The sequence below is a fragment of the Vibrio satsumensis genome (genome assembly GCF_050337435.1).
GTDB lineage: Bacteria > Pseudomonadota > Gammaproteobacteria > Enterobacterales > Vibrionaceae > Vibrio > Vibrio satsumensis.
This window is the reverse complement of record NZ_JAKJSX010000004.1, coordinates 115344-230686: the sequence shown is the minus strand read 5'-3', so window position 1 is coordinate 230686 and position 115343 is coordinate 115344. Positions and strand designations below refer to the sequence as shown.

80 protein-coding genes and 2 pseudogenes (2 of these 82 cut by a window edge) are annotated in these 115343 nt (G+C 44.0%); 43 read left to right on the top strand and 39 right to left on the bottom strand.

Features of this window, described 5'->3' with window-relative positions:
- The 10 genes and pseudogenes from L4C44_RS04030 to L4C44_RS03985 all read left to right on the top strand — a co-directional run.
- A protein-coding gene (locus tag L4C44_RS04030; protein ID WP_372385135.1) for an arylsulfatase crosses the window boundary here: on the top strand, positions 1 to 1268 show its 3' portion. 280 nt of this gene lie to the left of the window's left edge; the window shows 1268 of its 1548 coding nt (coding positions 281-1548); its start codon lies off the left edge, out of view; its stop codon occupies positions 1266 to 1268.
- 225 nt (positions 1269 to 1493) lie between these two features.
- Complete coding sequence (locus tag L4C44_RS04025) at positions 1494 to 3890, top strand: tetratricopeptide repeat protein (RefSeq protein ID WP_428804430.1); 2397 nt, start codon at positions 1494 to 1496, stop codon at positions 3888 to 3890.
- 128 nt (positions 3891 to 4018) lie between these two features.
- Complete coding sequence (locus tag L4C44_RS04020) at positions 4019 to 5002, top strand: AAA family ATPase (RefSeq protein WP_004730485.1); 984 nt, start codon at positions 4019 to 4021, stop codon at positions 5000 to 5002.
- 12 nt (positions 5003 to 5014) lie between these two features.
- A complete protein-coding gene (locus L4C44_RS04015; RefSeq protein ID WP_428804429.1) occupies positions 5015 to 5977 on the top strand; it encodes a DUF58 domain-containing protein in 963 nt (320 codons plus the stop codon).
- A complete protein-coding gene (locus L4C44_RS04010) occupies positions 5978 to 6520 on the top strand; it encodes a DUF4381 domain-containing protein (RefSeq protein WP_428804428.1) in 543 nt (180 codons plus the stop codon).
- Positions 6513 to 7592 (top strand): vWA domain-containing protein, encoded by a 1080-nt coding sequence (locus L4C44_RS04005; protein ID WP_428804427.1) that lies wholly within the window; start codon positions 6513 to 6515, stop codon positions 7590 to 7592. Before L4C44_RS04010 ends, L4C44_RS04005 begins: the two co-directional genes overlap by 8 nt.
- The gene (locus tag L4C44_RS04000; RefSeq protein ID WP_428804426.1) at positions 7585 to 9291 is read left to right on the top strand and encodes a vWA domain-containing protein; all 1707 of its coding nucleotides are present in this window, start codon (positions 7585 to 7587) and stop codon (positions 9289 to 9291) included. Before L4C44_RS04005 ends, L4C44_RS04000 begins: the two co-directional genes overlap by 8 nt.
- On the top strand, positions 9288 to 10667 hold the full coding sequence (locus tag L4C44_RS03995) for a BatD family protein (RefSeq protein ID WP_428804425.1): 1380 nt from the start codon (positions 9288 to 9290) through the stop codon (positions 10665 to 10667). Before L4C44_RS04000 ends, L4C44_RS03995 begins: the two co-directional genes overlap by 4 nt.
- 78 nt (positions 10668 to 10745) lie before the next feature.
- Complete coding sequence (locus L4C44_RS03990; protein ID WP_086713838.1) at positions 10746 to 11651, top strand: LysR family transcriptional regulator; 906 nt, start codon at positions 10746 to 10748, stop codon at positions 11649 to 11651.
- A gap of 14 nt (positions 11652 to 11665) precedes the next feature.
- Positions 11666 to 11819: pseudogene (locus L4C44_RS03985) on the top strand (lipid kinase YegS); the annotation flags it as partial.
- An 86-nt stretch (positions 11820 to 11905) separates the two neighbouring features.
- Here the strand turns inward: L4C44_RS03985 and L4C44_RS03980 are convergent.
- Both L4C44_RS03980 and L4C44_RS03975 read right to left on the bottom strand, forming a co-directional pair.
- Positions 11906 to 14392 (bottom strand): putative bifunctional diguanylate cyclase/phosphodiesterase, encoded by a 2487-nt coding sequence (locus tag L4C44_RS03980; RefSeq protein ID WP_428804424.1) that lies wholly within the window; start codon positions 14390 to 14392, stop codon positions 11906 to 11908.
- On the bottom strand, positions 14389 to 15507 hold the full coding sequence (locus tag L4C44_RS03975) for a substrate-binding domain-containing protein (protein WP_428804423.1): 1119 nt from the start codon (positions 15505 to 15507) through the stop codon (positions 14389 to 14391). The genes L4C44_RS03980 and L4C44_RS03975 overlap by 4 nt, the downstream gene beginning before the upstream one ends.
- A gap of 81 nt (positions 15508 to 15588) precedes the next feature.
- Between L4C44_RS03975 and L4C44_RS03970 the strand changes: the two genes are divergently transcribed.
- Positions 15589 to 16683 carry a substrate-binding domain-containing protein gene (locus tag L4C44_RS03970; protein ID WP_428804422.1) on the top strand — a complete coding sequence of 365 codons (1095 nt, stop codon included), beginning with the start codon at positions 15589 to 15591 and terminating at the stop codon, positions 16681 to 16683.
- Positions 16684 to 16822: 139 nt separating this feature from the next.
- Here the strand turns inward: L4C44_RS03970 and L4C44_RS03965 are convergent, their stop codons facing one another.
- Positions 16823 to 18505, bottom strand: a complete 1683-nt coding sequence (locus tag L4C44_RS03965; protein WP_285954574.1) for an alkaline phosphatase family protein — start codon at positions 18503 to 18505, stop codon at positions 16823 to 16825.
- Positions 18506 to 18705: 200 nt separating this feature from the next.
- Complete coding sequence (locus tag L4C44_RS03960; protein WP_428804421.1) at positions 18706 to 19494, bottom strand: formylglycine-generating enzyme family protein; 789 nt, start codon at positions 19492 to 19494, stop codon at positions 18706 to 18708.
- A 137-nt stretch (positions 19495 to 19631) separates the two neighbouring features.
- Here L4C44_RS03960 and L4C44_RS03955 point away from each other — a divergent pair, with 137 nt between their 5' ends.
- Positions 19632 to 20963 (top strand): anaerobic sulfatase maturase, encoded by a 1332-nt coding sequence (locus tag L4C44_RS03955; protein WP_428804420.1) that lies wholly within the window; start codon positions 19632 to 19634, stop codon positions 20961 to 20963.
- Positions 20964 to 21056: 93 nt separating this feature from the next.
- A complete protein-coding gene (locus L4C44_RS03950) occupies positions 21057 to 22115 on the top strand; it encodes a tetratricopeptide repeat protein (RefSeq protein ID WP_428804419.1) in 1059 nt (352 codons plus the stop codon).
- A gap of 146 nt (positions 22116 to 22261) precedes the next feature.
- On the opposite strand, the gene ggt is transcribed toward L4C44_RS03950, so the two are convergent.
- Entirely contained in the window at positions 22262 to 23992 is a 1731-nt protein-coding gene (gene ggt / locus L4C44_RS03945; protein ID WP_428804418.1) for a gamma-glutamyltransferase, read from the bottom strand.
- 621 nt (positions 23993 to 24613) lie between these two features.
- On the opposite strand from ggt, the gene L4C44_RS03940 reads away from it, so the two are divergent.
- From L4C44_RS03940 to L4C44_RS03930, 3 genes are all read left to right on the top strand, one after another.
- Positions 24614 to 26080 carry a methyl-accepting chemotaxis protein gene (locus L4C44_RS03940; protein ID WP_428804578.1) on the top strand — a complete coding sequence of 489 codons (1467 nt, stop codon included), beginning with the start codon at positions 24614 to 24616 and terminating at the stop codon, positions 26078 to 26080.
- 118 nt (positions 26081 to 26198) lie between these two features.
- The gene (locus L4C44_RS03935) at positions 26199 to 27341 is read left to right on the top strand and encodes a hypothetical protein (RefSeq protein WP_428804417.1); all 1143 of its coding nucleotides are present in this window, start codon (positions 26199 to 26201) and stop codon (positions 27339 to 27341) included.
- Positions 27342 to 27350: 9 nt separating this feature from the next.
- Positions 27351 to 27761, top strand: a complete 411-nt coding sequence (locus L4C44_RS03930) for a phosphate ABC transporter substrate-binding protein (RefSeq protein WP_086713848.1) — start codon at positions 27351 to 27353, stop codon at positions 27759 to 27761.
- Positions 27762 to 27850: 89 nt separating this feature from the next.
- On the opposite strand, the gene L4C44_RS03925 is transcribed toward L4C44_RS03930, so the two are convergent.
- From L4C44_RS03925 to L4C44_RS03880, 10 genes are all read right to left on the bottom strand, one after another.
- Positions 27851 to 28915 carry a sulfate ABC transporter permease gene (locus tag L4C44_RS03925; RefSeq protein WP_428804416.1) on the bottom strand — a complete coding sequence of 355 codons (1065 nt, stop codon included), beginning with the start codon at positions 28913 to 28915 and terminating at the stop codon, positions 27851 to 27853.
- Between the two features lies 1 nt (position 28916).
- Entirely contained in the window at positions 28917 to 29393 is a 477-nt protein-coding gene (locus L4C44_RS03920; protein WP_146491676.1) for a hypothetical protein, read from the bottom strand.
- A 9-nt stretch (positions 29394 to 29402) separates the two neighbouring features.
- The gene (locus tag L4C44_RS03915; protein WP_428804415.1) at positions 29403 to 32606 is read right to left on the bottom strand and encodes a response regulator; all 3204 of its coding nucleotides are present in this window, start codon (positions 32604 to 32606) and stop codon (positions 29403 to 29405) included.
- Positions 32607 to 32821: 215 nt separating this feature from the next.
- Entirely contained in the window at positions 32822 to 33196 is a 375-nt protein-coding gene (locus tag L4C44_RS03910; RefSeq protein ID WP_428804414.1) for a hypothetical protein, read from the bottom strand.
- A 108-nt stretch (positions 33197 to 33304) separates the two neighbouring features.
- Positions 33305 to 35443 carry an ATP-binding cassette domain-containing protein gene (locus L4C44_RS03905; RefSeq protein ID WP_428804413.1) on the bottom strand — a complete coding sequence of 713 codons (2139 nt, stop codon included), beginning with the start codon at positions 35441 to 35443 and terminating at the stop codon, positions 33305 to 33307.
- Positions 35440 to 37026, bottom strand: coding sequence for an ABC transporter transmembrane domain-containing protein (locus L4C44_RS03900; RefSeq protein ID WP_285954565.1), 1587 nt, complete (start codon positions 37024 to 37026; stop codon positions 35440 to 35442). The genes L4C44_RS03905 and L4C44_RS03900 overlap by 4 nt, the downstream gene beginning before the upstream one ends.
- Positions 37016 to 38440, bottom strand: coding sequence for a TolC family protein (locus L4C44_RS03895; RefSeq protein WP_428804412.1), 1425 nt, complete (start codon positions 38438 to 38440; stop codon positions 37016 to 37018). The genes L4C44_RS03900 and L4C44_RS03895 overlap by 11 nt, the downstream gene beginning before the upstream one ends.
- Positions 38415 to 40646 (bottom strand): ATP-binding response regulator, encoded by a 2232-nt coding sequence (locus tag L4C44_RS03890; RefSeq protein ID WP_428804411.1) that lies wholly within the window; start codon positions 40644 to 40646, stop codon positions 38415 to 38417. The genes L4C44_RS03895 and L4C44_RS03890 overlap by 26 nt, the downstream gene beginning before the upstream one ends.
- Positions 40647 to 40649: 3 nt before the next feature.
- Complete coding sequence (locus L4C44_RS03885; RefSeq protein WP_285954562.1) at positions 40650 to 41999, bottom strand: HlyD family type I secretion periplasmic adaptor subunit; 1350 nt, start codon at positions 41997 to 41999, stop codon at positions 40650 to 40652.
- A gap of 30 nt (positions 42000 to 42029) precedes the next feature.
- Positions 42030 to 42362, bottom strand: a complete 333-nt coding sequence (locus L4C44_RS03880) for a hypothetical protein (protein ID WP_428804410.1) — start codon at positions 42360 to 42362, stop codon at positions 42030 to 42032.
- A 188-nt stretch (positions 42363 to 42550) separates the two neighbouring features.
- Here L4C44_RS03880 and L4C44_RS03875 point away from each other — a divergent pair, with 188 nt between their 5' ends.
- Both L4C44_RS03875 and L4C44_RS03870 read left to right on the top strand, forming a co-directional pair.
- Positions 42551 to 58915 carry a tandem-95 repeat protein gene (locus L4C44_RS03875; RefSeq protein WP_428804409.1) on the top strand — a complete coding sequence of 5455 codons (16365 nt, stop codon included), beginning with the start codon at positions 42551 to 42553 and terminating at the stop codon, positions 58913 to 58915.
- A gap of 212 nt (positions 58916 to 59127) precedes the next feature.
- Positions 59128 to 59475 (top strand): hypothetical protein, encoded by a 348-nt coding sequence (locus L4C44_RS03870; protein WP_285954560.1) that lies wholly within the window; start codon positions 59128 to 59130, stop codon positions 59473 to 59475.
- A 209-nt stretch (positions 59476 to 59684) separates the two neighbouring features.
- Here the strand turns inward: L4C44_RS03870 and L4C44_RS03865 are convergent, their stop codons facing one another.
- From L4C44_RS03865 to L4C44_RS03845, 5 genes are all read right to left on the bottom strand, one after another.
- Positions 59685 to 60581, bottom strand: a complete 897-nt coding sequence (locus tag L4C44_RS03865; protein ID WP_372385118.1) for a sigma-70 family RNA polymerase sigma factor — start codon at positions 60579 to 60581, stop codon at positions 59685 to 59687.
- Between the two features lie 409 nt (positions 60582 to 60990).
- Positions 60991 to 61323 (bottom strand): Hpt domain-containing protein, encoded by a 333-nt coding sequence (locus L4C44_RS03860; RefSeq protein WP_428804408.1) that lies wholly within the window; start codon positions 61321 to 61323, stop codon positions 60991 to 60993.
- On the bottom strand, positions 61317 to 62906 hold the full coding sequence (locus tag L4C44_RS03855; protein ID WP_428804407.1) for a response regulator: 1590 nt from the start codon (positions 62904 to 62906) through the stop codon (positions 61317 to 61319). The genes L4C44_RS03860 and L4C44_RS03855 overlap by 7 nt, the downstream gene beginning before the upstream one ends.
- Positions 62907 to 63194: 288 nt before the next feature.
- Entirely contained in the window at positions 63195 to 64745 is a 1551-nt protein-coding gene (locus tag L4C44_RS03850) for a DHA2 family efflux MFS transporter permease subunit (RefSeq protein ID WP_146491662.1), read from the bottom strand.
- Positions 64746 to 64748: 3 nt separating this feature from the next.
- Positions 64749 to 65813: an HlyD family secretion protein gene (locus tag L4C44_RS03845; RefSeq protein WP_146491661.1), complete on the bottom strand. Its 1065-nt coding sequence runs from the start codon at positions 65811 to 65813 to the stop codon at positions 64749 to 64751.
- Positions 65814 to 65941: 128 nt separating this feature from the next.
- On the opposite strand from L4C44_RS03845, the gene L4C44_RS03840 reads away from it, so the two are divergent.
- The 3 genes from L4C44_RS03840 to L4C44_RS03830 all read left to right on the top strand — a co-directional run bounded on the left by L4C44_RS03840 (position 65942) and on the right by L4C44_RS03830 (position 68502).
- A complete protein-coding gene (locus L4C44_RS03840) occupies positions 65942 to 66844 on the top strand; it encodes a LysR family transcriptional regulator (RefSeq protein WP_146491660.1) in 903 nt (300 codons plus the stop codon).
- A gap of 286 nt (positions 66845 to 67130) precedes the next feature.
- A complete protein-coding gene (locus tag L4C44_RS03835; RefSeq protein ID WP_285954553.1) occupies positions 67131 to 67664 on the top strand; it encodes a YbhB/YbcL family Raf kinase inhibitor-like protein in 534 nt (177 codons plus the stop codon).
- Between the two features lie 40 nt (positions 67665 to 67704).
- Positions 67705 to 68502: a helix-turn-helix transcriptional regulator gene (locus L4C44_RS03830; protein ID WP_428804406.1), complete on the top strand. Its 798-nt coding sequence runs from the start codon at positions 67705 to 67707 to the stop codon at positions 68500 to 68502.
- 8 nt (positions 68503 to 68510) lie between these two features.
- Here the strand turns inward: L4C44_RS03830 and L4C44_RS03825 are convergent.
- Together L4C44_RS03825 and dsdC are read right to left on the bottom strand one after the other, a co-directional pair.
- Positions 68511 to 68702 (bottom strand): annotated as a pseudogene (locus tag L4C44_RS03825) (MFS transporter); the annotation flags it as partial.
- A gap of 112 nt (positions 68703 to 68814) precedes the next feature.
- Positions 68815 to 69756, bottom strand: a complete 942-nt coding sequence (gene dsdC, locus L4C44_RS03820) for a DNA-binding transcriptional regulator DsdC (RefSeq protein ID WP_428804405.1) — start codon at positions 69754 to 69756, stop codon at positions 68815 to 68817.
- 255 nt (positions 69757 to 70011) lie between these two features.
- Here dsdC and dsdA point away from each other — a divergent pair, with 255 nt between their 5' ends.
- The 9 genes from dsdA to L4C44_RS03775 all read left to right on the top strand — a co-directional run bounded on the left by dsdA (position 70012) and on the right by L4C44_RS03775 (position 80455).
- A complete protein-coding gene (gene dsdA / locus L4C44_RS03815; protein ID WP_428804404.1) occupies positions 70012 to 71343 on the top strand; it encodes a D-serine ammonia-lyase in 1332 nt (443 codons plus the stop codon).
- Between the two features lie 160 nt (positions 71344 to 71503).
- On the top strand, positions 71504 to 72277 hold the full coding sequence (locus tag L4C44_RS03810; protein ID WP_428804403.1) for a hypothetical protein: 774 nt from the start codon (positions 71504 to 71506) through the stop codon (positions 72275 to 72277).
- A gap of 296 nt (positions 72278 to 72573) precedes the next feature.
- The gene (gene trpS, locus L4C44_RS03805; protein WP_428804402.1) at positions 72574 to 73596 is read left to right on the top strand and encodes a tryptophan--tRNA ligase; all 1023 of its coding nucleotides are present in this window, start codon (positions 72574 to 72576) and stop codon (positions 73594 to 73596) included.
- A gap of 399 nt (positions 73597 to 73995) precedes the next feature.
- Positions 73996 to 76044: a M4 family metallopeptidase gene (locus L4C44_RS03800; RefSeq protein WP_428804401.1), complete on the top strand. Its 2049-nt coding sequence runs from the start codon at positions 73996 to 73998 to the stop codon at positions 76042 to 76044.
- A 199-nt stretch (positions 76045 to 76243) separates the two neighbouring features.
- The gene (locus tag L4C44_RS03795; RefSeq protein WP_371713442.1) at positions 76244 to 76621 is read left to right on the top strand and encodes a VOC family protein; all 378 of its coding nucleotides are present in this window, start codon (positions 76244 to 76246) and stop codon (positions 76619 to 76621) included.
- Between the two features lie 137 nt (positions 76622 to 76758).
- On the top strand, positions 76759 to 77238 hold the full coding sequence (locus L4C44_RS03790) for a putative periplasmic lipoprotein (protein WP_428804400.1): 480 nt from the start codon (positions 76759 to 76761) through the stop codon (positions 77236 to 77238).
- A gap of 358 nt (positions 77239 to 77596) precedes the next feature.
- Positions 77597 to 78457 (top strand): delta-class carbonic anhydrase, encoded by an 861-nt coding sequence (locus L4C44_RS03785; RefSeq protein ID WP_327784336.1) that lies wholly within the window; start codon positions 77597 to 77599, stop codon positions 78455 to 78457.
- A gap of 279 nt (positions 78458 to 78736) precedes the next feature.
- Positions 78737 to 79363 (top strand): LysE family translocator, encoded by a 627-nt coding sequence (locus tag L4C44_RS03780; protein WP_428804399.1) that lies wholly within the window; start codon positions 78737 to 78739, stop codon positions 79361 to 79363.
- A gap of 141 nt (positions 79364 to 79504) precedes the next feature.
- Positions 79505 to 80455, top strand: coding sequence for a LysR family transcriptional regulator (locus L4C44_RS03775; RefSeq protein ID WP_285954539.1), 951 nt, complete (start codon positions 79505 to 79507; stop codon positions 80453 to 80455).
- Between the two features lie 45 nt (positions 80456 to 80500).
- Here L4C44_RS03775 and L4C44_RS03770 read toward each other — a convergent pair whose 3' ends face one another.
- The 7 genes from L4C44_RS03770 to L4C44_RS03740 are packed head-to-tail and all read right to left on the bottom strand — an operon-like array spanning position 80501 to position 87055.
- Positions 80501 to 81877: a BatD family protein gene (locus L4C44_RS03770; RefSeq protein WP_428804398.1), complete on the bottom strand. Its 1377-nt coding sequence runs from the start codon at positions 81875 to 81877 to the stop codon at positions 80501 to 80503.
- Positions 81864 to 82583, bottom strand: a complete 720-nt coding sequence (locus L4C44_RS03765; protein WP_428804397.1) for a hypothetical protein — start codon at positions 82581 to 82583, stop codon at positions 81864 to 81866. The genes L4C44_RS03770 and L4C44_RS03765 overlap by 14 nt, the downstream gene beginning before the upstream one ends.
- Positions 82577 to 83557, bottom strand: a complete 981-nt coding sequence (locus tag L4C44_RS03760; protein ID WP_428804396.1) for a VWA domain-containing protein — start codon at positions 83555 to 83557, stop codon at positions 82577 to 82579. Before L4C44_RS03760 ends, L4C44_RS03765 begins: the two co-directional genes overlap by 7 nt.
- Positions 83550 to 84587: a vWA domain-containing protein gene (locus L4C44_RS03755; protein ID WP_428804395.1), complete on the bottom strand. Its 1038-nt coding sequence runs from the start codon at positions 84585 to 84587 to the stop codon at positions 83550 to 83552. The genes L4C44_RS03760 and L4C44_RS03755 overlap by 8 nt, the downstream gene beginning before the upstream one ends.
- Positions 84574 to 85119: a DUF4381 domain-containing protein gene (locus tag L4C44_RS03750; protein WP_428804394.1), complete on the bottom strand. Its 546-nt coding sequence runs from the start codon at positions 85117 to 85119 to the stop codon at positions 84574 to 84576. Before L4C44_RS03750 ends, L4C44_RS03755 begins: the two co-directional genes overlap by 14 nt.
- Positions 85120 to 85138: 19 nt before the next feature.
- Positions 85139 to 86071, bottom strand: a complete 933-nt coding sequence (locus L4C44_RS03745; RefSeq protein WP_428804393.1) for a DUF58 domain-containing protein — start codon at positions 86069 to 86071, stop codon at positions 85139 to 85141.
- Positions 86072 to 86086: 15 nt separating this feature from the next.
- Complete coding sequence (locus tag L4C44_RS03740; protein ID WP_428804392.1) at positions 86087 to 87055, bottom strand: AAA family ATPase; 969 nt, start codon at positions 87053 to 87055, stop codon at positions 86087 to 86089.
- Positions 87056 to 87458: 403 nt separating this feature from the next.
- Here L4C44_RS03740 and L4C44_RS03735 point away from each other — a divergent pair, with 403 nt between their 5' ends.
- From L4C44_RS03735 to L4C44_RS03725, 3 genes are all read left to right on the top strand, one after another.
- Positions 87459 to 88514 carry a DUF1254 domain-containing protein gene (locus L4C44_RS03735; protein ID WP_146491640.1) on the top strand — a complete coding sequence of 352 codons (1056 nt, stop codon included), beginning with the start codon at positions 87459 to 87461 and terminating at the stop codon, positions 88512 to 88514.
- Positions 88515 to 89012: 498 nt separating this feature from the next.
- Positions 89013 to 89609 carry a hypothetical protein gene (locus L4C44_RS03730; protein WP_146491639.1) on the top strand — a complete coding sequence of 199 codons (597 nt, stop codon included), beginning with the start codon at positions 89013 to 89015 and terminating at the stop codon, positions 89607 to 89609.
- A 578-nt stretch (positions 89610 to 90187) separates the two neighbouring features.
- The gene (locus L4C44_RS03725; protein ID WP_428804391.1) at positions 90188 to 90748 is read left to right on the top strand and encodes a prepilin-type N-terminal cleavage/methylation domain-containing protein; all 561 of its coding nucleotides are present in this window, start codon (positions 90188 to 90190) and stop codon (positions 90746 to 90748) included.
- 113 nt (positions 90749 to 90861) lie between these two features.
- Here the strand turns inward: L4C44_RS03725 and L4C44_RS03720 are convergent, their stop codons facing one another.
- Positions 90862 to 92244 (bottom strand): MATE family efflux transporter, encoded by a 1383-nt coding sequence (locus L4C44_RS03720; protein WP_428804390.1) that lies wholly within the window; start codon positions 92242 to 92244, stop codon positions 90862 to 90864.
- Between the two features lie 411 nt (positions 92245 to 92655).
- Here L4C44_RS03720 and L4C44_RS03715 point away from each other — a divergent pair, with 411 nt between their 5' ends.
- From L4C44_RS03715 to L4C44_RS03705, 3 genes are all read left to right on the top strand, one after another.
- On the top strand, positions 92656 to 93537 hold the full coding sequence (locus L4C44_RS03715; protein ID WP_428804389.1) for an aspartyl/asparaginyl beta-hydroxylase domain-containing protein: 882 nt from the start codon (positions 92656 to 92658) through the stop codon (positions 93535 to 93537).
- Positions 93538 to 93560: 23 nt separating this feature from the next.
- Entirely contained in the window at positions 93561 to 94442 is an 882-nt protein-coding gene (locus tag L4C44_RS03710) for a DMT family transporter (protein WP_428804388.1), read from the top strand.
- A gap of 1060 nt (positions 94443 to 95502) precedes the next feature.
- The gene (locus L4C44_RS03705) at positions 95503 to 96339 is read left to right on the top strand and encodes an alpha/beta hydrolase (protein ID WP_428804387.1); all 837 of its coding nucleotides are present in this window, start codon (positions 95503 to 95505) and stop codon (positions 96337 to 96339) included.
- A 138-nt stretch (positions 96340 to 96477) separates the two neighbouring features.
- On the opposite strand, the gene gcvP is transcribed toward L4C44_RS03705, so the two are convergent.
- The 3 genes from gcvP to L4C44_RS03690 form a co-directional block, all read right to left on the bottom strand.
- On the bottom strand, positions 96478 to 99357 hold the full coding sequence (gcvP, locus tag L4C44_RS03700; protein ID WP_428804386.1) for an aminomethyl-transferring glycine dehydrogenase: 2880 nt from the start codon (positions 99355 to 99357) through the stop codon (positions 96478 to 96480).
- An 89-nt stretch (positions 99358 to 99446) separates the two neighbouring features.
- Positions 99447 to 99827 (bottom strand): glycine cleavage system protein GcvH, encoded by a 381-nt coding sequence (gene gcvH, locus L4C44_RS03695; RefSeq protein WP_017072176.1) that lies wholly within the window; start codon positions 99825 to 99827, stop codon positions 99447 to 99449.
- A gap of 51 nt (positions 99828 to 99878) precedes the next feature.
- The gene (locus L4C44_RS03690; RefSeq protein WP_054546921.1) at positions 99879 to 101171 is read right to left on the bottom strand and encodes a serine hydroxymethyltransferase; all 1293 of its coding nucleotides are present in this window, start codon (positions 101169 to 101171) and stop codon (positions 99879 to 99881) included.
- Positions 101172 to 101611: 440 nt separating this feature from the next.
- On the opposite strand from L4C44_RS03690, the gene L4C44_RS03685 reads away from it, so the two are divergent.
- The 3 genes from L4C44_RS03685 to L4C44_RS03675 all read left to right on the top strand — a co-directional run bounded on the left by L4C44_RS03685 (position 101612) and on the right by L4C44_RS03675 (position 105139).
- On the top strand, positions 101612 to 102235 hold the full coding sequence (locus tag L4C44_RS03685) for a helix-turn-helix domain-containing protein (protein ID WP_428804385.1): 624 nt from the start codon (positions 101612 to 101614) through the stop codon (positions 102233 to 102235).
- Between the two features lie 446 nt (positions 102236 to 102681).
- Positions 102682 to 103815 carry a glycine cleavage system aminomethyltransferase GcvT gene (gcvT, locus tag L4C44_RS03680; RefSeq protein ID WP_141922143.1) on the top strand — a complete coding sequence of 378 codons (1134 nt, stop codon included), beginning with the start codon at positions 102682 to 102684 and terminating at the stop codon, positions 103813 to 103815.
- Between the two features lie 262 nt (positions 103816 to 104077).
- Positions 104078 to 105139 (top strand): S1 family peptidase, encoded by a 1062-nt coding sequence (locus L4C44_RS03675; protein ID WP_428804384.1) that lies wholly within the window; start codon positions 104078 to 104080, stop codon positions 105137 to 105139.
- Between the two features lie 123 nt (positions 105140 to 105262).
- Here L4C44_RS03675 and L4C44_RS03670 read toward each other — a convergent pair whose 3' ends face one another.
- A complete protein-coding gene (locus L4C44_RS03670; RefSeq protein ID WP_146491629.1) occupies positions 105263 to 105589 on the bottom strand; it encodes a hypothetical protein in 327 nt (108 codons plus the stop codon).
- Between the two features lie 201 nt (positions 105590 to 105790).
- Between L4C44_RS03670 and L4C44_RS03665 the strand changes: the two genes are divergently transcribed.
- Entirely contained in the window at positions 105791 to 106108 is a 318-nt protein-coding gene (locus tag L4C44_RS03665) for a helix-turn-helix transcriptional regulator (RefSeq protein ID WP_285954521.1), read from the top strand.
- Between the two features lie 92 nt (positions 106109 to 106200).
- Here the strand turns inward: L4C44_RS03665 and arfB are convergent, their stop codons facing one another.
- A complete protein-coding gene (gene arfB / locus L4C44_RS03660; protein WP_004730912.1) occupies positions 106201 to 106611 on the bottom strand; it encodes an alternative ribosome rescue aminoacyl-tRNA hydrolase ArfB in 411 nt (136 codons plus the stop codon).
- Between the two features lie 87 nt (positions 106612 to 106698).
- On the opposite strand from arfB, the gene L4C44_RS03655 reads away from it, so the two are divergent.
- Positions 106699 to 107304: a beta-phosphoglucomutase family hydrolase gene (locus L4C44_RS03655; RefSeq protein ID WP_428804577.1), complete on the top strand. Its 606-nt coding sequence runs from the start codon at positions 106699 to 106701 to the stop codon at positions 107302 to 107304.
- 35 nt (positions 107305 to 107339) lie between these two features.
- Here the strand turns inward: L4C44_RS03655 and L4C44_RS03650 are convergent, their stop codons facing one another.
- The 4 genes from L4C44_RS03650 to L4C44_RS03635 all read right to left on the bottom strand — a co-directional run bounded on the left by L4C44_RS03650 (position 107340) and on the right by L4C44_RS03635 (position 113432).
- Complete coding sequence (locus tag L4C44_RS03650) at positions 107340 to 109244, bottom strand: diguanylate cyclase (protein ID WP_428804383.1); 1905 nt, start codon at positions 109242 to 109244, stop codon at positions 107340 to 107342.
- Positions 109245 to 109480: 236 nt separating this feature from the next.
- Positions 109481 to 111229, bottom strand: a complete 1749-nt coding sequence (locus tag L4C44_RS03645; RefSeq protein WP_146491627.1) for a formate--tetrahydrofolate ligase — start codon at positions 111227 to 111229, stop codon at positions 109481 to 109483.
- Between the two features lie 293 nt (positions 111230 to 111522).
- A complete protein-coding gene (locus L4C44_RS03640; protein ID WP_146491626.1) occupies positions 111523 to 112827 on the bottom strand; it encodes an inosine/guanosine kinase in 1305 nt (434 codons plus the stop codon).
- Positions 112828 to 112955: 128 nt separating this feature from the next.
- Entirely contained in the window at positions 112956 to 113432 is a 477-nt protein-coding gene (locus L4C44_RS03635; protein ID WP_146491625.1) for a CreA family protein, read from the bottom strand.
- Between the two features lie 248 nt (positions 113433 to 113680).
- Between L4C44_RS03635 and L4C44_RS03630 the strand changes: the two genes are divergently transcribed.
- Positions 113681 to 114175 carry a hypothetical protein gene (locus L4C44_RS03630; RefSeq protein ID WP_428804382.1) on the top strand — a complete coding sequence of 165 codons (495 nt, stop codon included), beginning with the start codon at positions 113681 to 113683 and terminating at the stop codon, positions 114173 to 114175.
- A 60-nt stretch (positions 114176 to 114235) separates the two neighbouring features.
- Positions 114236 to 115343, top strand: the 5' portion of a protein-coding gene (locus L4C44_RS03625) for an HD domain-containing phosphohydrolase (RefSeq protein ID WP_146491623.1). It continues 701 nt past the right edge of the window; the window shows 1108 of its 1809 coding nt (coding positions 1-1108); the start codon lies at positions 114236 to 114238; the stop codon falls past the right edge of the window.

Sequence of the window (115343 nt, the reverse complement as noted above, 5' to 3'; positions counted from 1 at the left end):
TGAGAACAGGCTTAAGTAAAGTAGGCTTGCCAGGTGCAGATATTGGTCTTCAAGCAGAAGATGCAACCATTGCTGAACTGCTTAAACCTATGGGTTACATGACTGGTCAATTTGGTAAAAACCACCTTGGCGATAAAGATGAATTTCTTCCAACAGCACACGGGTTTGACGAATTTTTTGGCAACCTTTATCACCTAAATGCTGAAGAAGAGCCTGAAAATGAAGATTACCCAACCGACCCAGAGTTTCGTAAGAAATTCGGCCCGCGTGGTGTTATCAAATCATTTGCTGACGGCAAGATTGAAGATACGGGCCCATTAACACGTAAGCGTATGGAAACCGTTGATGAAGAAACACTCGATGCCGCACTCGATTTCATGGATCGCGCTGTGAAAGCTGATAAGCCATTCTTCGTTTGGTGGAACGCAACACGTATGCACTTCAGAACGCACGTGAAAGCGGACAGTAAAGGTGTGACTGGTGTCGGTAACTACGCTGATGGTATGGTTGAGCACGATCGACACGTTGGGCAACTATTGAAGCAAGTGGATGAGTTGGGAATCAAAGACAACACGATTGTTTTTTACTCAACGGATAATGGCCCACACATGAACTCTTGGCCTGATGCGGGGACAACCCCGTTCCGTGGTGAGAAAAACACCAACTGGGAAGGCGCATACCGTGTACCAGCAATGGTCCGTTGGCCTGGTAAGATTGAACCAGGAACAGTATCCAATGAAATCATGCACCACATGGACTGGATGCCAACCTTCGTTGCCGCTGCTGGTGATGACCAAATCAAAGAGAAACTACTTAAAGGCCATACTGCTGGTGATAAAACGTTTAAGGTTCACTTAGATGGTTATAACTTCCTTCCTTACCTAACGGGTGAAGAAGAAAAAGGCCGTCGTTCAGAGATATTTTACTTTACCGATGATGGCGATTTAGCGGCGCTTCGTTACAACCAATGGAAAGCGGTGTTCATGGAGCAACGTGCAACGGGTACCATGCAGATTTGGTCAGAACCGTTCGTGACGTTACGTCTTCCTAAGCTGTTTAACCTGCGTATGGACCCATACGAAAATGCAGATATCACATCGAACACATACTACGACTGGTTGTTAGACCATGCTTATATGTTTGTTCCTGCTCAAGCGTATGTTGGCAAATTCTTAGAAACATTTGCTGAATACCCACCACGCCAAAAAGCAGCAAGCTTTAGCTTGGATCAGGTTATGGAAAAACTCCAAGAGAACCATAACAAGTAAGCTTTGGTTTATTGAAACTGACAGCTTGATGAAACTGATAGCTTGATGAAACTGAAAACACGAAAGAGCTCTTAGGAGCTCTTTTTTTATGCGCATATCGATGAGTAAATACCAGTCGTGAATATGAGTCACAACAATCAAGCTCACTGCCACTAAATAATTGTAAATTCGTTGTTTTTGCGTCTACCTTATTAAGCATAAGGATGTATAAAAACAAGGAATGTTATGTCTGCATGGTTGTGCTTGCTAGTGAACGGATTGAAACACCAGCGAGTTGCAGTATTATCCGCAATGTTGTCTTTACCTATGTTGTCGCTGCTCAGTTTCAATGCGCATGCCAATGAACAGGCTTTACCCGTTGGATCAGAAGCTTCGCATGCCAACTCTAAAGCAACGTATGTTGGATCTGAAGCTTGTATCGACTGTCACAGCGCAGAAGTGGAAGCATGGCAAGGTTCTCATCATGATATGGCGATGAAGCACGCCGACGACGACTCTGTGTTGGGCAATTTCGACAATCAAACTGTGACTCATAAAGGAAAGCCTAACCGTTTTTTTCGAAAGGGTGATGAGTTTTGGGTCAACATCGAAGGGCCAGACGGCCAATTCAAAGATTACAAAATCAGCTATACCTTTGCCTTTGAACCTCTTCAACAATACATGGTTGAGTTTGAAGACGGGCGTGTTCAGTTGATTCCTTTTGCTTGGGATTCTCGTGGTGAGGGAGAAGGCGGCCAACGCTGGTTTCACCTTTACCCTGATACCACCAACACCGATGAGTTTTACTGGACCAACAGTGGCCAGAACTGGAACTTCATGTGTGCAGACTGCCATTCAACAAACCTAAAAAAGAATTACGACAGCGCAAGTAATACTTACAACACCACTTGGTCCGAGATTAATGTCGGTTGTGAAGCCTGTCATGGGCCTGCAAGCGAGCACGTTGAGCAGGCCCAGTTAGCTAAAGATCAGTTAACACAAAACAAGTCAGCCAAAGCCAATGGTGTAAAGGATGTTCAAGTCTCGGCGCATTATGGCTTTGATCGCGACTTGTCGAAGTCGGTGAAAGAATGGGTCTACCAAGAGGGCAACTCAACCCTGCAACCAAAAGACATCGTCCATACCAATCAAGTTCAAACCTGTGCTCAATGCCACAGCCGACGTACTCAGTTGAATGAAACAGGCGACCACGTGAATGGGTCATTCTTTGATAAGTATCGCCTGAGCTTGATTACCCCTGAGCTTTACCATAACGATGGTCAAATCTACGATGAAGATTACGTTTACGGATCTTTCTTACAATCAGTGATGGCTGAAAAAGGGGTCACATGTACTAACTGTCACGATCCACATACTGCAGAACTGAAAATTGCCGAAGAAGCGGTGTGTAGCCAATGTCACATTGCATCAGAGTACACGCCTGAAAAGCACACCTTCCACGAGTCGAATACCGAAGCTTCACAATGTACGACTTGTCACATGCCTGAGACGACTTACATGGAGGTCGACCCAAGACGCGACCACAGTTGGCACATCCCACGTCCTGATATTAGCCAACACATTAAAACACCAAACGTGTGTACCAGCTGTCACGAAGATCAAACCGACCAGTGGGCAGATAAGCAAATCGGTGAGTGGTTCCCAGATTCTAAGTATCGTAATCAGCAGCATTTTGCCGTTGCCTTTTATGCTGACTCAATAGGGCACAGAGGTGCAGAGGATGCGTTGGCATACTCGGCTCAGGACGCCAGCTTAAGCAATATCATTCGTGCATCGAGCTTAGAACGTTTGGGCGGCAATACGGGTAAGAATACGCTTATCTCGCTAGCAAGAGCGGTGAAACATGACGATGAAATGATCCGTTTGGGCGTGGTGCAAGGCTCGTCTGGTTTTCCATTCACTGACCGTTGGCAGATTTTAGAACCGTTACTGAAAGACCCTGTATTGTCGATTCGTTCAGAAACCGCAGGCGCGCTAGTACGTTACTGGGGAGAAATGAATCCGTTGCAGAAAGACCAAATCAAGCCTGCATTAGAAGAGTACATTGAGATACAACAATTCAATGCTGACAGAGGGTTTGGCCGCACGAACTTAGGTAACGTTTACCGAGATTTAGGTCAGCACGACAAAGCGATTAAGTTTTATCAAGGCGCTATTGAAATTGAGCCTTACTTCGAAAACAGCTACGCCAACTTGGCTGATTTGTATCGTGCACAGGGCGACGAGCCAAAAGCATTAGCAACATTGAAACAAGGCATTCAAGCGCAACCTAAATCGAGTGTGCTGCCATACAGTGCAGGGTTATCAATGCTGCGAGTCAAAGATTACAAGAAAGCAACCAACTACCTAAAACAAGCGGCAGAAACCGCACAAACCGACCCGCAATATTGGTATGTGTACGGTTTGGCTTTAGAGAAGTCGGATGTACTTGCGGCAAGTAAGTCATTGCACAAGGCGTACCAATTCAGCCGAAATCCACAACACCTGTATGCACAGTGTGAAATCTTAGCGCGTAATTACCAACAACCCGGTGTACCGAAAGCGTTCGAACAATGTATTTCATCATTGAGCAAAGTGGCGCCACCGGAGGCGATTAACCAATTGAAAGCGATTAGCAAGTAGAAAGCTGGGCTGAAATAAAGCACCAGAATTGACGTGGCTATGCGCTTATAATTTATGGTGCTTATAACTAATAGTTATGGGGCTTGTGAGTAGGATGTACGCAGCCAGATTGAATTAAGGGAAGACCTATGAACCATGCGCAACAAGCAATAAACCAACTGATTGAACAGACAGAGAAAAGTGTTATCGGTCAGAGCCACGTCGTTCGGGCTCTGGTGATAGGGTTATTGACTAATGGGCATGTGCTTTTAGAGGGACTTCCCGGTACAGCGAAAACTCGTTCAGTGAAATCGCTGGCGAACCTACTGAACACCAGTTTTGGTCGAATTCAGTTTACGCCTGACCTGCTGCCATCAGATGTAACCGGTACAGAAGTGTATCAAGAGCTTGATGGAAAGCCTCAGTTGCACTTTCAACCGGGTCCTATTTTCAACAGTATTGTTTTAGCCGATGAAGTGAACCGTGCTCCTGCAAAGGTACAAGCGGCTCTGCTTGAAGCTATGGCGGAAGGGACGATTACGGTGGGTGGTCAAACTCATATTCTGCCAGATCTATTCATGGTGCTCGCTACGCAAAACCCAGTAGAGCAAGAAGGTACGTATCCACTGCCTGAAGCACAAATGGACCGTTTTATTATGAAAGTCACGGTCGACTATCCAGAAGATGAAGCTGAACGCGATATCATTCGACTTGTGCGCAGTGAGGAACTCGGTAGCGAGACGAGTTCGGAATTAGTCACTCCACAGCATATTGAACCTGAATTGGTACTTGAAGCGCGCCGCCAACTTCCAGACATTGCCGTTTCCGATTTAGTTGAGAACTACATCGTGGCTTTGGTAATGGCTACACGAAAACCTGAGCGTTATCCAGAATCAGACTTATCGAAATGGATTGAAATTGGTTCAAGTCCTCGTGCTTCTATTTCATTGGATAAATGTGCTCGCGCTTATGCGTGGCTGCAAGGGCGTGACCACGTCACGTTAGATGATGTGCGTGCCATGTTGCCAACCGTATTAGGCCACCGATTCTCGTTGTCTTACGATGCATTGGCCGATGGTGTTGACCATCAAAGAGTGGTTGAAGAACTGCTTGATAATGTTGAGATCGGATAACTAGGGGGCGTCATGGCGAAGCCAACACAAGCTCCTAAACCGCAAGGCCTTGATCCTCGACTTTACTGTGACTATTCAAGGTTAGTGCGAATTCAGGCTCAAGCTGAGTCATTTTCACTGTTACCTCATTTAAAAGCGGGCAGCGTACTTTCGGGTAGACATAACTCTTTGTTCCGTGGTCGTGGTTTGAATTTTGAGGAGTTACGACACTACCAACTTGGTGATGATATTCGTAACCTTGATTGGAAAGTCACCATGCGAACGGGGAAGCCGCATGTTCGCAGTTACACTGAAGAAAAAGACCGTAATGTGATGATCTGTGTCGATCAGCGCAGCTCAATGTTCTTTGCCTCTCAAGACACCATGAAGTCAGTCGTCGCAGCCGAAGTTGCGGCATTGTGTAGTTGGCGTGTGCTCAAAGATGGCGACCGAGTAGGCTTCGTTTTAGCCTCACACCAAAAACTCTTTCATACCAAAGCGCAGCGTTCTCAATCTGATTTATTGGCTCAGCTAAAACATCTTACTAAAGCCAATCAAAGCTTAGGCGTCAAGGTAAGCGATGGAGATAATGTTGGTTTTAGCCAGTGGATTGAACTGATTAAGCGAATGAGGCTCAAGCAATCAACCTTGATATTTATTAGTGACTGGCGAGACTGCCAAGAACAACATCTCGATCGACTAAAGCAGTTACAGCAACACAATGACATCTTGGCCATTATGGTCACCGATCCATTAGAACAGTCATTACCTCAAGATCTTGCAAGCGCAAACTGGGTGGTGGGTGATGGTCGCTTTCAACTTAATCTGGATAGCCAATCTAAGGTAAACCTCGCAAGTGAAAGTCTTGCTCAGAAAGCGGCACTTCAGAAACAGTCCCTTGCTACATTGATGGCGATGAAAAAACTCCCTTATATTGAATTAGACACGTCGGGCAATCACATATCACAGCTGCAGAAGCTAGTGGGAGGTCGCTAAATGGCTGTTGAACATACGCCCCCAAGTACTTATATCCTCCGCGAACTGCACGATGTAGCGATTCCTGACAGTGTGAGCTGGGCTCCTCAAACGATCGGCTGGAAGATCCTCGGCGTTATTCTGTTATTGGTCGCTATCTATCTGGCTTATCGTTTGGCGCAGAGATGGTGGAATAACCGTTATCGAAAAGAAGCTCTTCAAGAGCTTATGGTATTGGATGCACGAGACAAAAATTCAACCGAGCGAACTTTTAAAGTACTGAAAGTGGTGCTTCGTTACCTAGACAGCAGTAATGCCAAGTTGTTTGGCCAAGCTTATGTGAACCGTCTGAACGCTTATCTGCCTGTTAGCGCTAACACCAGTGAAAACAGCAATGCGTTCTTTGCTGATGAAGTCTCGGAATTATGGATGCAGAGCCTAATTGACCCTAATGTGCGTTTGAGCTTTGAACAGCGTTTAGAGGTGATTCAAACCGCGATGATGTGGTTAAAACTTCACAAGTCGAATGTACAAGTTACGGTAGAGGGGCAAGATAATGTTTGATGTTTTATCTGCCAGCTTTGAATTTGCGCATCCGCTGTGGTTTATCGCGTTGCCTTTGCCGTTATTGGTCTATTTTGCCGTGCCAGCTTATCGAACTAAGCAAATGGCGATTAAAGTGCCATTTTTTCGAGAATTGGTTGAAGCAATTGGGGAAGCACCGTCAGAAGGTGCAAGCCAGTTAACACCAAGCTGGTGGCAACGAACCACGCTCATTATTACTTGGATATTGGTCGTATGCGCGTTAGCGAAACCAACCATTCTTGGTGAGCCACAGGTTCGCGAACAATTAGGTCGGGATGTGATGGTGGTGGTCGATTTGTCGGGCTCGATGGCAGAGCAAGACTTTACCTCTAAGCGGGGCGATAAAATTTCTCGCTTAGATGCGACCAAAGAAGTGTTAGCTGACTTTGCAAAAACCAGAAAAGGTGACCGACTCGGTTTGATCTTGTTTGGTGATGCTGCGTTTGTGCAGACGCCATTTACTGCAGACCAAGATGTATGGCTTGAACTACTTAATCAAACTGATGTTGCGATGGCAGGCCAAAGTACCCACTTAGGTGATGCAATTGGCTTGGCGATTAAGGTGTTTGAACAAAGCGAAAAGCAAAGTGCTGCCGTTCAAGATTCGAGTGTTGATGTCAACGAAAAAGAGAAGGTCGTGATCGTACTAACCGACGGTAATGATACTGGAAGCTTTGTTGAACCGATTGATGCAGCCAAAGTTGCGAAGGCGAAAGGCGTTCGTATTCACGTGATCGCCATGGGTGACCCACAAACCGTTGGTGAAGTGGCTTTGGATATGGAAACCATCAAACGAGTGGCTCAAGAGTCTGGTGGCGAAGCCTTTGAGGCGCTTAACCGCGACGAACTGACCAAAGCCTACGCTCAGATTGGTGAGCTAGAACCACAATTATATGAAAGTACCACTTATCGTCCTAAACAGGGGCTGCACCATTACTTAATGGCGATTGTTGTTGTGATGTATCTGACTGCCTTTAGTCTGGCGACTTTACGTAGAAGGTCGCTTTTGGCTTCTAAAACTAAAAAATTGAAAGGAGAGGATGATGCCTGATTCTCTCACTCTACAACAGTTCTTTACCCAGTTTCATTTTATCCGACCTTTGTGGTTGTTGGCCTTTATTCCGATGTTCTTCCTGTTATGGGTTCGTTGGAGAGAAGAGACCAAACCAACGTGGAAAGACATTCTACCTTCACATTTACGTGATGCATTGACGATTGGCGAAACAGGGTGGCGTAAGCAATTACCGTTGAAGCTATTGGTGGTGATTGTGACTATCGCCATCATTATCTGCTCAGGCCCAACATGGCAACGTGAAGCTTCGCCTTTTGGTGAAGACAAAGCGTCGATGTTGGTTGTGCTCGATAATAGTGAATCCATGCTCGCTAAAGATTTACCTCCGAGTCGTTTGGAGCGATCTAAGCAGAAAATTAGAGACTTACTAGCAGCTCGCAAAGGCGGCACTACGGGCTTAGTGGTTTACGCAGGGAGCGCACACGTGGCAATGCCCGTTACGCAAGACAGCAAAGTATTCGAACCGTTTCTAGCGGCTATCACACCCGACATTATGCCAGTATCAGGTAAGTCAGCAGAAGCAGCGTTGCCACTAATTAATCAGCAATTGTCTGGTGAGTTAGGCTCTTCTGTACTGTTGGTATCAGATGGTGTAAACCCAAGCACCATTAGGGCGTATGAGAGTTTCTTTAACGACAATCCGTATCAGTTGCTCATTCTGGCCGCAGGAAACAGCAATGTGCTGAGCGATAATCCAGTCGACCTCGATTCATTGCGTAATTTGGCGAATAAGACAGGTGGTCGAGTGATTGAGGTGACCGTTGACGATTCGGATATTCAACAGTTGAATCAAGCTGTTGAAAGAAACATGCAACTTAACGGTGAATCTTCTATGCCATGGAAAGACATGGGCTATGGCCTGCTTATTCCAATGGCGATCATTATGTTGTTGTGGTTCAGAAAAGGGTGGTTGGTGCAGTGGTGTGTCGTTGGCATGATGATTTCAGGCAGCATCTATTCACCAAATACTTTTGCGAAAACAGTCAACTTAACGGCTGAGAAACCAATCGTGGTGGAGTCGCTTACAGCTTGGGATAAAACAGCTCAATGGTGGTGGGACTTATGGCTAACGCCCGATCAACAAGGTCAACGTTTGTTGAATCAAAAGGAGTACCTTCAAGCTGCCAAACATTTTACTGACCCAATGCGAAAGGGCGCGGCTTACTACTATGCTCGTGATTTTAAGCTAGCTCACAGTGCATTTTTGCAAACCAAAACTGACCTTGGTTTGTACAATGCAGCGAACGCGTTAGCCAGGCAGCGTGAATATCTTGCTGCTAGAGACCTTTTGAAGTCATTAAGTGAAAAAGGGGACTTGTCTCCAGAACTGAGAACGGATGTGGAAAATAACCTCGCAGTGCTTAGCGGGATTGTCGAAGAGGTAAACCGAACCAGCGAAAGCCAATCTGGAACCACAGATGGTCCTGAAGAATCTTTAGAACTCGAAGATGATCAGCCGCGAACGGGTGATGGCGCTGAAGAAGAAACGGTAGCGGAATTGATGCTCAAGGAAACGCTTAACGCCAATGAAATATTGGGCAGCCAAGAGCTTGCCGACAAGTGGTTAAAACGCGTTGAAGCGGATCCTAAGTTCTTCTTAAAGTCGAAATTTCAAATTCAGTTAAGAGATCCTGCACCGTCTATCGAACAGACGCAAAAACAGGAGCAAGCACAATGAGTCGATATGATTTAACTCTTGAATTGGTTCAAGTAAAGGTAGGGTGGGCAAAGTCGTTGAACTTAACCAAGACCTTGCTTGTGTCGATGGTTTTGCTGTTTAGCACTGCTTTTTCTGCATTTGCTTCTGCTACTGACATCTTCGATCTACAAAAAAGTGGTGACGTTGAGCTTATCGCTTGGGTAGGTGAGAAACCCAAGTCAGGCGACAAGATAACGCCGACCAAAGTCAGCGTAAATGAGCAGGTCATTCTGAACATTGAGGTGGCGACACCGCGCTGGTTAACTGGCGGCACTCGAATTGGCAGTATCGAAATCCCTAACGTGATCGCTAAGCAGCGTAACCAACTCGCGACGAACTATACAGAAAGAGTCGGCGGTACTACATGGTCACGTCAACGATGGGAAGTGACGCTCTATCCGATGACTTCTGGCGAGTTTGTCATTCCAACCGTGCCGGTTCGCGTCCAAGTTTCTGCACCTGATGGTTCTAACGTTGGCGGCACGCTTTACACGCAGCCGATTAAGTTTGAAGCCTCACTACCTTCAGGTTTATTAAGTGATGAATCGCCTTGGTTTTCTGCAACAGATGTGGATGTTGAACAGCAATGGCAACGTTCGAATGAAAACTTGAAAGTTGGCGATGCGGTTACTCGAACGGTAACTATCAAGGCCAAAGACAGCTTGTCTGTATTACTGCCGAATGTGTTAAACAATGAATCGACTCAGCAGTACCAAGCTTATCCTCAACCTAATCGTTTGAATGATACTCAAGAACGTGGTGATTATCGCTCAAGCCGAGTTGAAGATACGGTATATGTGATTCAACAAGGTGGTGAATTTACCTTGCCGGATTTTTCATTCCAGTGGTGGGACAGCAAGAATCAACGTCTTGAAAGTGTAGTGATAAAAGGTGAGGTGTTTGAAGCAAAACACACGCTCCAATCCTTTATCAAGGCTTACATGTCAGTGTTTATTACAGTTGGTTTGGCTCTGTTAGTCTGCATTGCGTTAGTTGTTGCTGTTAAACGTTATTACACAAACCGTCCAACACCGAGTTGGCTGGTATTACGTCGTTTACTTAAGCATGGTAATTGGGCTGAATTGAGAACCTTTATTTATCGTCAATTACGAAACGAAACCTCTCAACTAGAACTGGATAAAGTACAACTTGGTAAATTGAATGGACAAAAGCGTTGGCTAGAGGATAGCGAAGCCCTTCAACAAGGGCGCGAAGACAAAAACGTATTTACTCGTTTATGGAAAGGCTTACGTTACTTACCCGCTGACACATCAAACTCGAGTAATTCTCGTTCAATTTTCGACCGCTTGAAAATCCCGAAAGCCTTGCCAGACTTAAAAGATAGAACTAAGTAGCAAACTTTAGTCATTCGCATCGAACATACTCGGCAGGTTCTCTACTATAGGGAACCTGCTTCTTTAATATGGAACTGTATGAAAAGTACCGAGCTAAATCTAATTCCTATATTTGTCGCTATTTATGAAGAGCAGAACTTATCAAGAGCTGCTAATCGCATGGATATAAGCCAACCGGCTGTGAGTAAAGCGCTTGCAAGGTTGAGAGATATCTATGATGAGCCACTGTTTCACCGAACCACTTCTGGCGTAGAGCCGACCACATTTGCTATTGATATCTATCCTGCAATGGCCGCTGCGCTTAAAAACTTTACTTCTACCTTATCCGCATCAAGAGACTTCGACCCTAAAACTTCAGGCCGCGTGTTTTCAATTGCCTGCGTCTCGGCGGCGAGCTACGAAATGATGCCAAGAGTTATGCAGTTAATCAGCCAAGTTGCTCCTGGTATCGCACTAGAGGTTCATCCTTTATTTACGGAAGACTACGAGTCTGATTTAAGGCTCCAAAGACACGATGTTATTGTCGATATGACGCCAAAAGGAAGAACCATGCTTAAGCATGAGGTGATTTCTCGAGAAGAGTTGGTGGTGGTGTGCCGCAAAGACCACCCTATGATTGGCGATACGATTGATATGGAACAGTTTTTAGCACTTGAGCATGTGGTTGTATCTCGTTGGCATGCACGTAAAAGCTTATTGAGCTCTGAACACTACAGTGACCTAGAAAAACGTAGAATAGTCTATCGTGCTGCGGGTGTTGTCGAGATGCTACCTGTTATTGAAGGGTCTGATTATATCGGGGTGTTACCTATTTCATCAGTGCGTTGTTTTTCTGAAAAGTACGCGGTTAAAACACTGCCTTTACCATTTGAGTTGGAAGACCTCGATATGTGTATGATTTGGCACCCAAGTCGCACTAATGAACCAAGCCATAAGTGGTTACGAGCCAAGATTAAAGCGGCAGCAAAAGAAATATCAAGTTAGTCTAAAGAGAGAGAATGGGTAGTATTCGCGCGATTTTAAATGGAAAAAGCCAAGACTCCAGAGTTAAGGCAAGTCATCTTTGCCGCTAGAGACAATGATATTGTTCTACAAGTTAGAGTGTTCTGGGAATCGTCGGACATGTTCCGCTTAGTGAGCGAGGCAAACTGCCCTTGGTTGGTAAAAAACCAGTGAAGGCACTTGAGTAACCAATCACTGGCTTACTTGACAAGCTGTTTGATTGAAGCTCATTAGTATTAAAAACTGACGTTATGCCTTTTTTGACTCTGCTCGGAGTTAAGCAAGAAGTAAGACAACCAGTCATCAATCGGCAGAGGGCGCGCGAAGAAATAGCCTTGAGCATATTTACAACCAATCTGACGCAGTGTCTTAACGTGGCTCGGGGTTTCAAGACCTTCAGCAATTACTGAAAAGTCGAGTATTTGCGCGAGCTTAAGAACCGCGCAAGTAATTTCGTAATCGACCTTTGAAGAGTTGATGTCTTCGATAAAGCTTCGATCTAACTTTACGCAATCTGCCGAAAGGTTCTTCAATACCGACAGTGAAGAGTACCCCGTACCAAAATCATCGATAGCAATCTTGTACCCCTTAGAATGGAGCACCTCAATGGTTCTCGAGCAGGTTTCAAAATCGCGCATCATGTCTCTTTCGGTAATCTCAAGCAATAATTGGTGAGGTTGGCAATCCGTTTCATCCAGTATCACCTGTAACTGGTCAGCGAGGTCTGTCATATAGAACATTCTCGCTGAGAAATTGATTGAGAAAATCACGTCTTGTAGGTCTATTCCCGAATGTTGCCATTCCGTGATCAAGTTCGCCACTTTCTTAAATACCCATTTATCGATGTCGATGATCAGGTCACTTTTCTCAGCAACTTCAAGAAAATCAACTGGAGGAAGTAATCCTAATTTGGGATGTCTCCAACGAATAAGAGCTTCGGCACCGATGATCTCCTGTGAGTCTAAGTCGACTTTTGGTTGGAAGAAGACTTCAAGCTCGTCGTTGGCGATCGCTTGATGAAGCCCGATGTTGGTTTCGATTAAGTCGTTCACTTCATGGGTCATTCTATCTGCGTATACTCTGTATTGGTCTCTACCATTCCGTTTGGCGTGATACATGGCAGTATCCGCGTTTCGAATTAAGGTTTCACGGTCCAAACCATGAGTAGGGTACTCACACACACCAATACTCGCTGAGACGAAGATAGAATTATTATCGATGTAATACGGCTTTCTTAGCGCTTGATTTAAGCGATCGGCGATGGGTTCACCTTCCTCTAGGCCAACGTTGGAAAACACAAGTAAGAACTCGTCGCCACCCATTCGTGCAACAAAGCCTTTATCGCCGACTAAGTTACTCAGGATGTCAGAGACGTTGACTAATAAGTTGTCTCCGGGCGCATGGCCTAAGGAGTCGTTAATGGTCTTAAATTCATCAATATCGAGATAGAACAATAAGAAAGAGGCGTTGCTTTCACTGGATTTTCTAATTTCTTCATCCAACAGCTTGGTTGCCAACAGTCGGTTGGCTAAATTAGTCAATGGGTCATGGTGCGCGAGGAAGTCGAAGTTCTTTTTCTCTTCAGTGAGATCGAGATAGGCCTCAGATAGCCTTAAGGCCATGTCGTTATAGGCTTTTTCTAAGTGAGACCATTCGTCACGTCTGCCCAAATTGATTGGGTTTTTTAGGCTACCGGATTCTAAACGGTCGAACCCATGTCTAAGCGCATTGAGTGGTTTTCTAATGTGGTGTCTAACAACGTGGCTAACCAGCAACATCGATAATACAAAGGCTGAAAAGCTGATAACAATTGCGTTAAGTCTTGATAAGCCAATCTCTTTTTCAAGTTGGTCTGTTAATTCTAAGGCTTGGCTTTGTACACGTGATTCCGTTTGTTCTACCATCTCCAACAAGTCACTTTGAGCAACTAACAGCGATGCCATCACCAACCAACGCTGTTCCAGGTTTGCTCGAATGCGTTTTAAAGCCGCGTTGTATCGTTTCACCGTGCGGTGGATTCGTTTCTTCTCTGCGATAACCGCCGCCGTTCCAATATCAACGTTTTCTAAGTGGAGTAAAAATATGTCGAGCTCTTTCTCGACTTCGATAAGCAGAACTTTCTCCGTTTCTGGTGTGATACGGCTGTGAATGTCACCGACCATTTTACCCGAGGTGAGGAATGACTCTCGTAGCATGTTGATGAGGTCTAATTCATTGTTATAACGTATGAAATTAGGTTGGTCTAAGTGCTTTAGTTTGCTGTCGGCTATCGCAAATTCGAGTTGATCAAGTTGCTCGGCTAACGCAGCGTCGATTTGATTGGTCTGCTTGAGGATTCTATTTAGTGCTAGCGAACTGCCTAAGAAACGGTGGAAGTTATCGATAAAGGCGTCGATCTTTTGTGAGAATCCTTCGTTGGTCGAGAGGTCTCTCAGCCGTTGCAGTTGGAAGTCAACATTGAATGCTTCTTCAGACAGTGTGGTTTCACTGAACAAAAAGGTCTGTTCCAATAGCTTAACGCGGGAGGTTAAAGTGAATACGCGTCGGCTGATCTCTGAGTTAACAATCAAATCTGATACGTGTGTTGAGGTTTCCGTTTTGAGCGTCGATTCGACGTAATAGAGCGAGCGGATCACCATGATGACGGCAAGGCTCACAATCAATAGCGAAACCAGGTTCGAAATAATGAGCCGTTGGGTTATGTTTATCTGAGGTAGTTTCATTGTGGCTTCCAAATTTTCAGATATGCTTCACGGTAGCCATTTTTAGGGTCGTAGATTCCTTTGTCTGACTGGCTGATGAGTTCTTCAACATTATCGGGCGTGACGAGATGTACAGGGGCAGAGTAGCCACTTGGAGGCATCTGGTTGAATGCTCGGTTGAGCTCGTCGACAATTTGCCAACCTTGTAGATATAAGGGTTCAGGTACAGTAGCCAGTTGGAATTGACCGCTATTAATCCTTTTGTATGCGGCTTTGCTGCCGTCACCTGCCGAAATGTTTTGTGGTATTAGCCGATGCTCTTCGAGATTAGATTCAAAAGAAGGGATAGCGTAATCAATGTAAAGGTCGTTGATGGTTAAGATATGAGTTATTTTCTCGTCATACTTCTTATCAAGTTTCTTCAATGTCGCAGGCATCTGCTCGGCAATTTTATCGAGTGGTAAGTAGTTCAGCTCAAGTACATCACATGTACCGCAACGTTTGATGGTGTTGACCATCGCGTTGGCTTTTATCATCGCTATTTCATAGTTCGGGTCGGTAAACACAATGGTTTTTGCTCGCCCGTTTGAGTTTACGATCGCGAGTAGCGCTGCAACTTCCGCCACATCGAGAGGATCAGTGGTGATGTTGGTGTATAAGCCTATTTCAGGGTTGCCGCCGACAAGCTCGGTTGCGTGCCAACCAATGACAACAATTCCGAGATCTTCCGCTTGTTTCAAAATGGTTTTGTGTCGAACAGCATCAATACCGCCGAGAACAATGGCATCGGGTTCAAAGCTGATCGCTTTTCTGATAGCTGCGCCTTGGCGTACTTCAGAGCCCAAACCATCAATGAACCTTAGATGCCAATTGATGTTTGAAATGGCCTCGGAGATGCCTTTACCCACCCCGTAAACACCACCATTACGTAAATCAGAGGCGACAAAAATAACGTTTTTTTCATGACGTACAGCAGTGCCTTGTATAGGGCCATCCCAAGTTCTTTGGTTGGAAACCGCACGCATCACTTTTTCTTCAGCATATTTGAAGAAATCATCGTCATGATTACCCGCAAAACTCGGAGAGTAGCAAGTAGCAGCAAGCAACAAACTCGCAAAATTTAATCTCTTATTCATATGGCTTATAAAACGCTTTAACTTATAATCACCCTATATTTATAATATTGTTAATAAACATTCAAACATTTGGTAACAGTTATGCCGGGTCAAATTTATAAAAATGTTTTGCCAACCCTACTGACAGCGTGTTTTTGCCTACCTTTGTACGTCAATGCAGATGGGGTAAGATCGGAGGCTGATGTAAAGAAACTTGAAAAATTTCAAGAGACTGTAAGTGGCGAGCCAATGTCATTAGCTCCGATGTCGGTAGAAAAACCGGTAAGAATTGCGCTGATTTATCCAAGTGCAGATATTTCTGACTTTTGGACAAGAAATTTCACCGCATTGAAGGAAAGGCTCATTGCTTTGGAGCTGCCTTTTGAGATCAATGAGTTTACGTCCCGACAAATTGAGCACTCGTTACAGACCCAATACACCGAGCAAGTCCTGAATTCTGAGATGCCTTATGACTTCGTCATTTTTGGTCCTTCTGAGCTTGGTATCCAAGCCGGTAACATTCAAAAATTGTCTGCTTCAAAAGATTTTAAAACCTTTATTTGGGCGTTCCACACACCAAATGAGCAATGGAAACATCAACCAGATAGTTGGTTCGATTTCTCGAGTGCGATGGGGGCTGAGGCTCTATGTGATCACGTAGTAAAAGAACTGGGAAGGGAGGTCGAATTTTCAGCAAATCGAGGTATCCCAGGAATAACAGATACTCAACGGTCACAAGGTTTCATTGATTGCGTAGAAGAAAAAGGCGATTGGTTAACGGTGTATGAGCACTTTGGGCAGTACCAGAAGTTAGGTGGAGCCGATGGCGTTCGTTTAGTGCTCGGCAACTTCCCTGAAGTGACGATGGTTCACAATGCCAATACTGCGATGACCATGGGAGCGGTAGATGCATTAAACAAGGCTGACATGTTATCTGAAATCTATGTGACGGGTTGGGGCGGTACCGCGAAAGAGATAGAAAAGATTCGTTCCGATGAATTGGATGCCACACCTATGCGAATGAGTGATGACCTTGGTGTCGCTACGGCTGAAGCTATTAAGTTTCATTTGGAAGAGCGAGAGGCAGAAGTCCCGTTGGTTTACCTAGGCCGTATCACTGTTGTACATAACAAGATGAATGACGCCCAACTAAATCAGCTAACCAAAGAAGCCTTTCGTTACTCGGGAAAAAATTAAGCTCGACTCAATCGGACCACCATTAATCAAAAGAGCCGCTTGCCTGTTTCGACTGAGTCAGTCAGCAATGGATAAACGGCTCTTTTATTGGGTGGGTGCTGAATTTGAAATTTAGATGACGAAACCTTGGAGATTTAGTCTACTCAGTGATCTCTTGTAACACCTCTCCAATCGAGCCACTTGGTTGGGTGATCCCTAGCTTATTCGAAAGTGTTGGTGCAATGTCGTATGGCGTGATTGCTCGCGAGATCTTCTGAGCTTCAACATCGTAGCCTGCAAAAATAACCGGTACATGGGTGTCGTATTTCCACGGAGAACCATGAGTCGAGGCAATTTGAAGGCCTTCCATGTCGTTAATGTAGCTACGCGGTGCAAATACCACATACACGTCGCCAGAACGAGCTGGATGGTAGTTGTTTTTGATTAGCTGCATTACGTGCGTGTCCGGTACTCGGTTGGCTGCGATATCACTACTTGATACTGCAAATGCAACGCCTTTCACTTTTGCTATTTCATCCGCAATTACTTCTTGTACCTTAGCGAGGTCAAGCTTCTTCTCGGCGATTAAATCGTGATTCAGATAGATATAAGGCTGTGCATACAAACGAATCACATCTTTAGTTAAGCCGAATTCATCCTTCAATCGTTTCTCAACACCACTCGAGAGCAGTTTATCCTTATTAAAGTATTGAGCTTGATTGAAGCCAAGCGCATTTGCCGCAGGTGAAGATTCAGGAACACCGTGGTCGGCAGACAGCACAATTAATGTGTTCTCTAGCCCCACCTGGTTATCAACGGTTTTGAAAAGCTTAGCGAGAGTCTTATCAAGTCGGATTAGGTTGTCTTCTGTTTCTAGGCTTTCTGGGCCGTATAGGTGCACCACGTAGTCGTTTGACGAGAAACTCACAGATAAATAATCGGTTACGTCACCTTGTCCTAGCTTCTCTTGCATCAACAAGGTGCTTGCGAAGTTTTCTGTGATTTCATCACCAGCAGGGCTCACAGTAAGCGTAGTACTGAAGTACTTATAGCTTGCCGGGCCGTATGGGTGAGGGAAGGTGCGTTGGAAATCACCGAGTTTCACTTTGTGTTCGGTATTGTGTTCTTGCAGGGTGTACTGGTCACGCGGTAACGACAGTTCCCATCTCTGTTTTGAGTATTGAGCGGCAATGGCTTTTTCATTCCAGCGAGATACCCAAGCAGGATATTCGTCGTAGTAATAGTTGCTGGTCACAAACTCAGACTGTGCTTTAGAGAACCAAAAAGCTTTGCCACTGTGTCCTGCAAGCGAAATCGCGCCACGGTCTTTTACCGATACACCAAACACTTTCGATTTTCCGCTATTGGAAATCATAAGTTCGTCGCCAAAGGTGGTGGCGAGAATTGGCTCTGGAGAGCGGCCGTCACCTTGCGCTGTCTTTTGTGTTGGATCGATCTCGGTGGCTTTGTCGACACCCGCACCCGAAGTCAGCATGGCGTAGTTGCCATCTTCTACGTTATACACCAAACGTTCTTCGCTACGGTCATACCAAACATTACCTACCATGCCGTGTACGCTCGGTGGAGCGCCTGTTGCAAGCGACACATGTCCTACAATGGTTTCTGTGTTGCCGTGTTGGTAGTTAGCATTGGTGTAATAAGTACCGTCATCCATTAAGTAGCGAAAGCCACCTTCACCGAAGTTATGCTTATATCGCTCGATTAGGTCTGCGCGCAGGCCATCTACTGTGATTTGAAGGACTAGATCTGGCTTTTCCGCAGCCGAAGCAGGGAGGGCACAGAGTAACGCGAGTGTTAGTCCTGAAAGCTTGGTGTATTGCATAGAGTTTCCTTATTCACTGTTGCCGCAGAGTTCTAACGTTTGGCAGATTTCTAATGTTTGGCCAGATTTCTAATGTTTGGCCAGATTTCTAACGTGTGTACAGTGCGAATCGTATTTTTAGTATTGTTGGTGAAGATTATTGAGTCATAACCATCGGCACCTTTAGCTGGTTCACATCTCTAGCTAGTTCACAGCTTTAGTTAGTTCGTATCCTTAACTAAACGCAAGCCCATGTCCGACATAGTGATCGATTGGCTTGCGAAGTCACGACGGTAACTTTCAGATTCATTTTTGTCATAAGCAAAGCTGCCACCGCGAACGGACTTATGCGATAAGCCTACGTTACTGTGTTTAGCGTTGTTTGGATTGTCTGTTGGACCAAATCGGTAGAAAGTGTCATCGAAGGCATCGATAACAAACTCCCCAACGTTTCCTGTCATATCATATAAGCCTAGTTCATTTGGCTTTTTTAACCCGACAGGATGCGCGCTATTTTTTGAATTTGCTGAGTACCACGCAACTTCATCTAAGTTGTTGGAACCACTGTAAGTATAGCCTTTGCTTTTGTTGCCACCTTTCGCAGCAAACTCCCATTCAGCTTCAGTTGGTAGGCGGTACTCTTCGCCTGTTAGTTCATTCAACTGCTCAACGAAATAGTTCGCTTGTTGCCAGCTTAGGTTGTTGACCGGAACTTGCGGGTTTTGGAAATAACTGAGAGATGAACCCATCACCGATTCAAACAATTCTTGAGTCACCTCAAATTTCGCAATGTAGAAACTATCTACAGTTACATCACGGGCTGGTCGTTCTGCTTTGGTCGCCTCTGGGCTGTTTGAGCCCATGGTGAATGTTCCGCCTTCAACCAACACCATCTCTTGGTCAATTTTTTGAGCGATAGGGTGTGTAGGCACGCTTGCACAGCCGCTTAGATAAATAGTCATGGTGACGCCGCTAACTGCTGCTAAATGTTTGTAATTGATAAATTTCATCACGTGCCTCAAATGTTCGAAATAGGGCGTAATTCTAACGTTTTTGGTCATTCCTATTGGTTATAAAGGGTATAACATGCCACTGACTTAATTCGGAATTATGATGGGAACCAGACACTAAGATAGGTAGGTAAATCATGCACATTACTCAAGGTCCACAATATAACGGTAAAGCGTCTAAGCGCCTGCATGTTATGGCTAAGCCGATTGGCGCAGTGTGCAACATTGACTGTAAATATTGTTACTACCTAAGTAAGCAAGATTTGTTGGAGTACAAGAAAGGCAGCTCTCCAAGAATGGATGATGAGACGCTAGAGACTTACATCCGACAATACATCGAAGGTCAAAATACGCCAGAAATCATCTTCTCATGGCAGGGCGGTGAGCCGACCATGTTAGGTTTGGCTTATTTTGAGCGTGTGGTTGAGCTACAGAAAAAGTATCAGCCCGAAGGTGTGTTAATTTCAAATGACCTACAAACTAATGGCACATTACTGAATGACGATTGGGGTCGGTTCTTAGCAAAGAACAACTTCCTGATCGGTTTAAGTATTGATGGTCCTGAAATGCTACACAACGCTTACCGTACCAACCGAGCGGGTCGTGGCACATTCAAACAAGTGATGGCTGCTGTAGAGTTGCTGCACAAGCACCAAGTCAAATTCGCCACGCTTACCTGTGTGAATAATCTCACTAGTCAAAATGCACTCGAAGTGTATCGTTTCCTACGTGATGTGGTGAAGTCTCCACAAATGCAATTTATTCCTATCGTAGAACAAAAAACCTTTAGAACCGTTGCACCGCAAACATCTCAAGTGAGTGAGCAACTCAAGCAAGGTGACAAGCGTCTTATCCCGGGTCACAAAGATTCGATCATGGAATCATGGTGTGTATCGGACTTAGCGTGGGGCAACTTCCTAATTGCTGTGTTTGATGAGTGGGCGAAGCACGACATCGGTAAAGTGTTCGTTCAGTATTTTGAAGCGAGCTTAGAAACGTGGATTGGTCGCCCAAACCCGCTTTGCACTTTGAACGAGATCTGCGGTAAAGGCCTAGCGATGGAGCCTAACGGTGATGTGTTCTCGTGCGACCATTATGTCTACCCAGAATATAAAATTGGCAACATCCACCACGACAAGCTTGATGACTTGGCGTACAGCGCGCCACAACAAAAATTTGGTTTCGCTAAATCACGCACATTGACCAGCCAATGTCAGCAATGTGACTACAAGTTTGCTTGTCATGGCGAGTGTCCGAAAAATCGCTTTATCAAAACTCGTGCGGGTGAGCCGGGCTTGAACTATTTATGTGCGGGCTGGCACAAGTTCTTCTCTCATGTTGATAAATCGATGGCGTATATCGCGCGTGCGATGAGACACCCTGTTGCTCATGGTAAGTACAGTGATTCTGTGATGATGGCGCGTCGAGCAGAACTGGCAAAACAAACAACATTTGAGACTAAGTTTTAAGTCAAGTTCTAGGTTTAGAGTTATCGATCCTAACGAAATTTAATCAGATATGAGTCTAGGGACAGGCTAAGTTCTCCAGCTTAAGGTAATACTATGATCAAGAAGAGTTTAGCGACAGCGGTTGCTTTATTTATCTCAACGTCCGCATTGCTATCAACGTCAGCGATGGCAGCTAATAGCGTTCAACAAACCGTTGATGCACCAGCACAAAATATCAATCAAGTGCTTGAAATGACGGACACTCAAACCCGCATTCAACAGTTGTCTTACATGGCGCAAGATCAGAATCAGTCTATTGAAAACCGTACTGATGCGCTGCAAGAATTGGCAGCTTACCCAAGCCAAAATGCGTTGGTGGCTGTTGCTAGAGGCTTGAAAGATAAAGACCCTGAAGTTCGCGAAGCGTCTGTGATTGGCTCTGAACCTTATCAACTCGAACATCGCTGGGCATTGGTATCTCCGTTGCTTAAAGACAGCGATACCATGGTTCGCCACACGGCAACATCAAATCTAATTCGTGACTTTAATGCCTTAGATGAACAACAAAAAGCACAAATCGAACCACCAGTAAAAGAGCTGATCAGTTTTCTAGAAACGCAAGAATCTGAAAAATACCAACTGCTGTTTGCTGATGTACTTCGCTGGCACAACGAGTGGGATAAGGCGGAAACGGTTTATCTAGAATTGATCAATACGCATCCAAAAGAAGCGCAAGTTTGGTTAAGCTACGCTGATAATTTCCGAGCGCAGAAAAAAGACCAACAAGCGGTCGAAGTATTAGAACGTGGTTTGGAGAGCATACCAAACAACGCCGCTCTGCATTACTCTAAATCTCTAACTTTGGTTCGCCTTGAAGACAAAACTGCGGCAGCCAAAGAGATTGAAGTGGCTGCGAAGCTAGCTAAAGATAACAGCTATTACTGGTACCTAAATGGGGTATTACAAGAAGAGTTGGATATCGACAAGTCGACTAAATCGTTCGAGAAAGCATATTTGATCTCTGGTTCTCCAGAGCAGCTATACGCGGTATGCGATATCTATGTGCGCTACGGCAATGAAAAGACAGATGATTGCTTGGGTGAGCTAGGTAAAGTGGCTCCTGATTATGTAATTGAGCAATTGAAAGAGAAGCGAGTAGCGCCAAGCTCATAATATCCAAATGAGTAAATAGCGAAGCCGATAATGAAAAGCCAGTCAAAATATTCGACTGGCTTTTCGCATCCATGAACTGCTTAGACAAGGTTCAAGCAACTAAAGACAAAATAAGGGCAAGCCTGTTACTTGCCCATTTCGTTTTGTTATTCACCCATAGAGCTTGATGTACGGCGTCTGTCGGTCGCGCCATAGATCTTGCCATCTTTGACTTCAATGGCATTCAAGCCACTGATGACGGGAATGACATGCACCTGATAACCGAGCTGCATGAACTCTGGTACTAGCATTTCAGCGTAGGTTTTCTTCTCGACCAACAAACCTGTCGGATCATAAGGTTTGGTTCGATCAATCTTAGTGCCATACTGAATATTCGGCAGGTCAATCGCTTCCTGCGCAGACAGATCCCAATCGAGAATGCCCACCACAGTTTTCAACACGTACCCCGGAATTTGTGAGCTACCAGGAGAACCTACCACTAAACGCAGGTCGTCTTTTTTATCCATAACCATTAGCGGGGTGATCGCTGAGCGAGGTCGCTTACCTGCTTCAATAGAGTTTTGAGTCGGTTTACCGTTTATTGTGGGTTTGGTGGAGAAATTTGCCATTTGGGCATTCAGAACCACGCCATCGACCATTAGCCCAGACCCCATGCCCGTGCCGACGGTGCTGGTCATTGCAATGGCATTACCGTCTTTGTCGATGATGGAGATGTGCCCGGTATCTTGGCTCTCAAAACCTTGATACTGAGCGTAATCAGTATCGGTTAGCTTGCCTGCTTTTGGTTTTGTTTTCGCAATGCCAGTCTCTGGAATGAGCTTACGTCGCCCATCGATGTAGGCTTTGTCGAGTAGGGCTGCAACTGGCGCTTCGATGTAATCTGGGTCACCGGCATAAGCGATGCGATCGGCTTTGGCGATTCTCATGGCTTCGGTCATCAAGAGCCAAGGTTCAACATCGGTTTTAGACATGTCGGCTAAGTTATAGGCTTCTAACATTTCAAGGCTTTGAGCAACCATCACGCCACCAGAGGCAGGGTAACCAAAGGATACGATCTTGTTACCACGATAGTCGCTCTCAATGACGTCACGCTTTTTGATTTGGTACTGTTCAAAGTCTTCAATGGATAATTTTGCGTGGTCTGAATCGATGCCACTGTTGACCGTTTCGACAATGTTCTTACCAAACTCTCCACCATAAAGATATTTGTCACCTTGTTGCGCAATATTGGTCAACGTATTGGCAAGCTTTGGATTGGTCATCAAGGTGCCCGTCGGTTTGATTTCGTCGTTATCCCAATAGAGCGCTTTGATTTCTGGATCTTCAATTAAACGGTTTTGCTCACGAACCACAATGTCATAGGTGTAACTGTTCATTGCATAACCTTTACTGGCAAGCTCAATCGCAGGCTGCACCAACTCAGACCAAGGTAGCTTTCCGTATTCTTGATGAGAGCTATAGAGCAAACGAAGCGTACCCGGTACCGCGACAGATCTTGGCCCTAAAATCTCATTTCGACTGAGTGCCTTACCATCTTCCATAAACATATCTGGAGTCGCACTTGAGGGCGCTTCGTCACGCCCATCGATTGCGAGGAATTGGTCTTTGTCATGTTGATAAAACAAAGCAAACGTCCCGCCACCAATCCCCGTCATATCGGGCTCGACGACTGACATGGTCATTTGCATCGCCACCATGGCGTCGATGGCATTACCGCCTTGTTTCAGTATCGAATAGCCAGTGCTGCTGACATAGGGGTTTGTCGCACTAACCATGAATTTGTCACCTTCAGTATTCGGCATGATTGGGAAAGGGCTGGGCTCAGCAGCAAAACCCACCGCTGAAACCAAGCTTAAAGATAAAGTTGCTATACGCATGCGTTCTCCATTTAGAGGTTCAATTTAGTCGCTCCAAGGTTGACTGAATAAAAAAGAGTAAGTTCGTGAGCCTGCTACCTTCTTACATAAACCTGACGGTGTTGACAGAGTTATTAAATTGTAGGGCATGTGGAGAATTTAGTTATTGGGGGTGTTTGAATAAGCGTGTTTTTATATTTTTCAACTCGACATTAAGCCCATGGAATACGTGCATTGAAATATAGTGATCGAGTATAAATCCTAATTAACATTAAGTTTTAAACAGGTTGGTAAGTTTGGAATTAAGCGATATTTAATAAAGTTAAAAATTAAAGCTTATGATTTATATGGTTAATTTTCAGATTAGCACAATCTATAAACAATATTTACATATTTGTCACTATTTTTGTATTGACCGATTGAATAACTGGTCAGATCTGTTATTGTGCGAAAAAATAATAGTGCGGTTTGTCATACTGTTTAGCAAGGAAGCTTATGTTTACACTATCGATTAAGAATCGAATTTTGGCGTTATGTTTAGTTTCGTTAGTAGGGTTTATTAGTATTCTATTTGTCGGTGGGGATACACTGACTAGCAACACTAAGCAGGTTAATCGGATTGACCAAGTCACTTATCCCGTAATGAATGCGGCCTCTTTAAACAGTGTGTTGATCTCCCAGTTGGCGGAGCGTTTTAACTTAGCTGTAACGCTTGGCGATGAAGAAATTTTGGAAATGAACAAGCAAACTCTTGCTGCGATTCAAAGTAACTTCAATATTCAAATCACGCTGGATCCTTCTCTGCAGAGTGAATCGACACTTCTGCAAAATAAAACTAATCAATATTTTGAACTTGCTTACCAAATTGCCCAAGGAATGATCGATGAGGAGATCAGCCTTAGTGAGGCCGGTCGTTTGGCAAAAGAAAGTACAGCGATTTTGGATGAGCTAACCCTAGGCATGCTTGAGTTTGGTGCAGACCGACAGTATGAGTTTGAGAATGCAGTGGAAGATTTAGAAGCCAATAACAAACAGGCTAACCAGATCATGAGCATTTCTGGCGCTGTGGCGATGCTTGCAATGTGTGTCTTCGGATGGTTAGTCGTAAGAGGAATTCGAGCGGATCTGGCAAACATTAGCGATAAGATGCACGATATCGCTGAGGGTGATGGAGATCTTACTGTGCGTCTTCAGCACGAGAAAAATGACGAACTTAAGCCTCTGGTGGAGTCATTTAATAGCTTCGTGTCTCACCTACAACAGAACGTAACTCACACTATAGACAATGTTACTCAATTGGACTCTATCTCTGGTTCTCTCGTTAAGTCGAGCCAAGTCACAAGTGAGCTTTCCACTAAGCAACACCTTTCAATTGAAGAAGTCTCAAGTTCATTAAACCAACTGTTTCTTGCGGCTCGAGAGATTGCAACGAATGCAAATGATGCGTCGTCTTCTGCTTCTAGTGCAAGCGAACAAGCAAGCTTAGGGGAGCAGCAAGTTGAAAGCACGATTCTTGCGGTGAAAGAACTGACGAACGATGTCGGTAATGCATCAGAAGTTGTGAAGCAGTTGAACGACAACACTCAGAGTGCAGGCTCAATTTTAGAATCGATCAGTGCGATTGCAGAACAAACTAACCTCTTAGCACTTAATGCGGCAATTGAAGCTGCACGAGCAGGAGAACAAGGTCGAGGTTTCGCGGTTGTAGCTGACGAAGTCCGAACGTTAGCGTCAAGAACACAAACCTCTACCCAAGAAATTCAGTCGGTACTTTTACAGCTACAAGAGCAAGCGCAAACAGCCTCTACCATCATTTCTGAAAGCGTTGTTAAAGCTGAAGATTGTGTAGAGAAGTTCCTAGTCGCTGAAGGGTCGCTGCAAAGAATCACATCAGATGTCACCGAAATCAGCCAACGAAACGAAAGTATTGCTGCCGCGACGGAGCAGCAAGAACAAACCTCGACTCGTATAGAAACCTTTGTAGAAGAGATTCGAAAAATGGCGGAAGGTACCAGCAACAGTGTGAAACAGGTAGATGCTGTGGCTCATGATATCCAAGAAGTTACTCGTAATATATCTACATTAACTGGCCACTTTAAGGTGAGTTAAGCCCCCTAGAATCATTCTTTCTCTCTTTATGGCCATGCCTCAAGGAGGGCGGGAGTATGCCCAAAATTTGGGTTAATTACATAAAAACAAGAAACAACATAACAAATTGGAGTTAGTTATGAAGAAGACAGTGGTTGCTGCCCTAGTAAGTATGGCGTTTGGAGCAAATGCTGCAAATATGGATAACCTTCGTATTAGCGGGTTTGGTTCTGTAGGTATCGGTAAGTCAGATAATGCAATCGGTTATGCAGGCTACACGGATGAAAAACTCGACTGGGAACAAGAGACGCTTGCGGGGGTGCAGTTTGACTTTCAAGTCAACGAGCGTGCTAAATTTGTAACGCAGGTGGTTGCTAATAGCCGCTATGACTATGATCCAAAGTTTGAGATGGCTTACGCGTCTTATGATTTCGACTCGTTTACTGCTCGTGCAGGTAAGCTTCGTCTACCTCTGTTCTTCTATTCTGACTACACCGATCTTGGCTATGCGTATCCTATGATTCGACCTTCTCAAGAATTGTACGAAAACATTGTTTTGAAGGGCTATACGGGAGCTGACTTATTGATTCCGATTGAACTTGAAGATTCAAGTATTCTTCTTCAGCCATTGGTTGGTGTTGGCACGATTGACGAAGAGGATTCAATTGTTGGTGAAGTTAAACTGGATCAATTATTTGGTTTGAGTGCGAACTGGAACGTCGATGATTTTACTTTCCGTGGTTCTTATTTGGTTGCGGAATCGAATCCGTCTTGTGATTTCCAGAACCCACAATCTAGCCCTTACTGCCAGTTAGGTGCTTTACTTGACAGCCAAGACGGTCAGTTTATCTCTCTGGGTGCGCAATATGACAACGGTGATCTACTTGTTAACGTAGAAGCCGCTGACGTTCAAATTGAAGGTCAATTTTACGACTATCAATCGGTTTCTGGCTTGGTTGGTTACCGAATCAATGAGTTTACGCCTTACCTTTCGGTTAGCTGGGTTGAAACCACCGATAACGATGAACGTGAAAATATGACGATAACGGCAGTTAAAGAGTCGATGAATTACGAGCGTATCTCTTACTCTATCGGTAACCGCTGGGACTTTGCTAAGAATATGTCGTTAAAGGCTGACGTGACTTACGTAGATTACCGCGATACGAGTGGTGGTTTCCAAACCAATGTTGAGACGTCTGCCGTCAACCCATTTATGGCGACGGGGAATTACCTTGAAGACAGCTCAATTGTCTATTCAGCTCGTCTAGATTTCGTATTTTAAGGAGACCACATGAAAAGTTTACTGACAGCAATAACCATAGCGGTTCTTTCATTTAATGCTTCTGCAGGCATGGTCGTTATTGGTAACAATGCAGGTGTTGATTCATTATCAAAATCTGATGTTAAAAAACTCTTTATGGGTAAAAAGAGCAAGTTATCAAATGGTACGAAAGCACAAATCGTCGAACTGACTGATGGTTCTGAGGGGCGACTAGCCTTTCACGAGGTAGCAACAGGACGCAGTGAATCGCAGCTTCAATCTGCTTGGTCAAGGTTAGTCTTCACAGGTAAAGCAGAAGCGCCAATTCAAGTTGTAGATTATAGCGAAGCCATCACAACGGTAGCGTCAAAAACCAACGCCATTGGTTACGTTGATGAGTCTGCACTGACGGGAGATGTAAAAGTGCTGTTTAAGTACTAAATCAGCTTCTGATTGATGATAAAAAGCCCAAGGCAAAGATGTTGCCTTGGTCTTTTCGTTTCACTGAGCATACGTTTTCGTGGTAGAGGCTAGAACACGAAACTCAGCATGATGGTATAGAGCACTGCATCTTTATCATCAAAGCCTGTTGGTGTGAAGTCTTCAATAAAGGCGCCGTTGGTCTTGCGTGCTTCAAAATACTGCACTTCACCATTGATGGATACGTTAGGCAGTACGTCGTAATCGATACCAATCAAATAGCTGTTGCCTGTAAGGTGTTCGTTTGAGTTAAATTCTGCACCGTAAACGACATAAGGCGTAAACGAATTCAATCTGTAGCCCAAACTTGCATACATTGATGAAGAGAAGTCACTGATTTGTCCTTCACTTGATAGTACCGCTTGACCAAATTCATACTCAGCACCCAAAGACCAAAGCTGGATGTGTTGGTTGTCTGCAGTAGGCAGCGCACCAACGTTTTTAATCTTTACAGTCTGATCAAAGTTGGAATCGAGGAATGACAAATTCCAACGATAGTTCTCTCCACTTAACTGAAGGTTGGCACCAAACATGCGGTTGGTTTCAAACTCCAGTTCTGTACTCGAATTAAAATCGACTTCGTTTTTGTCTTTTACGCCGAAGAAAGGGGAGAGTAACAGCGTTGCCTCATCACTCACATCGTGAGTCCAGCTGACTTTAATCCCGTTAAATGCGGTGATACCCAATACGGCGTTATATACTTCTGTCGGTGGCCTCGCTGTCATGTAGGCTTGGCCGACATAATAGTACTCAGAGGTAAGAAACAGTGGCAGTCTCAATCGACCGATGCTGACATCAAAGTCATTGAATTCATAGCCAAGGTAAGCCCACTCAAGCTGAGGGTCACTCCAATCGTATTGGGGGGCTTTCACCACTTGAACAGAGGCTTTGAATGAGTTGTAAAAGTAGTCTAATTGAACGCCAAATGTGGTATCACAGTCGTAGCAGCTCTCATCAGTAAAGCCTCGGTTAATGATGAGTGGATTATCATTGTCTGATTTCGCCCAAGATGTTGAACCAAAGCCACTTAATGACAAATTATCGGTAAGTTCAATAATCGCAAAAGCCGGAGAGGAAATCGAAGCACATAGCACTGACGTAATTATCTTTTTCATATTATTTCTCCGAACTTATAATGTAGAGAACGTTGGCATTTTGAGGAACCGAAGAGAGTGGGGAGTAACCAATACGGTTTGGTTTGTCATCCAGCCAGTCCACTAAGCTATCGGTTGATGCCGTTTTGATTTCTCTTGGGTAACGCGCTTTTCCAGAAAAAGATAAGCCAGCCCAGTGAGCGTTCATTTGAGCTGCATTTTTCCCAAGCAAAAGCTGATAAAACTCTCCTCTTTCGGTGCTGTTCTCAGGCCAATCAGACAGTTCAACACGCTTTCCATTGAGGCGTTTAGTTTTACCTCTATATAGCTTTCTTGCTTTGTTTATCGATATCTCTTCAAACCCTGTGTCTAAAGTAAATATTGCGTAATCTTCAGTGGCATGAGCAGGGTTGAAAATAAGTAAACTTCCGAATAACCCTAGAACTGCTCGTAGCAGAACTCTGCACTGGAGTGATTTCACTGTTTTGATCCAATCCATTAGTTTCTCCTAACAAGTCGCACTTTCTATTTGGTGGAATAGCTTTTCTTTTCTTACGGGTTTCGCGACGTACCCATCCATTCCGGAATCAAAGCACTTTTGAATATCATCATCAATTACACTAGCGGTTAACGCGATGATAGGAGTCTTTGTTAAGCCTAAGTTTTTCTCGTGTTCTCTAATCTCCCTGGTTGCGGTGAAACCATCCATCACAGGCATCATGCAGTCCATTAAAATAATGTCGAAGCTACTGTCGTTCTGATACATATCAACGGCGATCTGTCCGTTGTCCGCAATTTCAAAGGTATATCCTGCTTTCTTAAGCATGACGGAAGCAACTTTCTGGTTTACGCGATTGTCTTCAACCAAAAGGATCTTCTCTGACTTGCTTGGCACAACGTTAGGCTCAGCTTGCTCTGGTAATGTTTTCTTGGCTGTTTGTGCACTATGAATAGGAGTAACGGTTGAACTTGTTGATGCTGCTGGCGCGGTATGCGCAGCTGGCAGTGGCATCGCTTCTACAGCCGCAAGCACTTTCTCCTTCAACATCTCGAATTTGAATGGTTTTGGCACGTAGTCGTCCATACCCACATCGAAACACTTTTGAATATCGTCATCAATCACACTGGCGGTAAGAGCGATGATAGGGATGCGTCGCGTAGCATTGGTCTCTTTTTCAACTCGGCGAATGTTGCTTGTTGCTTCAAAGCCGTCCATAACGGGCATCATACAATCCATAAGAATGGCGGCGTAATGTGGGTTTGCGGTAAACATGTCCACAGCTTCTTGGCCGTTATTCGCAAACTCAAATTCAAATCCACTTTTTCCAACATGAAGCCCAGCAATCTTCTGGTTGATCTTGTTGTCTTCAACGATGAGGATTTTGTGTTGAATCTCTACTGGTGGCCGGCTTGCCTCTGATAGTTCCGCCAAACCTCGCGTATCACAAAGCTCAATAGCTTTAATTAAACGCAAGCCGAGTAGGGGCTGTGCGACTTGTGCTGTAACGCTGTCACCAAGATCCGCTGGCTCACTTAAGAAGGAACGTATCAAACAGATAGTGATGCCGTTTTGGTACAGCTTAGCTAAGTTATCGGCGTGGGAGTTAGCTAGGAATGCGTCATCTTCAGCGAAAACGACAGTGATAGGTTTAGTGTGTTTTTGAGTGGCGAGTTGTGATGTAATTACAGCAGTGTCGTTCGTTCGCTGAGTCACTTTTAAGCCATAAAGGTTAAGATCCCATTCTATTCGTTTAGTCAGTATGTTTTCGTTACCCAGCACATAAATATCAGACGTTGCTGTACTTGGTTTCGGTAGCATAATATCGACGGGTAATTCTAAGTCGAAGTAGAAACAGCTGCCTTCGCCCTTGACGGAGTCGAGCTGAATCTGGCCACCCATAAGTTCAACCAACTGTGTGCTGATGGCTAGGCCAAGACCAGTACCTCCGAATTGGCGTGTGGTTGAATCATCTTCTTGAGCAAAGGGTTCGAATATTTGTTTCTGTTGTTGTTTGTCGATCCCAATACCGGTGTCTCGTACACCAAATCTAAGGGTGACACTGTTTTCTGACTTGTTGAACGTTTGGATTGATAGGGTGACGCCGCCTTCTGCAGTAAACTTCACTGCATTCGACATAAAGTTCATCAAGATCTGTCTTAAACGGTGATCGTCTATCATCACGCGTGCCGGTGTGTCTGGGCTGATATCAACATTAATTTCTATTTTTTGTTCTTTCGCTTTTGGCGCCACAATCGAGGCTATGTCGTATATCGATTCTCTGACGGATGCGGAATGCGGGCTGATTAATAGCATGCCAGATTCAATCTTAGAGAAGTCTAAAATGTCGTTGATAAGGCTTAGAAGCAGTTGAGATGAGGTCTCAATGGTATCGACGTAATCTCGTTGGGTTGGTGTGAGCGGTGTATCTGACAGGATTTCTGAGATGCCGATAACCCCATTCAATGGGGTACGAATTTCGTGTGACATGTTAGCCAAGAAGCTACTTTTGGCCTTACTGGCTTGTATCGCGTGGTCCTTCGCTTCTTCCGCGTCTTCTTTGGCGCGCTCTGCGTCTTCTTTAGCAAGCGTTAACCTTTCCTTAGCGTGTTCTCTTTCAATGGTTAGCCGTTCAACTTGTTGAGCAAATAGGCTGAGTTCGTCTTTACCCTGAATGAGCTTGTCTAAAGAAGGGCGTGTTTCATCGTTTTCACTCTTCAAGAACTTAAGTATCAAGCCTAGGTTGTTGGTTACTTGTCTCGCTAAGCTTAGGGTTAACCCCATGACAATGGTAGCGAGTAGGGCAACGATGGAGATAAACAGTGTTCGTTGTACTTGCGCGTCTGAGATCGCTTGCTCAACTTCTTGTTGGAACTCTTGCTTGATAACAGTGCCGAGGCTTTGTAATAAGCTGAGTCGAGCACTCATCGCTTCTAACCCAATAGAAACCTCTTGAGGTGTCAGTTGGTTGATGGCGTTTAGGTCGAGTAATGCGTTTCTGATCTCTTGGCTTTGAGCAAACACATCGTTTCTGAAGACTTCAACCATCAGCGACACTTGATGTTCGTTGGCATTCAATGAAACAAAACGTTCTAGAAACAATTGCTGTCTTTCGCTCAAGGTTTTGATTTGTTCAGCAAGTTCGGGGTCGTACTCTTGGCTAGTTTGGAATATTTCAATCAGAGAAGTACCCAGCTTGAATTCCTCGTTTGACCAAAACATCAACCATTCAAGTTGTTGTAGTGCGGTGAGGTGTTGCTGAATTTCACGTTTGGTGTTTTCAAATGGGACTTTTTCTATTTCAAGGAGCAGCTGTTTGTATAAATCGCTCTGCCACTCAAGGGCATCTAATTTGTCGTAACTGTCAGTGGCTTCCATTGTCGATAGGGTAGCTTCGCTGAAGTCGGCAACAAGCTGGTCCATCTCACTTGAAGTACGCAAGAAAATAGTGGGAGATAGGTTTTTTAGTTCTGCTTTGACTTGGCTACTTTGCCTTGCGAACTCTTCTGGACTAGAGGCCAAAGTGCTCCGATAGAGAACGGAAATATCTTGAAGATAAACAGATAACTGATTTGTTCGTTCGAAATCGGTTAACTGAGTCGTCAAGATATATGCTTGTCTGCCAGCAAGGAAAAGCAGTAGTGAAATGGGAAGTAGAACTAAGCCAAAGAGTTTATGTTTGACTGAAAGGTTATTCCAGACCGTAATCGCCATATAAAGGATCCATCCAACTGTTTTATATAAAAACAGTAGAATAAAAAAAGCGATATTGAAACTTTGGAACGGTAAATTTAATGGAAGTGTGGGAGGGGTATAACTTCTTGTGATTCTGTAGCTTACCTATAAAAGGAATCCATTTCTAACAATGTATAGTGATTATCAGTAGGTTTACTTTTTATGCTTATTGATGAATAGCTTAAAAAGCTGAGTTAATGAGGATGATCTTTATCTTGTTTTGCTTCTAATAGAAGTTGCTTCAGTGCGTTTTTTGCGGAGGGCTCTAATGTCCAAACGCTGAGCATTCTATTTAACGCAGCGCGATAAACTCGATTTTTTAATAGAAAGGCGAGAGTGCTCGCATCATTGTTCAAAACGTGTGTTTGTATGATTGTAAGCTCTGGTTTATTAGCGATTTCAATTTTCTGCAGGTTGAAAGCGGGCAGGAATGAAAATTCGTACCAAATTTCAATGATCTCTCGGAGCTCGATTTCTTCTTCAGGCACGTCACAGTCCTGAAGCATATGATTTTCAGGAATTGCGGATAAGTAAACTACATCAAGCTTGTCTGCAACGAATGTGTACATTTTCTTCCTTGTTCGTGGTGGTATTAGAGCGAATCATCTCTCTTGGTTATGATTTTGTCAATTGCATCAATTTCCTGAAGTGGATAATTGTGAGTAGGCATTCTTGTTCTAACTCAAACTGTTTAAGTATTTGTCTGTTAAGCCAAAATATTTAAGATTCCCGTCAGGCTCTAGAACCAGACTCATGTTGGAAGTGGCGATCAAGCCAGGATCATTGGTTGAAAAAATGACTGTTTTGCTCAACAACTTATCGCTGAACAAACGGTTAAAATACTGCGCGTTTTCATTTTCAGCCCCATTAAAGGGTTCATCAATGATGATCAGAGATTGCTCACAGTTGCCTAAACCAAGCGCCAAACGCAGCTTTTGCTGAATACCATTGGGAAGGCCTTTGCATTTATCGACACTCAATTGAGTTGCCAAGCCTTCCGGCAGCCATTCGTCTAATTCGAAGAAGCTCACCATCTCCTGCATTTTCTCTGTGGGAATCAATCCATTGTGCAAAATGAAGTTGGTTTCCAAAGAACCTTCGAAAATGTGCAAATTGAAAGGGATGTAATTGATTGATGTGCGATAGCGATAGCTATTGAACTGTTTAATGTTGTAACCATCGACAGACACTGCGCCTTGATAGCGGTCTTCTAACCCTGCAATGATCGAAATTAGTGTGGTCTTTCCGCAACCCGTAGGGCCACAAACGACCACTTTGGCACTGGCTGGGACTTTGAAACCAAGATTGGTTAAGCCGGTCGCCGCTCCCGCATATCGGTGGCTGACGCCGCTGCCCACAATGTTGCCTTGGAACAAGCGAATAGGCGGGCTTTTCTCCAAGGTTAATTTGTCATCGTTCATCGACATCAAGTTGTTGATCTGTGCTGATGAAGCCTTGATCGACTGGAACTTAGAAATTGAGTTATAGATGCCCATGATTGGGCCTAACGCTTTCCAAACCAGAATAACGGTCGCGAGCATAGCACCAGCATCGGAAGTGCCTTCCATTACGCCAATGACGGCTGTCACAATACTTGCCGTACCAATCACTTGAATTAAACTGCCGCCAGCAGCCTGAATCTTACTGTTAGTTACGGCAACGCTCTCCGCATCACTGGTGCTTTGCATATGGGAGGCACTAAAACGAGATTGAACCACGCGCAACAAAGGCAAACCTTGAATAGTCTTAATACCGCGAAGGATTTCATTCCATTGGTAAGAGACCATGGCGTTAGCGCGAGAGCTTTTAGATGTGGCTTGTGAGTAGATATAACGAGAGTAAATACAGAACACTAACATCAAGATTAAGCCGCCTATCACCACAAGTGCAGCGGTGCCAGACATCAGAGCAATCGCAATGATGAATACAATCACAAACGGCATATCAAAGTAACTAAGGGTCGATTCTGCGGTCACTAAGCGGCGGAAGGTATCGATATCTTTCAAACGAGCCAACTGAGACGAAACCCCTGCGGTTGAAGTCATTGCGTAGGGTAGCCAAAGCAGTTTCGATATTACGGCTTGAGATATGTGCACCGCGAGATCTTTACCGGAGGTGGCAATGATGTTGACTCGCATCTTTTTGAAGAAGTATTCCGAGAAGCCAACGATCACGGCAAATAGGGTCAACCAATAGAGTGTGGCTTGAGAGCTCGAAGTGAGCGCGAAGTTATACACACTCATAATGAAGAACGGTTGTAACGCTCCCAAGATACTGATCACAAAGCTGAGGATGATCAGGCTTTTGAGTTCATTGTTGTAACGATAGAAAGCGTACTTTATCCAATTGCTTCTGTCTTGAGATTCCGGTGGTGGTTCACGGAACAAACGAGAGTATTCACTAATAGAAATAAGCAAACAGGGCTTTTTACACATTGGATATTCAATGGTGTTGTTGTTCGTGTAATCAAACAGGATCAACTTTCCATCTTTGGTGCCTAAGAAGATCGCACTAAGGTTCTCTATCTCAATAAAGCATGGGTGAGGGTATTTATCGATATTCTCGAGTGTCTTTAGCTTGGTTATATCACAGCGATATCCAAGACGCTCTATAGTTGCAGTAAAACTGTCGCTGTCTTTTGGCTGAGGAATAAAAGCGTCACTGAGTATAGAAGGCGTACCCTCCCATTCCAGCGCTATCAAGGTGTAGGCTAAGCCGCGAATCAGCGGCGACTGACCGTAGCGTTCATCATAAGCACTTGATTCAAAGTCCAACACACGCTGCGGAGCATTGTTGAAGTCAACTAGGATACTCATTGGTCACCTCCGGTAAGTTTTACGCGTTTGAGGCGGTGGTTAAGTTTATCCATTTTATTACTGGCGATGATTAGGATTTTGTCATTGGCACGATAAGCTGTACTGGTGAGTACCATTCGCGCAAATTCTTCATCAAAGACACAATCGATGTCATCAAATATCAACACGCGTTTACTGGCGAGTAGAGCACGAACCAATAATAAGGCATATCCAACCTGGCGAGAGAATGGATTACGCATATGCCCTTTGAGTTCCGTATAAAAACCAGCAGGAAGTCCGTCAATTTGCGCTTTGATATTCATGGTTTCACACAGTGTAAACGCCGTATTATTCAAACTTGGTCGGAAGCAAGTTAGGTTATCAATAATAGTTCCTTCAACAAACGAGCTTGTTTTGTCGACCATCAACACGCTGTTACGCCAAACGTTGTAGTTCACGTCATCGAGAGGGGTATCGTTAATCATGATGTCGAGTTTGTTATCGCTGTTCTGGCGCGTAATACAGTTAGCGAGGTGGGTCTTACCTGAACCACTTTTTCCTGTCAGCAAATAGGCTTGGCCGAGTTCGAACTCGATACGTTGTTTTTCAGAATACTTAACCGAAATACGTTCAACTTCCGTTGTCTCATGTTGATGATCAACAGAAGCCGCAAGCTCAAGCAGTTCGGCGATACGTTGTATGTGGAGTTTGTTTAACTCCCAGCGACTCGCGGTGCGCATCACTTGTTGGTAAGGCGCAAAATAACGGTTGGTCAGCATGATAATGGCGGCCATGATGCCTTGACTCGATTCCATGTTGATAACGGCTGTTGCCAATACCACAACAACACAAGCAATGGAGAGCTGTTGGATCAGCGCCAATATTAGGCTGAAGTTCGATTCAATCTGCTCATATTTAATGTTCTCAACTTCGCGCTCTTCGACCATTTGTGTCATCAGACTTTCAACTCGGTACTCCATGTTTCGAGCTTTGATATCAAGTGGACTAGAGATTATCTCAATGATTTTGGAGGTGGTTAACCCTTCGATGTCTGACTTATTCTGCAAGCTACCAATCTTTTGTTTGGAAAGGCTCCAAGCAAAAATAGCCAAGATGACAGAGGCAATCAGAAGGGTAATGCCAGCCCATATGTTGATGAGTCCTATGATGAGGATTGTGATCACGCTGACGGCAAGGTTGATAAGCGCTCGAACCGACTCTCCACCAAAGAAAGTCTTAAGTTCAGGAATGGTTGAGATTCGTTCTAGGTATTCGCCCGGTTCTAAACTGCGGAATTTAGAGATGTCAGCCAAACAGATGGATTGAAATACCTTGTTGGTTAAGTTGGTCTCAAACTGCCTCATGATGACAGAGGAAATCTTCTCTTCCTGATTTTTCAGATGATAGTCGAGGAAGATGGAAATCAAGATAATTGCGAACAATAAGAAAAGAGTATCTTGTGCTTGGTTGGGTAACACTCGGTCAAAAATGATCAGAATAGAGAAGGGCAGCACCAAGCCAAACAGGGTGGAAATTATCGTAGAGAAAGTCAGATAGCACTTATCAGCCATATTGATCTTTTGCGAAAACTGCTCAGTTTGCATTGCGACCTCCTTTTCTCAATGACTCCGTTGAGAGAAGGTGTTTCGGCACCAAGTCTTGATTGTCTCGTCCCTCAATATCGCTCATCAATTGCATGATGCTCTCTATCGATTGAATTGAGAGTATCCCTTTAATTTGCTCAAGCTTGATGGTCTCGATGATGTAGTCGTATCGTGCGCTTTCATAGTCTCTCAAAGCGCTGAACAGTTTACTTTCCGCTGCCAGCAAGTCGGTGATGGTACGCGTGCCTAATTGGTAGGCTCTTTGGATCCCTTTATAAGAGGCGTAGTTGGCGCGAATGATATTTTCGTAACTGCTTATAGACTGCGAGAAATCGTTAATGTTGAGCACTGAGGTATTCACGCTGTTACGTGTGGTATAAAGCGAATCTTGGTAAAGCAGCTCAGTACGTTCGATGGCCGTCGATGATTTTTGATAGCCATAGTAATCAGAACCACCCGACAAGAGTGGCACGGCGAGGTTTAAGCCAACACTGGTTGAGTTACTTTCACCTGTCGCTGTAATGTCGGTTTTATCGTAGTTATTGGCGTCATCGTGTCGATAGCTGGCTGAAAGCGACACGGTCGGTAAGAAATTCGATCCGCTCTCCTTTAAGCTTCTGCGGCTTCTTTCGACGTTTTTCTTTGCTACCAACAAATCGTTGTTGAGCTTCAACGCTTGATCCATGATTGAGCGTTGCTCGGTTTTGTTGATCCCTTTTAAAGGCACGCTTTCGTATATGTCTTGCGACGGAGTGATAGGGTATTGAATTTGAATAGAGAGTCCGTTGAGAATGACACGTCGGTCTTTCTGTAAGGTTCTTAGTCGGTTCGAAACGCCTTCTTTCTGAGCAATCACTTCATACAGCTCACTGGCTGCGGTGTTACCTAGCTCTACATTGCGTCGCATTTGATGTTCACGCGTTTCAGACGATTTAAGCTCTACCTTGGTCGCTTTAATTTGGGCGTTGTTTTTTAAATACTCAAAGTATTGAGAGCCGATTTCTGAGATGGTGCTTTGGATTTTGTTCTCGTGTTTAATCTCTTCAATATTGAAGTCGAGCTTAGCTGTTCCATATTTGAAAATATCGCTCAGATTGAAGATCGACTGGGAAAGAGAAAGGCTGTAGCTGTTTGAGTTATAGCTAGAAGTCTCATCAGGTACACTCGATAGCAAAGTTTCATTTTCATTCCATGTGGTATCGGCAGCACCATTTAAAGAAGGAAGAAACTTAGAGCGACTGATACCAATGTTGTATTCGTTCTCTTCCACGCCCTTATCACTGGCGCGAAGAGACAGGCTGTTTTGCAGGCCGAGCTCTACCGCCTCCAGCAGGGTAGTCGCCGATGCTGAAGGTGTCGTGCTTAATGTAAGCGCAGCTATGATGCTGTTAGTTAAGTTTCTGTACTGCAACATACTTGTTGATCACCTTGATGATTTGGTCGCTTTTATAAGGTTTGCTGATCACGTAATCCATTCCCGCTTCAATACAAGCCTGATGTTCGTTACTGCTGGTCAATGCGGTTGCACCTATGATGGTGCAAGGGTTTTTCTCGTTTTGTTGTTCGAACTGGCGAATGCGTTTTGTTGCTTCGATGCCCCCCATCCCCGGCATGATGCAATCCATGAAGATGATGTCAGAACGTTTATTCATGAAGTGTTTCACTGCGTCAGCGCCATCGCCAACCATGTCTGGTTCATATTCTTGTTTGGTAAGAATCCGTTTAAGTAAAATCTGCTGAACTCGGTCATCCTCTACGATAAGGAAAGAGCTGTTCTCCATTTGCTCTTCCGAAGCTTCTGCTTCCATAATGGTGAGTAAGTTAGGAATAAACTCATAGGGGATAGCAGGTGAGTTGATGATTTTGTCGACGAAGCTATGGCACTCTTGTGCTTGTTGAGTGTTAGTCACTGACAGTAATAGCTTGGTGTTTGGGTAGTTCTTAAGCTGAGATTTGACCGTTTTGCTCAACGACGGCAGCTTGTTAGGTTCAAAGGTATCGGTCAGCATAATCGCATCGTAATCACCGAACGTTTTCGCCGCTGAGAAAAGCTCATTTGCAGTACGAATCTCGGTTATGTCTAGTCCTAAGTTACTGAGCATTTTCTTCATCACATCAATACGGATTTGAGTATTGGCACACAGCAGTAAACGCTTGCCATCGAAGCGAGTCTTCTCTGTGTGAAAGTTCTTAGCCTTAAGATCGAGTTCAATCTGAAAACGTTCCTGAGCCCCGGATTGGAACCAGTGACTCTCATAATATCCGTAATCCTTCAGAACACTTTTCGCCAAGTCATCGGTGTTCGCAGTATGGTCTTTGTGATCGCTCCAATGGAGTTTATTGAGCTTGGCAACAGAGACATCCAGCGTTGATAAGAAGTTGAGGTTGATGGTGACACGGGTGTTTTCCATATCAGAAGCCGCGCCAGATTCAATCGTCACAAATAGTTTCTTATTTGATTTGAGTTGAATGGCATTGGAAAGCTGCAGGAACAATATCCAGAACAAGCTGGTGGATTGACCTTCTACACGATTGGGTAAGTTGTCAGAGATAAAGCAGTCAAGTTCACCTTCATTTCGTTGAATTTTGGCGCTGATATGAATCATCAATTCCGACAATACGTTGAGTAGTGAAAATTCTTTCGATTTACTTTCCGTACCCTGTGAAATCAAACGGTTATAGTTTTCTGCTAACTCAGATAAGGTACTGCACGCTGAGGTAATATCCTTCGCCATCAATACGCCGTTTTCATCGGTTTCTTGAACCAGATATTGGACACCGCCGTTGATGGTATTGGTGATACCGCGAATCTCATACCCGATCAGTGCATACAGCTGTTTGTAAAGATCGTTATTGCGCTTTTGGTCTTCCAATTTACTGAAGATCAACTTGAGGTGAGAGTAGATTTGGCGTTGTTTGGGGTTGATGCTCACTTCATTAAGAAGCTCTTCGAGTCTTTGTAAATCGAGTTCCTTTAGCTCTTGATACAGGGCATCAAACTCATAGTCGATTTCTCGCTCGTTAGAGCTGGATTTCTTCAGTTTCAACATGGCAACTGAGTTAGAGAAAACGGCAATCACGGCCAATATCACGACCACCATAAACAACCAGACAAAGAACTCATTTTTCTCTGACATTAAGTCACTCGCATGGTTGTTGAACATGGTGCGATAGTTGTCATCCATCTGTAGGTACTTGTTCGTCAGCGATAGGTATAAGTCGAGTATGTCATTGCGTGTTTTAGCGCTGTCGGAAAAGCGATTGATAGCTAATTCAAGTTGGGTGTATTCGGTCGCACCAACCAAACTGAATTCGGTTTTGTTCAAAGAGGCTAAAGAGCGGAATTCATCAATCTCACCCTTCAAAGTAGACAGGTTAAAGTCACTGGTACTGCAATTGTTGGCTTTTAAGCAGTGCTGCAAGGTTTGAATGTCAAATTCTATGGTCTGATTGAGCTTTTGGGCTTGTATCAGAAGTGGGGCGCTTTGCACTTGCGCAACCGAGTCGACTTTTGACCAAGAAAAGTATAAATAGAAAGCGAGAGCTACCAGTACGACACTAAACAAAATGCTGAGTCGCAAGGCCGGTACGGAAATGTTGTAAGAAGGTTTCCCGCTCATTGATTACCTCTCATCGAATGCATCTTCGATGGCAGACATCACAGGTTTCGCTGCGTATTCGATCACGCGACGCGAGCCTGTTTTTACATCTGCGGTAAATTCCATATAGGGCGATAACTTGTATTGAGTGCCTCCTCGTTCAAGAAAGTTTCGATCAATCTCAATCTCTGCCAAATAGAATTCAGCATCTTCTTCTTCATAGGATGAACGGCTGATTGAGGCGATGGTTCCCTCAACAAATCCATATTTTGCGAAGTTATAGGTATCCATTTTTACTTTTACCGCTTGGCCAATTTCAACAAACCCCATGTCTTTACGCGGGATTTTCGCTTCACCGTGTAGGGAGTTATTGATTGGTGCAATATCAGCGATACTCTCGCCGGGTGGTATTACCGCAGAGCGGAAGTTGAAGTGTAACTTGTCGACCACACCATCGACTGGCGAGTAGACGATTAAGCGATCAACCTTGTCGGAATGTTGTGGTTGAAGGATCCGTTTCAGTTTGAGATCTTTATTGGCTTGAATGATTTGTGCTTGGTACTCGGAGTTACGGTTCTCAACCAAATCTCGATGTTGTTTCTCGAGTTTGTCGAGTTGGAAACGTTCGTTCATGACCGACTCATCAAGGTTTTCAATCTCACGAACCATATTGGATTCTTGTACTTTCATATTTAGAACGTCGACATATGACGCCATCTCTTCTTTATAAAGCGTATTTTTGATGTCGAGTTGTTTGCGAATTAGCGATAGTTGGTTATCTGAGCTTTTACGACGTTTTAGCATTGATCCAATCAAAGAGTTTTTGTGTTTAATATCGTGAGTGATCAGCTCTTCGTTGGAGCGGTTCTTCGAGAACTCTTGCTGCCACGTATTCATGTTGACTTGAACTTGTTCTGGGTAATTTTCGATGTAAGAAGCAAAGTTTGGTTCGACCATGTCACGCAAGCTTTCATAACGGATTTTATCGAGTTCCAGCTGAATGATTTCGGTATTCACTGTATCGAGTTGGGTGTTACGGTCGAGTGAACGGATTCGAGCAATAGGCTGGCCTTCATACACAACTTCTCCTTTTCTCACTAACAGCTCTTCTAATATCCCACCCTCCAGATGTTGAACCTTCTCAACATCAGACTCCAATAGTAGTTCGCCACGTACAGAAACAACTATGTCGATGCGTGCTTGTGACGCCACGGCGATAGCCACCAAAGCAAGTAGAAAAATGATGAGTAACGTCTTGTGAACGCTAGTCATCGCACTTGCAAGCACTATGGTGTCATCTGCTGTGACCTTGGAAGCCTCGTTGTTAGAAACGAGTGCTTTTCTGAGGTGATGTTCTATTTGTTTATTGCTCATGACCTACCTCGATGACTCGTCATCTACAACTTACTTAATATCCAACAAGTGATGGATTTGTCGATTGACGTTGTGCAATTCAGTTTTTACATCCTCTAAAAGATCTTCTGGTGCAGGGAATTCGTGCTTACTCAAATGTTCCAATTTGGCCATTTTAGGCGGAAGATCTTGGTCGCATAGCAAGGTTAAGATGGTCTTCAATTTTTTTGAATAACTGCTGAGTTCATCAAAACGATTACCTTTATGAAGCTCTTCTATATTTAGGACTGCATCAGAAAAGTCATTGTAAAAGTCGCTTAATAGCAATTGCAGCCCTTTGTGGTTGTCGTCGACTGAGCGCAACAAATTCGTCATGTCTATCATTGCTCCACTGCCTTAATTGCTTTAATCACAATAACTAAGGATGTTTAAAGGCAGTTTTCAAATTTTTTTTGATTCTTTCTCTTTAAAAAGAAAATATGAAAAATGTTGTATAAAAATTTGGTTTTTCAAAATGGTGTCCTTTAATGCTTCTAAATACGATCAGTTAGCTAGTAGCAACGGAGGCTGTAATGGCAGGCGAAAATAACCAAAACAACCAAAACGAAGATCTAAATGACGCGGTAGAACAAACGGACACGAACGACGCGGGTACACCCTCCCAACAGCAGAATCAACAAAATCAACAAAATACGATTGCGTCGACAATAGCGACGGGTGCTGAAAACACGGATGCGGCCGACGAGGTTAATCAGGCTTTAGAAGACAATCCGAGTGGCGCAGGTAATGCTGAAGATGCGTCGGCTTCTGGTGCGGCTGTTCAAGACGAGACGCCAGAAAGCGATGGAAATTCAGACGCAGCTCAATCCAATGTAGTCGGTGGTGCGGCTTCGGAAGCTGGTTCGGATAATGCTGCTGGTAGTGGTGGCGCAGCTGGAGCGGGCGCACAAGCTGTAGGTGGTGATAACGCAGAGTCTGCGACAGGTGGATCAGACGCTGAAGGTAATGAAGAACAAGGTCAAGCTGCACGAACCTCTGCAGCGCCGAGTTCTACATCTTCTGAATCGGGTGAGCAACAAGTCGGTGACGACCTCGATTCACAGACAGTCGAAGAGACATTTGCCGTTGATGTTCAAGCTTCAGATGAAGAGACAATCAGTGAAGTAGAAGATGACTTTGATTCCGAAACAGTAAGCGAAACGTTCAAAATCCAAGTAGAAAGTGAAAATGATGCGCCAGAAGCAGAACAAGATCTGGCTTACATCATGGATGAAGACGGTTCCATAACATTCACTCAAGAACAATTACTCGAATACGCAAGTGATGTAGATGGGGACGAGCTTGTTGCTTCGAACGTTCAAGTTGGTGCTGATGCAACAGTTCAAGACAATGGTGATGGTACTTTCACCGTTGTTCCTTCAGCTGACTTTAATGGTGAACTTGACCTTACTTTTGACATCAGTGACGGCCAAGAAACGATTAGCAGCGCAATTGATTTAACGGTACGTCCGATTAATGACGCGCCAGTTCCTGAAGATAAAACGTTTGAAATCGAGGAAGACGGAACGCTTGTCTTTACCGACGCTGACCTGTTAACAGGCGCTACAGACATTGAAGGTGACAACCTAACGGTTGAAGGTGTGAACTACGATGGTGGCGACGGTATTCTTACCGACAACGGTAATGGTACGTACACTTTCGCTCCAAACGAGAACTTCAATGGCGATGTAAACTTCGGCTTCAACGTGTCAGATGGCACCGATACGGTATCAGCAAACATTGATGTTAGCGTGACTCCTGAGAACGATCCACCTGTTGCAGGTTCAACGTCTTACACGGTGAATGAAGACAATTCGATTACCATTTCTGATGCTCAACTATTGGCGAACTCTTCTGATATTGAAGGTGATGTATCGATAGACAGCGTAACTTACTCTGGTAGTGACGGTGTCCTGGAAATCAATGGTAACGGCACTTACACCTTCTCGCCAAACGAGAACTTCAGCGGTGAAATTGCACTGGATGTGGTTGTTGCTGATGAAGATGGTGCGACTGACGCGACGACCGCGGGTATCAATGTTCTTGAAGTGAACGATCCGCCGGTTGCAGGCCCAACGTCTTACACCATTGATGAAGACTCTGTACTTACATTCAGTGAGTCACAAGTACTGCTTAATGCTTCTGATGTCGAAGGAGATGTTGAGCTTGTCGGCATTAGCTATGACGGCCCCGATGGCATCTTCTCAGTAAATGGTGATGGCACTTGCAGCTTCGCTCCGAATGAGAACTTTAATGGCCAAGTTCAGCTTGATGTAACTATTCGTGATGAAGACGGTGCAGAAATTGAAACCGTCATCAATGTTGACGTATTGCCAATCAACGATGTACCAGTATCGGGTGATTTGGCATACAACGTAAACGAAGATGGTTCAATTACATTGAGCCAAGATCAGTTGTTGTCTCAAGCATCGGATGTGGAAGGAGATGACCTAACCGCGAGTGACTTAACTGTCGATGGTAACGCAACGGTAACGGCCAATGATGATGGCAGCTTCACTATTGTTCCTGAGGCGAATTTTAACGGTGATATTGATATTCAATTTAATATCACTGATGGCACAGATACCGTTCAAGCCACAGCGGATCTGACTGTTAATCCAGTTAACGATCTACCGGTTCCTCAAGATCAACAATTTAGTATTGAAGAAGACGGTACCCTGCAATTCACAGATGCAGACTTACTGTCAGGCGCAACTGATGTAGATGGTGATGACCTTACGGTTGAGGGAATTAGTTACACTGGTGGTGATGGTGTTCTAACTGACCACGGTGATGGTACTTATACCTTTGCGCCAAATGACAACTTCAATGGCGATGTGAACTTCAGTTTCGATGTGTCTGATGGCACCGAAACCGTTAGCGCAAATATCGATGTCAGTGTCACTCCTGAAAATGATCCGCCTGTTGCTGGTTCAACCTCGTACATGGTTAATGAAGACAATGCGATCACTATTTCTGATGAGCAATTGTTAGCAAACTCTTTGGATGTGGAAGGTGCCGTGTCGGTTGATACTGTCACTTACAGTGGCACAGATGGTGTGTTCCAAGATAACGGCGATGGCAGCTATACCTTCCTTCCTAACGAAAACTTCAGTGGCGATATAAGTCTTGATGTCATCGTTGCAGACGAAGAAGGCGCTATTGATGAGACGACAGCAGGCATTACCGTACTTGAAGTGAACGATCCACCTGTTGCTGGGCCTACGTCATACACCATCGATGAAGATTCTGTTCTAACGTTCAGTGAATCTCAGATTCTTGTGAATGCTTCAGATGTCGAAGGTGACGTGGAACTTGTTGGCATCAATTACGACGGGTCGGACGGTATCTTCACCGTGAATGGTGATGGCACCTGTAGCTTCGCACCAAACGAAAACTTCAATGGTCAGGTTCAACTGGGTGTGACCATTCAAGATGAAGATGGCGCAACAGTTGAAACACAGATTAACGTTGATGTATTGCCAATTAATGATGCACCAGTATCGGGCGATTTGGCTTACACGATTAACGAAGATAGCTCAATTACGTTGACACAAGATCAATTGTTAGCACGAGCGGGAGACATCGATAGCGATAATCTAGAAGCGATCAATCTATCGACTGATGAAAACGCGACCATCCAACAAAACGAGGATGGTAGCTACACCATTACACCAGACGCTGATTACAACGGCGACCTCGACCTGAGTTTCGATATCATCGACAACGATGGTGGTGAGGTTCAAGTTGGTCTCGATATCACAGTTAATCCACTTAATGACTTGCCACAAGCGCAAGATCAACAGTTCACCATTGAAGAAGATGGCACATTACTGTTTACGGACGAAGACCTACTTGCTGGCGCATCGGATATTGATGGTGATGAGCTGTCGATTGAAAATGTCCTTTACACAGGTGCAGATGGTGTTCTGAGTGACAATGGTGACGGTACTTATAGCTTTGCACCAAACGAGAACTTCAATGGTGATGTTCAATTCTCATTCGATGTTTCTGATGGCACCGGCTCGACGGCTGCTGTTATTGATGTCAGCGTGACACCTGAGAATGATCCACCTGTCGCGGGCTCGACGGCTTACACCGTTCAAGAAGATGGTCAAATCACTATCAGTGCTGAACAGCTACTGGCGAATTCTTCCGATGTTGAAGGCGATGTTTCACTATCAAGTGTGAGTTATGGCGGTGATGATGGCTCATTCGTTGATAACGGTAATGGCACATTTACCTTTACGCCAAACGAAAACTTCGACGGTGATATCTCACTTGATGTTGTTGTCGTTGACGAAGATGGCGCTACTGCTACTACGACAGCAGGCATTGATGTTATCGCTGTGAATGACGGCCCTGAAACGTCCGGTATTGAAGCTGAAGTCGACGAAGATAATTCAATCACTATTACTCAAGAGCAGCTGCTTGCGAATGCTACTGACGTTGAGGGTGATGAGTTAACGGCGTCTAACCTGCAAACCAATGATCCTGATGCGACTATCGTTGCAAATGACGATGGTTCTTTCACTATTACGCACACCGAGAACTTCAATGGCGAGTTAGATTTCACATACAGCATCAGCGATGGTGAAAATGAAGTTCTGACCACACTGGATTTAACCGTTAATCCTGTCAATGACGCGCCAGAAGCGGGTGAAGAGATCTTCATCCAAGCAAAAGAAGACCAAACAGTTGGTGTAACGCTTCGTGAAGAGCCTGCATTACGTCTAGATCAAGCACCGGAAAACGGCATCATCGAAGCTAATCTTGATAATGAGTGGGTAGTACTGGAAGTTGGTCAAGAAGTACCGGCTGACACGGAAGTACGTTTCGTGCCAAGTGAAGATGCTCTAGCAAACGGTACTCATACAACACAAATTGGTACCTTCGATGATAATGCGAGCGTGGATGACTGGGGAACGGAAGTTGATCCATATACTCGTGAGTTCTCGGATGGTGACTTAACGGTTACGGTTCAAAGTAACGATGATCCGCTGGGTGCATGGAATGGTAATACTCATATTGGTCATGGTATCGGTGACACCGACCGCCAAGGTCTGAGTGGTGATGAGAAACTGACTATTTCTGTTGAAGGCCAAGACATCAACGAAATCAGCTTCCACCTAGATGGTTTGGGTGGCTGGTTCATGGAAGAGTCTCGTCACTTTACAGAAGTAGAAATCAAAGCGTTCAATGAGGATGGCGACCTAATTGACTCGATGACTTACCACAAAGAAGACCGTGGTACTTTCGAGACCGACTATACGCTTACGGTAAATGAGCCGGTGTCTTACTTTGAACTTGGTACCGTGCAAGGTAATGGTACTTACGTCGTTCAAAACATGACAGTGTCACAAACTTTTCATGATGAAGCCGTGTTTACATCGATTGGTGTAGACGGTTCAGAAATCACTGAAACGGTTGAGTTGAACATCCATGCGGGTGACAACAAAATCGAGCTAACGGCTGATCTTCCTAATATCACTATCGATACGGAAGGTTCTGCTCAGTTTGCTTCTGTTGTAATAACTGAAGAACAGTTACTCGCTCAAGCATCAGATATCGATGGTGATGACCTTGATATTCAGAACTTAGAGCTGGTGGGTGAAAACTCAGAGCATGCAACGCTAACTGATAATGGCGATGGTACTTGGACCGTAACACCGGATGAAAATTTCTACGGTGAAATTGAGCTGGGTTATCAAGTCAGTGATGGTGAGCTGACAGACAGCAACATCATCAACATCAACTTCGAATCAGTAAATGATGCGCCAATCGTTTCTGGCCCGATTGTTCTATCGACAGATGAAGATGAAGGTATCACGTTCAGCGCTGATGACTTGTTGGCGAATACCACTGATGTAGAAGGCGATGCGTTGTCGATTTCTGACATCACTTACGGTGGTGATGACGGTGAGCTAGTTGATAACGGCGATGGTACGTTTACCTTCATGCCGAATGAAAACTTCAATGGTGAAATCGACATCGACTACAAAGTATTTGATGGTGCTGATGAAGTGGCAACGCATCTAGACCTAACGGTTGTACCGGTCAATGATGTGCCGGTTCCGGGTGAACCATTGCATACTCAAATGCTTGAAAACGGCTCTATGATCATCGAAGCGAAAGACCTATTGTCTGGTGCTACCGATGTTGATGGCGACATTCTTCATGTCGAAAACCTATTATTAGCAGACCAAACGCAAGGTACGCTAACAGATAATGGTGACAACACCTTTACCTTTGAACCTGCAGAGAACTTCTATGGTGAGGTAAATCTGACCTTCGATATCAGTGATGGTCAAGCTAGCGCACCAAGCACGGCAAGAGTTGACGTTGAGATTGTCAACGAAGGCCCTGAAGTGAGCGGTCCAATTCAAGCGGCAGTTGATGAAGATGGTTCAATCACTATCACTCAAGAGGATTTGTTGGCGAATGCAACCGATGTTGATGGCGACAACCTTGAAGCGGTTAACTTAGCTACCAACGATCCAAATGCGGTTATCGTAGAAAACTCAGATGGTAGTTTCACAATCACACCAAGTGCCGATTTCTTTGGTGAGATTGAGTTTACTTACGATGTGACTGATGCCATCGAGACAGTTGCAGCCGACCTGAACCTAACCGTAAACCCTATCAACGATGCGCCAGATGTGCCGGACATTTCTTTCACTACGGAAGACGGTCAAGCCATTACCATTACCGAAGCTGAACTATTAGCACAAGCGACAGACATTGAAGGCGATGAGCTGTCTGTGGTGAATGTGACTAGCGCAAGCGACACGGTAGAAGTCACGGATAACGGTGATGGAACATATACATTAACGCCAGAGCTGGGCTTCTTCGGCAATGTTGATCTAGCGTTTGATGTGAGCGACGGCACTGATGTGGTGGCTGCAAACATCGACCTGAAAGTCGAATTCGTCAATGACGCACCAGAAGCAACAACAATGGTTGCAGATGTCGACGAAGACGGTTCAATTCTGGTTACACAAGCGATGTTGCTAGAGAACGCGAGCGACCAAGATGGTGATGAGCTGTTTGCGAGCGCGCTAGAAACCAACGATCCGAATGCAAGTATCGTAGACAATGGCGATGGTACTTACACAGTGACACCTTCGGAAAACTTCAATGGTGATATCGCATTCACCTATGAAGTGAGTGATGGTGAACTCAGTACCGCCAATGACATGACATTGACTGTGAATCCGGTGAATGACATTCCAATTGTTGCTCCAGGCATGTACCACATCGAAGAGGATGGCAGCATCCTGTTCACTCAAGAAGATCTATTGAGTGGTGCGATTGATATTGATGGCGACGACCTAAGCGTTACCAGCATCAATTACTCTGGTGATGAAGGTACAGTAACCGACAACGGTGATGGCACGTTCAGCTTCGTTCCTGAAGAGCACTTTAGTGGTGATTTGCAGTTTAGCTTTACCGTGACCGACGGTACAGCTGAAGTAGAGCAAGACCTCAATGTTCACATTGAAGCGGTCGCGGATGCGCCGGATCTTGTGATTACCGATGGCGATGGCGTTAACGTTGATGACCAAGCTATTTTGGTTGAGCCAGGCGGCATTGTTGAGCTTAATATTGCGGCGGCACTGGTAGACCAAGATCTATCAGAAACACTGACGGTAACGGTTGATGGTGTGCCAGAAGGTTCGGTTATTCAATACGATAACGAAGGCGTTCTGAATGACCAAGAGAACGGCATCACCAGTTACAACGACACAGAAATTACAGTAACGTTTGAAGGTGAAACGGCAGGTTACCAAAACGCAGCGGGTTACTACAAAGTCGACGAAGACGGCAACATCACGGGTGTTGAAGTTGTTTACGAAAACGCGTCACAAGTTGGCGGTGGCGGTGACCTTGTTCCAGGACAAGACCAGTTCAGCTTCCAAGTCGAGGAAGGTGAGAGTTTTAACCTGTTCTTAATTCCAAACGGACATCAGCACAACGACTTTGATGCGATGCAAGACGGTCAGTACGAGTTCCGTGCAGCGGATGGTTCGCCTGCAAACATGGATACGGTTGATCCTCAACTTGTGTTTGTTGCTGCCGATGGAACTGAAACTGTAGTTCAAGGCCAGAATGGTGACGCGATCTTCCATGGTGGTTCAAGCTCTCAGCTAAACCAAGATGGTATAGAACATACACGCACGACGGTTAATGAAGACGGCGAGCTGGTTTACGGATTTGAAGATTTGTATGGTGGCGGAGATGCTGACTATACCGACTTCAACTTCACGATTGATGTGGGGGAAGTGAATAGCCAAATCTACAGCGGTGAAATTACGGTAGGCCCAGATGGCGCGATAAACCTTCCAATAACAGCGATCGACAACGAATTACAACTCCAGTTACCAGAAGATTTTAGTCAACATCTTGAAGTTCATGTAACCGCTACCGCGACAGAATTATCAAATGATGACTCTGAGGTGGTCTCTCAAACTATCTACATTAATGCGACGGGAGTGACAGTTGATCATGCTCCTGAAGCTCTACCTGTCGCTGCTACCGTTCAAGAAGATGGCTCCATAGTGGTCTCGCAAGAAGATCTGCTGGCCAATGCTAGTGATCTAGATGGTGACCAACTAACAGCGCTGAACTTAGCGACTGATGACGACAGCGTAACTATCACAGATAACGGTGATGGTACTTACACATTAACGCCAGATGCTGACTTCAATGGCGATGTTAGCTTTACGTTTGATGTGTCTGATGGTGATGATGTTATCTCTACCAATCTAGAACTAACAGTTTCACCTGTGAACGATGGTCCAGAAGCACAAGATCAAGCATTTACAGTCAATGAAGATGGTGTATTAACCTTCACAGACCAAGACCTATTAACAGGTGCGACGGACATTGAAGGGGACGACCTAAGCGTTGAAGGTGTGACTTACACTGGCGCAGATGGTGTTCTAACCGATAATGGCGATGGCACATACAGCTTCGCGCCAAACGAAAACTTCAATGGCGATGTGAACTTCTCGTTCAATGTATCAGATGGTACCGATACGGTAACTGCTAACATTGATGTCAGCGTGATGCCAGAGAATGATCCACCTGTCGCGGGTAGCACGTCTTACACGGTTCATGAAGACAACTCCATCACGATCAGTAACGAACAATTGTTAGCGAACTCTTCAGATATTGAAGGGGAAGTGGCGATTGATAGTGTTACCTATAGTGGCAGTGACGGTGTTCTAGAAATCAACGGTAACGGCACATACACCTTCTCTCCAAACGAAAACTTTAATGGCGAAGTTAGCCTAGACGTGGTTGTTGTGGATGAAGACGATGCAGCCGTATCGACGACTGCGGGCATTACGGTTCTAGAAGTGAACGATCCGCCAGTTGCTGGCCCAACGTCTTACACTATCGATGAAGACTCGGTACTGACCTTTAATGAGTCTCAAGTTCTGCTGAACGCCTCTGATATTGAAGGTGACGTACAACTTGTTGAGATCAACTACGACGGCCCAGACGGAATCTTCTCAATCAATGGTGACGGCACATGTAGCTTTGCACCGAATGAAAACTTCAACGGCCAAGTGCAGTTGGATGTGACCATTCAAGATGAAGACGGCGCTCAAGTTGATACTCATATTACGGTTGATGTCCTACCAATCAATGATGTTCCATTATCAGGAGACTTGGCATACAGCGTAGAGGAAGACGGTTCAATTACCTTGAGCCAAGAGCAACTTCTTTCTCAAGCTAGCGATGTAGACGGAGACGACCTGACTGCTTCTAACTTAATTGTTGATGGAGACGCGGCAGTTGTTGCTAACGATGATGGTAGCTTTACCATTACGCCAGATGCGAACTTCAATGGCGACATTGACCTAACGTTCGACATTAGCGACGGTACAGACACGCTGGTTGCGACGGCTGACCTCACCGTTAATCCAGTTAATGACCTTCCACAACCACAAGATCAAACGTTCAGCATTGGCGAAGACGGCATCTTGAACTTCACAGATGAAGACCTGCTAACGGGAGCTACCGATATCGATGGGGACGACTTGTCGGTTGAAGGTGTGACATACACGGGTGCTGATGGTGTTCTTACTGATAATGGCGACGGAAGCTACAGCTTTGCGCCAAACGAGAACTTCAATGGTGATGTGAACTTCAGTTTTGATGTGTCAGATGGCACAGATACGGTTCAAGCCAACATTGATGTGAGTGTGACACCAGAGAACGATCCACCAGTGGCGGGTAGTACGTCTTACACTGTGCATGAAGACAACTCAATCACGATCAGTAACGAACAGCTGTTAGCTAACTCTTCAGACATTGAAGGTGAGGTTGCGATTGATAGCGTGACTTACACTGGCAGTGACGGTGTGTTCGAAGACAACGGTGACGGCACCTACACCTTCTCACCAAACGAGAACTTCAATGGTGATGTGAGCGTAGCGGTTGTTGTTACCGATGAAGAAGGAGCAACAGAAGCGACCACAGCAGGAATCACCGTACTTGAGGTGAACGATCCGCCAATCGCAGGTTCTACCAGCTACTCAGTGAACGAAGATGAAGTAATTACCATCAGTGCAGAGCAACTGTTGGCGAACTCTTCTGATATTGAAGGTGAAGTGGCGATTGATAGCGTTAACTACACAGGCGCTGACGGCATCTTTACTGACAATGGCGATGGAACATTCAGCTTCGCGCCGAACGCAAACTTCGACGGAGATGTTAGCCTCGATGTAGTTGTGACCGATGAGGATGGTGCAACGACGGCCACGACGGCAAGCATTGATGTTCTGCCAATTAACGATCCACCAGTATCGGGTGACTTGGCATACAGCATTGATGAAGATGGTTCGATTACTCTGACTCAAGAGCAGTTGCTATCTCAAGCATCTGATGTGGATGGCGATGACCTGACCGCAAGCAACCTAAGCGCAGGCGATAATGCATCCGTAGTTGATAATGGCGATGGTACCTTCACGGTAACACCGGATGCTGACTTCAATGGCGATATCGACCTAAGCTTTGATATTTCGGACGGTACTGAGACGATTTTGGCGAACGCCGATCTGACGGTAAACCCGGCCAATGACTTGCCAACGACATCTGATGTTTACGCGAACGTTGATGAAGACAACGTCATCACTATCACACAGGAGCAGTTACTAGCGAATGCCGCTGATATTGAAGGTGATGACCTTGTCGCTTCCGACTTAACCTTGGTCGGTGACGATGCAACGATTGTCGATAATGGTGATGGTACGTTCTCAATCACTCCAAGCGAAAACTTCAATGGCTACATCGATGTTGCCTACAGCATCAGCGATGGCGACACACCAATTGCCGCTAACTTGGGCTTGACCGTTGATCCAGTTAACGACGCGCCAATTGTTTCTGCTGATGTGGCGATAACCATTGAAGAGGATGGTTCGTACACCATTACTCAAGAAGAACTCTTACAATTCGCGACTGACATCGAAGACGATGACATGACCGCAATTATCGGAGAGCAGGGCGATGAAACGACCGTAACCGGTACTGTGCTGGATGCTGAAACGGGTAGCCCAGTCGTTGGTGCAGATGTCACAATGACCGATAACGCAGGTCACTCGTACACCACTGTGACAGACCAATCTGGTAACTACTCTATGAGCGGTCCAGTTGTTGACCAAGGTACCGTAACTATTGAACAAGAAGGCTCTATTACCAGCAGCTTCCTGGTCCCAGCAGGTGAAGATACTAATGGTGGCGTGACCGCAATATCTGAAGTGCTTGAAGAAACTGATATGCGTATCGTGGTCACATGGGGTGAAAGCCCACGTGATATGGACAACCACCTATGGCTCTACGATACAGAGAATGGCAATGAACTAGACCATATCTACTACCGCGATATGAGCCACGACCTCGGTGAAGGCAATGTTGTTCAACAAGATGTTGATGACACGAATGGCGGTGGTCCTGAAACCATCACTATTCCAAATTATCAAGATGCTGACATGCACTATTCAGTACACAACTACACCAGTAGAAGTTGGGATGTAGATGGTGTTGAAGATGTACAGGTTCAGGTGTTTGTAGGCGATACATTGGTTGAAACCTTCAGCCCAGACTTATCAGATAACCCATCAGGTGATCATTGGCATGTATTCGATATCGTGAACGGCGTGATTGTTCCAAGCCAAGATGTCGGTACACAAAATGCGTTTGATTTGCCAACTGCAGAAGAAGCCCTTGCGAATGAAAATGGCATCGATATCTCTGAATTGCTAAGTGGCGACGAAGATGGCGACTCTGGTGATACGGATGGTAACGAACCAAGTGTTGGTGATATTTCCATCGACAACGCTCTAATCACTGATAACGGTGATGGTACTTACACCATTACGCCGGAAGAGAACTTCAACGGTGAATTCTCCATTAGCTACAACGTGGATGATGGTAACGGTGGGGTGACTCCAGCTGAGCTAGATGTGACCGTAACAGCAGTCAACGATCTTTCTGTGATTTACGATCATGACTACACCATTAATGAAGATGGCTCGTTGACCTTCACTGATGAGCAGTTACTGGCTGGCGCAACGGATATCGATGGCGATGACCTTTCTGTTGAATCAGTTAACTACGAAGGCACCGACGGTGTGTTCACGGATAACGGCGATGGCACTTATACCTTCGCTCCAAACGAGAACTTCAATGGCAGCGTCGACCTTACTTACGATGTCAGCGATGGCACCGATGTGGTATCGGCAAACATTGATGTTCAAGTTGTTCCAATCAATGACGTACCTGTAGCAGGCACAACCTCTTACAGCGTTGAAGAAGATGGCAGTATCACCATAAGCGATGCACAACTTCTGGCGAACAGCTCAGATGTTGAAGGGGATGTCTTTGTTAGCGATGTTAGCTACAGCGGCACAGATGGTGTGTTCACGGATAATGGTGATGGCACTTACACCTTCTCGCCGAACGAAAACTTTAACGGCGACATCAGTCTTGATGTGTCTGTTATGGATGAGGATGGTGCAACGGCTGAAACAACGGCAGGTATCGACGTTATTGCCGTAAACGACCTACCAGTTGCAGGTTCGACGACCTACAGCGTCGATGAAGATAATGTGATTATTATCTCTGATGCGCAGCTTCTTGCGAACAGCTCAGACATTGAAGGTGATGTATCCGTTAGTGATGTTTCTTACTCGGGTGCAGACGGTATCTTTACTGATAATGGAGATGGTACGTACAGCTTCGCACCAAATGAAAACTTCAACGGCAATGTCAGCCTAGATGTCACCGTTGCAGATGAAGACGGTGCAACCGCTCAAACGACTGCGGGTATTGACGTTATCGCAGTCAATGACGCGCCAGTCTCTGGCGACTTGGCTTACTCCGTGGATGAAGATGGTTCAATCACCCTAAGCCAAGAGCAATTGCTGGCTCAAGCTTCAGATGTGGATGGCGATGACCTTACCGCAGCTAACTTAACTGCAGGTGACAACGCAACAGTAACGGCAAACGATGATGGCTCATTTACCATCACACCAGATGCTGATTTCAATGGCGACATTGACCTAAGCTTCGACTTGTCTGACGGTACTGAAACGGTTGTTGCAACGGCAGACCTTACTGTTAACCCAGTGAACGACTTGCCTACGGCTGAAGATCAAAGCTTCACCGTTGAGGAGGATGGAACGCTAATCTTCACGGATGCAGACCTACTAGCAGGCGCTGCAGACATTGACGGCGATGACTTGTCTATTACGGATGTGTCTTACACGGGCGCAGAAGGTGTGTTCACGGATAATGGTGATGGCACTTACAGCTTTGCTCCGAACGAGAACTTCAATGGCGATGTAAACCTTGGCTTCACAGTGTCTGATGGCACTGAGACAGTCGATGCCAATATTGATGTGACCGTAACGGACATTAATGACGCACCAGTGGCGGGTTCAACGTCTTACCAAATGAACGAAGATGGCACGATTACTATTAGCCCTGAGCAGTTGATTGCGAATAGCTCAGACGTTGATGGTGAAGTGTCGCTTGAAAGCGTGACTTACACTGGCTCTGACGGCGAATTGGTTCAAAATGATGATGGTTCTGTGACCTTCACGCCGAGTGAGAACTTTAACGGTGATATCAGCCTAGATGTGGTTGTAACCGACGATGACGGTGCAACAGCGACAACAACGGCGGGTATTGAAGTTCTGGCCGTGAATGATGGACCTGAGTCGGAGGATGTGAAACTCACCACAGCCGAAGACAGCACGATTCTTATCACACAAGACATGTTGTTAGCTCAAGCTACCGACATTGATAACACCGCAGATGAGCTGTCAGCATCTGGTCTACAAATCGACCCTAGCTTGGGTGAGTTGCTAGACAACGAAGATGGTACTTGGTCATTCACGCCAAACGAAAACTTCAATGGCGATGTGCCAATGACGTTTAACGTTAGCGATGGCCAAGAGACAATCTCAGTCGACGGCAACATCGATGTCACGCCAGTGAATGACGCACCTGAAGCGCCTACGATTGAGATGCAAGGCGAAGAAGATGTAGTCATGGTCATTGACCCAGCTTACATCGCGGACCAAGTCACAGACCTTGATGGTGAAGAGATCAGCATCGAAAGCATTACGGTTCGTGCTCCAGCCAATGCGACCTTAACTCAGCAACCAGATGGCATGTATCACTTAGTGACTACTCAAGACTTCAATGGCTTGGTAGAACTGGGTTATCAAGCAACTGATGGTGAAGAGGTGGTTGATGGCTCGCTGAATGTGGATGTGATTCCAGTTAACGACGCACCATTCAATGTCGGTAACGCGATGATGACCACAGACGAAGGTGGCGCGTTCACCTTCGATGCGGGCGACTTGATGAACTTGTTCGGTGATATTGATACGGCTGACCTTGTGGTTTCACGCATTATCACTGCAGACGGTGAAGATGGCGGAGAAGTCACAGACAACGGCGATGGTACTTGGACATTCACACCAACCGGTGACTTTGCAGGCGTTTCAGACCTACAAGTTGTCGTGAGTGATGGTGAGTTTGAAACGGTTCTCGATGTTCCTGTGTACGTTCGTCCTGTTGCGGATGGCGCGGTGATTACCACTGACCATGACGGTCCTCTAGTTTTCGGTGAAGATGAAACGGGTCACTTAGGACTGAACGTTGGTCTAGTCGATGATTCAGAAACGCTAAGTAACCTAGTGATGACAGGTTTCCCTGTTGGATTCGAAGTAACCGATGGTGTGAACACAGTGATGATCACTGAGCCGGGTCAATACATCGACCTGTTCGACTGGGATATTTCAAACATTCAAATGACGCCTCCTGAAGACTTCCATGGTGAGTTCTTCGTAACCGTAAGTGCAACCACGGTCGATTACGGAGATGAGCCAGAAGCGTTCGAAGATGGCATCGATTCTGGTGACTTCGAAACGGTAGCGGGTGATTCCATCATCCTAACCGCGGACGACCTAATTGGTTTGGCTGAGAATGTAGATGCAGACAGCGACGATGAAGTGAAACTGGTTCATCTTGCAGACCGCAGCCAAGGTGAGATTGTCGATAATGGTGATGGCACTTGGACGTTCACACCGGCACCGGGCTTTACTGGCGAAGCAGACATTGCTTACGTGGTCGATAAAGATGGCGTGCTTCATGATGAGCAGACTGGCGTGGTCGTGAAAGAGGGCGATTCACAAGAGAATGCAGCACCAGAAGTGAACAGCATCACAACCACTGAAATTGCAGCGGACGCCACCTTGTCGTTCACTGATCAAGACATGTTAGCGAACCTGAGCGATGCAGAGGGCGATAGCATGAGCATTGAGTCAGTGAGCTTGATGGAAGGTCAGGGTGTGATAGAGAGCGATAACCAAGGTAACTATCAATTCACACCGGCTGAAGATTACACCGGAGATGTTCAAGTTGGATTCATAGCGACCGATGGCGAAAACCGCATCGAAAGCTTCTTCAACGTGGATATCCAAGGTGGCGATGAAGCAGCCGCGAGTGAAGGTTATGCCTTAGCGGATGATGGTTCACTAACTATCACAGAGTCTCAGCTGGTGGATGAGTTGGGCGTTAGCGATACAGCACAAGTTGTTGACGTTGCAGACGCGAACGATGCAGGCTTCTTCGCTGAATCTGGTGAAGGCGAATGGACATACTGGCCAAACGAAGACTTCGACGGCAACTTAGCGATGAATGTCGACGTTAACGATGGTGGTGAAGTATCGAGCCATAGCTTAAGCATCCAAGTAGCTGATGATTCAGCACAGAGTGATGAACCACAAGTACAAGCCGCTCAAGCAACTGAAGAGCAGCAAGTGGACGTCGCACAACAAGCTGATGACCAAGCTCAAGACAGTGAAACAGAAGCTGAAGATAGCGTTGCTGACGTGACAGCGGCTCCGGGCGATACCATCTCTATCTCGATTCCAGATGAGGTGAGTGGTAACGAATCGGTTGATTATGCTGAAATGTCAGGCTTACCTGAAGGTTCTACAGTGAGTAACGCACTGGACAATGGTGATGGTAGCTTCACAATCAGTGGCAACCTAGAGCACCCTGTATCTGTCGAACTTCCAGAAGGTTATGAAGGTACTAGCGAGATCCAATTCCAAGGTTACGACGAATTGGGTAGCTCAATAGACGGTGCAAGCGGTTCTGTTGAAGTTGAGGTCGATGATCAATACACCATGCAAGGTTCTACGCAAGAGCAGCAACCGGACATGGCGGGTATGGAATCTGGTGGCAGCGACTGGACAAGTTCAGGTGGTCAAGATCAAGGTGTTGACTTCACGGACGACTCTGGAAGCTTCGATTCAGACTCTCAAACTGGAACCGATCAAGGCAACGACTTCGACCAAAGCTCGATTTAATCGAAAGGGCTTAGTTTTAGTCTGAACCGATATTTAGTTTAAACCAACAAGTAGATAGGGCAGCGTAAAGTTGCCCTGAGCAAAGCCATGTAGAGTGACCTTTGCATGGCTTTCTTATTTGTCGCTGAGATTCATTCTTTGGCTTCAAAAAACCTGAGAATCTACAAGAATGTTCTTAGTTACTATAGAGAGAGTTAAAAAGGAGTGAGGGCATGTATCGTTATGTCAGTTCACCGCAAGCGTCGAAGTACATAGTGCCACCACCTCAACATCGAGAGTTGTCGAGTGTGGATGTGCCTGAATCCGAATTAGAGATGCGAGAAATATTGAATAATTGGTTTGCTGATGGTTTAGCGCCCATTATCGAAAGTGAAGATGACTACATCTCTGCGAGCGATCAAGTTCGATTTGAAAAGCTTAGCCGCACCGTTGGGATGTTGTTGAGAAACAAAGATTATTATTTTGCCGCCAAACGGATTTTATCAGTGTGGGAGCAAGATTCTCTTGAAACCACTTATATCAATTATCTCATTTTGCGCAGTGAGCGAGTCACTTATTAAGGTAAGTTAACACAGTGGCATTTGCCATTAATGACTTAGGATTCGCGAGCTTACGATCCTTTTATTTTTCTAGAGAATCAGGCAAACAAAAAGGGCAAGCTTTTAGGCTCACCCTTAAGGTTCTTTCTTTACTTAACGTTACTGTTTTTACTTAACGTTACTGTTTTTACTTACCGTTATTTTCACCTAATTCTATACAGGTTTGCGACTTACACCCAACCATCAAATTTGAGTCGTTTCTGAATTCTTTTGACTGCTTCTTTCTGCATTTGTCTAACGCGCTCATTAGAAACATTGACATCAAACATTTCGCCCACTTCAGCTAGCGTTTTCACGTTGTTATCAAACAAACCAAAACGATGGATGAGCACCTTTTGTAATTGTGGAGGAAGTGTATTGATGATTTGTTCTAGAGCTTGGGTAAAGGATTGATCTTCACAATCTTGTTGAGGGTCGAGGATGTATTCACATTCACATTGTTCTAGTGCCATCGGTGCATGACTCGTTCCAACAGTCGTCGTCACGTCAATAAATCCACTTAACGCCACCAGTTGATCGACGCGTTTGGTCTTAACACCAGAACTATCCGATAGTTCAGAAATAGAAATTTCTTTGCGCATTTTCTTACTAACATCGAGCCTCTTTGAGGCAAGGTTATTTATTTCTTTGCATACGTGCGATGGCAATCTGACGGTACGACCAGTGTTCATTAATGCGGCTTCAATGTTTTCGCGGATCCACCATACAGCATAGGTTGAAAAACGATAGCCTGGTTCTGGATCGTATTTGTCGATGGCCTTAATCAAGCCAATGTTGCCTTCCTCGATCAGGTCGAGCAGGGTGAAATTATTACCTTTACGTTTTAGGTAACTCTTTGCGATTTTAACAACAAGGCGTAGGTTTGATTCGATCATGACATCGCGCGCTTTTTTATCACCCGCGCGATTTAATTTTGCGTAATACACCTCATCTTCACGCGACAGTAGATCGATGCCTATAATATCCTTTAAATAATGAGCATAAGGGTCTGCACTGGTAGAAAATGATTCGGTAATGGGTGTTTCATCCGTAAGCCCCTGAGACGCAGCAAAACTATCGTTGTCCATTTCCTTGTCCTTATCTAGCCGACTGAACGTTTTATTGTATTATTATGCCACTAAGTGATTAACGCTTGGTTTCATTAGAGTGTAGATAGCAGTTTCTTATTTACCAATAAATAAAATGCAATTTCGCAAACTTATGTCACAAAGAAGCATACAAATATTTAACCATTTTCATCTTATCAAGTGTGTTGTTTTTCATTTAAAACATCAACATCGCTGGCTTACAAAGCATCTGTTATGTATTTCCTGCCCTAGATAACTGACATGAATTCATAGGTGTCGGTTGGCTATATAATCGAGAGGGGAAATGATAAGAAAAATGGCAAGAGTCGAGGTTCAATGTTTCGAAGTATCTCAACTCTTTTGCAGTTTCGGCTATTAAGCACCGCCAAGTAAGTCTTAATTCTATCGACTAATAAGTGCTAAGAATCTCATCGATTTGCTGATTAATGATCTTAATTTCGCTGTAGATAACGGAAAGATCATCATTTTGCGGCGCAAGCTTATTGAGTGTGTTTTGTTCTACTCTTTCTAATGCAACAGTGGCCGTTTCTTCCCCAAAGCTGGCTAAGATGCCTTTTAAGGTGTGTACAGTAAAATGAAGCTTGCCCCAATCTTGTTGCTGAACCAACTCTTCGATTTCTTGTAGCGAATTGCCATGATCTTCTTGATAGGTAGACAAAACGGCGTAAATGACTTCTCTGTCGTTGTCTAAATAGGCATTTAAAGCATCAAAGTCTAGCATGTGGACTCCTGTCGGCTGCATGTTGAGAATGGGCTAGGCGGCTTAGTGGAAAAACCATACCGTGATGAATCACTAATCCATTGATTCCATTTTGGAGGAAGTTCTAATTGTAAGATTTCTTCTAAATAGTCGTCGCTAAGTTTCTCATCTATATGAGCTCTATGGACTGCATATATATAGTCAAGTTTGGCGGCAACTGAATATGGGTAACTGTGAATGTAGTCCTTTAATTCCTGGATCGACCCAAAGTTTTCAATGTTTATACACGTTGAAGGGTCGGCATTTTTGGACTCAAGTTTGTGACTTACTGTTTCTCCACGAGATTTTAGACATTCTACCGCTAAGTGATAAAGAGAGTACTCACCAAAATGGACGAGCAGTGGTAATAGTTGGGTAAGCAAGTAAGTTGGTTGGCTGTGGAAATTATTCGCTAACAGTGTCGAGGCTCTAATCACTTTTTTATGGGCAACGTGAGGACTATTTTCTACGAGCAAGATGTTGCTTTGAAAGAGGGCTAGACTAGCCAAAACTTGATGCTGTTGTTTTACTGGAAGCTTTAGGTTCACTAACTCTGTGAATTGGTTGGCATGTTCAAGCAAAATACGTTTGTACTTTAGTTTCGTCTCTCTCTGGTAGGTCGCTTTTAACGAATTAAAGTGCGAGCCAATAGAGTGAATGACATCCATGTCGGCAGGTGAAATGTGGGTTGCGTACATTTCCCCAAGCTTAATCAACATGTGCGTGTTGTCGACGTTCTCGGCCAAGTCGATCGCTCGAATTGCGCGATGGCTTATGCTCGGTGTCATTTCAAATGCTCGTATCGCCAGCTTAAGCGCTGGCAGTAACATCTTATGTTTTTCATAGATGCAGCTTAAGCAATCAATCACGTTTAATGACAGTGGCTGAACAATCAAGTAATTGTGCAGTTTCTCTATCGCTAGGTTCGGTTTACCTAAGCTGTCTAAAATCAATGCCTCTGCAACCAACTTGGTCGGGTGCATTTTTGTTTTGGAAGTCGTGAGGACATTTGAAAGCAAGTCCCACTTTTTACCCGCGATTAAGTGCTCGATCAGTGTCGCTTCGAATTGTACGTTCACTTGGTTATTAGGAATCGCTAGCGCCTGTTTAAGCACTTCAGGCGTGTTAATAGGATATAGGCTATTTAGTTGGTCAATTTGCTGCGATTCGGACACAGCACTTTGGATCTTTTTACCCAGCATCTGAGTATGAATCGGCTTAGAAATGAAATGGTGAGCTTCACCTGAAAGGGCGGTTAATACCGTCTCTTGACGCATATCCCCTGATAGAAGAATAGTGGCCACAGTATGATCGATGAGCCTGTTTCGATACAGGATCCCCAAAAGCTCAAACCCGGTGAAGGATTGCTCTAAGTGGTAATCGATGAGGAGTACATGAAAAGAGTGCGTTTCGACCGCTCTAATAGCTTGTCGATAGTCGGTCGCAATAAAGATGCAATCATGTGAAATGCCTAAGCTCGAGAGTTGCTGCTTTATAAGAATAGTTGCACTCTTAGAGTCGTCGACAATTAAAACTCGTAGGTCAGGTGGTAAGGTCAAATCCATTTTCCTCAATACCAAATGTTATTTTTAATTTAGGCGTCAAGTTGCACATTGTCAAGGTGCCAATATCACATACAAACACTCAATAAACTATTGGTAATTAAGGAGTATTCGATAACATTTATGAAAGACTTCAAACGCAGGTTACTTTTGCCTGGTTTTTGTAGGGTTATACGTGTTTTAGAAATAAAAAAGAGGCAAGTCGATAAGCTTACCTCTCAATTTAATTGTTCGAGTTTTTATTCGAAATATTGTTCTTTGCTTGAAGCTCTATTTAACGAAAATCTAGCGCTAATCACGCATATTAAGAATCAACACAGCGGCTAACGCCAAGAATGCCGTCATCATTAAGAACACATCGTTGTAAGCCATGATAGCGGCGTCACGTTGCATGGTGCCAAGTAGGCTTGCTTGCGCTTGTTGCATCGCAGTCGCGGCATCACTTCCTGATTGAATAAAGAATGCTTGCTGGTCTTTGAGGGTTTGCCAACCTAATTGACTCACAGAAGGTAGCGACTCTTTGATGTGTGCAAGATGCTCACGGGTTTTGTTATCCAGCAGCGTAGCGATAATCGCAATACTGAACGCGCCACCTAAGTTACGCATTACGTTAGTTAAGGTCGAAGCGTCAGGGGTGTCCATTTTGCTGATGTTCTTCATCGCAACCAAAGACAGCGGAACCATAATAAACGGGCTACCAATAGCACGTAGAACCATAGACAAAATCAGCTGTTGCCCGCCAAAATCAATTGTCATGTGTGTATTTACGTAACAACTGAAACCGAACATCGCGAAGCCAAAGGTAACCAAGTACTTAGGCTTAATGATCTGTGTTAGTTTGGGCACAATTGGGAATATCAGAAGTTGTGGGAAACCCATCCACATTAACACTTCACCAATTTCCATCGCGTTATATTGCTGAATTTGAGTGAGATACATCGGCAGAACATAGATAGAGCCAAGCAATGCCATCCCTAGAATCAAATAGGCGATACAGGACATCGCAAACTGCCCATCACGCAATAGCCGCAAGTTCACCAGTGGCTTTTTGTGTTGCAGTTCGTTTATTACGAAGTACACCAAGCTCACCGCAGAAATAATGCTAAGTGTAATGATAAAACTTGAGCTGAACCACTCTTCACGGTTACCTTCTTCTAGAACCACTTCTAGACAACCTAGTCCCAGCGCCATGGTCGCAATACCAAACCAATCGGCTTTTTTAAGCGTACCAAGGTCAAGCTTTTCATCTTCCAAGCCGTATCGAATCATGGTGATCACGAGTAGGGCGGGTGGAATATTGATGTAGAAAATATAGTGCCACGAGAAGTTCTCAGTCAGCCAGCCACCAAACGTAGGACCAATCGACGGAGCAAACGTTGCGGTGACACCAAACAGTGCCATACCCACAGCGCGCTTGTTGACAGGTAGTAACTGTATCACCAGAGAAAAGGCAAGTGGAATTAAAGCGCCACCACTAAAGCCTTGCATCGCACGGAACACGATCATCGAGGTCATATTCCATGAAAATGAACATAACAAAGATGAGAGGGTGAAGATGGCCGTCGTCCACGTGATATATCGACGTTTACCAAGCGCTTTTGAAAGCCAACCACTGAGTGGGATAGCGATCATCTCTGCGACTAGATAAGACGTAGATATCCACGAACTTTCATCTAAGGTGGCAGAAAGCGCACCTTGAATGTCTTTGAGAGACGAGTTGGTGATCTGAATATCCAAGATCGCCATAAACGCGCCAATTAAGCCGCCAAATAGGGCGATCCAATGGCGTCTTGAAACCTCTCCATCATCATTGGTTTGGGTGACAACATCAGCGTTACTCATGGTTTAGCCTCGTTTATCGATGGTCGCGACCACAGACAAACCAGGAAGTAGTCGACCTTTCAACTCTTGCTGATCAGGAATAGTAATTTTCACTGGTACACGTTGAACGATTTTAGTGAAGTTACCGGTCGCGTTTTCTGGTGGCAGTAGAGCAAACTTGGCGCCAGTTGCAGGGGAGAAGCTGTCGACCACGCCTTCAAGTGGTTGCCCCGGGAACGCATCCAGTTCTACTTCAACCGTCTGACCTTTGTGAATGCCACTTAGCTGTGTCTCTTTGAAGTTGGCTTCAATCCACACTTGGTTGTTTGGTACCAAACTCATAAGTGGTGCACCAGCTTGAATCAACAAGCCTTCACGTACACTGCGTTTACCAATGACGCCATCAGTAGGTGCGTAGACTTTGGTGTAGTCAAGGTTTAGCTGTGCTTGATCTTGCTGTGCCTGAGCTTCTGTTACTGAGGCTTTGGCTTGTTCAATTTCGCTAGCAATAACGAAGAGTTGGTCATTACTTGCGACAAGGTTGGCTTTCGCTTCTTCTAAGTCTGCAAGGGTCACTTTTTGTTGAGCGACCATGCTATCGACTTCATCTTGAGAAGCGTAATTGCGTTTTAACAAGCTGCGAGAGCGCTGCACCTGTTGGATAGCACGTTCATATTCTGCTTGTGCGGAATCGACGCCACTTTCTGCTTGGTTTATTTTGCTACGTTGTAACGTCTGTTGGGCGATTAAGTTCTTTACGTCGGATTGTACGACGGATAAATGGGCATTAGCTTGAGCGAGGGCTGCTTGGTAATCACGGTCATCGATTTGAACTAATAAATCACCTTCTTTAACCGATTGGTTATCACTCACGTAAGACTTAACAATATAGCCTGATACTTTAGGGCTAATATTCGTGATGTCGCCTTGTAGATAAGCATTGTCGGTAGATTCAAAGTACTGACCATAGCCGTACCAGTATCCGGCGCCAGCTAAACCCAATGACAGCATGATCGCAGTAGCAATAAGCGGAGCTTTTTTACGTTTTTTTTTGCTTACTGTTTGCGAAGCGTTGTTGTTCTCTGTCATTTTTTATTTCTCATTTTGTTTTTATTTAGATGTAACGAATTGTAAATGAATTCGATTGATTGATAAGATAGGAAAAAAGGAAAACACTGTTGCAAGAATCTAACTAATAGCACTTTGGGAGAAGTACGATGGACTTAAATGCTGTGACTGTTTTTACGCAAGTTGTTGATTGTGGTAGTTTCACGCACGCAGCTGAGGCATTGAACATGACCAAGTCGACCGTCAGCCGGAAGCTAGACGAGCTGGAACAGCACCTAGGTGTGAGGTTGATCACTCGCTCGACTCGAAGTTTAGTCTTAACGCCAGAGGGGGAGAGCTTTTATCAGTCGAGTGTCCAGATGCAAGAGATCATGAACCAAGCTGAGTTAGAGGTTTCAGCCAATCAGGATTTGGTCAGAGGGCAGTTGAATGTTGTGTTGCCCGTCGAGTTGGGGCATCAAGTATTAGCAAAGTACATCCACAGCTTCCTAAAAGAGCACCCAAACGTGACTTTGAACTTAGAATTGACGAATCGAGAAGTCGACATCATTGCGGAGGGGATCGATCTTTACGCGCAAATTGGTGAGCTAGTGGACTCGAGCTTGGTTTCTCGCTACCTCACAACATCAAAGCGTGTATTGGTAGCTAGCCCTGAGTATTTAGAACAGTTCGGTGAAATTTCTTCGCCCAATGACCTTAAACCGCCATTTAGAATGATTGAGGTGGTTAACAAGGCGGCGCGTCTACCCAAGTGGCATTTACAATTAGAAGGCGGAGAGTCAATTTTGATCGATCTGCCGTGTCAGTTGCGGGTGAATACCATCACGGCATGCTTAACGGCATGTTTGGATGGGCTCGGCTTAGCGGTGCTTCCTGAATTCATTTGTCGTGAGCACTTTAAAACAGGTAAGCTGATCCGTTTGTTACCTGAATATGAGATGCCGGAAGTTTCAGTAAGCCTAGTGTATGCAGACAGGAAGTTGATGCCGAAACGTAAGAAGGTCTTTATCGCTTATTTACTGACTGCCTTTCAAAATGGGGACCATAAGTAGGGTGCGACTATTAGTTAGGGGCGAGTCTTAGTTAGTGTTAATCCATAACGCTAGTCATCTTCGTTAAAGGCTCTTTGGTAAGACTAAAGGCCTTGGAAATGACTTCTAACCTGCACGTCAATATGTGCTCTTTGAATAGCAATTGTTGAATGTTTTTTCAAAAATGGTGAAAAATGCAGTAAGTATCATTATGAACGTGCTATTTGGCTAATTGTATACTTATTGTTATTCACTTGCGGGTTGCTCAGACTATACTGAGTTCATACCTAATCAGAGGAACACCATCATGAAAGCAATCACTAAATCAGTATTGGTAATTAGCATTTTATCTGTAGGCACTGCCCAGGCGTTTGAACTAACGAGTAATGACATTCAAGAAGGTCATCCAATGGCGAAGACCTTTGAATACTCAAGCTGGGGTTGTGATGGCGAAAACCTATCACCACAGTTGATGTGGAAAGATGCACCAGCAGGTACCAAAAGCTTTGCAATCACGGCTTATGACCCAGATGCACCGACTGAAAGTGGCTTCTGGCACTGGGTTGCGTTTGATATCCCTGCAACTGTGAACGAGTTACCTCGCGGTGTCGACATCTCTAAAGTCGGCGGCAAAGAAGGTCGTATTGATTACGGCACAGTTGGCTACGGTGGCGTTTGTCCTCCGGAAAAAGATGGCATGCACCGCTACCAGTTCACGGTTTGGGCACTGCCAACGGACAAACTTAACCTAGACGAAAATACGCCGTCGGCAGTGGTTGGGTTCACGTTGAACAGTATGGCTTTAGACAAAGCGAAATTGACCGCAACTTATACACGTTAATAGCTTATACAAGTTGATAATAAGTAAACAAGGGGATGAGATGAATCATCAATATCAAGTGACGATCTTTCGTGCAGAGCAGTTACAAAAGCTGCGTAATGTGAGGATTCTATCCCCTAGTATCATTCAGATCATTACAGGCAGTAAGCGCCTGTTTTGGAAAGATTCGGCGGTAGAGCTCTCACATTCTGAGCTGCTGTTGTGTGAGGCATCAGCTTCACTAAGTTTTGAGAACATGCCCCACAAAGGGCGTTTCTTGTCGCGAGTATTCAGCTTTCAATTCCAACCTTCTCAGGCGATGCTTGATTTAAGTGAGGAACGTTCGAATGATCTGGGACTGCCTACAGTGAAAGCGGATCGAAACTTACAAGACTCACTCAACGCGCTGTTCTCGTTTGATACACAGAGCATGAGCAAAGAGACTCAACAGTTTTGGTTGCAGGGCTTGTACCAGCAATTAGCTGAAAAAGCGGTGCTGCATCGATTGTTTGCCAGTGCCAACGTTTCGTTTAGCCAAAAGCTCAGCCATTATCTTTCACTCTCACCAGATGAGAAGCATCCGCTAGAGTCGGTGGCGGAGCGTTTTGCAATGAGCCGAGCCACGCTGATTCGAAAGCTCAAGTTGGAAGGTATGCAATATCGTGAGGTGTTGGCTGAAGTTCGGTTGAGTCATGCGCTTTATCTGATGCAAAACGGACAACAGAATGTAGCGATGTTGGCTCAGTCTTGCGGTTACCAATCGGAAGGGCGTTTTAGTCAGCGCTTTAAAGGGAAATTTGGTTTGTCGCCAAGTGAATACATCAAAACCGTCGTCAGCAATAGAGTCGCGACACCGTAACCCTTCTTGTTTGGCCCAAGCGCTAACGTTACTTGCCACGCTACGCCGCTTTTAATCATCTTCTTCATCGGCAGAGGTTTGTCTTGTTGCTTGTTATTGTTGGCCGAAGATGAGCGTTTTCTGATTTTAGGCAACCAGATCATCAAAGCTAATATTGGAAATACCAAGTTCATTAACAGCGCTAATTGCCAACCTGTCAATAACCTGAGAAAGCACCGGAGCTAAGCTCGTAAAAGGCCCGCGAAGGTTAAGTGCCAAGAATTCCCATATTCCACGTACTCCGTATTACTCACACGATCCGAACATACACACCTACATTTGATCTCTTTGCTCTAAAGCCCACTCAATAAACATTTTAACTTTTGGTGATTGGTGTTCTGACGGCGTCGCAAAATAATACTGTTGTTTGCACGTAACTGGTGGTTCGCTAAATGGCGCGATAAGCGTATTGTCTTTAAGATATTTCGATACAACGCTATATCGCCCAATGGCAATACCTGCATTGTTTATAGCTGCCAGTATCGCGAGATCTGAACGGTCAAACTCGATGTTAGAGTTTGAATGCACAGTGCTGAGTTTGTTCGCTTGTGCCCACACTTCCCATTCATTGCGGTTCGAATCGTAGTTCCATGCTTGGTTGTCATGCAGTAACGTTGCTCTATTGAGGTTCTCTGGTTGTTGATTAAGCCCGTGTAACTCAGCGTATTGAATGCTACAAACCGGAGTCATGCTCTCGTGCATGAATGCTTGGCAGAAAAGTTTATCGGGAAAAAGATCATCGAAGTAGATGGCAATATCGATACCGTGTCCTTGAAAGCTGATATTTTCATTACCCGTTAGCAGCTTTAATGTGATTGATGGGTAACGTTGTTTGAAGTCCGCTATCCGAGGTACTAGCCAACTCTGCGCAAATGTCGGTCGTGAATAGATCGTGAGTGTGCCCGATATTTCGTCGTTCTTAACATCTAAAATCTCTTGGTTTAGATCATTCAAGGTGCGGCTCAATGCGGCATAGATGCGTTTGCCTTCGCTTGTTAGAGCGATTTTTCGGTGCGCACGTTCAAACAGCTGTATATCCATTTCTCTTTCGAGCTTGTTGATACGATGAGAAACCGCACTTGGTGTCATCGATAATTCTTGGGCTGCAAGTGAAAAAGAACCATGTCGAGCCGCTACTTCAAACGTGTGCAGTTTTGACAGCTGGTGGCTGTTTAAGCGTTGATTTTTGGAGTACAGGTTGTCTTCGCTATACATGTCGTTAAGGGCACCTTGGTTCAAACAAGAGGAATTCGATACATATCGTGGAGGTCATATCATAGCTCTATCTATGAGTTATAGTTAATCATAACTTGCTTTAGCTGAGTTAATTCTCGAACTATTAGGCCATAGATGAATTTAGTTCATGTAAGTGTGATTTTTCGTCGTTTGAACAAACACCAAAATCCCGTTTAAATAGGGTTACTAATGATTGAACCTGCGCAGTACGCGCTTTACCAGAGAAGGTCACCCATGACTGAATTGAATATCGATAAACTCATCTCAGATTTCCCATTACTTCAACAATTAATTGCATTGGAAGAAGTGGTTTGGTTTAACCCAAATGTGACGACTCTGGAGCGCGGTTTACCTTATGTGGGATTGGGCGAACAAGATATTCATGATGCGAGTTTGAGGTTACAAAGGTTTGCCCCTTATCTGGCGAAGGCATTTCCTGAAACTCATGTGACGAATGGCATCATCGAATCTGAGCTTATCGATATCCCTGCAATGAAGTTGGCATTAGAAGCTCATTATCAGCAGCCAATAAAAGGGCGCTTGATGATGAAGAAAGACAGCCACTTGCCGATTTCTGGTTCAATCAAAGCTCGTGGTGGTATTTATGAAGTACTTACGCATGCCGAAAAGCTTGCGATTGAAGCTGGATTACTGAGTGAGAGCGATGATTACAGCAAGCTGTTAGAGCCTGAATTTCGTGACTTCTTTAAACAATACAGTATTGCCGTAGGGTCAACAGGCAACCTTGGTATGTCTATCGGCATCATGAGTGCCAAGCTTGGTTTTACGGTATCGGTTCATATGTCTGCTGATGCAAGAGCGTGGAAGAAGAACAAACTGCGTGAGCACGGCGTTAATGTCGTTGAGTACGAACAAGACTACGGTGTTGCGGTAGAACAAGGTCGTAAAGAAGCAGAGCAAGACCCGCGATGTTTCTTCATTGATGATGAGAACTCTCAAACCTTGTTCCTTGGTTATTCTGTGGCGGGAGAGAGGCTCAAACAACAATTCGAACAACAACAGATTGTCGTCGATAAAGAGCACCCATTGTTCGTTTACTTACCATGTGGTGTTGGTGGCGGCCCTGGTGGTGTGGCATTTGGTTTAAAGATGGCGTTTGGTGATGATGTTCACTGTATTTTTGCTGAGCCGACTCATTCGCCTTGCATGCTGCTCGGTGTTCACTCGGGTTTACATGATGAGATTGCGGTGCAAGATCTTGGTATCGATAACCTCACCGCCGCAGACGGTTTGGCGGTGGGTCGAGCATCTGGATTTGTCGGTCGCGCGATGGAGCGTTTGCTTGATGGTTACTACACATTAACTGATGAACGTATGTACCAATTGTTAGGCATATTGAACCAAGCCGAGGGCATTCAACTTGAGCCTTCAGCATTGGCTGGTATGCCGGGTGCTATTCATGTTGAACACAACAGTGAATATCTGAAGAGATTAGGCATAACTGAATTTACATTAGCGAACGCGACTCATCTTGTTTGGGCGACAGGCGGCGGTATGGTCCCAGAGCAAGAAATGGCAGCGTATTTAACGAAGTCTTCGTTATAAATTGAATAAAAAGCGGGTGCTCGTGGCTGTTTTATCCGCTTCAATGAAACAATAAGTTGCGCAGATCGTTACCTAAAACACAGATTTTATAAATTAGACTTCATCCTTGTTATCACTGTCAGTTAGGTTGAGTGGCACTCAATTTGATAGGGATAGAGCGATGCCAGTACAACAACCAAATACACCAGAAAAACTCCTACAACGTTTAGATGCGATTGGAGAATCTTTAAGAGCTTCTGGTAAGGCGCACGCCTTGTTAGGGCTAGGTTCTGTTGGCATTGAAACGGAGCGATTGGATCAATATTCAGACGTGGATTTCTTCGCGATAGTGCAAACGGGGCATAAGCAGTATTTCTTAGACAGCTTGCATTGGTTATCTGACATTCTTCCAATCGACTATGCCGTAAGGAACACGGTCGATGGCTATAAAGTACTTTATGCCGATGGGATATTCTGTGAGTTTGCGGTATTCGAACCCCACGAGTTAGCGCATATTCCATTTGCTGAAGGGCGCATTGTTTGGCAGCAACCTGAATTTGATACGCAGTGTTGTGTTCCACCAGTAAAAGGGGAGGCACACGCTAACACTCAAGAGTGGCTCATTGGTGAGGCACTAACCAATCTTTATGTGGGTATGTCTCGCTATAATCGAGGTGAAAAGCTGTCGGGCAGTCGGTTCGTTCAATCTTACGCACTCGATCGCTTGATTGGTCTTGTGGAGCAAACGGAACAGTCTGAGCCTGAATTCGTTGATGAATTTATGTCGGATAGAAGGCTAGAAGTACGCTTTCTTAAGTTTGCTCAATTGCTACCAAGCTTTACACAAGGTTACGAGCGTACTGCTGAATCGGCTCTGGCACAGCTCGAGTTTTTGAATGCTCACTTTAACGTCAACCAAGCAATGCGTTCTAGAATTATTGATTTATGTAATTAATACATTTACTTACGATGTGCATATTCAATAGTTCCTGTTTTGAAACGCCTTGAAAACCGGTTTCGGTACGTTAGTTTTATTGTCTACCAATAAAAGGGTTGTCGCTAACTCTTATTATTGGTAGGTTTTAATCATGAAATTTAATTCCGCTTCAACTTCAATTTTCTTTTGGTGGTGCTCTATCTAGAGCAGCACGGAATACTCACATTCTTTAGCTGCTGGAAGGTAGTGAAGAATGTCACCAAGAATGTCGTCTCTTTTTATCTCCAGTAGCTTTTATTACTTGGAGATACCTTATGAAAACACCTCAAAACACGAACAAACCTGAAGTTATTCTGACTGGCGACCGAGCGACAGGCCCTTTACATCTGGGTCACTATGTTGGCTCACTTCAGCAGCGCACTTCGTTGCAGCATATTCACCACCAAACGATATTGGTTGCCGACATGCAAGGGCTTACTGACAACGCTCATAATTCTGCCAAGGTATCGTCTAACATTCTCAATGTGGTGGCTGATTATCTAGCGGTAGGTATCGACCCAACAAAAACCACAATCTGCCTTCAATCGCAATTACCAGCACTGGCTGAACTTACCATGTTCTACAGCAACCTTGTGTCTATCGCTCGTTTGGAACGCAATCCAACCGTTAAAAGTGAGATTCAAAACAAGGAATTTGGTCGCTCAATTCCGGCTGGTTTTCTTACTTATCCGATTTCACAAGCGGCTGATATCACAGCCTTTAACGCGACTTTGATTCCTGTTGGTGACGACCAATTGCCGATGCTAGAGCAGACCAACGAGATCGTGAGAAAAGTTAACTCACTCGCGGGCAAGCCAATCTTAAATGAGTGTAAACCTCTGCTTAGCAACGCCTCTCGGCTTCCGAGTACGGACGGTAAGAGCAAGATGTCCAAATCAATGGGCAACGCTATCAACTTAGGTGCGACCGAGAAAGAGATTCGTGCCGCAGTGAAATCCATGTATACCGACCCAAATCATCTACGAATCGAAGATCCGGGCCAAGTAGAAGGGAACATCGTGTTTACCTATCTTGATGCTTTCCATACTGACGCTCACTACGTCAATGAACTAAAAGATCACTACCGCAGAGGCGGGTTAGGGGATGGCCAAACTAAAAAGGTATTGGAAGAGTGTCTACAAGAGATGATTCGCCCGATAAGAGCGCGCAGAGCCGAACTGTTGGATGACAAAGCGCAACTCATCGATATCTTACGCCAAGGTACACAAGTCTCGAGAGAAAGAACCGAAACCGTGTTGTTTGATGTTAAAGAACTATTTGGCCTGAACATCTTGTAAGTTTCATCAGCGATTATTCTTCATCTATTCACATTTCATCCTTCACTTATTCATCAGACCACTGCCCGATAGCGATCTGATCTCGCTATCGGTTACCCGACCTGTGTGAAACTATCAAAGAGGTTATCGTTCACGTGACTTCTTTGGATTGGTTTTAATGCTTATTACTGTGCGATTTATCATTTCCTATTTATAGAAATAACACTTTAATATTTAACTAACTATAAGATTTTAAATAAATTTTTGCGGTATATCTCAATTCGAAAGACATCATTAATTATGTTTTGAATTAATCTCACATATGCAACTGAGTTTATTTCTTTATGTGCAATATCTATCGTTAAGATGCGACTTCATCTAGTTGGTGAATCAATAAAAACATAATTATAAAGGTGATGTATGCGTGGTGCACATTTACTAATGCTATTTCCGATAGCGTTTACTTCTCAAGCTGCCAATATTGTCGACTACTCGCAAGTCGATTTATCTACAGTACTCAATCAAACAACACAGGGTTTTCCCGCTGTAAGCCAACCACTTGCTTACCAAGACGCAAGTCGAGTGAACACTGGTACAACAACACTCCTACGTAAAATACAACTTCACTACGGGATTCCGGTTTACGGTCAATCGGTAGTGGTTGATCTTTCTCAGAAGGGCTTTGCGAAAGCGGTTGATGGCCAAGTATTAACGGGTATTGAGTCAGATATTGGCTCGACACTGCCAATGATTAGCGCAAAGCAAGCTGTCGATATTGCAAAGTCACAGCACAAAGGGGTTGCCGCGGCGACTATTCGTGACCCTAACACCGAGCTTCTTATTTGGCTTGATGAACAGCAACAAGCGCGCCTGATTTATAAGGTCGATTTCTTGCAGACTCTGGGCATGGCACCCTCAAGACCGATTACGCTTGTTGATGCTAAATCGGGTGAGTTACTGGATCGTTGGGAAGGTATTGCGTTCATTGAGGCAGAAGGACCGGGCGGAAACCAGAAAAGTGGCCGTTATTACTTTGGCTCGAACACACAGTTTGGCGGATTCCAAGTCAACTCGTACTGCCAGATGGACAGCCAAAACGTTGTGACTATGAACATGAACAACCAACAAGACTCAGGGCAGATTCATCAATTTAGTTGTAACGGAAATTACGGTAAGAACGTCAATAATTACCGCGCTGTTAACGGTGCGTATGCGCCAATGAACGACGCACATTACTTTGGCCAACGTGTGTTCGACATGTACCAAGATTGGTTGAACACACGTCCTATTCAACAAAAGCTTACTATGCGTGTTCACTACGGTTCGAACTATGGGAACGCGTTTTGGGATGGCCGTCAAATGACGTTTGGCGATGGTAACCAATCCATGTATCCATTAGCGACGTGGGACGTGATTGCTCATGAGGTGAGCCACGGCTTTACTGAACAAAACTCAAACCTTGAGTATCGTGGTATGTCGGGCGGAATGAACGAATCTTTCTCTGATGTAGCTGCTGCGGCGCTTAGTGAATATGTACATGGCACTTTCAATTGGAAGATGGGCGAGCATGTAATGAAGCATAGTGATGCGATGCGTTACTTCATTAACCCAAGTCAAGATGGTATGTCTATCGGTCACATCAACCAGTACTACAATGGCATTGATGTTCACCATAGTTCAGGGATCTTTAATAAAGCGTTCTACCATCTAGCCACGAGCAATAGTTGGGATATCAAAAAAGCGTTTAAGGCTTACGCAACCGCGAACCAACTTTACTGGACACCAAACTCGGATTTCCAACAAGGTGCGAATGGGGTTTGCAAAGCCGCTGAAAAGCTAGGTTATGAGACCTCTGCAGTGAAATCTGCGTTTAGCGAAGTGGGTATTAATGTACAAAACTGTGGCTCTGGTCAGCCAAATCCGAACCCTAATCCTCCAACACCAACACCAACACCAACACCAACACCGGGTATCACGGCTCTAGAGTTTAATGTGCCTGCACCTGTGCTGAGCAGCGGTAACGACCAACAGCAATTTGTTCTAAAGAACAGCTCTCAAAGCGATGTTTGGCTCCAAACTTACAATGGTTACGGTAACGTTGATTTGTATGTTGCAATTGGTCGCCCTGCATCCTTGAATGATTACGATTGCTCGTCTACCAACTTGGATAACTACGAGTATTGTGGCTTTGGAGGTATACAAGGGGATGATATCTACGTAATGGTATCGGGTGCACAAGGGGCAACGGACGCTTATGTAGCGGTAAGCAGTGTATTGGAACTGCCTCAGCCTGAACCACAGCCAGAAGGTTCTTGTGTTGATGTTCCAGAGTGGAGCCCATACATTTTCTATCCTGCAGGCGCTACCGTTCAGTATTGGGGTACCCGTTTTACGGCCAACGTTGAAAACTGGGGATCCGATCCGTTCCAGAGTTATTGGCATTGGACATTTGACGGGATGTGTGACTAACTTAACCCGTTAATCCAATAGAAAAATCGAACAAAGGGAGTGCTTAAAAGTACTCCCTTTATTCGTTAATAATGAGATGTAACGACGCATAAGATGCTTGTGTTACTCTTCTAGGCGCTAGATTATGAGTGATAAACATTCAGGGCTTCTGTAGAGCGGTTAAACTAGGAAGTCCGTTATTCATGGAGAGCCATCATATATGGAAGTAAGTCATCTAGATCACCTTGTATTAACTGTTAAAAATATCGAGATAACAGTAGATTTCTATCAGCGCGTATTAGGTATGAAGCCCATCCAATTCGGGGAAGGACGCTTGGCGTTGTCGTTCGGCAATCAAAAGATAAATCTTCATCAATTAGGTAAGGAGTTCGAACCAAAGGCAAAACGCGTTCAAGCGGGCAGTGCAGACCTCTGCTTTGTTACCAATACACCAATTGTTGAGGTCGTAGAGCATATCCAAGCGCAAGGAGTCGTGATAGAAGAGGGACCAGTACCGCGAACAGGTGCAATGGGAAAAATTGTCTCTGTTTATATTCGAGATCCTGATGGCAATCTGATTGAGATTTCGAATTATTAGGCTCAAGCGCTAAACCCGTACGCTTTTGTTTACTCTTTCAAAACTCGACTTTTCACGTTTACTCCGCTTATTACTGGATGTCATCAGCCAAATAAAATACAATCGAACAATGTTTTATTAATTCGTGATTTATCATTATGATGAGAAACTTACTCACATTTATCGTTAGCCTGTTCTTCTTAACAGCTTGTTCTTCAACGAGTAATCATCAGCTAGACGACAAGACATTGAGCAACGAAGACGCTATGTCGAAAAGCGTAGAGAAAGAGGGCAATCTCGAGACTTCAATGGATACAAATGCTGAGACCAGCAGCGAATCTTCCCATGAACTAACCATTAGCGATGAATCTATAAATGGCCATGACGCAAACTCAAACCTTGATTCAAATAAAGGCACGAGAACTCACGCTAATGCAGATCCAGAATCAGCGGATCCCTCTCAAGTAGCAGCAACAGAAACAACTGAGAATGATGCTAAGAGTAGCGATGAAAAAGGTATCGGAAGCTATTTTATCCGTCATAACGAACCGACCAAGACGGTGATTAAATCATTAGAGGGCGTGACAGATGCATTGAACGTCATGACGTTTGGGATATTTGCCACGGGCCACGGTTGATCCGTTAACCAGAAAGCCAAACTAATAGATAGAATGAGACGTGAAGGCGAGCCAAATGGTTCGCCTTTTTTATATCAGAAACTCTACTATTAGCTCTGGTTGTAGCGTGTTGTCCGCTTGTTTATCGGCTTGAGTCAAGGGACAGTCAGCAAAGTAGGTATTTGTTTGTTCTGGAATGGACTCGCCGTATTTACCGTGTTTGACTTGTTATATGCATCAAGGGTTTTAATACTCTTCCCAAAGTAAGCTGTGAAATCTAATCTTACAAAGACAAGCACCATATTCACTTGCGAGCATAGTAATATGTTTGCTGTTAAGTTCATTTTAGGTTTAGTTATCAATATTCTAGGGAAGAGATATGAAGAATAAGAGTGTATTTTTAAGCGTCGCGATGGCTATGTTGGCGGCTCAAGCGAACGCATCTGACGCGAACCATGAGTCTGTAGCTGACAGTGTTATCGCTGAACAAAGAGCAAACCTATCTGAAAACACGCAAGGAAAAGGTTTTGGCCCACAAGCGCCTCGCGATTTAGGCTCAGCCGAAGGAACAAATGCCCGATTGTTTTCGGATGCGCCAGATTCAACAGCCATGAATCTATGTAATATCCACTTCCATAAAAACGCTGAGCACAAAGGTGGTGAGTTTACTCAATACGCTGGTAACGGTGATGGTAAAGGTTTCCAGAGTGGATTTAAATACACAGGTAAGTTGAGCGCGGCCGAGCTTAAACCATTCGAGCAGAAGGTTTGTCCTAGCGACCACGGTTCACTTAATTCTGGTGACACTATCGAGGTGCATTACGTGTACTCGACTGCACAAGTTGAACCAGGTGAAACATTGGGTGCTTGTTTTAACGACGCGATTACCAACCCGCAACTGCGTGTAGAAACCCAAGTTTACGTATTAGTGAATGACGACAAAGCACTCGATTTCGAAGCACTCGCTAAACATTCAAAAGTCAACGGATTACACCAAGCCCCAAACATTCCTCAAAATACGGGTTCAGCGATTCAATACGCAGGTTCTACAACGGGTCCTGGTTACAATGAGCAAGGTTCACCTTTCCAAGTAACATGGAGCGTTCGTCCACAAGTTGCGAAAGTAAACATCGCGACAGTGGGGAGTTGGTGTGAAGGCAATGACTTTAACGAAGACCACGCCCACGGTGTGAGAAACATAGTCGTAAACCCTGAGTTGTTGTCACCAATATCGAACTAATCTTGTTACGTTGATTCGTAGTCAATATTTTGCAAAGGCGGGCCACTAGGTTCGCCTTTTTTGTGTCTTAACGAAAAACATGTTGGGTTTAGCTTTGCGGTTATGCTTAGTGGGGAAGTTACGTATGACACTTATTCAAAACATGAGTCTTGTGAATCGTTCTTAGTTAAAAACGCTGTCAGTCAAACACGCTCTTAGACAAAAACGCTCTTTACCCGAATCGGGGCTCCATGATACGTTCGAAAATTATAATGTTGAATGATATTTGAGGGACGACAGATGTCACTAGAAGGCGCAGTTACATTCTTTATTGCCATGTTTATATTTGGTATTACTCCGGGGCCTGGCGTATTTGCCATTTTAGCTCGTGGCATGGTTAACGGTTGGCAAAAGTGCATCACTCTTTCGTTAGGGATGATATGCAGTGATCTTATCTATCTTGCGCTTGCCTGTTTTGGTCTAGCGACGATTGCTGAGAACTGGTCGTTTGCCTTTGAGGTGATTCGCTATGTTGGTGCCGCTTATTTGATTTACTTGGGCTACAAGATGTTTAAGAGCCTACCTGAAGTGCAAGGTTCAGCAGAACTTGCGGCCAAACAAAGTCAGAAATCGGAACTCGCCAGTTTCGTGCAAGGCTTTTTGATTTCAGCATCAAATCCGAAAGTGATTCTGTTCTATATTTCATTCTTGCCGACGTTTATTGATCTGACGGTTTTGCGTTCACAAGATATCGTCTTGGTTTCTGTTTTAGCGGCGGTTGCTCTGATGTCCGGTTTAATGCTAATTGCAATGGGTGCGGGTAGAATGGCTAGTTTACTTAAAACGCCACGTGCACATAAAAGATTAAACCAAAGTGCTGGTGGAATAATGATTACTGCAGGATCATATTTGGCAATAAATCGATAAATACGATTATTTGAACAGAAAGGCGAACCGATTGGTTCGCCTTTTTAGTTGGATATAAGTTGCATGGTTTTAATAGAGACTTGTTTGTTAGTCACAATGGTGTAATTATTTAACGAGTGATATTACTCGGATGCATGTCTTATGATGACTATCGAACAGCAGCTTTCTCGGCTGGATCTAAATTTATTGGTGTCGTTAAGTGTTTTAATCAAAGAGAGGAACGTAACGCGAGCTGCCAACACCTTGTACCTGTCTCAGCCTGCGATGAGTCGTACGTTAAGTCGCTTGCGAGAGTTGTTTGATGATCCATTGTTTTATCGAGAGTCTAATGGCTTAGTGCCCACGCAAAAAGCGCTGGAACTGCAAGCGCCTTTGGAAGAGTTACTATTGGCGATGCGAAGCCTAGTGACAAAATCAGCTTTTAATCCAGAAGAATGTGTTCAAACGTTTGTTGTCTCGATACCGCCATTGATGAGTAGGATGCTTTCCGTGCCGCTTGCTGAGCGATTTATGAAAGAAGCCCCTAACGCTAGTCTTATCGAATATCCGGTAGCGAAAACGCCAACCAGTCAGCTGCTATCCAGAGATGTGGATTTTACAATTCACATCGAAGCCCCGAGTAACCCAATAGAATTCCCATACGTTAGCCTTGGCCGAGTCTACCCAGTTTTTTATGTTGCGGCTAATCACCCTTTAGCGAAAGTTGAAAATGTAACGCTTGAGCAGTGTCTAGAGTCTCGCTTTGTTGATCTCACGCTCGATATCCGTTCGAACTACGGTCTGCAACACCCTGTGGATAGCTACCTAGCAAAGAATGGAGTGCAGAGAGATATTGCATTTAAAAGTGGACAGCTTCTTACGTTGGTGGAAGTGATGCAGAGTTCGAATACAATTCTGATTGCGACTCATAAGTTAACTGAACTAGAGGGGATAGGTGACAAGATAGCGCCTATTTTTTCTCTAGATAACGTGCCAGAGTTAATGTTCGAACTGTTTTTGATTGAGCATAAAAGAACCGTTACCAGCCCAGCACATCAATGGTTCAAAAACTTAGTAGTGTCCGTGATTGAAGACGTTGTTTGTGACAGTTGACCCCAACGTCTTTGCTCACACCGCAGCCTAAGTTAAGTTTACCGATTAGTTCAGATTCCAATTAAACTTAAATGGTGTGCTTCGGGTTTTGGGCGAATCATTGATAGCTTTTAACAGTGTTTTGGCTTCTACTAGAGAAATTGAGAGGGAAGCTGAAACTGAGCCTTCCGCATCTTTTGCGTAGCCAAGCTTCAATAGTTTCTTCCAAATGTCGTTTGATTCCGAATCTAGAGGCAGTTGAAGCGTGCCTTTCGAAAAGTTTTTTCGCCCCGTAATCTCATAGATAGTTTGCACTGCTTTGCTGTACTGCTTTTCTTCAACGTGTCGACAAAATTGAACACTCAATTTTTTGGTATTTAATTGCTGGCGTGCGACAAAATAACGCTTTAAATCAATGAAGTGATTTCCGATCTGGCGAGCAATTGCAGCAAGGAATACTCCAGCGATGACCAAGTAATACCAATATTGACCCAACCAATTCGATAAGGTTTGAGCCCCATCGATAGAGCCTAAAGTGTTACTTAACGAGTCTAACAACTTTGCGTCACCGACTTGAAGCGTCTGCTGCTCTATAGTTAACGATTCCAGCTGATTGGTCTTTATGTTCCACCATGTCATGGTCTGTTTTGGTAAGACAACTTTCCCTTGTTCTTGCAGGATTAACGTTACCTGTTGTTTGAGTGTCGCGGTATTGCTTTTATTCAGTCGATTAAACACGTTTTCTTTGACTGCTGGTTTGCGATACAACTCAACGCCGGAAATGTCTGGGATGTTGATCTCCGGCAGCAACATCATGTGCGAGTTTGCCACGCTCAACGTATACGTGGCAGTGATAGCGTGGCCAACTTCGAATTCGCCGGTTAACGGACGGTCGGTTGATATCGAAAGCTCAGCATTTGGGCTAACAATCAACGCGTCTGTATCAATGTTACTCACGGGCATTTTGGATGCAAAGTTAATGGGTTGCGAATGAATCACGCCCTCAATAACGTTTTTGTCAGTAAGCTCTACACTAATGGGAATGCTCAATTCAGGAACAGTAAACTCGCCAGCTTGCATTGGGTACAAGTAGTAGCGTGCTTTTTGTGTAAACCATTTAGTGCCTTCGATTGTGCGTGCTGAACGTGCGACTTTCTGATCATCTTTCTTTACGACTGTGTAGGGTATATCTAAGTAAGGTAACGCCAACTCTTCTTTAAAGGGGCGGGTACTCAATACTTCAACGTCGAGTGCGACTTGTTGTTTCACAGCGACATTTTGAGCTTTTATCTCAACGTTCAGCTTCAATTCACCGCCACTGACAAGTTGGTCTATGTCACTAGCACTTGCAGGCATTGAAATTAAAAGCATCATCGCTGATAAGACAGTAAACCAACATTTCAGAAGATCGAATGCTCGGACTGTCGATTTAGTTTTGTTCATTGCTGTATTCCTGCTGAAATTTTTGTCTTAGAAACTTAGATGGATTCTGTCTGACTTGTTTTAGCCAGACTTGGTCAGAGATCACTAGCTCCTTCTGACTCCCTTCTTTTGGTTCGTCGTCGACCAATTTCCTATCATCAATGACTTTTTCTGAATCTCGTTTTGTCGGTGGTGTGTTCTTGATTTTCTCTATCGCAGCTTCCACAACAGCGAGGTTGTTTGTCGCTTGCTCTTCATACGTTTCGTTGTTCAACAGTTCGTTGTAAAGCGCAGTGGCTTTATCAAATTGAGCCGTATGAGCATAGCTGTTCGCGACGATCAACTTAGCGAAATCAGCCAGCTCTTCCGGTTTACCACCTTGTTCACTTGCTTGTGGGCTCAATTGGTCAATTGCGCCAAGGAAATCACCTGACAGATAACGACTGTAGGCTTTCCAGTTTGGATCATCGAATAGGGCGGCACTTTGTGCGTAGTTGCCTTGCTTGAACTCGATATAAGCGTGTTGATCGTTGGATAGCCAAAAATCATAAAATGAGTGCTTATTGGCGATTCCCCAAATCAGATTTCCTACAATAAGCATAAGCAACAGGTGCATTGGCTTAAGTTTGGATAACCAAGGTACACGATTGATTTGATGTGTAGTCGAAGAGGCTGATTTCGTCAGGTTGTATAACTTTTGATTTACTGCCTGTTTATTATTTACCACTGAAGCGTCCACCCTTTTCTAAACCACATTAATTGGATAGGCAGCAACAAAAACAGCAACCAATAGCCCGCATCTAACCAAGGTAGGGCGTTATCGCTGACCGCAAACAGGTTGTTCTGAATGCTCTGATAAACCGCTTCAACATCGCTAGCGTCGTGAGTGAATGAAACCATTTTACCATGACCTGCTTGCGCCAGTTGGGACAGTGAAGCGAGTTGAGTTTCGGTTAAACCTGCTGTGCCATTTCCGCCGCTCTGCGAGTTTTCACCCATAGCCCACACGATCACTTGGTGGTGCTGTTGTTCAAACGCTTTAGTGAATTTTTCTATCGCTTCGTCATTGGTCTTGTCTGTCAGTATCAATACTGTTGATGGCGCTTTTGCTTGTGAAATTAGCTCGAGCGTCGGCTTTAATACCGAAGCCGGTTTGTTCTTGTTCTCTGGCAGCAAGCTTCCATCCAATACATCGAGGAAGTATCGCGTTAACTCTTTGTCTTTGGTGACAGGCATCGCGACATGAGCACTTCCGCCGTATATCACTAACCCGGTTTTTGAATCGCCGCGCAGTTCAACGAGCTGATTGATCTTCTGTTTAGCACGATCTAATCGTGACGGCTGAATGTCGGCTTTATTCATTGAATCAGACACATCCAAGGCAATCACTAGCTCGGAATTGTCTTCAAAAAATGGTGAAGGTTGTTGCTGCCACGTTGGACCCGCCATAATGAGCGTGGCTAGAACCGCAAACACCAGAAACAATCGATTAGGAGAAACTATACGAACTCTATTTTGGTTGAGAGACAGATGTTCAACCATGTTTTTAGACATGACGGGCTGCCACTGGGTGACTAAATCGTCTTGTTGAACGAGTGCGCGATAAAACAACACGAACGGAACCAGTGTTAACAACCACAATGGGCGTATGAAATGAAACTGGGTGATATCGCCCCCAAACAATGTATTGAAATCAGTCATTGGTGAGCTCCTCTCTACGGCGAATAACACGCTTTATTTCTTTCTGATGACGCCTTTGACGACGCAGATTTGCACCAAACACAATTAAGACCGCGAGTAGGTTGCTCACCAGACACACGCCAAATGCATAGTGGTGCAAGCTGTGTTTAGGACGGTGAGATAAAAGCTCGAACTCTTGCTGCTCTAGTTCGTCGATCGTTGCGTAGGCTTGTTCTAGTTGCTTTCGGTCCAAGGCATGAAACATTTGCCCGCCAGTTGCTGCTGATACTTTCTCTAAAGTAGGAAGACCCATCTTGTAGCGACCTTTGGTACTTGGGTCACCAATTGCAATGGTGTAAATCTTCACTCCATATTTAGCTGCGATTTCCGCGGCTTTGACAGGAGGCATTTTCGAACTTGTGTCATCACCATCGGTTAGCAGAATCATCACTCGTTGACGACTTTCTTCTTGTTCGAATACGGCAATTGATAAGCCAATCGCGTCGCCAAAAGCAGTTTGAAATCCGGCATAGCCAAGTTCAACGTCTTCGAGTAGCGATTGCCACACGTTAATATCTTCAGTAAATGGTGCCTGAACATAAGCAGAGTCTGCAAATAAGATTAACCCTAAGCGGTCATGCTCTCGCTGGGCTGCAAATTCACGCAATACCTGCTTTGCAATGGTTAGACGGTCGTGTTTATTGCCTTCTTTATCGGCAAAGTCCTCTTCTGACATTGAACCAGATAGATCCAGTGCGACCATAATTTCACGAGCGGATTTCTTTTGTTCGATTGGTTCGCCTATCCACATTGGTTTGGCAATCGCGACGACTAGAGCAAGATAGCTGATAATGACCAATAGCCATTGGACTTTACGACGGCTCATCTTGACCGCGGTTTCAGAGGGCTCTTGTGAAGACACTGCAATCAGGCGATCAAAAAAGGGCACTTGAATCGCGCTTTTTGACTCTTTGTAAACAGGCAATAACCAATACACGGCAAAGGGTAAGCAGAGCAGTGCAAACGCTATTGGGTATTCAAATTCGATCATGTGACACCTCGTGATGTTTTATCCAAAGTGCAACGTTCTCCATGATGGCGTTTCGTTGTTCTTCCGTTAATGTCGCTGCTGAAGAGTAGGCGAGTTGAGCAAGTACGCCTGAGAGTTTTGATGTAGAGAACTCGGATGAAAATTGACGCTTGGTGCAATGGTCATCTAACCATTTCTCCCAATCTGTGCCGGTTAAAGGGGCTACTTCTGTACGAGGGAAGGCATACAATGCGGTTCCTCGTAGCAGTTGTGGTAGCTTTTGAAATGATGAAATTTCACCGAATTGAGCCTCCAAAGAGAGTTGCTCTAACTCTACTAAGGCAGCGCGTCGGTATGTGTTTGCTAGGTACTTTTTAATAACTAAATAGACACGATATAAAGCAAAGCAAAACAGCAACAAGAGTAACCAGTACCAGCCAGGTGCATTCGGTAGCCTTGAGATACTTTCTGGCAAAGAAGGCTCAGACAAAGAGGCCATTAATGGATTCACGTTTTCTGGCTGTAAAGGTTCAAGCCCAGTGTTAGTCGTCATAGTTTGCATTCTCAGTTATTTAAATCGCGCCGAGTGCTTTTCTAAGCTGAACATCGGTGGGGTCGACTGTGTTGAACGGCAATACAGGGATTCGATATTTCTTCGCCACCGCCGTGAAATTATCGATGGCTCGAACAACATCTTTGGCGAACGCATCGCGTAACTGTGCTTCTTGGCCTGATACGGATAACTGCAATTGTCCGTCGCTAAGTACCATCTTATTAAGCGTGGCTAAATCATGTTCCAGCGGGTCGGTGACATGGCACAACACCACATCGTTGTGTTGACACAAAGCCTTGATTTGCTCTTCGCTACGCTCGTTATAGCCGTAGCCATCGGTAATCAAGATCACTAGGCCATCATGCTTAACCAACCTTTGCGCCTGATGAAACAATTTTTCGAACGAATTGGATTGTGTGTCTTGAGCCTTTCCCGCTTTTAGCTGCTGATTCTTACTCGCAATTTCATTGAGTATTTTGAGTACGTGGTTTGCGCTGCGTTGTGGAGGAATTGGCAGTGCAGTGCTGTCGTTATAAACAATCGCACCAATACGATCGGTACTGTCTATGACTTTCCAAGCAATCAAAGCTGCGATTTCTGCAGCAACTACAGATTTCATTCGACCTGTACTGCCGAAGAACATGCTGGTGCGCTGATCGACCATGACATAAACGTTACGCTCGCGCTCTTCAGAGAATATTTTGACGTGTGGCCTGCCCGTTCTATTTGTCACTTTCCAATCCATGGTGCGAATATCATCGCCAATTTGGTAGTGACGCATCTCTTCAAAGTTCAATCCACGTCCACGTAGCTTAGATACATGACGACCCGTTAACGCGCTGTTGATTGGCTGAGCAGGTAAAAAGTCAAAGCCGTGCGCCTTGTATTTCAAAAGTCGCAATGCCTTCAGATTGGTATAAATATCAGGATCAAGTGTTGGTTTCGTCTCCATGGTGACCTCTCGCCGTTAAGCTACTGCAACCTGAGACAAAATCTCATCGATGACGCGGTCTGAGCTGACGCCTTCAGCAAGCGCATCGTAAGACAGAATAAGGCGATGACGCAGAACCCCATGAACCACTTTACGAACATCATCAGGGTCGACAAAGTCCTTACCGTTTAGCCAAGCCATTGCTCTTGAACATTTGTCTAACGCTATGGTTGCACGGGGGCTTGAGCCAACACCGACCCACTGTGAAAGTGGTGACTCTGGGTACAACTCGGGTTGTCTCGTCGCAACAACAATCGCGACAATGTATTTAAGAACTGCGTCGCTACAGTGTATGTCGCGTAGTTGGTCACGAGCATCAAAAATACATTGAGGATCGATAGGTTCTGGTTTGTCTGTGCTTGGCTTTTCCTCACTACGAACCATCTTAATGATCTGCTCTTCGGCATTCGCATCTGGATAGTCGAGATTTATTTTCATAATAAATCTGTCCATTTGCGCCTCGGGAAGAGGGTAAGTACCTTCTTGTTCAACCGGGTTTTGTGTCGCTAAAACCATGAATAGGTCAGGCAGTTTGTAAGTCTTACCTGCTACTGTGATTTGTCGCTCTTCCATTGCTTCCAACAATGCAGCTTGTACCTTTGCCGGGGAGCGGTTGATCTCATCGGCCAGCAATAGATTGTTGAAAACTGGGCCCGGTTGGAAGGTAAGCATCGGTTTGCCATCTACGTCCTGATACACCTCTGTGCCTGTTACGTCCGAAGGCAACAAGTCCGGAGTAAATTGAACACGACCAAGGTCAACTTGTAGGGCTGAAGCCAATGATTTGATAGAACGAGTCTTTGCTGTTCCGGGTAATCCTTCAAGCAGAACATTACCATTTGTAAGTAGCGCAACCAGTAATGTGTCGACCATATGTTGCTGGCCAATTACCGAGGATTCCATTTGCTGCTTTAGGTGGTTTATAGAGTCTAAAGTTGGGTTCATTTGCTTACCTATTGACTAATTAATCAAGTGAGATTCAGGTCACCAGATGGCGAAAAGATAGATATTGTTAGTTAAAGCAACTATTTAAATCACCTTTGCTAAGGGTAGTCGAAAATAATTTCGACACACGCGTTCAACATATCTTTGTAAACGACTCACCTTGGAAATACTGAATTTCATGGTCTATAAATAGGCTACTGTATTGTTTGTATTTTAATCAAGAATAAAGGTTGATAAGTAACATTACTTTGCTGCATATCTATTATACGGCGATGTCATTTGTGAATTTATGCTGCCTTGATAACATTGTTCACAAGTTGAGCGGTTAACGAACTAACTGTTCGAACAAAGACAAATGGACTATGTATTGATTTAGCGTTATCGATTTTATTAGAGGTCAACAATGAAAAAATTAGCATTAGTAGTTTTAGGTTTAAGCGCAGTTTCTCTTTCTTCTTACGCAGCTGAAGAAGTTTCAACTCTAACAGAGTTCTTCAATGCCGATGGTGAAGTGACTACCGTCGACAATTACGCGGTGTACGAAACTTCACGTCAGTATTTGAAAAACCAAGAGCTTGTTGGCGTCAATACATTCCGTCACAAACGCGAGCTAACGCCAACAGATGAACAGGATGTGGTTCGAATGAACCGAGACACCTACTACTCAATGGCAGTAATTAATGTATCAAAGGGGGCGACCGTCACGTTACCTGAGATCCCTGAAGGCAAGTACATGTCGATGGAAGTGATTACTGAAGATCACCGCATTCAGCCAATGCAATACGGTTCAGGTACGTTTGATCTTTCTACTCATAGCGGTGATCACGTTTACGTCATTGTTCGTACCGACGCGACATTCTCGAAAGATGAAGTTCATGAAATCCAAGATAAAATGAGCATTGATGCAAAAGCGGATGGCGAGTTTACTGCTATGCAAGTGGATGAGAAATCTTTTGAAGAGGTAGAGACGAGCCTTAAGATGGAAATGCCAACAATACTTAAGCGAGATGGCGCTCAAGCGACATTTGGTATGTTTACAAGCCCTGAAGATGCTTCAAAAGAGATGTTTACTAAAGAGAAATACGCAGTTGGCGCAGCTGTCGGTTGGGGAGGCGCACAGCTAGAAGATAACATCTATGAAATCTCTGGAAACTTCCCAACAGATACTTGTCATCAGGTAACTTTTGAAGACCCTAAAAACCAAGCGTTTTGGTCAGTAACGGTCTACAACAAGCAAGGCTTCATGTTTGATGATGTAGCGAATGTAAGCTCGAATACGGCTGATAAAAATGCAGACGGCACTTACACACTAAGTTTCGGCTGTGGTGATGGCGCTGTAAATAATATCAAAACCGAAAATGACTCTGGTGCGTTTAACTTAGCTTTCCGTCATTACATCCCAAGCCAGAAAGTACGCGATGGGTTCCGAGTACTTCCTTCTGTGAAAGCGATTAATTAAATAAATGATATAGTCAAATATCAATTCGAGAAGCGCGTTGTTGCCGAATGACAGTAACGTGCTTTTTCGCATTTATAGTCTTATAGACTATTTTGATTAGTGTTAGTAGGAGTTTTATATTCTGTTTCGATAATTATGTAAATAACCCCCCCCCAATAAATAAGCTATTACAATGAAATGCCAGATATTACGTAGAAATTAATATGGACACTCTTCGAGTGATAATTGTATTTTATTTTTTTAATGTTAAATATATCTTTTCGACGAGTTGTAATTCCTTGATGATATTTAAGTTGTATTGGTTTTTATATTTGTCCTAATTGTGATATCTCTTATATCAACACTTGGTTGTGGTGAGTTTTAACGGGAATTGATATTGCGGAGAGCTGTATGATAATTCGATTGATAAGATTGAAAATCTAGAAGTAGATATTGGTATTAACCATTTAAATTTAAATTAAAATTAAAATTAAAATTAAATTAGAAAGAAGGCAGTACATGAAAAAATTAGTGTTCTTAATTTCCTGTTTATTGAGCTTAAGCTTACAAGCTAAAGTCGATATGGCAGATCCCACCGCTGTCTACAGTAGTTTGGGGGCTGAAGTTAATACCGCAGGTGTAGATATGAGTGTGGGGCTTGCTTCTGGTCGACACTTGGCTTTATTGGAGTCAAAAGATGGCTTCGATAAACTAAAATTAACATATGCAAATATGAAAGATGGCCAAGGCTTCTACACTGAAGTAGGAGGGAATAGCGATGTTAGAAATGTGAGTGCTGGTTATATTATGACATTTAAGTTAGATGCCTTAGTGATATATCCAGTTGCAATGCTAGGGTATACAAATAATGAAGTGGTAGATGATTATGATATGACATCAACATTGGGTTGGTATACTCGTTATAAGTTTGCAGATAATTTCCACCTTGGTCTAGACCCTTTTTATTCCTCTCAATATGGTAGTGAATATCAGGACAGTTTATCGACTGACTTGTTCGTAGGATATCAACATGGTCGCCATAGATTCAGACTTGGTGTTAATATGATCAGCAACGATGAAGAACAATACTTTTTAAACTATAAGGTTGCTTTTTAACTCAAGACCAAAAAAATACTTTAGAGAGAATGATTATAGCGACCTTGAATATAAAGTTAACGAACAAGCTTGGGTTTTACATTTTGACACCGGTGAACATTGATAACATTTCCTTCTAACACTTCATAACTTTAATTTCATTAGTAATTAGAACAATATCGATTCAATAAGCGCGTTTATTGGCAGTGGCAGTACGCTGTTTTTCATTTAGTACCTAGATATATGCCTAGTTGTCTGCTGTGTTGAATTATCAGTGTGTGCGAAGACGTTTAAGAAATGGATGAGACTTAAACAGTTTAAATCTCAGCTTGCCTAACTTGCGTTACATCAAATAAATCGATTAAACATTATCTGTACCTTACTGGTATTTATGTCGTTGTATCGGATCTTCAATGATTGCTCGTACCTTATGCGACAAGGCTTCTGGTCAATTCGACAAAGTATTGAGCCAACAATCGACTTATGTTTGCTTTACCTGTTGCTCATTGAGGATGTTTCATGTGTTCTCTTTGCGATGTATAGTTATTGATAAGTCATTTACTTATCGAATGTTTAAGTTTCAAATTGATGTGGGTGTCATGAAGAAAAACGGATTTACTTTAATTGAACTGATCGTGGTGATTATCATACTCGGAGTATTAGCGGTAACTGCGGCTCCAAGATTCCTTGGTATCCAAGAGTCAGCAAGAGAAGCGGTGCTTGAAGGTGTTGCTGGCGCAATGGAAGGGGTGATCACTCAGGTAACATCGAAAGCTATTATAGTAGGGCTCGACCCTGACGCAACAAACCCAGGTGACCAGAGTAACTATGTGATCGATTTTGGTATCGGTAGTGTTGAAGTTGATTGGGGTACGCTATGCCCTGAAAGTCAAGGCGAGTCTGGTGATAAACCATTAAAAATGCTCGATTTTCTTACTTTATCTGAAGATGAAAGCCTAACGTCAGATTTTGCTAATCGGTATACCGTGGTTGGTTATGAATACCCGTTTACTACATCAGAACTTGATGGCCCAATTATAAATGTTCTTCCATCTGGATGTTATGTTCTTTACGATTCTTTCGGTGGTCGAGTAAGTGGAAATTCGTGTCCTGATGGTGGTTGTGAATGTACCGTTGAAGTGGTGAACGACGAGTGTTAACCAGAGAAGCTAAACGACTCTATTTGGAATAAAGCTTATTCGAATTAGATAAAAAAGCGCGTTATTGCCGAGTAGCAATAACGCGTTTTTTTGTATTAGTTTGTTGGTCTATCTTAGTTTGCTAATGGAGTACATTCTGGCGGCAGGTCACGCTTCTTAATTACGTATCGCAAGCGAATTAACATCAGTGTCGCTGATACGCTCAAGCCCGTTAGGATACCAATCCAAAAGCCTTCTTCACCCATTGCAGGAACAATGTAGTCTGTTAAACCCAACACCATGCCCAGTGGTAGTGCTAAGCCCCAGTATGAAGCGATAGCTAAGATCATCGGGATCTTAGTGTCTTTATAGCCACGCAACGCGCCGTTGGCTGAGGTTTGCAATGCATCGCTGAATTGGTACATCGCCGTAAAGGTCAACAATACTGCTGCTGTCGCGCTAATTGCTGGGTCGGTGGTGTAAAGCCTAATGATCCATTCAGGGAACAGAAGGAACATCGCAACCGAAAGTAATGATATCAACGCGGCAACCAAAATGCCGACTTTGCTGCGTTCAATTGCGCCTAGTTCATCTTTTTCACCTAGCGCGTGTCCAACACGAATCGTGATGCCAAATGAGATACTCATCGGAATCACGTAAGTTAGGCTCGAGATGTTAAGTGCAATTTGTGCTGCTGCCACGTTCTCTGCACCAATACGGCCAATCATTAATGCGATTACCGCAAAGATGCTGCCACATACAGCGATGTTCATCCCGATAGGTAAACCTAATCTTAGAAGGTGAAGCATCTCTTTTGCTTTTGGCTTCGCGTCTGCAAAGCTGATGATGGCCTTGTAGTGGTGATGACCTTTAATGTAGGAATACAGCATCCCCGACATTAACCAATACACTAAGCTTGTCGCCCAGCCACAACCCACAGCACCCATTTCAGGGAAGCCGAATTTACCGTAGATAAGCACGTAGTTGACCGGAATATTCACCAACAGACCAACCACAGAAATGATCATCGGTACTTTGGTGTTGTTCATACCTTCACAGAAGCCATTCAAGGTGTAGAACAGGGCAATACCCGGCACACCAAAGGCTAGGGCAAAGGCATAATCACTGCCGATAGGGATGATCTCAGCGGCAACCCCAATCCATTCTAAGATCGGTTTCGCACTCACCAAGTAAGCGATAAGTAGCACACTCGCTATTAATGCCAACCAAACCATCTGGAAGAATTCAACAGAGATACTTTGAAAGTCACGTGCGCCACGGTGGTAAGCGACAACAGGCGTTAACGCCATAATCACGCCACGCAGTAGCAGCAACACAGGAATCCAAAGGCTGGTACCAAGTGCAATAGCGGCAAGATCGGCAGGGCTTACTTGGCCAGCCATTGTCGTATCGACAAATCCCATCGCTTGGGTCGCTATTTGAGTCAAAATGATTGGAACCGAAAGATGCATAAGCGCACCCGATTCACGAGTAAAAGGACGAAGTTTCGTTAGCATGGAAGTTCACAACACCAATATAAATACACGAATGATGACAGGATGGCCGGTGTGCATTTTAGGATGTGCCCCGTTGGGCGGGCGACAATATAAACACCTTACCGTATAGGGTCAAGCTTTGAACTGAACAAACTAAATAGCGAGTAATGTGGTGTTGTTTTTTTCATTTTAATCAAACACTTATAATTTTTCTGAATCTGACTTGTGGTGGTTCTATCTGAGGTTAAAACGGTACTAACTCTTGTTTAAATGGCATTTATATAATTAAAAGTATGCTTTTATATGTGTTAAGTCACATATTGATTTTAAAAATAATTAAACCATTGATAGTTGTTTGTTGTTGAGTACTATGTCGAACGTAAAATGCGTGTTACAAAATATTAATAAAAACAAAAATAAAAGGTTAATAAATTGAAATCCAAAACTAAGTTGCTAGGAAGAATCGACTTTGAAAGTAATTCTTTAAGGAAAGACCTTGATATCATATCTAAGTTCCCTGTGTTTGAAGAAGAATACAACGAATTTAATAGTGGTACGTGGATAAACAATTCATTGTGGAATGATGACGGGGATTATCAAAATACCCAGTACAAAGATAATAAAAACAAAGCGAAGATGACCGAACTAGGTAAGCAAACGTTATATATCAATGAAATTATCAATAAGTACTTTGACGTAGAAAATCTTAAAATGGTTAGGACGCGTAACTTAATAAATGGTCAAGTTATACCGCACAAAGATTTTATTGAATTGGGTGATAATAAGGGAAAATATATACGTGTATTAATTCCTCTTGAAACTTCGTTAACTTCTTATCATAGTGATGAAGACTACGGGGTATTTAGAATGCTTAAGGGTGATATTTGGATGCTTGATGCAAGTGTAGTCCATGCAGCATACAATTTTGGTGATGGGAACCGAGTTATTCTTTGTTTAGATTTTCAATATGATGGTGTAGATAATGTAGACCCCTCACTTATATTCAAAGACAAATCTATTCATGATGAAACCATAGAAGCTATGGTATTTCAAAGGGCCCCCCTTCGAGAGCAAGATGTTTCAGATTTTATTTTTGATATCTCAAAGTCAATTTATAACCTTGAAGATCTTAAAAGTGCGATTTTGAAAGTATCTAGTGCTCATGTTCATCACGATATACCAATTAAAGAGACGTACGATATCCTTATTGAAGCTACGAAGTCTAAAGGTGGTGATATATATAATACTTGCCATGAAATGAAGGAATATTACACTGTTAATAGAAAGTTAGGCGAAAGATTCACTACAGTGTAGTTTTTATAGCTGGGAGGCTATCTGTGAAATATTTAGGATGGATTTTTGTTTTTCTGTGGGCTTCCGGCTATATCGCGTCTTCGATAGGATTGAGTTATACTAACCCACTTACTTTTATAACACTTAGAGTGATTATTGCATTATTTGTTTTCGTAATTATTAATTTTTTAATATTAAGAAATAATAAAGTAGATAATAGGAGTATGGTACATGCCATGATTGTAGGAGTGTTTATACAATTTCTCTATCCGGTCTTTTTCTCTTATTCATTGGTGTCAGGAATCAGTCCTGCGATGTTGACGATAGTCTTAGGATTGCAGCCAGTTTTAACGTTAATAGTATCTAGAGATCTAAATTCGAAATTTCAAATTTATGGGGTCTTAGGTTGTGTACTCGGTACATTGATTTTTTCGGTGGAAAATTTCAGCTTGGGAACGACAAATTTTGAAAATCTTATACTTGCAATCTTGTCGTTATTAGGTGTTACATTTGGTTCTATACATCAAAAAAAATATTGTTCAAACATACCTATTGAAAAAAACATGTTGTTTCAATGTTTTTCAGCAACACTAATACTATTGCCTACAACTATTATTTTTAGTGAGTTTAAATTTGATGTGAACAATATTTCCATATCAGCATTACTTTGGCAGTCACTTTTAATTTCTGTGCTTTCATCTATGCTCCTTATAAAAGCCTTAAAATCGGGTACGGTGACTAATGTATCTACGTACTTTTCTTGTGTCCCAGCTGCCACTGCCGTAATGGCATACATATTTTTTGATTCTGTAATAACAGTAAATATGATGTTGGGTATTTTTTTGATATTTGGATGCACTTGGCTTATACAAAACCAAAATTGGATTGATGTTTTTTTTGAAAATAGAGCCAAGCAGAAAACGTAAGTATAGGTTTGCTATTTTTTTTGCTTACTAAGTCTATTCTATAGTCGACAATAATATATTATAAAGACCACTTATAAACGTGGTCTTTTCCTATCATAAGAAATATAATGATTTTATTAAAGAAGATGACGTTGCGGGCAGTGTTAATTATTGGTTGAGTCTTTGTCTGATTATTAATTATAGTCCTTCGCGAATGGTCTATATGGTCTATATGGTCTATATGGTCTATATGGTCTATATGGCCTTTTGGGCCTTTTGTGTTTATATGAAAACTGGCCAAGGTTAAGCTACATTAAAAATGTTTAATCCAAGTCATTTAAATAAAACTGAATCACCTTTCAATGTTTCGTTTCTCAACAAGTTTACCACATAATTTTAGTCCGCTTAACGTGGACATTATATGCCCAGGTTGGATATCTTATTGAGGGGATAATGAAAGATCCAGATAGCGAGTGTTCTAAGTGGAAACTCGAGAGAATAAAGGGGCGCCTGAATTTGTTATTCGTACTGCATTTTCTGCTATTTTTGGGGTGATGATCGGTCGAAGTATTGCCCCGTTGTCTATTTTTTAGAAACAGCTTGAAGTTGGACGAAAACTACTAATGTACTAATGAGTGGTGTTTGGGTATCTGTTGGCAGACTTCCTCTTAATTTCATAATTTGGTTGTGGCGTGAAAGAAAGGATAAACGTCATACCGCTAGGTTTAAACAACACATTGAACACACTACTATGGCACCAACTATTTTTGTATACCATCACTTCTTAGCTTCAAATCTGGCAGCGTGTAAACTTCTTACTGCCACAAAGCCAACAGAAACACAAAAAGACCAATCCCAAGTGTGACTTTCAAAAATAAGCCAAGAGGGGCTCCACCTTTTGGCGCTTTGTTACAACATCCCATAATCGTTTCCTAGTCATATTGAACTCGTGAGTTAACCTTAAACCTTTCCCTTACGGTAAGGTCAATGAGTTTATAAAACTTCACCAAATTAACCTTTCTTATCGTGTTGGATTCGTTATGATAAATCCAAATTCTGCGATTAGAAGTGAGAGGGTAATGTGTTGATAGAAAGGTGGTTAGAGATTGATGGTGACCAGCTTTATTGCTTGTCGACTGACATCAAAGAGTCTCAGGAAACATTAGTGTTAATTCATGGGTTGGGTGAGTCACATTTATGTTTTGCCGACTCGTTAGATTGGCTCCCGAATTACAACTTAGTCATGTTCGACCTTTGTGGTTATGGCTATTCTCCTGCTTCAGACATATCCCATTCAACAGAAACCCAAGCAAAGCGAATATTGAAAGCTCTCGACCTATTGAGCATCAATGATTGCTTTCTACTTGGGCACTCTTGGGGCGGCGATACATCGACGTTGGTTTGTGAATACGACACGAAAGGTATCGTGCGTGGTTTCATTAATGCTGAAGGCGGGTTGCACGAAGAAAGCATCATTCTATCCCAGATTATTGCAGACACATATTCTGAACTAAGTACTGATGAATTTACGAACTGGGTGAAAGGAGAAGGTTTCTCAAAACGTTTTGCCATGGCTTGGGGACACGGAGCGGGTGTTAAGTATCTTTCGTCAGTTAGACGATGTGAGCCAGAGGTTCTTGGTCAAACCGCCAGTGAAATCTACGGGCAACATGCGACTCAAGATATCCGTGGCGTGGTTGGCTGGGGACAAATCTACGAAAACTTATCCATACCTAAAGTATATTTTTGGGGTACTGACAGCTTAAAGGGGTGTGAACGTGCGAAAGTGTTTATTAGTACGTTAGACAATGTTTCGTTTGAGGGCGCAAACCACTGGGTGCAAAACGATCCGGCCAAGTTCTATGCAGAAGTAGACAAATTTATTACTTGTGTTAAAAGCGCACCAAAGCTTAGGTAACCATTAGCCATACTCAAACCAATATGTGTATTGCGGACCAGATTGAAGGATCTTAGCCTATCAGCTTAAAATAATTGACTATCCAACAAAAAAAGCGAACCAAATGGTTCGCTTTTGTTTATCTAAAATCTACAAAAATTAGTCTTCGTAGTTATCGATGCTTGGGCAAGAACAGATTAAGTTACGGTCGCCGTATACGTTGTCTACACGGTTAACAGTAGGCCAGTACTTCGAGTTCTTCGTTGCTTTCGATGGGAAGCAAGCCAGTTCGCGAGAGTAAGGGCGCTCCCATTCTGCGCCTGAAAGGTCAACTTGTGTGTGCGGCGCGTTCACTAGAGGGTTGTTGTCTAGTGGCCATTCACCCGCTTTCACTGCTGCCATTTCGTGACGGATTGCGATCATCGCTTCACAGAAACGGTCTAGCTCTTCTAAATCTTCAGATTCAGTTGGCTCTACCATTAGTGTGCCCGCTACTGGGAAAGACATAGTAGGTGCGTGGAAACCGAAGTCCATTAGACGCTTAGCAATATCTTCTTCGCTGATGCCTGTGTCTTCTTTAAGTGGACGAATATCGATAATACATTCGTGCGCTACGCGGCCGTTAGTACCACGGTAAAGAACAGGGTAGTGAGGACGTAGTTTTTCCATCACGTAGTTCGCGTTCAGAATCGCTACTTTCGTTGCGTCTGTTAGGCCAGGTTCGCCCATCATAGCGATGTAAGCCCAAGAGATAGGTAGAATTGAAGCACTACCTAGATCTGCAGCTGATACCGCGTAGTCTGAACCTTGTACACCGTTTTCGATGTGACCTGGTAGGAAAGGTGCTAGGTGCGATTTAACGCCGATAGGACCCATACCCGGACCGCCACCACCGTGTGGGATACAGAATGTTTTGTGTAGGTTCAAGTGAGATACGTCTGAACCGATGAAGCCAGGTGAAGTTAGGCCTACTTGAGCGTTCATGTTCGCGCCGTCTAGGTAAACCTGACCGCCCGCTGCGTGTACTTGTTCACACACTTCTTTCACTTGCTCTTCGTATACGCCGTGCGTAGAAGGGTAAGTGATCATGATGCTTGATAGGTTTTCTTTGTGCTTCTCGATTTTCGCTGCTAGGTCTGTCATGTCGATGTTGCCATCTTCATCACACTTAACAACCACTACCTTCATTGAAACCATTGATGCTGTTGCAGGGTTAGTACCGTGCGCTGAGCTTGGAATCAGACAAACGTTACGGTGAGCTTCACCGCGGCTTGCGTGGTAACGTTGAATCGCGATTAGACCTGCGTATTCACCAGATGCACCAGAGTTCGGCTGTAGTGAGAAATCGTCGTAACCGGTGATTTCACATAACTTCTCTTTAAGATCTTTCGCTAGCGCTGTGTAACCCGCTGCTTGATCAAGAGGTGCGAATGGGTGAATTGAACCAAACTCAGGCCATGTTACTGGGATCATCTCAGCAGCAGCGTTCAGCTTCATCGTACAGCTGCCCAGTGGGATCATGCCGTGCGTTAGTGAGAAGTCTTTGTTCTCAAGCTGTTTTAGGTAACGCATCATTTGCGTTTCGCTGTGGTGCGTGTTGAATACTGGGTGAGTTAGGAACTCTGATTCACGACGGCAGTTTTCTGGAATTGCCGCAAATTCGTTTGATGCAATGTCAGAAGATAGTGCTTGAACGTCTTCTTTCACGTCGAAGATTGCGAACAGTGCGTTCACGTCGTCGATTGTGGTTGTTTCATCTAAGCTGATACCGATCTTACCTTTAAGAAGGCGAAGGTTGATGTCTGCTGCTTGCGCTTTCGCGTACAGTGCATCTGTCTTCTCTTCAGAGTTGATCGTGATGGTATCAAAGAAGCTGTTGTTCGTTAGCTCGTAACCCGATTTAGTCAGGCCAGCCGCTAGAATAGCTGTCATGTGGTGTGTACGACGAGCAATAGTACGTAGGCCTTCTGCACCGTGGTAAACCGCGTAGAAAGAAGCCATGTTTGCTAGAAGTGCTTGAGCTGTACAGATGTTCGATGTCGCTTTCTCGCGGCGGATATGTTGCTCACGAGTTTGCATTGCCATACGTAGTGCTTGGTTACCGTGAGTATCGATAGAAACACCGATGACACGACCTGGCATTGTACGCTTATGCTTTTCACGAGTACCCATGAATGCAGCGTGTGGACCGCCGTAACCCATAGGAACGCCGAAACGCTGAGCTGAACCGATGACTACGTCTGCGCCCATTTCGCCAGCTGGCTTAAGTAGAGCAGAAGCAAGTAGGTCAGTTGCAACCGTTACAAGCGTTTTGTTTGCTTGAGCTTTCGCAATGATGTCGGTTAGATCGCGAACTTCACCTGTAGTTCCAGGGTATTGAACTAACGCACCAAATACGTCTTGCTCTGGAAGTGTTTCAAGAGCACCAACCATTACTTCAAAACCGATGTACTCAGCACGAGTTTTAACAACTTCTAGTGTTTGAGGGTGAACATCGTCAGCAACGAAGAATACTTTGCTCTTGCTTTTACCAGCACGCTTACACAGTGTCATCGCTTCGCCAGCCGCTGTCGCTTCATCAAGAAGAGATGCGTTTGCGATTTCCATACCAGTAAGGTCCATGACCATTTGTTGGTAATTTAATAGAGCTTCAAGACGACCTTGAGAAATCTCTGGTTGGTATGGTGTGTAAGCTGTGTACCAGCCTGGGTTCTCTAAAACGTTACGCAGAATAACGTTTGGAGTGAATGTGTTGTAGTAGCCTTGGCCAATGAAGGTCCGTTTCACTTGGTTTAGGTTAGCGATCTCTTTAAGAGAGGTCAGCATGTCCATTTCGCTCAGTGGCGCAGCAAGTGTCATTGGTTTTTCAAGACGGATTTGTGCAGGAACCGTTTCGTCGATCAGTGCGTCTAAGCTAGTCGCGTTGATCGCTTCAAGCATTTTCTGCTGGTCTGCTTTATTAGGGCCGTTATGACGAGCAACAAACTCGTTTTGAGTACCCAGGTCTTTTAGTAATTGGCTTTGAAGTAATTCAGTCATGATATGTTCTACTTTCTCTCTGGAGCCGTGAGCTAGCCCCTAAAATTAAGCTGCTCAAAAGAGCAGCTTTATCGTAATGAGGTTACCTATTAGTCTTCTTCGATAGAGCTTAGGTATTCTTCCGCATCTTTAAGGTTGTCTAGTTCAGACGCATCAGACATCTTCACTTTAACAATCCAGCCACCTTCATAAGGTTCTTCGTTGATTAGCTCTGGGCTATCTTCTAATTCTTCGTTGATTTCTACGATTTCGCCAGAGATTGGTGCGTAGATATCAGAAGCAGCTTTCACTGACTCAACTAGAGAGAAGCTTTCGCCAGCTTCGATTTCGTCGTCAGTGTCAGGCAGGTCAACAAACACAACGTCACCTAGCATCTCTTGAGCGTGCTCAGAAATACCGATAGTTACAGTACCGTCACCGTTGTCTTTTACCCACTCGTGGCTGTCTGCAAACTTTAGTGTATTGTCCATTGCTTATTCTCCAAAAATTTATGAGGTTTTAATTTAAATCTTAAAAACGGTCTAACGGTAAAGAGGGAAGCGCTTGCAAAGCTCTTTAACTTGCTTGCGAACACGTTGCTCAACTTCAGCGTTGCCTTCAGGGCTTTCAACTAAGCCATCAAGTACATCGCCGATCCATTCACCGATAAGTTTGAATTCTTCAGTGCCAAAACCACGACTGGTTCCAGCTGGCGTACCTAAACGAATGCCAGAGGTAATCATAGGCTTCTCTGTGTCGAATGGTATGCCATTTTTGTTACATGTGATCCCCGCACGCTCTAATGCTTCTTCAGTTACGTTACCTTTCAAGCCCTTAGGACGAAGGTCAACCAACATTAGGTGCGTGTCTGTTCCGCCAGTCACTATGTCACAACCGCGAGTTTGCAACACTTCAGCAAGAACTTTTGCGTTGTCGATCACTGAATCAATATAAGTATTAAATTCTGGGCCAAGTGCTTCGCCAAACGCCACTGCTTTAGCCGCGATAACGTGCATTAGTGGGCCGCCTTGTAGGCCAGGGAACACTGCAGAGTTGATCTTTTTGTTGATGTCTTCGTGGTTAGTCAGAATCATACCGCCGCGTGGGCCACGAAGTGTTTTGTGCGTTGTTGTTGTAACAACGTGTGCATGTGGTAGTGGGCTCGGGTGAGCACCTGTGGCGATAAGACCCGCGATGTGTGCCATATCAACCATTAGGATTGCGCCAACTTCGTCAGCGATTTCACGGAACTTAGCGAAATCAATAACGCGTGGGATAGCACTACCACCAGCAATAATCATTTTAGGTTGGCTTTCGATAGCTAAAGCGCGGACTGCTTCGTAATCGATTTCAAGAGTGTCGCGGTCTACGCCGTATTGAACCGCGTTGAACCATTTACCAGACATTGCAGGACGTGCACCGTGTGTAAGGTGACCACCAGCATCTAGGGACATGCCTAAGATAGTGTCACCAGGTTGAAGTAGGGCAAGTTTCACTGCGCCGTTGGCTTGAGCGCCAGAGTGTGGCTGTACGTTTACGTATTCACATTTGAACAGCTGTTTAGCGCGTTCAATCGCGATAGCTTCTACTGTATCTACATGTTCACAACCACCGTAGTAACGGCGGCCTGGGTAGCCTTCAGCGTATTTGTTTGTTAGGCAAGTGCCTTGAGCTTGCATTACTGCTTTAGAAACGATGTTCTCAGAAGCAATAAGTTCGATTTGTTCATTTTGACGAGTATTCTCTGCTTGGATGCCAGCAAATACTGCATCGTCAGTACCAGATAGGTTCGTAGTGAAAAAACTGTCTAAGCTATGGTTTTGGTAAGCGTTCATTGTCGAGACCTTTCATTAAGCTAATGGTGATTGTTTTTATAGTCCATTAGGTCTTACGTTGATTTCTGCATCGGAATCGTTTGCGCTATATAGGTATAAATAAACGTGAATTGCGTTATAAATATACTCTTACAGCGTCTAAGCGATCGTTGTAGGGTCAATGCAGCACGAATTGTTTCCCAAAAAGTTCGGGTAAAAACAGCTCTTACAAATGTTAAATCTATCATTTGCTGCAAGCTGAAGTAGCATCTCTTCATCTAACAAGTCGATAACATAGCTCCGATAAAATCAATTTTCAACAAAAATTTCCAATAGGAAACAACTTTTCTGGTTTTGCTACAGGGAGCACGCTTTATTTCTCTGTGTGCTCTTTAATCAATAAAGCGCTTCATGCAACAATGAAATTAATAGACAGGAAGCAAGAAATTAATGAGGGACCTATGTCAGAAGACATTTATGATGAGTACCCATCTTTAACGTTGGCGAAAGAGACGTTAGACCAGAATATCGAACCACTTAGGCTTGGCCAACGTATTAAAGATATCCGCGGCAAGCTTGGAATTACATTAGAAGAGGCAAGTCAAAGAACAGGCTTAGCTCGCTCTACGCTCAGTAAAATCGAGAACGAACAGATCTCGCCAACGTTTCAAGCAATGCAGAAGTTGGCGATGGGGTTGCAAATAGACATGCCGCAACTCTTTGAACCGCCAAGAAAAAAAGTGGCAACAGGACGTCGCGACTTAACCAAGGCAGGCCAAGGTAAACCGCACCCAACACCGACTTATGAGCATGAACTGCTTGCGACTGAGCTTTCTAATAAGAAGATGATGCCGTTTAAGAGTCGAGTGAGAGCACGTACTTTTGAAGAGTATAACGATTGGGTGCGTCATGACGGTGAAGAGTTCTTAATGATCATCTCTGGGGATGTGATGTTCTACTCAGAATTCTACGAACCTGTGCCAATGAACGAAGGCGATAGCATGTATTATGATGCCAATATGGGCCATATGCTGATTTCCACCAGTACAGAAGATGCACTCATTTTGTGGGTGACTGCAAAATAAGTTAACAAACTTAGTATTTCTTATAGTGAATGCAAACGTTTGCTTTTGTTTCGAACGTTAGCCAATAGACGCGATATTGATGTGAAAATCATCAATATCGCGTTTTTGTATGTATCTATAAATTGTTTTTAAATTGTTAAATGTCACATTTTGAGCTGTTTTAATCTTGTTAAGGGTGTAAAACTCACTCAGGCTTGTTTATTATAGTGAACACGGTTTACTCATGTTGATTGAAGTTTACTGAAGTGAATTCTTAGAAAGTGAGTTGTATGGGATTTGTACAGCTATTCATATTTATAAAGCAACAATATAAGCCTATATAAAAGACATCACTTTTTACTATCTACTGTTTCTAATGTTAATCCGTATCGTTAGAAGCGACTCTAAATAGAGATATAAGCGGCAGACTCGGTTTGGAAAGCCTGCAACGCTTCATGGAGAAGAAAATGACTCAAGAACACGCTAATCAAGACCTATTAACAACACCACTGCATGCACTTCACGTTGAAGAGGGTGCAAAAATGGTTCCTTTCGCTGGCTACGATATGCCAGTTCAGTATCCACTAGGTGTAAAGAAAGAGCACTTACACACTCGTGATGCTGCCGGTCTTTTTGATGTTTCTCACATGGGGCAACTTCGTCTTCATGGCGCGAACGCCGCTGCTGTCTTAGAATCTTTGGTTCCTGTAGATATTATTGACCTTCCTTCTGGTAAGCAGCGCTATGCGTTCTTTACTAACGAGCAGGGCGGCATTATGGATGACCTGATGGTTGCTAACCTAGGCGATCACCTGTTTGTTGTTGTGAATGCAGCATGTAAGACACAAGATATCGACCATCTAACTGCGCACCTTCCAGCTGACGTAGAAATGGAAGTGATTGATGATCGCGCTCTATTAGCACTTCAAGGCCCTAAAGCGTCTGAAGTTTTAGCTCGTTTCCAACCAAGCGTTGCTGACATGCTGTTCATGGACGTTCAAAAAGTTGATATCGACGGCGTTGAATGCATCGTGAGCCGCAGTGGTTACACGGGTGAAGATGGCTACGAAATCTCAGTTCCTAACGATCACGCTGAAGCGCTTGCTCGTAAACTAACATCAGAAGCAGAAGTAGAGTGGATCGGCCTTGGTGCTCGTGACTCACTTCGTCTTGAATGTGGTCTATGTCTATACGGTCACGACCTAGATACAACAACTACTCCAGTAGAAGCTAGCCTTCTATGGGGTATTCAAAAAGTGCGTCGTACTGACGGTGAACGTGCTGGCGGCTTCCCTGGCGCTGATATCATCCTTGAGCAAATCGCGACTAAAGACGTTCAACGTAAGCGTGTTGGCCTAGTGGGTCAAACTAAAGCTCCTGTACGTGAAGGTGCTGAGCTGTTCGATGCGGAAGGAAACAAAGTCGGTGTGGTAACGAGTGGTACTGCTGGTCCTAACGCGGGTAAGCCTGTTTCAATGGCGTACGTACGCACTGATCTTGCTGCTATCGGTACAGAAGTATTTGCTGAAGTTCGTGGTAAGAAGCTACCAATGACAGTAGAAAAAATGCCATTCGTACCTCAACGTTACTACCGTGGCTAATCTCTTTTAAGATAAACCACTGAGCTAACTGAAAGCCTATCGTTCACCTCTCTGTATTGAGATTTCAAACGGTAGGCTTTTTTGTTGTTGGAATAGTATAACCTTCTGTATTACAACTCAGTTCGGTTACTCAAAATTAGTTTATAAAATGAGAGATGTGGCCATATCGTTACAAATACTTACTATACTGTTGGTTGTGACGTGTTATGGTGGCGATTCATCATTTCTGTAAATAAGTAGTAGGGGTTACAAGGAGTTATCTATGAATGTGAACCATAAATTGAGTCCGGTTCGTAAGGCCGTTGTTGGACTTTTAGCGCCATTGATTTACACATCAAGTGTTATGGCAACGGAAAACTCGATCGAAACTTCTCCTGACACGAGCGTAACACCTTATATCGTGAATGGTAGCAATGCTTCCGTTGCCGATTTCCCTTCAATGGCGAGTTTGTTTATCGACCGTATTGATTATGATGGTGTTTATTCTACCGGCCCATACTGTGGAGCAACCATTTTAGACCCAAAGCATATTTTAACGGCTGCGCACTGTATTTATGGTGATGAGGAGGGACAGTTATTTACTACTGTGGTTCCACAGCTCGAAGATACGTCTCAATTTCCTAATGGTAATGTTCAAAAATCGCGTGTATCCGAAGTTTACTATCGCAGCGACTACTCAAATGCGTTGAGTGATCTACTACGTAACGATGTGGCTGTCCTAAAGCTTGAAAGTGCACTTAATATAGATTCAGTGAACGATGTTGTTAAGCGCCCAAGCTCCGACGGTTACCGTAGTTCTTTGGAGATGTTTACCGCTGTTGGTCATGGCGATACACGTTCAGGGTATGACGCTACTACCTTATTGCAAAAAGCATCTCTTAATTACGTAGACAACGCGACTTGTGCAAATGCCTTTATTGATGGTTCGGTATTAACGGATAATCAAATTTGTTTTAATGGTGACTACAGCGTATTTACTGGTCTTTATAATGGTACTTGTCAAGGTGACTCTGGTGGTCCAGTCTATTGGAAAGATGGTGCTGACTATCGACAGGTTGGTATCACGAGCTTTGGCCCGGACACATGTGGTGGTAATTCTGCGGTGACCTCTGTATTTACAGAAATCTATGATTATAGAGATTGGATCGATAGCGTTATTGCAGGGAATGAAACCGCTAAGTTTGTTGCAACAGACGCCAAACGAACGGCTTATGTCAATGCACGTACTTCGTCTGGTTCTGGTAGCAGCGGGGGGAGTGTGTCGTTTGGCTTACTAGGCGCATTGATGTTACTAGGTGGGTTTAGAAGAGCTACCTCTCGTTAGATTGATTCCTCATGTTAGTTAAACAAACAGCCAGTCATTCAATAATGATTGGCTGTTTTGTTTTGGTCTGGTCTGTTTGTTTAAGCCGTTGAGAGTTTTGCGCTACTCGTTGATACTAATTGATTAGACGCATAATTCAGTAGATGCTTTTCTACTGTATCTTTCGATAATCTCATCCATCTCTTTTATTGCATCATTGATGCTTTTGATGCCACCTTGCGCGACACCTTTTTCGCTTGGGTTCAATGCAGAAAAAGCCCGTTTTAATTCCTTATCTTCCAACATGTTCCCGTGCAACAACACTTCTTTGTAGGTGAGTAGCCTATGCTGTACCGCGATAATTTGACTGCGGGTATTCTCTGATTCTAAAGCGTGCTTTATGCAAGGAAATGCCAATGTATAACGATTCGCAATTTCCAATTTGACGTCTTTGTTATTCGCAATTTGCAATTTTTATTATTTCCCAACACTTGAGTAATCAAGTTTGTTAGCCTGTACGTTCACGACCGCTCTAAGTGTCAAAGTTTATGAAACGTAACGTTTTTTAATGATCGAATAATATGCCTTTAATGGCGTATGTAAACCGTTGTGAGTCAATATGGTCTGCTTCTTGCTGAAATTAGGTCATAACTGTCTATTGAGGGTAAGCTTATGTCACAAGAACCCATAATAATGGCGCTGATTGATCGCAGAAAGCAAGCCAATTTGTCGCAAGAAAAATTAGCCTCAAGTGCGGGAATGAGTTTAAAAACCTATCAAAGGATTGAACGTGGTGAAGCTGACATCAAAATGTCTCAGTATCGTTCTATCACCAGAACCTTAAAAGTGACGGATTTGGATGTCGTGCTTGATATTGTTGGCGCATCACAAGCTACAGCAGAAGATGTTGCAGCGGTCAGTCGTTTACTGACCAGCGAAGAGAGAATGTTGTTGATCAAACTGATTTTGTCGGTCAAAAAACAGCCGTAGCGATTTGGTCTAATAGGTATCGTTTTTGCTCAAGCAAATAGAGTTAAAACGGTTGTTTGGTAGGTGGTGTGTTCACTGATGACATGAAACTATTATTCTACTCTTCCGCGCAGTTGCTTGGTGGTACTTCTTTGCTTTTTACCTTCTAAACGTCTTTTCTGAGAGCCACGCGTCGGCTTAGTTGCTCGTCTTACTTTTTGAACCTTTGTCGCTTCCAGGATCAGTTCTTTCAAACGCACCAAAGCATCATCACGGTTTTGTTCTTGAGTTCTATACTGCTGCGCCTTAATGATAATCACACCATCTTTAGTAATGCGGCTATCTTTGTGTGCGAGGAGCTTTTCTTTATAGAAATCAGGTAGGGTGGAGTGCTTGATGTCAAAACGTAAATGTATCGCGCTCGATACTTTATTGACGTTTTGGCCGCCGGCTCCTTGTGCTCTGATCGCAGTTAGCTGAAGTTCCCAGTCTTGAATCGAAACAGAGTTAGATATTTGTAACATAAACATCCATTTTGAACGGTAATATGGGGTCATGATACTGAATATTGGTTATGGTATCAGTAATTTTCTTAAAGAGTGGTAGTAGTGATGAAAATAGATTTAACGGCGTATGAAGGATTAATCTTTGATATGGACGGTACGTTGATCGATACAATGCCAGCACATGTCAAAGCATGGCAGCAGACGGCAGAAGAGTTCGGCTTTCACTTCGAAGCATCTTGGCTGCACAGCTTAGGTGGAATGCCGAGTTATAAGATAGCCGATGAGGTGAACAGTAAATACGGCTTATCGCTCGATCCACAAGCTGTTTCAGCGTTTAAGATGGCATCATTTGCCGCTATTGAAGATAAAGGCGATATCATCCCGTGTACTCATTCTCTACTGTTAGAAAATCTAGGAAGTAAGAAGATAGCTGTCGGGACGGGGAGTCAACGTAAAAGTGCGGAGCAGCTATTAGATAAAACGGATATCCTGAATAAGCTCGATATCCTAGTGACAGCAACAGACGTTAAAAACCACAAGCCAAATCCAGATACTTTCTTAGATGCGTGTTTTGGTATGGGATTACAACCAAAGCAGTGTGTTGTGTTTGAAGATACCAATCTTGGTAAGCAAGCCGCTCATGCCGCGAAGATGGATTGTGTTCTTGTAGTTGAGGGGAACAAGTTAGAATTTTATCCAGCTCCAAGCTGATCGGTTGCCTAGCAAGGAGATGCCATTGTCTTTTGCTAGGCTATTTCGCTCATCTCTTTGTCTAGGAATAAGCATACGTTGTTTCTACCTGCCGCTTTAGCTTCGTATAACGCTAAATCGGCGCACTTGTAATTAAGTGCTGGATCATTTGTTACGTTAGTAATCCCACCGCTCACGGTGACCACGTTGTCGAGTTCAAGGCTGACAGCGACTCTCAGCCTATTTAGAACGTATTCAGCTTCTTCAGTTGTTGTGTGAGGTAGAATTACGCCAAACTCTTCGCCACCAATGCGAGCGACGAAATCAGTTTCACGGCATTCACGTTGAAGTACTTGAGCAACTGTTTGAATGACTCGATCACCATAATCATGCCCAAACCTGTCGTTTATGCGTTTGAAGTAGTCAATATCCAAGATGGCTAAACAAGATTGTTCGCGAGTAGGGTAACGATTAACACGAGAACACTCATCTCGAAGTTCAAGGTCAAACTTTCGTCTGTTCCAACACCCAGCTAATGCATCTTTCTCACTTAGGTTTCTAAGTTTGTTTTCAAGTTCTTTGTGTTTACTGATGTCGACAAATGACGCGACATAAAACTGAATTACACCTTTAGAGTCTTTAATGGTTTGGATGCGCAGTATTTCAGTGATCAAAGACCCGTCTTTGCGGCGGTTGACCACTTCACCTTCCCAAACTCCGGTCTTAGTGATAATGCTCCACATTTTGATGTAGAAGTCTTGATTGTAGCGGCCAGAGGCAAACATAGATGGTTGTCGGCCTTTTACATCTTCTAACTCATACCCACTAACACGAGTGAACTCTTGGTTTACTTTGATGATTCGGTTGTTTCTGTCTGTAATGACTAAAGCAGACATACCATTCATGGCGGCCTTTGCGAGTTGGCTATCTATGCTGTTTTTTTTATGGTTTCTGTTCCACAGAACAAAGCCTGCGGAGATCATCGAAATGAGGAAAGATAAGGTGATGATCTGAACGAAAATCGCTTGTTTTTCTTGTCGGTATTGGCTGTTAAATTGCTGGTTTTCAATATGAAGAACCATGTAAATAGGGCCTTCAAACTGCTTTATCTTAGGGCTGATGTCGGAGTGAAAATACCAATTCTTACCATCAAAATAGCTCGATGATGAATTGCCTTGAATATCTTTCCACAGAGCAGGGTATAGCTTTGCGTATGTTTTGTCGGCGCGCGACTCAATCACATGGCCAAATGATTCAGTCGGATCTGGCCCCATAATGACATGCCCGGTTTTGTTGAGAATGACTGGGACTGCTGCTGATGTGCCAATCTGGTAATGTAATCGCTTATAAATCTCAAGCATGTTCAGGTTCGCAATGAAGTAACCAACAATACTGTCGCCTTCAGCTACGGGGGTCATAATTCGAAGTGCAGGAATCAAAGGGCGGACAATTTTGCCGTTTTCGATTTCAAGATCAATGCCTTTAGAGCTGACATCTCCAATCTTTAATTTTTTTAGTGCCTTATAATAATCACGCGAAGATTTATTTTGCAGTTCGTTATCCGGAACTACCGTGGCTTGGCCGTCTTTGTAGTTAACACGGTAGACTTCGTTACCATCTAGATCTAGGTAGCGTAGCTGAGAATAGTATTTTTGGCCACGCGCTAACATGACCCAAAGATCTTGTAGTGTTTCTTTGTGGATGAGTGACGGATCTTGAACTGCACGAAGTAACGTTTGAGAGTCTGCAATAGAAGGGACAGAGTTAGAAATTTGCTCCACGATAACGGCGAGTTCATGAAAGCTGTATTCAATCTGATTTTGGCTCGATTGCTTGATATTTAGCGTATGCTGAGCTTCAACTCTGTCAAATTCAGAATTGATATACAGGGCAGGGACTAATCCTAGAGCGAATATGGTGCATAGAAATTGGCTGACTAGTTTTTTTATACTCGTATTCATCACTGTCCTTAAAGAATCAGCGCAATACTATATATTTTATAGGGTTTTTAATGTGATCTTGCCCCAGAACTTAAGATAAGATGCGCATATAACGACGATTTTAGTGCAACTTTTTGCACTAAAGCTTGATTATTGAGCAATCACTTCGTATTAAAATCATTGCTCAATTGATCGATACAGTCTGTAATCAGAGCCAGTTAATCGCGATTTTTCGCAGTTTATCTAGCTAAGAGCATCTAGCTCAGGCCGATAATATTTCCATTACTATCAATATCTAATGACATGAAAGCCGGTTTGTCGGGTAGGCCAGGCATGGTCATTACATTTCCGCACAGCGCGTAAATAAAGCCGGCGCCCGCGCACAGTTTTAGCTCTCTAACGGGTACGTTAAACTGAGTTGGTGCACCTTTTATATGTGCTTCTGTAGAGATCGATAGAGGCGTTTTTGCCAAACAAACTGAGAGGTCGCTATAGCCGTGTTGATTAAACTCAGCCAGTTGTTTTTTCGCCAGTGGCGATAGCGAGATACTTGCTGCGCCATAACCGACTTCAGCGACAGCCATCAGTTTTTCTTCTATGCTTTGCTCCGAGTTGTATAAAGGCTTAAATTCACTCTCACTTTGGCATGCTTTTACCACGGCATGCGCCAACTGAGTCGCGCCTTCGCCGCCTTGACCAAATGCTTCACTCACTTCAACGCTAACGTTTGAATCAAAGTCAGTGATCATCTGTTTCAATGCTTCTAGTTCTTGAGCTGAATCTTGCGGGAATCGGTTAATCGCAATAACTGTCGGTACTCGGTATTGCTTTACGTTATTGATATGCCATTTCAGGTTCTCAAAACCCGCAATAAGCGCGTCTTGGTCATCACTAAAGATTGACTCTGGTAACGGAGTACCCGGTCTCAAATCGTATAAACCAGAATTGGCTTTTAAGCCACGCAATGTTGCGACAACGACAGCACAATCAGGCTTCTTGTTGGATGCTTTTACTTTGATGTTGCACGCTTTCTCAAAACCCATGTCTGAGCCGAAACCACCTTCAGTTACAACAAAGTCACTCAGCTTTAATGCTATCTTGTCGGCAATAATGGAAGAGTTACCGTGGGCGATGTTTGCGAAAGGCCCTGCATGTATGAGGGTCGGTACGCCTTCTAGGGTTTGCATCAATGTAGGCTCGATAGAGTCCTTCATTGTCACTGTCATTGCGCCCGCTACGTTGAAATCATCTGCGGTCAATGGCAAGCCTTGTTTATTGTAAGCAAGTACCACTCGTCCGATACGCTTTCTTAAATCTTGAAGATTATCAGCTAGAGCAAGAATAGCCATCAGCTCTGAAGCGGCTGAGATATCAAATCCATCTTCTCGCTCAAAGCCATTAATTGTTTTGTCTGCTTCGTTCTTGCCAACCGTGATCATGCGCAATGCGCGATCATTATGGTCGAGCACACGCCGCCAAACGATTCTACTTGGGTCGATATCTAGTGCTTTTAAGCCTGAGCGCACTTCAAAGGCTTCTAACCCTTCACGCTGTTCATGATACAAACGCGCATCAATGGCGGCAGAAGCGAGGTTGTGAGCGGCCGTCACAGCATGAATGTCACCCGTCAGATGTAGATTTAATTGCTCCATAGGAGCGACTTGAGAGTAACCACCACCCGCAGCGCCACCTTTTACACCAAATACCGGGCCCATTGAAGGTTGGCGAATGCAGGCCATGGAAGATTGGTTAATCTTTGCGAGGCCTTGTGCTAATCCAATAGTGGTGACGGTTTTGCCTTCACCAAGAGGCGTTGGTGTGATAGCCGTTACCACGACCAATTTACCATCTTGTTGGTTGACGAGGCGTTCAAGTGATGTGAGAGACACTTTAGACTTGTATTGCCCTAATGGCTGATGTTCGTTGTGGTGCAGGCCTGCTTGCTTGGCAACCTCACTGATGTTTTTAAGGGGAGTAGAGCGACAAATATCAATATCAGACAGCATATTTGATCCTTATATCAGAACCGAAAGGTGGTACGTAAACGTTTGCGTGGCGATGGTACTGTATAAATTTGCCAAGTAAAGGCAAACCACACGAATTATGTGCTGGAAAATGACAGATCTCAAGAGTCATTGCGCGAGATCAAATCTTAAACGAGCAAAATATTCGAACAGATTACCCTCAGCTGCAGTTATATTAGTGTCGAATACAAAAAGGGCTGCATATGGCAGCCCTTTAGGAAAAGGTAATCTAGTTAGGCGCTAACCTCAATCAGTCAGCAATCCAATATGGTCGGTTAACGATCCCAATATGTTTCTTCTAAGCTATCTTCGCGTTCAGGTAGTGCACGAGAAAGGCGAGGAGAGTGCTGAGTCAATACTTCGTAGCTTACACGGTTTGCGTACTTACAAATTTGAGACAGTGAAGAGTAAGTTAGACAAGCGTGCTCGTGTTTCTCAGAGTTTGGTACATTCACGTGGTGGTAGCTGTTTGCTGCCATGTCGTGTAACAGTGCTGAAAGTGCACCATCACCAGCACCATTTGTGTTCTTAATTTCAAGTGGGCCACCGAGGTAAGGGCCAATATGAGAATACACTTTTACTGGGTCTTTGCAGTCTTGCTTACGCATAGCGCGGCTAAATTCGTATTTATTGAATTCAGGGATATTACCCGGTAACAATGGCAGTGTGGTTTCGCGTTTCGCTGGCTCGTCAGTGTAACCTGCCATGTATAGGCCAATAGGACCTGCAGTACATAGAACTAGGTCAACCCACTCAAGTGCTTTGTTAGCAGCTAGCAGAGGATCTTTTTCGCCTGTTAGCGCTTCACCTTCGTCTTCGTTCATCGCGACGATGGTTACGTTTTCTTTCAGGTATTCTTGCCACCATTCAGCGTTACCTTCGATCACATATTTAGTACCAAGCGTAAGTACAACAGGCACATTGTGTGCTTTCGCATATTCAATCGCTTTTTGTACCGCTTTTGGCATCGGATCTTCAGGTTTGCCACGCATTAAGTATGACGACACAACCAATGCAGAAGCTTTCTCGAACACTTTTTCAGGAATGCTTTCTGGAAGTAGTTGGTTCATGTGGCCTTCATTGATTGCAAACGTACGTTCGCCATCTTCAGAAATCAGCGTGTAGCAGCGACCAATTGGACCATCAACAGTTTGAAGGTGGTTTAGATTCATACGAGAAGAAGTACGGCACAGATAACGGTAGCCGAATGAGCCAACTTCAATCTTCTTAGACATAACGCCAAGCAGTACAGATTTGCTGTCTGCAAGTACAGAATAGTTGTGCAGTGTGTTGCCGATAGTATCGCCAGGGTATTGATGCGTGATCAAACCGCGCGCAACTAACTCTTCATACAGCGCATCTGCTTTACTTTCTTCCAATACCAGTGAGTGACCTTTACTCAGCTCGTATTTTTCTAGGAACTCGTTGTCAACACGGGCCTCGATATCAACAATCGTTTGGCCAACACCGACAATCGTTGCGCGGTGAAGCTTAGGTGTTTGTTGAATTTGGTTGACCAACGGATCACGTGCGTGAGTTGGAAAGTAGTGCTTAGATTTACGCTGTCCAGGAAACTTCATATGAAAAATACAGTGAAAAAATTTTGCCGCATGATATCACATTTTGTTTCTGTTTCTTTCATTTTTATTACATTTTGAATCACCTGCACAATGAGTGTACAGGTGAATAGTCTTACTTTGGCTTGAGGCTATTCAGCGGGAACAAGCGTTGCTGGATCTACGTAAGCCTCTGTACCCCAAAGCGGAACAGTTGAAAGGCTATGTTTGAAACTGCCTTCCGTTTCTTTGGTGGTGTAAGATAAGTAAAGCAGTGACTGATTCTCTGCATCGTAGATACGACGGACCTTCATTGTTTTAAAGAAGATACTTTTTGACTGCTTGAATACCACTTCGCCTGATTTGCTCTTGTCTATTTGAGCTATCATTTCTGGTGTGATTTCACCAGTTTGGCGACAAGAGATTGAGCTATCGCTTGGATCAGAGAGACTTAGGTTTGCTTCGATTGATGCGATATGACAGGTAACACCTGCGATCTTATCGTCATCTAATGAAGACATCTTGATATCCTTCATGGTGAAGAAACCCAGTGAGACGTCGCCAACCTCATTGTCTGAACAGCCAGCTAACATTGTGATGATACCTGCTGCTATTAAGGCTTTTTTCATAAGAAGTCCTTTTTATTTATATAGTTCTGTTTACTATAAGGATATTGAAAGCTTGAGTACGAGTGTAGAGCTTTTCGTTAAGTTCTTAAAGGGTGTTGTTGGATGATGAAAAAGATGAGGCATTTAAAGTACTTGTTGGCCTTGGTCATGCTCTGTATGCTTTCTGCTTGTAGCTCGGCACCTCAGCCGACCCTATGTCTTCCAAATAGCTGCGATATTTGGGGATACTAACCGTAGGTACTAAAAGAATGAATAACGAAATACCTGAAATAGCACATAAGAAAAATCAATGGCTGTTTAGTCAGCTCGACATTGCTTACCCCGCAAAAGAAAGCCTCCTAGGTCGTGAACTTTATCAAAGCAAACTCCCATCCAAGTCATACCAACTCCTAGCTCAAGATCAAATGCCTTCCCAAATAGATGAACTGCATAAAGTCGATTTCCATAAACTGACCGTTCTGTTCTCGCTTAACCAAGCCAGTGTGTACCAAGATGAAGCCGAAAGGGCGCACATGCTTGAGTTCTTGAGCCAAATTATGCTGTCTGATGATCATGTTTTATATATTGGTACTCAAAGTGGTGAAGTGGTGGCGAGTGCAATTGTCACAGCAGTGGAAGGTTCGCTGTTGATATCGGACGTGGTTGCTGGGAGTGGTCAAAGTATCAACGACTTTGCTAAGCAGTTACACGATTTTTGGGTACAAGATCATGCTTCTTGCGATAAAGTGTGGATCGAGAACTAAAGATTCTTTGAGAAAGCGTTAATCTAAGTACAATACCCCATCTTATTTAAAGGGTATTGTATGTGCAAGCTATTGATATCAATCGCTGTATTGTGTATTAGCGCTTATTCTTCACTCAGTTTTGCTAACGACTGGGATATCAAACGCATCCTAGTTTTACACTCATACGAACCTTCTTACCAATGGACCGCTGATTTCCAAAAAGGGATAGACAGTGCGTTCAGCCAATCTCAAACCGAAGTTAAACTCTCGATCGAGTATTTGGATTCAAAGCGTATCCATAGCCCTGACTACTACGGCTCTCTCTCGAACTATTTGAAAGTTAAATATGCTGGTTACGAATTTGACGGGGTAATTGCTACTGACGATAACGCAGCCAATTTCCTTGAATCATTAAGCACTTTAATTGATCGTTCGACACCAGTGGTGGCCGTTGGGATTAATGACACCAGTACAGATATGTATGCAGTATCTGACAGAGCAACTGTGCTTTACGAGAACGATCAGATAGACGTAAATATCCAGCTGATTTCTAAACTAAGACCTAATCTAAAGAATCTCTATTTCATAAATGATTACAGTGTCACTTCTGAGCTGATCCGCAAAGAAATGAATATCAGGATGGCCAAATTCCCAAATATTAATTTGGTAGAAATACGCGATCTATCACTCGAGCATACAAGCCAATTTTTGAAAGGAATTTCTGCGGACGACGCAGTTTTACTTAGTCACTACAACACCGAGTTGAAACAAGGTATCTATCACACTTATCAAGAAATTGCGGACACTTTGTCTACGGCAAGTGCAGCTCCTGTGTTTGCTTTGTGGCAGTTCTACATTTCAGGTGATGTACTCGGTGGGTATGTTAACCATTCACAAAGTATGGGTGAAGAGGCTGTCGATGCACTCGATAAGTACCTTCCTCTTGGTTTTACGACACCGTTGACCCCCGGAGACAATAAACGTTTTGTATTTAATTACCTTGCAATGAAACGACACGGGATTAGCACAAACGCTTTGCCAGATGAGGCTGTATTTATTAACGAGCCTTCATCTTTCATTCGCAAAAATTTTCAGTTGTTATTGGGTTTATCGCTGGTGATTGCGGGTTTGAGCCTGATTATTTTGATGCAATTTGTCACCTTGCGCCAAAAGAAGGAACTCGCGA

Coding starts and splice junctions, on each gene's coding strand:
- L4C44_RS03940 (WP_428804578.1), top strand. CDS start 24,614: ATGAATGCGGCCTCTTTAAACAGTGTGTTGATCTCCCAGTTGGCGGAG.
- L4C44_RS03910 (WP_428804414.1), bottom strand. CDS start 33,196: ATGTACACATTCGTTGCAGACAAGCTTGATGTAGTTTACTTATCCGCA.
- L4C44_RS03795 (WP_371713442.1), top strand. CDS start 76,244: ATGGAAGTAAGTCATCTAGATCACCTTGTATTAACTGTTAAAAATATC.
- L4C44_RS03950 (WP_428804419.1), top strand. CDS start 21,057: ATGATCAAGAAGAGTTTAGCGACAGCGGTTGCTTTATTTATCTCAACG.
- L4C44_RS03785 (WP_327784336.1), top strand. CDS start 77,597: ATGAAGAATAAGAGTGTATTTTTAAGCGTCGCGATGGCTATGTTGGCG.
- L4C44_RS03830 (WP_428804406.1), top strand. CDS start 67,705: ATGAATCATCAATATCAAGTGACGATCTTTCGTGCAGAGCAGTTACAA.
- L4C44_RS03745 (WP_428804393.1), bottom strand. CDS start 86,071: ATGGAGACGAAACCAACACTTGATCCTGATATTTATACCAATCTGAAG.
- L4C44_RS03720 (WP_428804390.1), bottom strand. CDS start 92,244: ATGCTAACGAAACTTCGTCCTTTTACTCGTGAATCGGGTGCGCTTATG.
- arfB (WP_004730912.1), bottom strand. CDS start 106,611: ATGTTACAAATATCTAACTCTGTTTCGATTCAAGACTGGGAACTTCAG.
- L4C44_RS03915 (WP_428804415.1), bottom strand. CDS start 32,606: ATGGCGATTACGGTCTGGAATAACCTTTCAGTCAAACATAAACTCTTT.
- L4C44_RS03890 (WP_428804411.1), bottom strand. CDS start 40,646: ATGAGCGGGAAACCTTCTTACAACATTTCCGTACCGGCCTTGCGACTC.
- L4C44_RS03650 (WP_428804383.1), bottom strand. CDS start 109,244: ATGAATACGAGTATAAAAAAACTAGTCAGCCAATTTCTATGCACCATA.
- L4C44_RS03995 (WP_428804425.1), top strand. CDS start 9,288: ATGAGTCGATATGATTTAACTCTTGAATTGGTTCAAGTAAAGGTAGGG.
- L4C44_RS03640 (WP_146491626.1), bottom strand. CDS start 112,827: ATGAAGTTTCCTGGACAGCGTAAATCTAAGCACTACTTTCCAACTCAC.
- L4C44_RS03955 (WP_428804420.1), top strand. CDS start 19,632: ATGCACATTACTCAAGGTCCACAATATAACGGTAAAGCGTCTAAGCGC.
- L4C44_RS04020 (WP_004730485.1), top strand. CDS start 4,019: ATGAACCATGCGCAACAAGCAATAAACCAACTGATTGAACAGACAGAG.
- L4C44_RS03760 (WP_428804396.1), bottom strand. CDS start 83,557: ATGACTGATTTCAATACATTGTTTGGGGGCGATATCACCCAGTTTCAT.
- L4C44_RS03960 (WP_428804421.1), bottom strand. CDS start 19,494: ATGAAATTTATCAATTACAAACATTTAGCAGCAGTTAGCGGCGTCACC.
- gcvT (WP_141922143.1), top strand. CDS start 102,682: ATGACTCAAGAACACGCTAATCAAGACCTATTAACAACACCACTGCAT.
- L4C44_RS03975 (WP_428804423.1), bottom strand. CDS start 15,507: ATGAATAAGAGATTAAATTTTGCGAGTTTGTTGCTTGCTGCTACTTGC.
- L4C44_RS03870 (WP_285954560.1), top strand. CDS start 59,128: ATGTATCGTTATGTCAGTTCACCGCAAGCGTCGAAGTACATAGTGCCA.
- L4C44_RS03845 (WP_146491661.1), bottom strand. CDS start 65,813: ATGACAGAGAACAACAACGCTTCGCAAACAGTAAGCAAAAAAAAACGT.
- L4C44_RS03885 (WP_285954562.1), bottom strand. CDS start 41,999: ATGAGCAATAAACAAATAGAACATCACCTCAGAAAAGCACTCGTTTCT.
- L4C44_RS03635 (WP_146491625.1), bottom strand. CDS start 113,432: ATGAAAAAAGCCTTAATAGCAGCAGGTATCATCACAATGTTAGCTGGC.
- L4C44_RS03855 (WP_428804407.1), bottom strand. CDS start 62,906: ATGGATTTGACCTTACCACCTGACCTACGAGTTTTAATTGTCGACGAC.
- L4C44_RS03755 (WP_428804395.1), bottom strand. CDS start 84,587: ATGATCGAATTTGAATACCCAATAGCGTTTGCACTGCTCTGCTTACCC.
- L4C44_RS03800 (WP_428804401.1), top strand. CDS start 73,996: ATGCGTGGTGCACATTTACTAATGCTATTTCCGATAGCGTTTACTTCT.
- L4C44_RS03750 (WP_428804394.1), bottom strand. CDS start 85,119: ATGACGACTAACACTGGGCTTGAACCTTTACAGCCAGAAAACGTGAAT.
- L4C44_RS03875 (WP_428804409.1), top strand. CDS start 42,551: ATGGCAGGCGAAAATAACCAAAACAACCAAAACGAAGATCTAAATGAC.
- L4C44_RS03730 (WP_146491639.1), top strand. CDS start 89,013: ATGAAAAAATTAGTGTTCTTAATTTCCTGTTTATTGAGCTTAAGCTTA.
- L4C44_RS03725 (WP_428804391.1), top strand. CDS start 90,188: ATGAAGAAAAACGGATTTACTTTAATTGAACTGATCGTGGTGATTATC.
- L4C44_RS04005 (WP_428804427.1), top strand. CDS start 6,513: ATGTTTGATGTTTTATCTGCCAGCTTTGAATTTGCGCATCCGCTGTGG.
- L4C44_RS04015 (WP_428804429.1), top strand. CDS start 5,015: ATGGCGAAGCCAACACAAGCTCCTAAACCGCAAGGCCTTGATCCTCGA.
- L4C44_RS03655 (WP_428804577.1), top strand. CDS start 106,699: ATGAAAATAGATTTAACGGCGTATGAAGGATTAATCTTTGATATGGAC.
- gcvP (WP_428804386.1), bottom strand. CDS start 99,357: ATGACTGAATTACTTCAAAGCCAATTACTAAAAGACCTGGGTACTCAA.
- L4C44_RS03740 (WP_428804392.1), bottom strand. CDS start 87,055: ATGAACCCAACTTTAGACTCTATAAACCACCTAAAGCAGCAAATGGAA.
- L4C44_RS03860 (WP_428804408.1), bottom strand. CDS start 61,323: ATGCTAGACTTTGATGCTTTAAATGCCTATTTAGACAACGACAGAGAA.
- L4C44_RS03735 (WP_146491640.1), top strand. CDS start 87,459: ATGAAAAAATTAGCATTAGTAGTTTTAGGTTTAAGCGCAGTTTCTCTT.
- L4C44_RS04025 (WP_428804430.1), top strand. CDS start 1,494: ATGTCTGCATGGTTGTGCTTGCTAGTGAACGGATTGAAACACCAGCGA.
- L4C44_RS03665 (WP_285954521.1), top strand. CDS start 105,791: ATGTCACAAGAACCCATAATAATGGCGCTGATTGATCGCAGAAAGCAA.
- L4C44_RS03770 (WP_428804398.1), bottom strand. CDS start 81,877: ATGAACAAAACTAAATCGACAGTCCGAGCATTCGATCTTCTGAAATGT.
- L4C44_RS03675 (WP_428804384.1), top strand. CDS start 104,078: ATGAATGTGAACCATAAATTGAGTCCGGTTCGTAAGGCCGTTGTTGGA.
- L4C44_RS03865 (WP_372385118.1), bottom strand. CDS start 60,581: ATGGACAACGATAGTTTTGCTGCGTCTCAGGGGCTTACGGATGAAACA.
- L4C44_RS03925 (WP_428804416.1), bottom strand. CDS start 28,915: ATGAAAAAGATAATTACGTCAGTGCTATGTGCTTCGATTTCCTCTCCG.
- L4C44_RS03850 (WP_146491662.1), bottom strand. CDS start 64,745: ATGAGTAACGCTGATGTTGTCACCCAAACCAATGATGATGGAGAGGTT.
- L4C44_RS03970 (WP_428804422.1), top strand. CDS start 15,589: ATGCCGGGTCAAATTTATAAAAATGTTTTGCCAACCCTACTGACAGCG.
- dsdC (WP_428804405.1), bottom strand. CDS start 69,756: ATGTATAGCGAAGACAACCTGTACTCCAAAAATCAACGCTTAAACAGC.
- L4C44_RS03840 (WP_146491660.1), top strand. CDS start 65,942: ATGGACTTAAATGCTGTGACTGTTTTTACGCAAGTTGTTGATTGTGGT.
- L4C44_RS03980 (WP_428804424.1), bottom strand. CDS start 14,392: ATGAAACTACCTCAGATAAACATAACCCAACGGCTCATTATTTCGAAC.
- L4C44_RS03895 (WP_428804412.1), bottom strand. CDS start 38,440: ATGTTGCAGTACAGAAACTTAACTAACAGCATCATAGCTGCGCTTACA.
- L4C44_RS03905 (WP_428804413.1), bottom strand. CDS start 35,443: ATGAGTATCCTAGTTGACTTCAACAATGCTCCGCAGCGTGTGTTGGAC.
- L4C44_RS03880 (WP_428804410.1), bottom strand. CDS start 42,362: ATGATAGACATGACGAATTTGTTGCGCTCAGTCGACGACAACCACAAA.
- L4C44_RS03835 (WP_285954553.1), top strand. CDS start 67,131: ATGAAAGCAATCACTAAATCAGTATTGGTAATTAGCATTTTATCTGTA.
- L4C44_RS03790 (WP_428804400.1), top strand. CDS start 76,759: ATGATGAGAAACTTACTCACATTTATCGTTAGCCTGTTCTTCTTAACA.
- L4C44_RS03990 (WP_086713838.1), top strand. CDS start 10,746: ATGAAAAGTACCGAGCTAAATCTAATTCCTATATTTGTCGCTATTTAT.
- L4C44_RS03690 (WP_054546921.1), bottom strand. CDS start 101,171: ATGAACGCTTACCAAAACCATAGCTTAGACAGTTTTTTCACTACGAAC.
- L4C44_RS03810 (WP_428804403.1), top strand. CDS start 71,504: ATGCCAGTACAACAACCAAATACACCAGAAAAACTCCTACAACGTTTA.
- gcvH (WP_017072176.1), bottom strand. CDS start 99,827: ATGGACAATACACTAAAGTTTGCAGACAGCCACGAGTGGGTAAAAGAC.
- L4C44_RS03900 (WP_285954565.1), bottom strand. CDS start 37,026: ATGCAAACTGAGCAGTTTTCGCAAAAGATCAATATGGCTGATAAGTGC.
- L4C44_RS03930 (WP_086713848.1), top strand. CDS start 27,351: ATGAAAAGTTTACTGACAGCAATAACCATAGCGGTTCTTTCATTTAAT.
- L4C44_RS04000 (WP_428804426.1), top strand. CDS start 7,585: ATGCCTGATTCTCTCACTCTACAACAGTTCTTTACCCAGTTTCATTTT.
- L4C44_RS03965 (WP_285954574.1), bottom strand. CDS start 18,505: ATGCAATACACCAAGCTTTCAGGACTAACACTCGCGTTACTCTGTGCC.
- L4C44_RS03775 (WP_285954539.1), top strand. CDS start 79,505: ATGATGACTATCGAACAGCAGCTTTCTCGGCTGGATCTAAATTTATTG.
- ggt (WP_428804418.1), bottom strand. CDS start 23,992: ATGCGTATAGCAACTTTATCTTTAAGCTTGGTTTCAGCGGTGGGTTTT.
- trpS (WP_428804402.1), top strand. CDS start 72,574: ATGAAAACACCTCAAAACACGAACAAACCTGAAGTTATTCTGACTGGC.
- L4C44_RS03920 (WP_146491676.1), bottom strand. CDS start 29,393: ATGGATTGGATCAAAACAGTGAAATCACTCCAGTGCAGAGTTCTGCTA.
- L4C44_RS04010 (WP_428804428.1), top strand. CDS start 5,978: ATGGCTGTTGAACATACGCCCCCAAGTACTTATATCCTCCGCGAACTG.
- L4C44_RS03630 (WP_428804382.1), top strand. CDS start 113,681: ATGAATAACGAAATACCTGAAATAGCACATAAGAAAAATCAATGGCTG.
- dsdA (WP_428804404.1), top strand. CDS start 70,012: ATGACTGAATTGAATATCGATAAACTCATCTCAGATTTCCCATTACTT.
- L4C44_RS03685 (WP_428804385.1), top strand. CDS start 101,612: ATGTCAGAAGACATTTATGATGAGTACCCATCTTTAACGTTGGCGAAA.
- L4C44_RS03645 (WP_146491627.1), bottom strand. CDS start 111,229: ATGCTGTCTGATATTGATATTTGTCGCTCTACTCCCCTTAAAAACATC.
- L4C44_RS03935 (WP_428804417.1), top strand. CDS start 26,199: ATGAAGAAGACAGTGGTTGCTGCCCTAGTAAGTATGGCGTTTGGAGCA.
- L4C44_RS03780 (WP_428804399.1), top strand. CDS start 78,737: ATGTCACTAGAAGGCGCAGTTACATTCTTTATTGCCATGTTTATATTT.